The 114036-nt window shown below is 58.3% G+C and carries 114 protein-coding genes (2 of these 114 cut by a window edge); 69 read left to right on the top strand and 45 right to left on the bottom strand.

Annotated elements, in window-relative coordinates; all coding sequences use genetic code 11:
• From Q0792_RS12570 to Q0792_RS12540, 7 genes are all read right to left on the bottom strand, one after another.
• Positions 1–693, bottom strand: the 5' portion of a protein-coding gene (locus tag Q0792_RS12570; protein ID WP_298840943.1) for a bifunctional salicylyl-CoA 5-hydroxylase/oxidoreductase. Its footprint begins 1608 nt before the window's first position; 693 of the gene's 2301 nt are visible here — the first part of the coding sequence; it begins with the start codon at positions 691–693; the stop codon falls past the left edge of the window.
• Positions 694–771: 78 nt separating this feature from the next.
• Positions 772–1191, bottom strand: a complete 420-nt coding sequence (locus Q0792_RS12565; protein ID WP_298840939.1) for a thioesterase family protein — start codon at positions 1189–1191, stop codon at positions 772–774.
• A gap of 30 nt (positions 1192–1221) precedes the next feature.
• Entirely contained in the window at positions 1222–1617 is a 396-nt protein-coding gene (gene cueR / locus Q0792_RS12560; RefSeq protein WP_298840936.1) for a Cu(I)-responsive transcriptional regulator, read from the bottom strand.
• Complete coding sequence (locus Q0792_RS12555) at positions 1617–3839, bottom strand: heavy metal translocating P-type ATPase (RefSeq protein ID WP_298840933.1); 2223 nt, start codon at positions 3837–3839, stop codon at positions 1617–1619. The genes cueR and Q0792_RS12555 overlap by 1 nt, the downstream gene beginning before the upstream one ends.
• Positions 3840–3916: 77 nt before the next feature.
• Positions 3917–5410, bottom strand: coding sequence for a heme biosynthesis HemY N-terminal domain-containing protein (locus tag Q0792_RS12550; protein ID WP_298840931.1), 1494 nt, complete (start codon positions 5408–5410; stop codon positions 3917–3919).
• An 11-nt stretch (positions 5411–5421) separates the two neighbouring features.
• Positions 5422–6813, bottom strand: coding sequence for a hypothetical protein (locus Q0792_RS12545; protein ID WP_298840929.1), 1392 nt, complete (start codon positions 6811–6813; stop codon positions 5422–5424).
• Positions 6814–6885: 72 nt separating this feature from the next.
• On the bottom strand, positions 6886–7596 hold the full coding sequence (locus Q0792_RS12540; protein WP_298840926.1) for a uroporphyrinogen-III synthase: 711 nt from the start codon (positions 7594–7596) through the stop codon (positions 6886–6888).
• A 72-nt stretch (positions 7597–7668) separates the two neighbouring features.
• Between Q0792_RS12540 and tsaD the strand changes: the two genes are divergently transcribed.
• The 5 genes from tsaD to Q0792_RS12515 are packed head-to-tail and all read left to right on the top strand — an operon-like array spanning position 7669 to position 10869.
• Positions 7669–8766 (top strand): tRNA (adenosine(37)-N6)-threonylcarbamoyltransferase complex transferase subunit TsaD, encoded by a 1098-nt coding sequence (gene tsaD, locus Q0792_RS12535; protein ID WP_298840923.1) that lies wholly within the window; start codon positions 7669–7671, stop codon positions 8764–8766.
• Positions 8763–9731 carry an NAD(P)H-dependent glycerol-3-phosphate dehydrogenase gene (locus Q0792_RS12530; protein ID WP_298840920.1) on the top strand — a complete coding sequence of 323 codons (969 nt, stop codon included), beginning with the start codon at positions 8763–8765 and terminating at the stop codon, positions 9729–9731. The genes tsaD and Q0792_RS12530 overlap by 4 nt, the downstream gene beginning before the upstream one ends.
• Positions 9725–9997 (top strand): YciI family protein, encoded by a 273-nt coding sequence (locus Q0792_RS12525; protein WP_298840917.1) that lies wholly within the window; start codon positions 9725–9727, stop codon positions 9995–9997. Before Q0792_RS12530 ends, Q0792_RS12525 begins: the two co-directional genes overlap by 7 nt.
• Positions 9997–10416, top strand: a complete 420-nt coding sequence (locus Q0792_RS12520) for an EVE domain-containing protein (RefSeq protein WP_298840914.1) — start codon at positions 9997–9999, stop codon at positions 10414–10416. Before Q0792_RS12525 ends, Q0792_RS12520 begins: the two co-directional genes overlap by 1 nt.
• Before the next feature lie 57 nt (positions 10417–10473).
• Positions 10474–10869, top strand: coding sequence for a DUF1761 domain-containing protein (locus Q0792_RS12515; RefSeq protein ID WP_298840911.1), 396 nt, complete (start codon positions 10474–10476; stop codon positions 10867–10869).
• Between the two features lie 218 nt (positions 10870–11087).
• Here Q0792_RS12515 and Q0792_RS12510 read toward each other — a convergent pair whose 3' ends face one another.
• From Q0792_RS12510 to ahcY, 3 genes are all read right to left on the bottom strand, one after another.
• Complete coding sequence (locus tag Q0792_RS12510) at positions 11088–11429, bottom strand: DUF2853 family protein (protein ID WP_298840909.1); 342 nt, start codon at positions 11427–11429, stop codon at positions 11088–11090.
• Positions 11430–11623: 194 nt separating this feature from the next.
• A complete protein-coding gene (locus tag Q0792_RS12505; RefSeq protein ID WP_298840906.1) occupies positions 11624–12070 on the bottom strand; it encodes a hypothetical protein in 447 nt (148 codons plus the stop codon).
• 2 nt (positions 12071–12072) lie between these two features.
• Positions 12073–13461, bottom strand: coding sequence for an adenosylhomocysteinase (gene ahcY / locus Q0792_RS12500; RefSeq protein ID WP_298840903.1), 1389 nt, complete (start codon positions 13459–13461; stop codon positions 12073–12075).
• A gap of 213 nt (positions 13462–13674) precedes the next feature.
• On the opposite strand from ahcY, the gene Q0792_RS12495 reads away from it, so the two are divergent.
• Positions 13675–14271 carry an HD family hydrolase gene (locus tag Q0792_RS12495; protein WP_298840901.1) on the top strand — a complete coding sequence of 199 codons (597 nt, stop codon included), beginning with the start codon at positions 13675–13677 and terminating at the stop codon, positions 14269–14271.
• Entirely contained in the window at positions 14268–14753 is a 486-nt protein-coding gene (locus Q0792_RS12490) for a GNAT family N-acetyltransferase (protein WP_298840899.1), read from the top strand. The genes Q0792_RS12495 and Q0792_RS12490 overlap by 4 nt, the downstream gene beginning before the upstream one ends.
• Before the next feature lie 83 nt (positions 14754–14836).
• Here the strand turns inward: Q0792_RS12490 and Q0792_RS12485 are convergent, their stop codons facing one another.
• Positions 14837–15391 carry an ActR/PrrA/RegA family redox response regulator transcription factor gene (locus Q0792_RS12485; protein WP_298840897.1) on the bottom strand — a complete coding sequence of 185 codons (555 nt, stop codon included), beginning with the start codon at positions 15389–15391 and terminating at the stop codon, positions 14837–14839.
• A 93-nt stretch (positions 15392–15484) separates the two neighbouring features.
• The gene (locus tag Q0792_RS12480; protein WP_298840895.1) at positions 15485–16108 is read right to left on the bottom strand and encodes an SCO family protein; all 624 of its coding nucleotides are present in this window, start codon (positions 16106–16108) and stop codon (positions 15485–15487) included.
• A gap of 93 nt (positions 16109–16201) precedes the next feature.
• Here Q0792_RS12480 and regB point away from each other — a divergent pair, with 93 nt between their 5' ends.
• The 10 genes from regB (at position 16202) to Q0792_RS12430 (ending at position 29905) form a co-directional block, all read left to right on the top strand.
• Complete coding sequence (gene regB, locus Q0792_RS12475) at positions 16202–17590, top strand: sensor histidine kinase RegB (RefSeq protein ID WP_298840892.1); 1389 nt, start codon at positions 16202–16204, stop codon at positions 17588–17590.
• A 101-nt stretch (positions 17591–17691) separates the two neighbouring features.
• Positions 17692–19233: a PAS-domain containing protein gene (locus Q0792_RS12470; RefSeq protein WP_298840889.1), complete on the top strand. Its 1542-nt coding sequence runs from the start codon at positions 17692–17694 to the stop codon at positions 19231–19233.
• Positions 19234–19290: 57 nt separating this feature from the next.
• A complete protein-coding gene (tsaE, locus tag Q0792_RS12465) occupies positions 19291–19764 on the top strand; it encodes a tRNA (adenosine(37)-N6)-threonylcarbamoyltransferase complex ATPase subunit type 1 TsaE (protein WP_298840886.1) in 474 nt (157 codons plus the stop codon).
• Positions 19752–20774, top strand: coding sequence for a phosphotransferase (locus Q0792_RS12460; RefSeq protein WP_298840883.1), 1023 nt, complete (start codon positions 19752–19754; stop codon positions 20772–20774). The genes tsaE and Q0792_RS12460 overlap by 13 nt, the downstream gene beginning before the upstream one ends.
• The gene (locus Q0792_RS12455; RefSeq protein WP_298840881.1) at positions 20771–21454 is read left to right on the top strand and encodes a nucleotidyltransferase family protein; all 684 of its coding nucleotides are present in this window, start codon (positions 20771–20773) and stop codon (positions 21452–21454) included. Before Q0792_RS12460 ends, Q0792_RS12455 begins: the two co-directional genes overlap by 4 nt.
• Positions 21447–24407 carry a double-strand break repair protein AddB gene (addB, locus tag Q0792_RS12450; RefSeq protein WP_298840878.1) on the top strand — a complete coding sequence of 987 codons (2961 nt, stop codon included), beginning with the start codon at positions 21447–21449 and terminating at the stop codon, positions 24405–24407. The genes Q0792_RS12455 and addB overlap by 8 nt, the downstream gene beginning before the upstream one ends.
• A complete protein-coding gene (addA, locus tag Q0792_RS12445; RefSeq protein ID WP_298840875.1) occupies positions 24404–27802 on the top strand; it encodes a double-strand break repair helicase AddA in 3399 nt (1132 codons plus the stop codon). Before addB ends, addA begins: the two co-directional genes overlap by 4 nt.
• A gap of 37 nt (positions 27803–27839) precedes the next feature.
• Positions 27840–28160, top strand: a complete 321-nt coding sequence (gene trxA / locus Q0792_RS12440) for a thioredoxin (protein WP_298840873.1) — start codon at positions 27840–27842, stop codon at positions 28158–28160.
• Between the two features lie 129 nt (positions 28161–28289).
• The gene (gene hslV / locus Q0792_RS12435) at positions 28290–28847 is read left to right on the top strand and encodes an ATP-dependent protease subunit HslV (RefSeq protein WP_298840870.1); all 558 of its coding nucleotides are present in this window, start codon (positions 28290–28292) and stop codon (positions 28845–28847) included.
• The gene (locus tag Q0792_RS12430; RefSeq protein ID WP_298840867.1) at positions 28844–29905 is read left to right on the top strand and encodes a hypothetical protein; all 1062 of its coding nucleotides are present in this window, start codon (positions 28844–28846) and stop codon (positions 29903–29905) included. The genes hslV and Q0792_RS12430 overlap by 4 nt, the downstream gene beginning before the upstream one ends.
• 31 nt (positions 29906–29936) lie before the next feature.
• Here Q0792_RS12430 and Q0792_RS12425 read toward each other — a convergent pair whose 3' ends face one another.
• Positions 29937–30320 (bottom strand): DM13 domain-containing protein, encoded by a 384-nt coding sequence (locus tag Q0792_RS12425; protein ID WP_298840862.1) that lies wholly within the window; start codon positions 30318–30320, stop codon positions 29937–29939.
• A 167-nt stretch (positions 30321–30487) separates the two neighbouring features.
• Here Q0792_RS12425 and hslU point away from each other — a divergent pair, with 167 nt between their 5' ends.
• Positions 30488–31798: an ATP-dependent protease ATPase subunit HslU gene (hslU, locus tag Q0792_RS12420; RefSeq protein ID WP_298840859.1), complete on the top strand. Its 1311-nt coding sequence runs from the start codon at positions 30488–30490 to the stop codon at positions 31796–31798.
• A gap of 37 nt (positions 31799–31835) precedes the next feature.
• A complete protein-coding gene (locus Q0792_RS12415; protein WP_298840856.1) occupies positions 31836–33065 on the top strand; it encodes an MFS transporter in 1230 nt (409 codons plus the stop codon).
• On the opposite strand, the gene Q0792_RS12410 is transcribed toward Q0792_RS12415, so the two are convergent.
• Genes Q0792_RS12410 through Q0792_RS12400 form a run of 3 tightly spaced genes read right to left on the bottom strand, consistent with a single transcriptional unit; the run spans position 33049 to position 35332 of the window.
• Entirely contained in the window at positions 33049–33642 is a 594-nt protein-coding gene (locus tag Q0792_RS12410) for a Smr/MutS family protein (protein WP_298840853.1), read from the bottom strand. The genes Q0792_RS12415 and Q0792_RS12410 overlap by 17 nt on opposite strands.
• Positions 33639–34646 (bottom strand): MltA domain-containing protein, encoded by a 1008-nt coding sequence (locus tag Q0792_RS12405; protein WP_298841878.1) that lies wholly within the window; start codon positions 34644–34646, stop codon positions 33639–33641. The genes Q0792_RS12410 and Q0792_RS12405 overlap by 4 nt, the downstream gene beginning before the upstream one ends.
• Before the next feature lie 23 nt (positions 34647–34669).
• Positions 34670–35332, bottom strand: a complete 663-nt coding sequence (locus Q0792_RS12400; RefSeq protein WP_298840850.1) for a Tim44/TimA family putative adaptor protein — start codon at positions 35330–35332, stop codon at positions 34670–34672.
• Positions 35333–35436: 104 nt separating this feature from the next.
• Here Q0792_RS12400 and Q0792_RS12395 point away from each other — a divergent pair, with 104 nt between their 5' ends.
• Together Q0792_RS12395 and secB are read left to right on the top strand one after the other, a co-directional pair.
• Entirely contained in the window at positions 35437–35943 is a 507-nt protein-coding gene (locus tag Q0792_RS12395) for an FxsA family protein (protein WP_298840847.1), read from the top strand.
• A 58-nt stretch (positions 35944–36001) separates the two neighbouring features.
• Positions 36002–36508: a protein-export chaperone SecB gene (secB, locus tag Q0792_RS12390; RefSeq protein ID WP_298840844.1), complete on the top strand. Its 507-nt coding sequence runs from the start codon at positions 36002–36004 to the stop codon at positions 36506–36508.
• Position 36509: 1 nt separating this feature from the next.
• Here the strand turns inward: secB and dnaQ are convergent, their stop codons facing one another.
• The 4 genes from dnaQ to Q0792_RS12370 are packed head-to-tail and all read right to left on the bottom strand — an operon-like array spanning position 36510 to position 39208.
• Positions 36510–37196, bottom strand: a complete 687-nt coding sequence (gene dnaQ, locus Q0792_RS12385) for a DNA polymerase III subunit epsilon (protein ID WP_298840842.1) — start codon at positions 37194–37196, stop codon at positions 36510–36512.
• Positions 37189–37782, bottom strand: a complete 594-nt coding sequence (coaE, locus tag Q0792_RS12380; protein ID WP_298840839.1) for a dephospho-CoA kinase — start codon at positions 37780–37782, stop codon at positions 37189–37191. The genes dnaQ and coaE overlap by 8 nt, the downstream gene beginning before the upstream one ends.
• Positions 37779–38612 carry a shikimate dehydrogenase gene (locus Q0792_RS12375; protein WP_298840837.1) on the bottom strand — a complete coding sequence of 278 codons (834 nt, stop codon included), beginning with the start codon at positions 38610–38612 and terminating at the stop codon, positions 37779–37781. Before Q0792_RS12375 ends, coaE begins: the two co-directional genes overlap by 4 nt.
• Entirely contained in the window at positions 38609–39208 is a 600-nt protein-coding gene (locus tag Q0792_RS12370) for a nucleoside triphosphate pyrophosphatase (RefSeq protein WP_298840835.1), read from the bottom strand. The genes Q0792_RS12375 and Q0792_RS12370 overlap by 4 nt, the downstream gene beginning before the upstream one ends.
• Positions 39209–39608: 400 nt before the next feature.
• Here Q0792_RS12370 and hemJ point away from each other — a divergent pair, with 400 nt between their 5' ends.
• From hemJ to Q0792_RS12335, 7 genes are all read left to right on the top strand, one after another.
• On the top strand, positions 39609–40058 hold the full coding sequence (hemJ, locus tag Q0792_RS12365; protein ID WP_298840833.1) for a protoporphyrinogen oxidase HemJ: 450 nt from the start codon (positions 39609–39611) through the stop codon (positions 40056–40058).
• A 125-nt stretch (positions 40059–40183) separates the two neighbouring features.
• Positions 40184–41491 carry a transcription termination factor Rho gene (rho, locus tag Q0792_RS12360; protein ID WP_298840830.1) on the top strand — a complete coding sequence of 436 codons (1308 nt, stop codon included), beginning with the start codon at positions 40184–40186 and terminating at the stop codon, positions 41489–41491.
• A gap of 30 nt (positions 41492–41521) precedes the next feature.
• Entirely contained in the window at positions 41522–42808 is a 1287-nt protein-coding gene (mnmE, locus tag Q0792_RS12355; protein ID WP_298840828.1) for a tRNA uridine-5-carboxymethylaminomethyl(34) synthesis GTPase MnmE, read from the top strand.
• A gap of 4 nt (positions 42809–42812) precedes the next feature.
• On the top strand, positions 42813–44684 hold the full coding sequence (gene mnmG / locus Q0792_RS12350) for a tRNA uridine-5-carboxymethylaminomethyl(34) synthesis enzyme MnmG (RefSeq protein WP_298840825.1): 1872 nt from the start codon (positions 42813–42815) through the stop codon (positions 44682–44684).
• A 2-nt stretch (positions 44685–44686) separates the two neighbouring features.
• Positions 44687–45295, top strand: coding sequence for a 16S rRNA (guanine(527)-N(7))-methyltransferase RsmG (gene rsmG / locus Q0792_RS12345; protein WP_298841877.1), 609 nt, complete (start codon positions 44687–44689; stop codon positions 45293–45295).
• Entirely contained in the window at positions 45288–46097 is an 810-nt protein-coding gene (locus tag Q0792_RS12340) for a ParA family protein (RefSeq protein ID WP_298840822.1), read from the top strand. Before rsmG ends, Q0792_RS12340 begins: the two co-directional genes overlap by 8 nt.
• Positions 46098–46109: 12 nt before the next feature.
• A complete protein-coding gene (locus tag Q0792_RS12335) occupies positions 46110–47003 on the top strand; it encodes a ParB/RepB/Spo0J family partition protein (RefSeq protein ID WP_298840820.1) in 894 nt (297 codons plus the stop codon).
• On the opposite strand, the gene hemW is transcribed toward Q0792_RS12335, so the two are convergent.
• Genes hemW through rph form a run of 3 tightly spaced genes read right to left on the bottom strand, consistent with a single transcriptional unit; the run spans position 47000 to position 49471 of the window.
• A complete protein-coding gene (hemW, locus tag Q0792_RS12330; RefSeq protein ID WP_298840817.1) occupies positions 47000–48157 on the bottom strand; it encodes a radical SAM family heme chaperone HemW in 1158 nt (385 codons plus the stop codon). The two genes, Q0792_RS12335 and hemW, sit on opposite strands and share 4 nt — an antisense overlap.
• Positions 48150–48761 (bottom strand): RdgB/HAM1 family non-canonical purine NTP pyrophosphatase, encoded by a 612-nt coding sequence (rdgB, locus tag Q0792_RS12325; protein WP_298840814.1) that lies wholly within the window; start codon positions 48759–48761, stop codon positions 48150–48152. The genes hemW and rdgB overlap by 8 nt, the downstream gene beginning before the upstream one ends.
• The gene (gene rph, locus Q0792_RS12320; protein WP_298840811.1) at positions 48758–49471 is read right to left on the bottom strand and encodes a ribonuclease PH; all 714 of its coding nucleotides are present in this window, start codon (positions 49469–49471) and stop codon (positions 48758–48760) included. Before rph ends, rdgB begins: the two co-directional genes overlap by 4 nt.
• Positions 49472–49584: 113 nt before the next feature.
• On the opposite strand from rph, the gene hrcA reads away from it, so the two are divergent.
• Together hrcA and Q0792_RS12310 are read left to right on the top strand one after the other, a co-directional pair.
• Positions 49585–50649, top strand: a complete 1065-nt coding sequence (hrcA, locus tag Q0792_RS12315; protein ID WP_298840808.1) for a heat-inducible transcriptional repressor HrcA — start codon at positions 49585–49587, stop codon at positions 50647–50649.
• A 10-nt stretch (positions 50650–50659) separates the two neighbouring features.
• Positions 50660–51223 carry a nucleotide exchange factor GrpE gene (locus Q0792_RS12310; protein ID WP_298840806.1) on the top strand — a complete coding sequence of 188 codons (564 nt, stop codon included), beginning with the start codon at positions 50660–50662 and terminating at the stop codon, positions 51221–51223.
• Between the two features lie 77 nt (positions 51224–51300).
• Here the strand turns inward: Q0792_RS12310 and mutS are convergent, their stop codons facing one another.
• On the bottom strand, positions 51301–53940 hold the full coding sequence (gene mutS / locus Q0792_RS12305; protein ID WP_298840803.1) for a DNA mismatch repair protein MutS: 2640 nt from the start codon (positions 53938–53940) through the stop codon (positions 51301–51303).
• A gap of 135 nt (positions 53941–54075) precedes the next feature.
• Between mutS and Q0792_RS12300 the strand changes: the two genes are divergently transcribed.
• Together Q0792_RS12300 and Q0792_RS12295 are read left to right on the top strand one after the other, a co-directional pair.
• On the top strand, positions 54076–56331 hold the full coding sequence (locus tag Q0792_RS12300; protein ID WP_298840800.1) for an NADP-dependent malic enzyme: 2256 nt from the start codon (positions 54076–54078) through the stop codon (positions 56329–56331).
• Entirely contained in the window at positions 56331–57203 is an 873-nt protein-coding gene (locus Q0792_RS12295) for a ribokinase (RefSeq protein WP_298840797.1), read from the top strand. Before Q0792_RS12300 ends, Q0792_RS12295 begins: the two co-directional genes overlap by 1 nt.
• Here the strand turns inward: Q0792_RS12295 and msrA are convergent, their stop codons facing one another.
• Positions 57204–57866 carry a peptide-methionine (S)-S-oxide reductase MsrA gene (msrA, locus tag Q0792_RS12290; protein ID WP_298840795.1) on the bottom strand — a complete coding sequence of 221 codons (663 nt, stop codon included), beginning with the start codon at positions 57864–57866 and terminating at the stop codon, positions 57204–57206.
• A 192-nt stretch (positions 57867–58058) separates the two neighbouring features.
• Here msrA and Q0792_RS12285 point away from each other — a divergent pair, with 192 nt between their 5' ends.
• The gene (locus Q0792_RS12285) at positions 58059–58754 is read left to right on the top strand and encodes an HAD family hydrolase (RefSeq protein WP_298840792.1); all 696 of its coding nucleotides are present in this window, start codon (positions 58059–58061) and stop codon (positions 58752–58754) included.
• Between the two features lie 2 nt (positions 58755–58756).
• Here Q0792_RS12285 and Q0792_RS12280 read toward each other — a convergent pair whose 3' ends face one another.
• Entirely contained in the window at positions 58757–59974 is a 1218-nt protein-coding gene (locus Q0792_RS12280) for an argininosuccinate synthase (protein ID WP_298840789.1), read from the bottom strand.
• 128 nt (positions 59975–60102) lie between these two features.
• Here Q0792_RS12280 and ilvA point away from each other — a divergent pair, with 128 nt between their 5' ends.
• Together ilvA and Q0792_RS12270 are read left to right on the top strand one after the other, a co-directional pair.
• Positions 60103–61335, top strand: coding sequence for a threonine ammonia-lyase IlvA (gene ilvA, locus Q0792_RS12275; RefSeq protein ID WP_298840787.1), 1233 nt, complete (start codon positions 60103–60105; stop codon positions 61333–61335).
• A 30-nt stretch (positions 61336–61365) separates the two neighbouring features.
• The gene (locus Q0792_RS12270; RefSeq protein ID WP_298840784.1) at positions 61366–62154 is read left to right on the top strand and encodes an SDR family oxidoreductase; all 789 of its coding nucleotides are present in this window, start codon (positions 61366–61368) and stop codon (positions 62152–62154) included.
• On the opposite strand, the gene Q0792_RS12265 is transcribed toward Q0792_RS12270, so the two are convergent.
• Complete coding sequence (locus tag Q0792_RS12265; protein ID WP_298840781.1) at positions 62139–62477, bottom strand: Hpt domain-containing protein; 339 nt, start codon at positions 62475–62477, stop codon at positions 62139–62141. The two genes, Q0792_RS12270 and Q0792_RS12265, sit on opposite strands and share 16 nt — an antisense overlap.
• A 151-nt stretch (positions 62478–62628) precedes the next feature.
• Here Q0792_RS12265 and Q0792_RS12260 point away from each other — a divergent pair, with 151 nt between their 5' ends.
• Positions 62629–63912, top strand: a complete 1284-nt coding sequence (locus Q0792_RS12260; protein ID WP_298840778.1) for a PP2C family protein-serine/threonine phosphatase — start codon at positions 62629–62631, stop codon at positions 63910–63912.
• Here the strand turns inward: Q0792_RS12260 and Q0792_RS12255 are convergent.
• Positions 63894–64337, bottom strand: coding sequence for an NUDIX hydrolase (locus Q0792_RS12255; protein ID WP_298840775.1), 444 nt, complete (start codon positions 64335–64337; stop codon positions 63894–63896). The genes Q0792_RS12260 and Q0792_RS12255 overlap by 19 nt on opposite strands.
• 82 nt (positions 64338–64419) lie before the next feature.
• Here Q0792_RS12255 and Q0792_RS12250 point away from each other — a divergent pair, with 82 nt between their 5' ends.
• From Q0792_RS12250 to Q0792_RS12215, 8 genes are all read left to right on the top strand, one after another.
• On the top strand, positions 64420–65409 hold the full coding sequence (locus tag Q0792_RS12250) for an Hsp33 family molecular chaperone HslO (protein WP_298840771.1): 990 nt from the start codon (positions 64420–64422) through the stop codon (positions 65407–65409).
• Complete coding sequence (locus Q0792_RS12245; protein WP_298840768.1) at positions 65399–65995, top strand: CoA pyrophosphatase; 597 nt, start codon at positions 65399–65401, stop codon at positions 65993–65995. The genes Q0792_RS12250 and Q0792_RS12245 overlap by 11 nt, the downstream gene beginning before the upstream one ends.
• Positions 65971–67149 (top strand): CCA tRNA nucleotidyltransferase, encoded by a 1179-nt coding sequence (locus Q0792_RS12240; RefSeq protein ID WP_298840764.1) that lies wholly within the window; start codon positions 65971–65973, stop codon positions 67147–67149. Before Q0792_RS12245 ends, Q0792_RS12240 begins: the two co-directional genes overlap by 25 nt.
• Positions 67150–67316: 167 nt before the next feature.
• Positions 67317–69155 carry an ABC transporter ATP-binding protein gene (locus Q0792_RS12235; protein WP_298840761.1) on the top strand — a complete coding sequence of 613 codons (1839 nt, stop codon included), beginning with the start codon at positions 67317–67319 and terminating at the stop codon, positions 69153–69155.
• On the top strand, positions 69152–70984 hold the full coding sequence (locus Q0792_RS12230) for an ABC transporter ATP-binding protein (RefSeq protein WP_298840759.1): 1833 nt from the start codon (positions 69152–69154) through the stop codon (positions 70982–70984). The genes Q0792_RS12235 and Q0792_RS12230 overlap by 4 nt, the downstream gene beginning before the upstream one ends.
• 23 nt (positions 70985–71007) lie before the next feature.
• Positions 71008–72237, top strand: coding sequence for a class I SAM-dependent RNA methyltransferase (locus Q0792_RS12225; RefSeq protein ID WP_298840756.1), 1230 nt, complete (start codon positions 71008–71010; stop codon positions 72235–72237).
• 16 nt (positions 72238–72253) lie between these two features.
• Complete coding sequence (locus Q0792_RS12220) at positions 72254–73033, top strand: ion transporter (protein WP_298840753.1); 780 nt, start codon at positions 72254–72256, stop codon at positions 73031–73033.
• Between the two features lie 92 nt (positions 73034–73125).
• The gene (locus Q0792_RS12215; protein ID WP_298840750.1) at positions 73126–73626 is read left to right on the top strand and encodes a L,D-transpeptidase family protein; all 501 of its coding nucleotides are present in this window, start codon (positions 73126–73128) and stop codon (positions 73624–73626) included.
• Positions 73627–73629: 3 nt separating this feature from the next.
• Here Q0792_RS12215 and Q0792_RS12210 read toward each other — a convergent pair whose 3' ends face one another.
• Positions 73630–74181: a CAP domain-containing protein gene (locus tag Q0792_RS12210; protein WP_298840747.1), complete on the bottom strand. Its 552-nt coding sequence runs from the start codon at positions 74179–74181 to the stop codon at positions 73630–73632.
• Between the two features lie 158 nt (positions 74182–74339).
• Here Q0792_RS12210 and Q0792_RS12205 point away from each other — a divergent pair, with 158 nt between their 5' ends.
• The gene (locus Q0792_RS12205; RefSeq protein WP_298840744.1) at positions 74340–74951 is read left to right on the top strand and encodes a L,D-transpeptidase; all 612 of its coding nucleotides are present in this window, start codon (positions 74340–74342) and stop codon (positions 74949–74951) included.
• Positions 74952–75089: 138 nt separating this feature from the next.
• Positions 75090–75266 (top strand): hypothetical protein, encoded by a 177-nt coding sequence (locus Q0792_RS12200; protein ID WP_298840741.1) that lies wholly within the window; start codon positions 75090–75092, stop codon positions 75264–75266.
• Positions 75267–75340: 74 nt separating this feature from the next.
• Here the strand turns inward: Q0792_RS12200 and hemH are convergent, their stop codons facing one another.
• Together hemH and Q0792_RS12190 are read right to left on the bottom strand one after the other, a co-directional pair.
• Positions 75341–76381 carry a ferrochelatase gene (hemH, locus tag Q0792_RS12195; RefSeq protein ID WP_298841875.1) on the bottom strand — a complete coding sequence of 347 codons (1041 nt, stop codon included), beginning with the start codon at positions 76379–76381 and terminating at the stop codon, positions 75341–75343.
• 86 nt (positions 76382–76467) lie between these two features.
• Entirely contained in the window at positions 76468–77286 is an 819-nt protein-coding gene (locus Q0792_RS12190) for a methyltransferase domain-containing protein (RefSeq protein WP_298840739.1), read from the bottom strand.
• Between the two features lie 15 nt (positions 77287–77301).
• Here Q0792_RS12190 and Q0792_RS12185 point away from each other — a divergent pair, with 15 nt between their 5' ends.
• From Q0792_RS12185 to Q0792_RS12170, 4 genes are read left to right on the top strand one after another with little or no spacing between them, the layout of a single operon-like run.
• Positions 77302–78033 carry a ComF family protein gene (locus tag Q0792_RS12185; protein WP_298840736.1) on the top strand — a complete coding sequence of 244 codons (732 nt, stop codon included), beginning with the start codon at positions 77302–77304 and terminating at the stop codon, positions 78031–78033.
• Between the two features lie 36 nt (positions 78034–78069).
• Positions 78070–78327 (top strand): glutaredoxin 3, encoded by a 258-nt coding sequence (gene grxC, locus Q0792_RS12180; protein WP_298840731.1) that lies wholly within the window; start codon positions 78070–78072, stop codon positions 78325–78327.
• Entirely contained in the window at positions 78327–79157 is an 831-nt protein-coding gene (locus Q0792_RS12175; RefSeq protein ID WP_298840729.1) for a carbon-nitrogen hydrolase family protein, read from the top strand. Before grxC ends, Q0792_RS12175 begins: the two co-directional genes overlap by 1 nt.
• Positions 79157–79600: a MarR family winged helix-turn-helix transcriptional regulator gene (locus tag Q0792_RS12170; protein ID WP_298840726.1), complete on the top strand. Its 444-nt coding sequence runs from the start codon at positions 79157–79159 to the stop codon at positions 79598–79600. The genes Q0792_RS12175 and Q0792_RS12170 overlap by 1 nt, the downstream gene beginning before the upstream one ends.
• Here Q0792_RS12170 and ubiG read toward each other — a convergent pair.
• The gene (gene ubiG / locus Q0792_RS12165; protein WP_298840723.1) at positions 79597–80343 is read right to left on the bottom strand and encodes a bifunctional 2-polyprenyl-6-hydroxyphenol methylase/3-demethylubiquinol 3-O-methyltransferase UbiG; all 747 of its coding nucleotides are present in this window, start codon (positions 80341–80343) and stop codon (positions 79597–79599) included. The genes Q0792_RS12170 and ubiG overlap by 4 nt on opposite strands.
• 48 nt (positions 80344–80391) lie before the next feature.
• On the opposite strand from ubiG, the gene pip reads away from it, so the two are divergent.
• The 6 genes from pip to infB all read left to right on the top strand — a co-directional run bounded on the left by pip (position 80392) and on the right by infB (position 87719).
• Positions 80392–81363, top strand: coding sequence for a prolyl aminopeptidase (gene pip, locus Q0792_RS12160; protein ID WP_298840720.1), 972 nt, complete (start codon positions 80392–80394; stop codon positions 81361–81363).
• Positions 81360–82250 (top strand): ABC transporter substrate-binding protein, encoded by an 891-nt coding sequence (locus Q0792_RS12155; protein WP_298840717.1) that lies wholly within the window; start codon positions 81360–81362, stop codon positions 82248–82250. Before pip ends, Q0792_RS12155 begins: the two co-directional genes overlap by 4 nt.
• Positions 82251–82382: 132 nt before the next feature.
• Positions 82383–82961: a ribosome maturation factor RimP gene (gene rimP / locus Q0792_RS12150; RefSeq protein WP_298840714.1), complete on the top strand. Its 579-nt coding sequence runs from the start codon at positions 82383–82385 to the stop codon at positions 82959–82961.
• A 14-nt stretch (positions 82962–82975) separates the two neighbouring features.
• Positions 82976–84595 carry a transcription termination factor NusA gene (gene nusA, locus Q0792_RS12145; protein WP_298840711.1) on the top strand — a complete coding sequence of 540 codons (1620 nt, stop codon included), beginning with the start codon at positions 82976–82978 and terminating at the stop codon, positions 84593–84595.
• A 22-nt stretch (positions 84596–84617) separates the two neighbouring features.
• On the top strand, positions 84618–85238 hold the full coding sequence (locus tag Q0792_RS12140; RefSeq protein ID WP_298840708.1) for an RNA-binding protein: 621 nt from the start codon (positions 84618–84620) through the stop codon (positions 85236–85238).
• 9 nt (positions 85239–85247) lie between these two features.
• Complete coding sequence (infB, locus tag Q0792_RS12135; RefSeq protein ID WP_298840705.1) at positions 85248–87719, top strand: translation initiation factor IF-2; 2472 nt, start codon at positions 85248–85250, stop codon at positions 87717–87719.
• 70 nt (positions 87720–87789) lie between these two features.
• On the opposite strand, the gene Q0792_RS12130 is transcribed toward infB, so the two are convergent.
• From Q0792_RS12130 to Q0792_RS12115, 4 genes are all read right to left on the bottom strand, one after another.
• The gene (locus Q0792_RS12130) at positions 87790–87936 is read right to left on the bottom strand and encodes a hypothetical protein (protein WP_298840702.1); all 147 of its coding nucleotides are present in this window, start codon (positions 87934–87936) and stop codon (positions 87790–87792) included.
• A gap of 111 nt (positions 87937–88047) precedes the next feature.
• Positions 88048–88446 (bottom strand): (deoxy)nucleoside triphosphate pyrophosphohydrolase, encoded by a 399-nt coding sequence (locus Q0792_RS12125; protein WP_298840699.1) that lies wholly within the window; start codon positions 88444–88446, stop codon positions 88048–88050.
• A 21-nt stretch (positions 88447–88467) separates the two neighbouring features.
• Positions 88468–89694 (bottom strand): bifunctional glutamate N-acetyltransferase/amino-acid acetyltransferase ArgJ, encoded by a 1227-nt coding sequence (gene argJ / locus Q0792_RS12120; RefSeq protein ID WP_298840697.1) that lies wholly within the window; start codon positions 89692–89694, stop codon positions 88468–88470.
• Between the two features lie 5 nt (positions 89695–89699).
• Entirely contained in the window at positions 89700–90575 is an 876-nt protein-coding gene (locus tag Q0792_RS12115) for a peptidylprolyl isomerase (protein WP_298840694.1), read from the bottom strand.
• A 174-nt stretch (positions 90576–90749) separates the two neighbouring features.
• Between Q0792_RS12115 and secA the strand changes: the two genes are divergently transcribed.
• The 3 genes from secA to Q0792_RS12100 all read left to right on the top strand — a co-directional run bounded on the left by secA (position 90750) and on the right by Q0792_RS12100 (position 96187).
• Positions 90750–93488: a preprotein translocase subunit SecA gene (gene secA / locus Q0792_RS12110; RefSeq protein ID WP_298840690.1), complete on the top strand. Its 2739-nt coding sequence runs from the start codon at positions 90750–90752 to the stop codon at positions 93486–93488.
• 103 nt (positions 93489–93591) lie between these two features.
• Positions 93592–94608 (top strand): hypothetical protein, encoded by a 1017-nt coding sequence (locus Q0792_RS12105; protein ID WP_298840688.1) that lies wholly within the window; start codon positions 93592–93594, stop codon positions 94606–94608.
• 19 nt (positions 94609–94627) lie between these two features.
• On the top strand, positions 94628–96187 hold the full coding sequence (locus Q0792_RS12100) for a phosphate ABC transporter substrate-binding/OmpA family protein (protein WP_298840685.1): 1560 nt from the start codon (positions 94628–94630) through the stop codon (positions 96185–96187).
• Between the two features lie 67 nt (positions 96188–96254).
• On the opposite strand, the gene dnaJ is transcribed toward Q0792_RS12100, so the two are convergent.
• Both dnaJ and dnaK read right to left on the bottom strand, forming a co-directional pair.
• On the bottom strand, positions 96255–97415 hold the full coding sequence (dnaJ, locus tag Q0792_RS12095; protein WP_298840682.1) for a molecular chaperone DnaJ: 1161 nt from the start codon (positions 97413–97415) through the stop codon (positions 96255–96257).
• A gap of 77 nt (positions 97416–97492) precedes the next feature.
• Positions 97493–99403: a molecular chaperone DnaK gene (dnaK, locus tag Q0792_RS12090; RefSeq protein ID WP_298840679.1), complete on the bottom strand. Its 1911-nt coding sequence runs from the start codon at positions 99401–99403 to the stop codon at positions 97493–97495.
• 217 nt (positions 99404–99620) lie between these two features.
• Between dnaK and Q0792_RS12085 the strand changes: the two genes are divergently transcribed.
• Positions 99621–100214: an alpha-ketoglutarate-dependent dioxygenase AlkB gene (locus Q0792_RS12085; protein WP_367276773.1), complete on the top strand. Its 594-nt coding sequence runs from the start codon at positions 99621–99623 to the stop codon at positions 100212–100214.
• A gap of 7 nt (positions 100215–100221) precedes the next feature.
• Here Q0792_RS12085 and Q0792_RS12080 read toward each other — a convergent pair whose 3' ends face one another.
• Complete coding sequence (locus Q0792_RS12080) at positions 100222–100665, bottom strand: helix-turn-helix domain-containing protein (RefSeq protein WP_298840677.1); 444 nt, start codon at positions 100663–100665, stop codon at positions 100222–100224.
• 135 nt (positions 100666–100800) lie between these two features.
• On the opposite strand from Q0792_RS12080, the gene Q0792_RS12075 reads away from it, so the two are divergent.
• Positions 100801–101178, top strand: a complete 378-nt coding sequence (locus tag Q0792_RS12075) for a VOC family protein (RefSeq protein WP_298840674.1) — start codon at positions 100801–100803, stop codon at positions 101176–101178.
• Between the two features lie 13 nt (positions 101179–101191).
• Here the strand turns inward: Q0792_RS12075 and Q0792_RS12070 are convergent, their stop codons facing one another.
• On the bottom strand, positions 101192–102016 hold the full coding sequence (locus Q0792_RS12070; protein WP_298840671.1) for an ABC transporter permease: 825 nt from the start codon (positions 102014–102016) through the stop codon (positions 101192–101194).
• A 119-nt stretch (positions 102017–102135) separates the two neighbouring features.
• Between Q0792_RS12070 and cysQ the strand changes: the two genes are divergently transcribed.
• The 8 genes from cysQ to Q0792_RS12030 all read left to right on the top strand — a co-directional run bounded on the left by cysQ (position 102136) and on the right by Q0792_RS12030 (position 111259).
• Positions 102136–102933, top strand: a complete 798-nt coding sequence (gene cysQ / locus Q0792_RS12065) for a 3'(2'),5'-bisphosphate nucleotidase CysQ (protein WP_298840666.1) — start codon at positions 102136–102138, stop codon at positions 102931–102933.
• Positions 102933–103736: a 3-deoxy-manno-octulosonate cytidylyltransferase gene (locus Q0792_RS12060; RefSeq protein WP_298840663.1), complete on the top strand. Its 804-nt coding sequence runs from the start codon at positions 102933–102935 to the stop codon at positions 103734–103736. Before cysQ ends, Q0792_RS12060 begins: the two co-directional genes overlap by 1 nt.
• 213 nt (positions 103737–103949) lie before the next feature.
• The gene (galU, locus tag Q0792_RS12055; protein ID WP_298840659.1) at positions 103950–104843 is read left to right on the top strand and encodes a UTP--glucose-1-phosphate uridylyltransferase GalU; all 894 of its coding nucleotides are present in this window, start codon (positions 103950–103952) and stop codon (positions 104841–104843) included.
• Between the two features lie 11 nt (positions 104844–104854).
• Entirely contained in the window at positions 104855–105838 is a 984-nt protein-coding gene (gene galE, locus Q0792_RS12050) for a UDP-glucose 4-epimerase GalE (protein ID WP_298840656.1), read from the top strand.
• Positions 105839–105880: 42 nt separating this feature from the next.
• Entirely contained in the window at positions 105881–106897 is a 1017-nt protein-coding gene (locus Q0792_RS12045) for a glycosyltransferase family 2 protein (RefSeq protein ID WP_298840653.1), read from the top strand.
• A 211-nt stretch (positions 106898–107108) separates the two neighbouring features.
• Entirely contained in the window at positions 107109–108095 is a 987-nt protein-coding gene (locus Q0792_RS12040) for a glycosyltransferase family 2 protein (RefSeq protein ID WP_298841870.1), read from the top strand.
• Positions 108092–109795, top strand: a complete 1704-nt coding sequence (locus Q0792_RS12035; protein ID WP_298840650.1) for a beta-1,6-N-acetylglucosaminyltransferase — start codon at positions 108092–108094, stop codon at positions 109793–109795. The genes Q0792_RS12040 and Q0792_RS12035 overlap by 4 nt, the downstream gene beginning before the upstream one ends.
• Before the next feature lie 3 nt (positions 109796–109798).
• Positions 109799–111259 carry a nodulation protein NodH gene (locus Q0792_RS12030; protein ID WP_298840647.1) on the top strand — a complete coding sequence of 487 codons (1461 nt, stop codon included), beginning with the start codon at positions 109799–109801 and terminating at the stop codon, positions 111257–111259.
• On the opposite strand, the gene Q0792_RS12025 is transcribed toward Q0792_RS12030, so the two are convergent.
• From Q0792_RS12025 to Q0792_RS12005, 5 genes are all read right to left on the bottom strand, one after another.
• Positions 111217–111681, bottom strand: coding sequence for a PTS sugar transporter subunit IIA (locus tag Q0792_RS12025; protein ID WP_298840644.1), 465 nt, complete (start codon positions 111679–111681; stop codon positions 111217–111219). The genes Q0792_RS12030 and Q0792_RS12025 overlap by 43 nt on opposite strands.
• Before the next feature lie 41 nt (positions 111682–111722).
• Positions 111723–112289, bottom strand: coding sequence for a ribosome-associated translation inhibitor RaiA (gene raiA, locus Q0792_RS12020; protein WP_298840641.1), 567 nt, complete (start codon positions 112287–112289; stop codon positions 111723–111725).
• Between the two features lie 246 nt (positions 112290–112535).
• Positions 112536–113294 carry an LPS export ABC transporter ATP-binding protein gene (lptB, locus tag Q0792_RS12015; RefSeq protein WP_298840639.1) on the bottom strand — a complete coding sequence of 253 codons (759 nt, stop codon included), beginning with the start codon at positions 113292–113294 and terminating at the stop codon, positions 112536–112538.
• Complete coding sequence (locus Q0792_RS12010; RefSeq protein ID WP_298840637.1) at positions 113294–113785, bottom strand: LptA/OstA family protein; 492 nt, start codon at positions 113783–113785, stop codon at positions 113294–113296. Before Q0792_RS12010 ends, lptB begins: the two co-directional genes overlap by 1 nt.
• A 4-nt stretch (positions 113786–113789) precedes the next feature.
• A protein-coding gene (locus Q0792_RS12005) for a hypothetical protein (protein WP_298840635.1) crosses the window boundary here: on the bottom strand, positions 113790–114036 show its 3' portion. The gene runs 362 nt beyond the window's last position; only the last 247 of its 609 coding nucleotides appear in the window; the start codon falls outside the window, past its right edge; its stop codon occupies positions 113790–113792.

Genomic DNA, 114036 nt, shown 5'->3' with positions numbered 1-114036 from the left:
GAAAATCTTCTCGCAGGTGGCGATGCTCTCTTCTTTGCTCATGGCGCCGAAACCCCAGGCGTCCCAGGTCTTCTGGCTGCATTCAACGATGAAAGTCGCTGTATCAGGGTCGAACTTATAGGCATGTGCCCAGACCCAGCCGTGTTCGGTTTCCTCGAAGATAAAGGTAAATGCGTCGTCAAACTTCTGCCTGGTGCCCAGCCAGGTAAACTGGCATTTGCGCACGTCCGTCTGCGGACCGAAGGCAGAGGCGAATTCCGCGCGGGTGCGGGAATTCAGGCCATCGGTGGCGACGACAAGGTCGTATTCCTGCGCGAGAGACCCGGCGCTTTCCACATCTGTCTCGAACTGCAGATCAACGCCCAGCGCCCGGGCGCGGTCCTGCAGCAAAAGCAGCAGCTTCTTCCGCCCGATCCCGCAGAAGCCGTGCCCGGAGGATACCGTTCGCGTACCCCGCAGAACGACGGCGATGTCGTCCCACCAGGCAAAATGTTCACGGATCAGCGCCGCGCTGTCCGGGTCATTCCGGGCCAGGTTCCCAAGCGTCTCGTCAGACAGGACGACGCCCCATCCAAAGGTGTCATCGGGCCGGTTGCGTTCAAAAACGGTTATCTCGTGACCTGGATTCCGCAACTTCATGGAGATGGCAAAATAGAGACCGGCGGGACCGCCTCCGAGGCAGGCAATTCTCATGGGACACCCGTGATTGTTTCCCTGTGAAGCCTACTCAGGACTCAGATTGTTTCAAGTATAAAATTTTTATACCTAAAGCTATTTGGCCCTCAGAAAGTGCTCCATCCGGAACCGCATCCCGTCTGGCCAGGGGACGGGCCTGCCCGTACTCATATCAACCGAGACCAGCACAGGCGTTGCCGTCATGCGGCGTTCCTCGCCACAATGTGCCTCGACAAAAAGATGCGCCGAGGTCCGGCCCATTTTCGTCATCCACAGCCGCCAGGTCAGCACGTCGCCCATGCGGCTGGGCGCAGAGAATTCCGCACCAATAGAGACAGTTGGCACCCCGTGACCCCGCTCCAGGTGCATATCGGCAAAGGAATGCCCCAGGCCCACTTCATGCCATTCTTCGACCGTCTGGTTCACCATTTCAAAATAGCGGGGATAGAAAACGATTCCCGCAGGGTCGCAGTGCTGAAACAGAACTTTGATATCGTGCTGAAAAATATTGGTCATTGGTAAGATGTGATGCCGGTTCAGCGGGTTTCAAGACTGCCTGTCCGCGGCAAGGTCAGCCAGGATCGGGCAATCCGGCCGGTCGTTACCGGCACAGGCGTCGATCAGATGCGCAAGGGTGTCGCGCATCTGTGTCAGTTCATCCCGCTTGCGCTCGATCTCCTGCAGGTGCGTCAGCGCCAGTTGCCTGACATCTGAACTGGCACGGTCAGTGTCGTTGTAAAGACGCAGCAGGCTCCGGCAGTCATCAATGGAAAAGCCAAGTGACCGGGCACGTCCCAGAAAGGCCAGTTTGTGCCGGTCCGACTCGCTGAAGTGGCGATACCCGTTGTCACTGCGACCGGGCGTGATCAGATCGATCTCTTCATAATAGCGGATCGTTTTGACCGGCAGGCCGGTTGCGGCTGATACGTCGCTGATGTTCATCAGAGCTCTCCTGTCATCCGGCGCAGACGCAGCGCATTGGACACAACGAATACGCTCGACAGTGCCATCGCCCCCGCCGCCAGCATCGGTGACAGCATCCAGCCGGTTACGCTGAAAAATACACCCGCCGCCACTGGGATCAGTGCCACATTGTATCCGAAGGCCCAGAAGAGGTTCTGGCGGATATTGCGCATAGCACTGTCAGAGACGGCAATAGCCCGTGCGACCCCGGCGGGATTACCGGACATGAGCACCACATCTGCCGCTTCGATCGCGACATCTGTGCCGGTACCGATGGCGATGCCTACATCCGACGCCGCAAGTGCCGGTGCGTCGTTGATGCCGTCTCCGACAAAAGCGAGTGTGCCCCCCTCTGCCCGCATCCGTTCGACGGCCTGAGATTTCTCTGCAGGCAGGACGCGTGCGACAACCTCTATGATACCGATCTCATCGGCAATCACGCGCGCTGCTGCTTCTGTGTCGCCGGTGATCATCACCATCCGGACACCCCGCCGCTGCAGATCAGCGGTCAGGTCAGCAGCAGAGGGTCTGATGCGGTCAGCCACCGCCAGCATCGCAAGAGGTGTGTTGTCTGCTGCTGCAAAGAAAACCGTCTGGCCCTGTGCCTCGCAGGCGGTGCGTGCTGTGTCAAACTGGCTGATGTCAATGCCTGCACTCTTCATCATCCGGTCCGAGCCGATCCGCAGGTGACGGCCCGCGACCACTCCTGAGATTCCCATACCATCGTCTGCCGAAACCTCCGTTGCATCCGGCCAGACCACACCGGCATCCCGGGCTGCCTCCAGTACGGCGCGGGCCAGAGGATGTTCGGATCGCGCCTCCATCGCTGCGATCAGGCGCAGGGCGTCTTCTTTTGTACACCCTGCGGCCGGTGCGATGGACTTCATTTCCGGCCGGCCCTCGGTCAGCGTACCGGTTTTGTCAAAAACAACCGTATCAACAGCCGCCAGACGCTGAAGCGCGTCGCCCTTGCGAAACAGTACGCCCAGTTCAGCCGCCCGCCCGACAGCCACCATAATGGAGGTGGGCGTGGCAAGCCCCATGGCGCAGGGGCACGCGATGATGAGCACAGACACCCCGGCCACCAGCGCATAGGAAACCACAGGCGCCGGCCCCAGCAGAACCCAGGCAAATACGGTAACAACCGCAACGGCCAGAACCGCCGGAACAAACCACAGAGTGATGCGGTCAACCAGAGCCTGTACGGGCAGTTTTGCGCCCTGAGCTGCCTGAACCATACGGATGATCCCGGCAAGTACCGTGTCCTCTCCAACACCTGTGGTCTCCAGAACAACACTGCCGGAGCCATTGACGGTGCCCGCTGTCATTGTGTCGCCGGTAGCTTTGTCAGCGGGCAGCGGCTCTCCTGTGATCATTGATTCATCCGCGAAGGTACTGCCTTCAACGATCACACCATCAACCGGCACTTTTTCACCCGGGCGAAGGATAATCCGGTCACCCGGCACAATCTCTTCCAGCGCGATGTCACGGCGAACGCCGTTCCGTTCAACCTGTGCAGATGTCGGGCGCAGACCGGCAAGTGCCCGGATCGCGGCACCGGTCCTGCCACGCGCCCGCGCTTCCAGCCAGCGACCCGTGAGGATCAGCGTCACGATGACCGCTGCTGCCTCGAAATATACTCCATGCGCGCCCGGCGGGAAAAGCCCCGGGGCAATCATCAGCAGTGACGAATATGCCCATGCGGCCAGTGTGCCGATTGCCACCAGACTGTTCATATCAGGCGCGCGTTTCCAGAGAGCCGACAGTCCGTCCGTGTAAAAATGGCGCCCCGGACCTGCCAGCACCAGAGTTGTCAGCACAGCCTGAACAAAATGATTTACGTCCTGCCCGATCATGCGCCCAAGACCCGGGAATACATGGCTGCCCATTGCCAGAAGAAATACCGGTGCGGTCAGCAGGGCAGCCAGCAGCGTCCGGCGCTGCAGGCTCTGCGTTTCGGCATCACGTTTTGCGTCCTGCTCCGACGTGTCCGGACCTGCCTGCTTTGCCGGATAGCCCGCATCATCTGCTGCACGGATCAGCGCGCCGGCCGTCATGTCTCCGATCACTGTTGCAGTGTCCGTGGCGAGATTGACGGACACATCGCGTACCCCGCTTACCGCCGACAACGCCCGGTCCACGCGCCCCACACAGGAGGCGCAGTTCATTTTCTCGATTGAAAGCGTAACTGTCCGGGACATGGAATGACCTTGCAGGAGCTGATGTATCCTACATAAGGGTTCCAGTCACTGGAGGGTCAAGAGCCCGATAGTAACTTTCAGACTTTCGCGTTTTCGTCCGGTGCGTTTTCGGGCGGGTCCGTCACCAGTTCAACATCCTCGACGTCTGTCTCTCCGGTGGCTTCGTCACCTTTGTCCGCGGCAGAATTATCTTCCAGCGCGCCAACGATCAGAGGCAGCATCTGCACACCGCCGGGCATGGCCATCTCTGCCTCGGGCGGGCGCTTCCACTCCAGTGTGTCGAAGCTCTCGCAGTTTTCGCATATGGGCGCCCATTCGGCATGGATATGCTGGCAGTTGTCGCAGATCCACTGCGGCCCCCGCGATACGGTCACGGCACGGGCAAGCCAGCCGCGCACCACAGAATCGTCCGCCCCCTCGCCCCGCTCAATCGCCGCCATCAGCGTCACAGACCGTGCGGTCGGGTCGCTTGTCGCCAGATCGCCCAGCGCACGGCGCGCCTCGGGAAAATCCTCGTTGGCGATATGCAGTTCGGCCATCAGCATCTTTGTCTCGGCGTGATTCAGTGTGGACCGGGTCAGCAACGTAAAACGTTTGATGCGCTGTTGCGGCGTCTCATCGGGTTCAATCTCTGCATAGGCTGCGGCAAGATCCGGGTGCGGTTGCGCCTCCCAGGCCTTTTTCAGCAGACGCGTCGCCAGTTTCGGCTTGCCATGCGCGATATAACTGCGTCCGGCCATGACAGCCGCCGGTACCAGATCCGGCGAAAGCTTGTTGGCTTCAATCGCCTTTTCGCGCATCTCAATCGGGCTTTCGTCAGACAGGATCGACTTTGCCTCGGACAGGGCCAGAACTGCATCACGACGACGATGCACGTCCCGCGGCAGACTGCCGTGCTTCAGTTTGGCGCTCAGTGTCTGACGGGCACCCGCCCAGTCTTCTTTCTGAGCCTGGAGCTTCAGCAGGACGTCCTGGACTTCCTCATGTTTTGGTTTGATCGCAAATGCTTTTTCAGCAAGAGCCAGAGCAGTGTCGGTATCTCCGTCTTCCAGCCTCTGGCGCATGATCCCGCGCACACCCACAAAACGTGTGGCGCTGTTTGCGACGAGCTTTTTGTAGGTCTCTTCCGCCTTGCGCCGGTCGCCCGCCATCTCGGCCGCCTGCGCAGTCAGCAGATTGGTCAGCTCCGGTTTATTGAGGTATCGGTCAGCCTTTGCCGCTTTGGACATCGCAACCCGGCCTTCGCCACTGGCCAGCGCCATCAGACCTTCGGACAAAGCCTCAAAGCCCTTGCGCTCCCGGTTACGGTCAAAATAACGCGACAGAGCCGTCTCGTCGCCGTTCAGGAACCGCCATGTCGCCATCAGCAACGACAGGAGTTTGAGCAGAATCCAGACCGCAACGACAAAGGCCAGAACAGCAATCACAGATTGCAGCGGGCCAAACGTGTACTCACTGCCCATGACCGTGACCTGCACGCCACCCTCGCTTTCGAGCAGGTAACCAGCGCCCAGCGCAAGAGCAGCGACCGCGGCGACGAACAGAATTATCTTAATCAGAGACCACAACATATTCGTCTTCCTCAGTTACTTTGCAGGCTGTCAGACAGCGTGTTTGCGGCATCCTGCGCCGCACGCCGTGCCTCGGCCGAACTCAGCCACCCCTGCATCGCAGCACGCGCCGGTTCGGGCAAAGCTTCCATTTCAGACAGAGCTGTTGCCAGATCACCCTGTCTTATCGCTGCCTCAGCGCGGGACAGGATCGCATCCGGATCTGATCCCTCGCGGGGCGTGACCGATCTGGCACTCAGCTGCCGGCGCAGGAATGCGCCAATACCCTGAACTTCGCTTTCGGGTACGTCAGACCGTGCCGCGGCCAGAGCGTCGCGCGCGGCATCGGGAAATGTCTCGCGGAGTGTTGCCATGGTTGGCACGCCTTCTGCCGCCGCGGTTCTGAGCGCATCCGGCACATCAACGGGCGCAACCTCTTCCAGATCATCTATGGCGGGCTCGAAAGTCTCACCGCTGTCGACGGCCGTGACAACACGCGTGAGTGCGGCACGTGCCAGAATGCGGGCCGCCTCACTGCGGGCGGCGGCTTCTGCTTCTTCTGCAATCGTACTGAGCGCTTCTATTTCTGCTTTCTGAGCATCAAGCGCCTGCTGAAGAGCAGCAACGTCAGCAGCACTTGCGCCCTCCGGTGCCGTCTCGACCGGTCGCGCCTCGAGAGCATCAAGCCGCTCTGCCAGCGCCTGAAGCTCTGCAGAAACAACCGCCACAGTTTCGGTCAGACCTTCTGTGGCAGCAGCAAGCTCCTCTGGCACTTCCAAAACCGGTGCCGGCTGCGATTCCAGCGCAGCCAGCCGGTCGGACTGCGCCTGCGTAACTTCCACCAGTCCAGCGGCCTGGGTTTCCAGCGTTTCGAGGATACTCAGATCCACGGATCCGCGCTGCATCGATGCCGGCAGCCACTGATCAATCTGGTCTCCTCTTCCGGCGATAAACCCGAGCATTGCCGCGATGACACCGCCAAAAACAGCCGGCCACATATTACCGCGCACAACAACTTCTTCGGCAGGGGTCTCAGCAGGTACAGGCTCTTCGCGGGGAGTCTCTTCGACCTCGTCAACTGTCTCAGCAGTCCCGTCAATGACGTTACTGTCGTCCTGATCAGTGTCTGATTCCACTGTTTCAGTCTCTGAATCCTGTTGCTGGTCAGTATCTGCAGCTTCTTCGGCCTTTACGATGTCGCCGGTCTCTTCAGTCCGCTCAACTTCCTGATCGGGTATATCGTCAGATACCGTGTGTTCGGGGGTTTCCGGCGCATCCTTGTCTGTCGTTTCAGGGTCCGGAAACACATCCTGTTCCGGGATAACTTTGTCAGCCACCTGCTCTTCGATGGCCTTGTCAGAAGCTGTGCCGGCGGGTTCCTTGTTCTGTCCGGTTCTGGCGCCCGATTTGCGTGATTTTGCCAAAGTCTCCACCCCTAATTCGATTCTCCGCTGGCAGGCGGTGTCAGGAAAGCATACTCCGCAGCCACTTCACCCTCAACCCGGACGGGCGTTGACTGTCAGGTTTTCTATACAGGTGACCACAGACTGCGCATCGGGCCACGCGGATATAACCTGTTGCGCAAAAGGGGCTTGTCCAGTGGCGCGCGCAACAGCCGCACTCAGAAAGACGGCGATGACATTCTGCGGTGCTGGGCACTCTTTGGTGAACCACGCAGCCGTACGGGGGGAAAACAGCGGCACAATGACCTGTCTTTCACCGCTGACCGCAGCACGCGCCGCCTGGGTCAGCGGCAAAAGCGGCTGGTCATATACAGCAATCCGCTCAATCGTGAAGCCGGCGTCAGAGAGCCTGTCGGCCACCCTGCCGCGGGTGTGCACACCGCTGAAATGCGCAAGCCTGAGGGCTGGCCGCAGTGATATCAGTGTTTCTGTCAAAGCCGCGGAATCAGCGCCTGCCTCAACTGCGTCCCATCCCGCCTGCCTCGCGGTCTCTGTGGTTGCGCCACCAACACACCAGGCCTTTCGCCCGCGCGCGTCCGGTGCATAGCGTACACCATTTGACGAGGTAAAAACCGCCCCCTCGCATCTGTCGGACCCTGCCCCGGGCGTTACCGGGACGATGGAAAGAAGCGGACTTTCAATGATTTCCAGCTTTTGCCTCAGCGGCTCAGGAAGACGCCGGACGAAGGCCTCTCCAGCTGCGGCGGGCCGCGTCACGATCATTGGTATCAGGGGTTGCTGCATATTCCCCACCATTGTTTAACCCTTCTGCCGGTGTTACCTGCAGCCCATTGATCATGCAACGGGACACCCGCTTTGACCACCGCCTGCACTGTTCTTGCCATCGAAAGCAGCTGCGATGATACCGCCGCCGCAATCCTGCGCCGGGGTGCTGATGGCAGAACCAGCATTCTGGCTTCTGTTGTACGCGGGCAGACCGATCTGCACGCGGCCTATGGCGGTGTCGTGCCCGAAATTGCGGCACGCGCGCACGCCGAAGCGCTCGATCTCTGTGCCGAAGAAGCGATGGATACGGCGGGCATGACCATCAGCGAAATCGACGCTTTTGCCGTGACCGCTGGTCCGGGTCTGATTGGTGGCGTCGTGTCTGGGGTGATGTGTGCCAAGGGCCTTGCCATGGCGACAGGCAAACCACTGTACGGCGTTAATCATCTGGCCGGCCATGCTCTGACACCGCGCCTGACAGACGCAACCGCCTATCCTTACCTGATGCTTCTTGTCTCTGGCGGGCATTGTCAGTTTCTGCTGGTGCGCGGTCCGGACCAGTTTGAACGCCTGGGCGGCACCATAGATGACGCGCCGGGTGAGGCATTTGACAAGATCGCCAGGCTTCTGGGACTTGAACAACCCGGCGGCCCGGCAGTGGAACGCAGCGCGCAGAGCGGTGCCTCTGACCGGTTCCGCCTGCCCCGCCCGCTGCTCGACCGTGACGGATGCGATCTCTCCTTCTCCGGTCTCAAAACCGCAGTCCTGCGCGCCCGGGACGCCGTAGTCGCAGAAAAGGGCGGTCTGACGCAGGTTGATGTCGCTGATCTCTGCGCCGGGTTTCAGGCATCGGTCACGGACGTGCTGGCCGTAAAAACCAGACGGGCGATGCAGATGTGTATTCAACAGGACGCTGTGCCGACAGCCCTCTGTGTCGCCGGGGGCGTTGCGGCAAATCAGGCCATTCGCACCGTATTAGAGACTGTTGCAAGCGGGTTCAAAACAGACTTCGTTGCTCCGCCTCTGGCATTATGCACCGACAATGCCGCAATGATCGGCTATGCGGCACTGGAACAGATGGACATTTCAGCACCCGCCGGCATGACTCTCGCCGCCCGGCCCCGCTGGCCCCTGGATCAGTCCCGGCCGGCCATGCTCGGCAGTGGGAAGAAAGGCGCTAAGGCGTGACCGTATCGGTGCTTGGATCAGGGGCCTTTGGCACGGCACTGGCACTTTCACTCGCAACAAAAACACATGTCACGCTCTGGGCCAGAGACGCCCGGCACGCCACACAGATGCGCGATGACAGATGTAACCGACGCCGGCTTGGTGATTTTCCGTTCCCGCAGACTCTGACCGTTACGCAATCCCTCGATCAGGCGGCGCTGCCCGGGACACTGTTGCTCGCCGTTCCGCTGCAACAGCTGCGCGGGTTTCTGACGTCCTGCGAGGGTCGACTGCGGGGCAAGACACTGGTCGCATGCTGTAAGGGTATCGAACGGGGCACCGGACTCAGTCCGCATGAAATCATTGGTGCACTGGTACCTGACGCAACTGCTGCCGTTCTGACCGGTCCCGGGTTTGCGCGGGATATTGCAGCGGGCCTGCCCACCGCGATGACGCTCGCCTGTGGCGATTCAGAGACTGCAGAGTCGCTGCAATCGGATCTTTCCACGGCAACGCTGAGGCTCTACCGGTCGTCTGATGTGACTGGTGCCGCGCTGGGTGGGGCGCTCAAGAACGTGGTGGCAATTGCCTGCGGCGCAGCGATGGGCGCCGGACTGGGGGAAAGCGCCCGGGCTGCTCTGATGACCCGCGGGAACGCGGAGATGGCAAGGCTCGCCGCTTTGCGGGGCGCTGACCCTGCGACACTCAGCGGGCTGTCCGGTTTCGGAGATCTGGTTCTGACCTGTACGTCGGAGCAATCACGAAACTACCGGTTTGGGCTGTCGCTCGGACAAAACGCGGAATTTGATCCGGAAACCACCGTCGAAGGTGCCGCAACCGCGCTTGCGATGCAGGCCACTGCAGAAGCCCAGGGTCTGGATATGCCGATCACATCTGCGGTGGCGGGCCTTGTGGAAAAACGGCTTGATGTGGCACAAGCGATGTCCGGCCTTTTGTCACGCAGCCTGAAGGAAGAGATATGCTGATTGCCCTGATTGCCCGCGATAAACCCGGCGCCCTGCCCGTTCGGCAGGAAAACCGGCCACTGCACGTCGAATACCTGAAATCCGGGACCGCCGTGCAACAGGCTGGGCCTCTTCTGGATGACGCGGGCCAGATGTGCGGTTCGCTGATTGTACTGGAGGTTGCTGATATGGCCGAAGCACAGGCCTGGGCCGCAAACGATCCCTACGCCCGCGCGGGCCTTTTCGAGAAGGTGGAACTCATCCCATGGAACCGGGTGATCGGCTGATGGCGTACTGGCTTTTCAAGTCCGAACCCTCGACCTGGAGCTGGGACGATCAGGTTGCAAAAGGCGATACCGGCGAAGAATGGGATGGCGTGCGGAATTATCAGGCCCGCAATTTTATGCGCGAAATGAAAATCGGCGATCGGGGTCTCTTCTATCACTCACAGAAAGAAAAAGCCGTGGTCGGTATTGTCGAGGTTATCGCCGAGGCACATCCCGACAGTACAACGGACGATGATCGCTGGGAATGCGTTGATATCAAAGCCATTCGCGCGGTCGAAACACCTGTGACGCTGGAGCGTATCAAACAGGAGCCATCCCTGGCAGATATGGTGCTGGTACGAAACTCGCGCCTGTCAGTTCAGCCGGTGACAGCTGACGAATGGCAGGTGATCTGTGGTCTTGCGGGCATTTCAGACTAGGCCAGCGTCGCGTTTCAAGGCACCATACGGGCATTGCAGACTACAGGGAGTAAACCCATGGGGTTTCTGAGTGTTCTCGCAGCCGGTGTTGCCGGCTTTGCTTTTGGTGCCGTCTGGTACACCGTGCTCGCCAGTAAATGGATGGCTGCGTCGGGCGTGCCGCTGGATGAAAACGGTGCGCCGGCCAACCGGTCCGATCCGATCCCCTATATCACCAGCCTGCTGGGTGCCATTCTGGTCGCCGGTATGATGCGGCACGTTTTCCAGCTGAGCGCGATTGATACGGCGGGCAAGGGGCTGCTGTCCGGGCTGGGAATCGGTCTGTTTCTGGTAAGTCCCTGGATTGCGACATTCTACAGTTTTGGCGCGCGGCCAAAATCTCTCATACTGATTGACGGGGGATATGCCACGTTCGGCTGTGCCGTGATCGGGCTGGTTCTGACGCTGCTGTAACGGAAAAAGGGGCCTGACACGATTTGCCAGAACCCCTCTTCACCCCACGCGATCCCATACCCACGCGTGTATCTGAAACTGGTTCTGGCCATACTGGCCGGACAAGAGTGTTCTACCGAAAACCGCGAAAATCGTCAAACATTCAATAGATTAAATACGATACAAATAGAAAACGCCCCACATGATGCAGGGCGTTTCAGACGGAAAATCCGCTTTGATCAGCTGTATACGGACTCTTTGCCGAAATGCTTGGTCAGCATGTAATATACGACGGCGCGGTATTTGTTGCGCTCAGATTTGCCATAGGTCTCGATAACGCTGTTGATCGCAGCCATCAGTTCCGGACCATCTGCCAGGCCCAGTTTCTTGATCAGAAAATTGTTTTTGACTGTTTCAAGCTCAGAAGCCTGACTGCCGGCAACAGTGGATGCGTCAGCGTCATAGATCGCCGGACCGCAGCCAATAGTTACCTTTGTCAGCAGATCCATGTCTGCTTCCATGCCGCATTTGTTTTTCAGATCGTCCGCATACTGCGCGATAAGATCGTCGCGTTTGCCCATAATAGGTCTCCCACCTTAAATTAATGACCGCTCCCCCGCGGCCTCCTGAAAGACTAGAGGTATATTCTGTTTCAAAAAAGGGGGTTTTTGCGACAGATATTCCCCTGTGCGGGGAACCGCTCGCATGAATATTCCGGCCGCTTGCGGGCAAGGCGGGAAAAGCGGTCTGAAACGGGGCGCTGTGCAGGGTCTTTTCACCCGCCCGGCGGTGCTGTCAGCAGCCACAGCCAGACGCCGACCAGCGCCAGAGGTACGCCCATGCCACCAATGAGACCCATGCGTGGGATCATCGGGCTGTGCGGCAGGACAATATCAAAGGCGTCGCGATTGTCGCGCCCGGCATAGGCCCCCTGCTCGCCCTTGGCCCGCCACTGGCGGCTGCGCCAGACCGCAGCGACCACCGAGACCAGCACCAGCGCGCAGATAATCACGCCAAGCACGGGAATGACCGGATAATAGACGGAGGCACCGATGCCACCCTGCCGGGCGCCAAGGGTCAGAGGCACAAAGAGAAAGGCCTGGCTGGTCACCAGCCAGTTGACACGCGCATTGATCAGCGACAGTTCGAACTGAATCTCACTGCGGATATAGCGGTAGACCGCATCGTTCTCGGCCGAGCGTTCAATGCGCGCGTCAGCCATTATCAGTACCGGTAATGTTCCGGCTTGAACGGACCTTCGGGTTTCACACCGATATAGGCCGCCTGGTCCTTGTCCAGCTCGGTCAGTTTCACACCGATCCGGGCCAGGTGCAGACGAGCGACCTTTTCATCCAGATGCTTGGGCAGGATGTAGACGTCGTTTTTGTACTCATCCCCTTTGGTCCACAGCTCGATCTGAGCCAGAACCTGGTTGGTAAAGGACGCGGACATCACGAAAGACGGGTGGCCCGTTGCATTGCCGAGGTTCAGCAGACGGCCCTCGGACAGCAGGATCAGACGGTTGCCGTTCGGCATCTCGATCATATCCACCTGCTCTTTGATGCTGGTCCACTTGTGGTTCTTCAGCGCGGCAACCTGGATTTCATTGTCAAAGTGGCCGATGTTGCCGACGATCGCCATGTCCTTCATCTCGCGCATGTGCTCAATGCGGATCACGTCCTTGTTGCCGGTGGTGGTGATGAAGATATCCGCGGAACCAACCACATCTTCGAGCAGCACGACCTCAAAACCGTCCATCGCTGCCTGCAGCGCACAGATCGGGTCCACTTCAGTGACCTTCACGCGGGCACCGGCACCGCGCAGTGAAGCCGCAGACCCTTTGCCAACATCACCGTAACCCATCACAACGGCAACCTTGCCGGCCATCATGGTGTCGGTGGCGCGGCGGATACCGTCGACCAGCGATTCCTTACAGCCGTATTTATTGTCAAACTTCGACTTGGTCACAGAATCGTTCACGTTGATCGCCGGGAAGGGCAGCTGGCCTTCACGCACCAGTTCATAAAGACGGTGTACGCCGGTTGTTGTTTCCTCAGAGACACCAACGATCTGGTCACGCATTTTGGTGAACCAGCCGGGGCTTGCTTCCATGCGTTTCTTGATCTGCGCCTTGATCGCAACTTCTTCCTCGGATCCCGGAACGGGGATGATTTCTTCGCCGGCCTCAGCGCGCGCGCCCAGCAGGATATAAAGCGTGGCGTCACCACCATCGTCCAGGATCAGGTTCGGGCCTTCCTCAAACAGGAAGGATTTGTCGAGGTAATCCCAGTGCTCTTCCAGGCTCTGACCTTTGATCGCGAAGACCGGCGTGCCACCTGCGGCAATCGCGGCCGCCGCGTGGTCCTGCGTGGAAAAGATGTTGCACGAGGCCCAGCGCACATCAGCGCCAAGCGCCACCAGCGTCTCGATCAGAACAGCGGTCTGGATCGTCATATGCAGCGAGCCCACGATACGCGCGCCCTTCAGCGGCTTGCTCTCGCCGTATTCCTCGCGGAGCGCCATCAGACCCGGCATTTCCGTCTCGGCAATGTCGAGTTCCTTGCGGCCGTATTCCGCCAGCGCGATGTCTTTTACAATGTAATCATTGGCCATGTTTGTACGATCCTGTGACTCTCTGGTTTTGCGGCGCAGATAACACCGCAGCGTGTACAACACAATGCGGGTGCGGTGACGCAGGTGAACACTGTGTTACCGGGTTTCCGGGTCCTGCGAGGGAACAGTGTCATTTACTGATCCTTTTCCGGCGACAGCCGGTTTGATTTTCCCTCGGTGACGGGTACAACCGCCGTCTGAAAGGTGGGATCAATGGCGACAAAAACACGGGCATGGCAGCGGATGCTGTCGGGGCGCAGACTGGATCTGCTGGACCCGACGCCGGTCGATATCGAAATCGAGGACATCGCCCATGGCCTCGCTTTTGTTGCGCGCTGGAATGGTCAGACACACGGTGATTATGCCTATTCAGTTGCCGAGCATTCCCTTTTAACAGAGACGATTTTTGGCCGTATCGCATCAAAAGCACCGGCGAAATGGCGGCTGGCGGCCCTGCTGCATGACGCACCGGAATATGTGATCGGGGACATGATCTCGCCGGTCAAATCTGCGGTGGGTCCGGGCTATGGCGCACTTGATGACCGGCTGATGGCCGCCGTGCATCTGAGGTTTGGTCTGCCAGCCAGCCTGCCGGGAACGGTCAAAAAACAGATCAAGAAAGCGGATAAGATCAGCGCCTGGATGGAAGCCACACAAATCGCCGGATTTTCGGCGACCGAAGCGACGAAATTCTTTGGCCAGCCGGACGCGGCACTGATGCAGGGTCTTTCGATTGTGCTGCGCCCACCGGTAGAAACCCGCGCGGCCTTTACCGCACGACATGCAGAACTTCTGGAGGAAATGGGATGATCACTGTCCGCCGTGCCGGCGATATGGATGCCCGCGACATGGCTGATCTGCTGAATGCGATCATCCGCAAAGGCGGGACAACCGCATTCACTAACGAGGTGACCGCGGATACACTCAGGGGTTGGTTCCGGCAGGCGCCCGACCGGTCAGCGTGGCACCTGGCCGAGGATCAGGACGGCGGGGTTCTGGGGTTTCAGTCGATTGAGCCCCACCGCGACCTGCCCCCGGAAGCCTGCGATATCGCCACTTTTGTCAAAGTAGGCCAGACCGGCCTTGGCATCGGATCCCGGCTGTTCGAGGCGAGCCGTTCTGCTGCCAGAGATTTCGGATATTCATGGATCAATGCCACAATCCGCGCGGATAATGCGGGCGGCCTGGCCTATTATCAGAGCCGTGGGTTTGAAACCTACGCCCAGCACAAAGACCAGGCGCTGGCAAACGGCATGGTCGTGGACAAGGTCAGCAAACGCTACGATTTCTGAAACCGGCCGGGGACGCCGAACAGGGCACGGTTCAACCCGGCACTGCGAACCGGGGTTTGACCAACTCGAAGCAGACGGCGGCTTTACCGTGGTGAGCGTTTCGCCAGAATACGCTGCAGTGTCCGCCGATGCATGTTCAGACGGCGCGCAGTTTCGCTCACATTCCGGTCACAGAGTTCAAACACACGCTGAATGTGTTCCCACCGCACGCGGTCTGCACTCATCGGGTTTTCGGGCGGCGGGGGCAGATCGTCGCCGCGGGCCAGCAGGGCGTTCACGATGTCTGCGGCATCCGCAGGTTTTGAGAGATAGTCCACCGCTCCGATCTTGACCGCTGCAACTGCTGTCGCAATCGCACCGTATCCGGTCAGGACCACAACGCGCGCATCGGGACGTTTTTCCTGAAGCACCTCAACCACATCAAGCCCGTTGCCGTCCTCCAGCCGCAGATCAACAACTGCAAAGGCAGGGGGACGCGCGGTTGCGATCGCTTTACCGGCGGCGACAGACCCCGCAGTCTCAACTTCAAAACCACGCTTTTCCATCGCCTTGGCCAGGCGTCGCAGAAACGGCTCATCATCGTCGAGCAGCAGAATACTCCGGTCGGCCCCGGGTTCGAGATCAATCATATCTGGCATTGGCGCACGCGGTTCCCTGAGTTTTTTATTTCGCAATTATATGAGGCGCGAAGGGTCTCAGGTCAAACGGGACATCTCAGTTATTCAAAAAAATCAGGCGCTTTCGACAAAGCAGGCCACCGTGTCTGCCATCTGTTCAGGTGTCGCTTCACGCCGGAAGAACTCAACAAAACCCTGCTCAGGGAGTACCAGGTAGCTGAATGTCGAGTGATCAACGAGATAAAACTCATCATCGCCCTCGTGGGCCTTGTAGTATGTACGGTACGCTTCACTGGCCGCTTTGATCTGCGCATCCGATCCGGTCAGACCAATCATCCGCTCGTGAAGATTATAGGCAAAATCGCCCACCACTTCCGGCGTGTCCCGCGCAGGATCGACAGTGATAAAGACGGGGGTTGCCGTGATCCCGCGCTCGGCCAGGATGTCCACCGCCTCTGCGTTGCGCGCCGTATCGAGCGGGCAGACGTCCGGGCAGAAGGTATAGCCGAAATAGAGGATCGAAGGCTCTGTAATCACGTCTTTGTCTGTGACGGTTTCACCGGAGGCGTTCACAAGTTCAAAGGGCCCGCCGATCGATCCCGCGCCACCCGCAATCTGACTTGCCCGGCACTGCGCAAACTGGTCTGCGTTGGGATCAGGTTGTGAAACAAACCAGAAGACACCGACAAAGACGGCAATTCCCAGGACGGCAAGCGGGGCAATAAGACGCGCGTTCATTACAGACTCCAACGAAAGCTGACGGGTTGATCCTAGCAGGGCGCAGTCCTAACGTCCTGCGACACATGTGCAACTCAAGAAGAGGTGATTTTGATGCCCGGCTCTGACGTCAGACCTCTGAGCGGACAGTTTCGCGCGAACTGGATACGTCTGCGCACGATGATTCTGCTGCGCTGGTTTGCGGTTGCCGGACAGCTGACCGCGATAACGGTGGCGCAGAATTTTTACGGCCTGCAGCTGAACCTCGGCCTTTGCTATCTGGTGATCGGCACTTCGGTGATCGCCAATCTGGTTTCCATGTTCGTCTTTCCGGAAAACAAACGCCTGACGGAAACAGAGAACATGCTGATGGTCCTGTTTGACCTGCTGCAGCTGAGCATTCTGCTGTTTCTGACAGGCGGGCTGCACAATCCGTTTGCGCTGCTGGTGCTTGGGCCGGTCACTGTCTCGGCGGCGGTTCTGAGTTTCCGCTCAACGGTTTTTCTGGGCGCGACTGCTATTTTCGCTGTCTCACTGCTCTCGGTTTTCCATTTTCCTCTGCGGACCCACCAGGGGTTCATCCTCGAAATTCCGGACGTCTTTGTCTTTGGCAACTGGACGGCTCTGATCATCGCAATTGTCTTTATCAGTGCCTATTCCATGCGTGTGACATCAGAGATTCACTCTATGTCCGATGCTCTTTCAGCGACCCAGATGGCACTGTCCCGTGAACAGAAACTGACGGATCTGGGGGGTGTTGTTGCCGCCGCCGCGCACGAACTCGGCACACCGCTCGCAACCATTAAACTGGCAAGTGGTGAGCTGCTGGAGGAACTGTCTGACCGGCCCGACCTGCAGGAGGACGCAGCCCTTATCCGCGAACAGGCCGACCGCTGCCGTGATATTCTGCGCGACATGGGGCGTGCGGGCAAAGACGATCTGCACCTGCGACAGGCCCCTCTGATGGCCGTACTGGAAGAAGCGGGAGAGCCGCACACCGATCGCGGTAAGCAGGTGCATTTTGAGGCATCCGGCGATGCGATGGAGCAACCGTCCATCCTGAGAAAGCCAGAGATCATTCACGGTGTGCGCAATCTTATCCAGAACGCAGTCGACTTTGCTCATTCCGAAGTCTGGGTAGAGGCCCGCTGGTCTGATGAACAGATTGCCTTGCGTATCATCGACAATGGCCCGGGTTTTCCCTCTCAGCTGATCGGGCGGATTGGCGATCCGTTTATGCGCCAGCGTCGCAGCGGATCCGAGCGTCGGGCACGGCCCGAGTACGAGGGTATGGGCCTCGGTCTGTTCATTGCGAAAACGCTCCTTGAACGATCAGGCGCCGAGCTCAGCTTTGCAAACGGGCGGGATCCGTCTTCGGCTGCGCCACGATCACCCGACAGCATCGGCGCCGTGGTCGAAGTCACCTGGGCCCGCAGGCTGATCGACGCGCGGACAGGGGACACGCCCGCTCCAACCGGCCTCAACACCAGGATATCCGTTTAGAATTCTTTAAAACCTGAGCCGTGCGACGGTATTGTTAACGACGCGTTAACCACAATCCACGATCCTGAAGCAGCATTATTGCTACGACAGGGTACGAAAAAATGACGCTCTGGGAAATCACGGTTATCGTGAGCGCCGCTGCCGTGAGCGCGCTCGCTGGCCTCGCGTGGATCATTTCGCCGCGCGGGCAGTCAGTTGTGAGCCGTCGGAATATGACCCAGAAGCTGTCAGAAGGTGTCTCGTTTCTGTTTGAGAACGAGCGCTTACATCATGCGTCAGAGGCCGCTCTCGAAGTGTATCATCCGCTGCCGGGCCATGACGACTGGACAACCTGGCGCGAACGCATGCTCGGCCGGTTTCCGGGCCTGCCGTCATCTCTTTCCGATACTCAGGGTTCAAACCTGACCGTTCAGGCCCGCAACGCCGATGACAAAGCCACCTTATGTGTCTCACGCAAAGGCCGCTTTACCCAGGTCCAGATGATCGAGAACGGGATGGCCGGTGCCGCGCAGTCCCAGCAGCTGCGGGCCCTCAATCTGGAACTTGAACACCTCCGCCGCGCGAGTGACACCACCCCCCACGCCGTCTGGCAGATTGACCAGGATGGCTATGTCACGTGGTTCAATGCCGCGTATGAGCAGCTTTACAGCAGGCTCTATAACCGCAAGCCAAGTGCAGGTACGCCGGTGCTTGCTGTAAATGAGATCGGTCCGACAACAGACGGTCCCCGGCGCATGTCGGCAGAAACGGCCGACGGCGGAATGACAGACTGGTATGACGTTACAACCGCCCAGGTGGGTGACACGCGTATCTACCACGCGGTCAACATCAATGCCGTCGTCCGGTCCGAAGCCGCCCAGCGCAACTTTGTTCAGACACTGGCCAAAACCTTTGCGCAGCTGTCCATCGGTCTGGCCATTTTTGACCGCAACGGGCAACTGGCGCTGTTTAATCCTGCGCTGATTGATCTGACGGGTCTGCCCGCGGATTTCCTCAGCGGGCGCCCGACCCTGTTGTCGTTTTTCGACCGGATGCGCGAGAACCGCCGTATGCCGGAACCCAAGGACTATGGCACCTGGAGACAGCAGATCGCCGAGGTGATCGCCGCAGCGACCGATGGCCGCTATCAGGAAACATGGACGCTTGAAACAGGTCAGACTTACCGTGTGCGCGGACGCCCGCATCCGGACGGGGCGATCGCATTTCTGATCGAGGACATCAGTGCCGAGATATCCCTGACCCGGAACTTCCGGGCCGAGCTCGAGCTGGGGCAATCACTGCTGGATACTTTCGATGAGGGACTCGTTGTTTTCTCCTCCACCGGCGTGCTCACTTTCTGCAATACCGCGTATCGCGATATGTGGGGTCTGGACCCGGACAGCTCCTTTGCCGACGTGACAATTGCCGATTCCGTTCGCGAATGGAAAAACCTCACAGAACCCGGTGCACGGTGGGCAGCGCTGACGGATTTCGTACTCGAATTCGGAGACCGGGAATCCTGGCAGATGCCGGTAACGCTCAAGAATGGCAACAGACTGACCTGCACGGTGTCCAGAATCGCCTCGGGCGCAACGGTCATCCGGTTTATTTCCACAGGTGCCAAAAAGGCACGGCGCCGTGTGTCGGCCATCGGCGAAAACTGATCTGAAACGGGTCAAAATCGGCTTGCGGCTTCTGCCCCTGCCCGTCACCATACGTCCATGGTTTCGCAATCCCTGTCAGCAGTACTGAGTTCTCCGGAGGAAACCGGCACCCTGGCCGGACGCCTGGCACAGCAGCTGAACCCGGGCGATGTTCTGCACCTGATCGGAGAGGTCGGCGCAGGTAAAACCCATTTTGCCCGCCATCTTATTCAGTCTGTGCTCGAGGTTCACGAAGATGTCCCGTCGCCGACGTTTACACTTGTACAGGAATATGAAACTGTCCGCGGCCCGCTGTGGCACAGCGACCTCTATCGCGTGACCTCGACCGGTGAAATCGAAGAGCTCGGTCTGACAGAGGCCTTTGACACTGCGATCTGTCTGATCGAATGGCCGGACAGGCTTGGAGACCTCGCAGCCGCCAAAGCGCTTGAAGTCAGACTTGATCCTGCGCCAGAAGAGATGGCACGGCGGATGACAGTTTCATGGTCAGACAATCGCTGGACAGACAGGGTAACTGCATGGCTGAGCTGAACACGCGCGCTGCGCTCAAGACAGATTTTCTGAAGCGCACCGGCTGGTCAGACGCAGACATCCGGCCCCTCGCCGGGGATGCATCGAACCGCACCTATGAACGGTTGCGCCATACCGGAGGCCAGCCTGCTGTTCTCATGGATGCGCCGCCGGACAAAGGCGAGGATGTTGGTGCTTTCGTCGGGATTGCGCGATACCTGACCGGAACAGGCCTCAGTGCGCCGGAGATTCTGGAAATCGATGAGCAGAACGGGTTTCTGCTGATCGAGGACCTCGGCGATGATCTTTACGCCAGATGCCTTGCGCAGAATTCGTCTCTGAACGGGCCGCTGTATGACGCAGCGGTAGACGTGCTGACACATCTGCACCGTCATGATCCCCCGGCTGGTCTGTCGCGCTATGACGCAGACAGAACAGTGCCGTTGGCCTGCCTGGCTTATGACTGGTATGTTCCGGGCGTTATCGGATCGTCGGATCCGGAAGGCAGGGAAGCTTTTGCCCGGATGGCCGATGCTCTGCTCCGGCCATTTGACACGGATTGTCAGGTTCTGATCCAGCGCGACTATCATGCCGAGAATCTGCTCTGGCTGCCAGAGAGACAGGGTGTCGCGCGAGTGGGTCTTCTCGACTTCCAGAATGCTGAACTCGGGCATCCCGTCTATGATCTCGTTTCTGTCCTGCAGGACGCCCGGAGAGACGTGGGGCGTCAGACCGAACAGGCTATGAAAGAGCGGTTTTTGGCATATAACGCCTTTGACAGAGACGAATTTGAACGCGCCTATGCTGTTTTTGGCTTGCAGCGGAATCTGCGGATTCTCGGTGTTTTCGCAAGACTTTGTCTGCGCGATGGCAAGGCCCACTATGTCGATCTGATCCCGCGCGTCTGGGGGCATATCCAGACCTGTCTGCGGCATCCTGATCTGCATGACATCGCAAACCTTCTTTCTGAGAACCTGCCCGCCCCTGACAGAGCCCTCCTGGCCACACTGAAGTCGCAGGTCGCTGCATGAGCATGCCGGTAATGATGTTTGCCGCGGGCTTCGGAACGCGGATGAAACCGCTGACCGACACGCTCCCGAAACCAATGATCCCCGTTTCTGGCCGACCTCTTGCAGATTACGCACTGGACATGGCGCGCGCTGCAGAGCCACCTGTGATTGTGGCAAATCTTCACTATCTTCCGGACCTTCTGAGGGAACACCTGAATGCGCGGGGCGTAAAGACCATCACCGAAGCGCCGGAGATACTGGATACCGGGGGTGGCTTGCGCAACGCGTTGCCCCTTCTGGGCAGTGATCCGGTCATTACGCTGAACTCAGACGCCATCTGGTCTGGCCCCAACCCGCTCAAAGAACTGTTGCAGGCGTGGGATGGCGCGCGGATGGATGGGCTGCTGATGTGTGTTCCCCGGCACAATGCCCTCGGATCCGGATCCCGTGGTGATTTTGTTGCAGACGAAACAGGACGGCTGAGCCGGGGACCGGGTGACATATACACCGGCGCACAGATCATCAGAACAGATCTGCTGGAAACGATCCCCGAGACCTGCTTTTCACTTAACCGGGTCTGGGATCTGATGATGGCACGTAAAAGGCTGTTCGGTCTTCAGTATCAGGGACAGTGGTGTGACGTCGGTCATCCTGACGGTATTCTCATCGCCGAGGATTTGCTGGAACGCAGCGGTGTTTGAAGCGTCGGACACACCACGGGTCTTTGGCCTCGCACCTGGCGCAGATTTTCCGGCCGGTCTGGTTGATGGTCTGTGCGCACGCCTCACAGGTCGCCCGCCCGAAGAAATGGCCCGGGTCACAGTGATCGTGAATACGGCCAGGATGCAGCGGCGTATCGTTTCACTGTTTCACCGGAAACAGGCACTGTTGCTGCCCAGAATACTGCTTCTGTCAGACCTGAACCGGTTACAGCCCGGCGTTCATCTGCCCCCGGCGACATCCGCCCTGCGGCGGCGTCTTGAACTGATTTCGCTGGTTTCCGGGTTGCTGGACAGACAGCCGGATCTGGCAGCTCGCGCCTCGCTCTATGCGCTGACCGACAGCCTTGCGGCACTTATGGATGAAATGCAGGGCGAAGGTGTTTCCCCGGAAAGCCTTGCGCGACTGGACGTCACGGACCAGTCCGGGCACTGGCAAAGAACGCAGCAGTTCATTTCCATAGCCCAGCGCTATCTTGCTGAAACCGGGTCGGCATCAGACAAAGAGGGCCGCCAGCGAGCGCTGATACAGGCAATTGCCGAACACTGGACTTTGCATCCTCCTGCCGATCCCGTCATCCTTGCAGGCTCAACCGGTTCGCGCGGCACTACGATGTTGCTGATGCGCGCGATTGCTGACCTGCCAAAGGGTGCGATTGTACTGCCCGGCTTCGACTTCGGGATGCCGGCACAGGTCTGGGCCCGCATGGATGATGCGCTGCTGTCCGAAGATCATCCGCAGTACCGGTTTCACCGCCTGATGCAGGATATGTCGATCAGCCGCAGCGATGTCACGCCGTGGTTCAGTGCGGCGCCACCCTCAGAAGCACGCAATGCACTGATTTCTCTGTCCTTGCGCCCTGCCCCGGTCACGCATGCCTGGCTGAGCGAGGGCCCGAAGCTGACGGACATCGCGGGTGCCTGTGAAAACGTAACACTGCTGCGCGCACCGACACCGCGCCTTGAAGCCCTGACCATTGCGATGCGGTTGTGCAAGGCGGCGGAAGACGGCCAGACAGCCGCGCTGATCACTCCGGACCGAATGCTGACACGACAGGTGACCGCTGCTCTGGATCGCTGGGACATTGTGCCGGACGATTCAGCCGGCGCCCCGTTGCATCTGTCTCCTCCGGGCAGATTTCTCCGGCATACGGCCCGTCTGTTTCACCGGCGACTGGACACCGAGGCTCTGATCACGCTGCTGCGGCACCCGCTGACGCATTCCGCGACGGACCGGAACCAGCACATTCTCAACACGCAACGGCTTGAACTGCGGATACGCGACCGTGGCATGGCGTTTCCGGACACCAGCGGTCTGCTGCGGCTCATGCGTCACAGCTTCGAGAACGAAAAGGAACAGCAGGCGCTGGACAACTGGCTGCGCTGGGTCGGGGACACGTTCTGCGGACATCATGAAGACACCTCTGAACTGCCCCTGAAGACGCGCGCGCAGAAGCATTTTGCCTTGTCAGAGACTGTTTCCCGTGGGCCGGCCGGTCAGAATTCCGGTGAACTCTGGCTTAAAAAAGCCGGCCAGCAGGCACTGAAGGTAATGCAGGAACTGCTCGAAAACGCGGGCTATGGCGGCGGGATGACAGCATCCGACTATGCAGATCTGGTCGGCGCGCTCCTGTCCGAGGGAGAGGTGCGGGACCGGGACACACCACATCCGGGCATCATGATCTGGGGTACGCTTGAGGCACGTGTTCACGGGGCCGATCTGGTGATCCTCGCCGGTCTGAATGACGGAACCTGGCCCGAAGCGCCTAAACCCGACCCGTGGCTGAACCGCAAACTGCGCAATGATGCCGGGCTTTTGCTGCCCGAACGGCGTATCGGGTTGTCTGCGCATGACTATCAGCAGGCGATCGGTGCGCCCGAGGTCTGGCTGACCCGGTCTGTCAGGTCGGATGACGCAGAGACCGTTGCATCTCGCTGGCTGAACCGCCTTGGCAACCTGCTGGAAGGTCTCCGAACCAATGGCGGTCCGGAAGCACTGCGCGCAATGACGGGGCGCGGTGATGTCTGGCTGCAATACGCACAGAAGTCTGAAGAGGTTCGACCCGGAACGCCCGCGCCAAGACCGTCGCCGCGACCCCCGGCAAAAGCGCGACCGCGCAAACTTTCCGTGACCGAGATTAAACGTCTGATACGCGACCCATATGCTGTTTACGCCCGGCATGTGCTCCGGTTACGGCCCCTTGGGCCACTTGTGCCTTCACCGGATGCCCTGTTGCGCGGGATTGTTTTACACGATGTGATGGAAAAATTCATCCGGGACTCCCTGACGGATCCATCACTGATATCGCCTGGGCATCTGTCTGCAACCGCGGCACAGGTTCTGCCGGCGAGTGTGCCCTGGCCCGCCGCCCGCAGTCTCTGGCAGGCGCGGATCGACCGTATCTCGGGCAGGTTTGTTTCCGGCGAGATTGCACGTCGCTCCACGGCAACTCCTGTAGCGATGGAAAAGCAGGCACATGCGGTTCTGCGATGGGCTGACATAGATTTCGACCTGATTGCCCGTGCCGACCGGATTGATGAAACCGAAAACGGTGATGTGCTGCTTTATGACTACAAGAGTGGATCGCCACCATCGGCCAAAGAGCAGGCCAAATTTGACAAGCAACTGCTGATCGAGGCTGCGATGATTGAGCAGGGCGCCTTTGACACGCTTGGTCCGCGCGCGGTCAGCAGGGCTGTTTTCCTCGGTTTAGGCTCTGATCTGCGTGAGACAGTGGCGCCTCTGGACAAGGAACCGCCGGTTGTTGTGCTTCAGAACCTGCGAGAGCTCATCACGGCGTATCTTGATCCCTCACAGGGGTTTTCATCGCGACGTATGATGCAGAAAGACGACTTCGCCGGAGACTACGATCTGCTTGCCCGTTTTGGCGAATGGGATGTGACAGACGACGTCGTACCGGAGGATCTGACATGATCCGGCGCGATGATGCTACAGAAGCGCAGGTCCGCGCCGCACGACCCGATGCCTCGACCTGGCTTGCTGCAAATGCCGGTTCAGGAAAAACGCGCGTCCTGACCGATCGTGTTGCCCGGTTGCTGCTGGAAGGCGTCGAGCCACAGCACATTCTGTGCCTGACCTACACAAAAGCCGCAGCGTCCGAGATGCAGAACCGTCTGTTCCGGCGTCTGGGTCAGTGGGCAATGCTTGAAGATGATGCCCTGCGTGCGTCTTTGGTCGAGCTTGGCGCCGAAAACACCGTCGACGCAGCAGGGCTGCGGAATGCAAGAACGCTGTTCGCCCGCGCTATCGAGACACCGGGCGGCCTGAAAATCCAGACGATCCACTCGTTTTGTGCGTCTCTGTTACGGCGGTTTCCCCTCGAAGCAGAGGTCTCACCGCAATTCACCGAGATCGAAGACCGAGCTGCCGACCTGCTGCGTGCGGAGATCGTGGATCAGATGGCCGACAGTCCGCAGGAGACAGCCCTGGTTGTGGGTCTGGCGCAGCACTACACCGGCGAGGACTTTGGCGCCCTGACCCGCGCAGTGGTGCAGCATTCGGAACAACTGCGGCAGCCGCTGTCCCGTGCGGAGATCCTGCGCCTGTTTGGTGCGCCGGACACTCTGACGTCCGGCGATGTGGCACGCATGGTTTTCACCGGCGGTGAACAGAGCCTGATCGACCGGATCATTCCGGTGGGTGCTGCGTCGGGCAAAACAGATCAGACACTCGCGGCAAGACTGGCGGCCATTGCCAGTCTGGACAGCGGCGCGTTACCCGAACTGGAGAGCATCTTTCTGTATGCCTCGGGTGAATACGTGGGTCAGGGCAAGGTCGCCGGCACCTCAAAACCGGCCCTGACCAAGGCGGCACGCAAACTGCTTGGCACGGACGAAGCGGAAGCGGACGCCCTGATGAACCGGCTTGCTGCCGCGCGCCCCTTGCGCCTCGCGCTGGCCGCAGCCGACAAAAGTGAGGCGCTGTTTCGTTTTGCGCAGCGGTTCCTGCAACACTATGCAGCGCAGAAACAACAACGGGGCTGGCTGGACTTCGACGATCTGATCCAACGGGCACGCGACCTGCTGACAAATCCGGATGTCGCTGCCTGGGTGCTGTACCGTATCGACGGCGGTATTGATCATATTCTTGTCGACGAAGCCCAAGATACCAGTCCCGCGCAATGGGACGTGATAAGAAAACTGGCTGCGGAATTCTCCAGTGGTGAAGGCGCACGCCAGGAGAAAAAGCGCACGCTGTTTGTTGTGGGGGATAAAAAGCAGTCGATCTATTCGTTCCAAGGCGCAGACCCGCGTGAATTCGACCGCATGCAGGCGGAGTTCCGGGAGAAACTGGAGGCAGCAGGGCAATTATTCCAGAGCGAGAGCTTGCAATATTCATTCCGGTCATCTGATGCCATCCTGCGGTTGGTGGATCAAACGTTCAACCGACTGGATAACGCGGGCTTTGGCCAGGACGGTCAGCATCTGGCGTTCCATGCCGATCTGCCGGGTCGCGTTGATCTTTGGCCGCTGACTGAACCGCAGGAAGAAGAGGATGAGCGCGCGTGGTACGACCCGCTCGACCGCCGGAGCGCAAGACATCACGACGTGGTGTTGGCAGAGAAAATTGCCGATTGTATCAAGGCGATGATCGACAGTGGCCAGACGATTCCGGCGGAAGATAAAGTCAACGGCAGGGCCGCGCGTCGTCCGGTAACGGCGGGTGATTTTCTGATCCTTGTTCAGCAGCGGCAAAACCTTTTCAGCGAGATTATCAGGGCCTGTAAACGGGCAGGGCTGCCGATTGCCGGCGCGGACAGGCTGAAGATTGGCGCGGAACTGGCAGTGCGGGATCTAGCGGCGCTACTGTCCTTTCTGGCGGTAGCCGAGGATGACCTGTCGCTGGCCTCGGCGCTGAAATCGCCGCTGTTCGGATGGAGCGAGCAGGACCTGTACGGGCTGGCGCACAAGCGGACGGAAAAATACCTTTGGGAAGCTTTGCGGGATCAGGAAGCCGAATACCCCGATACACTGGCAATCCTGCATGACCTGAGAGCGCGGACCGAATTTCTGCGGCCCTATGACCTGATCGAACGGATACTGACGCGACATGGAGGGCGGCGCAGACTGTTGTCACGGCTTGGGGCGGAGGCCGAAGACGGCATCAATGCACTGCTTTCCCAGGCCCTGGCCTATGAACGGACCAGTATCCCGAGCCTGACGGGGTTTCTGGTTTGGATGCAGACCGACGACCTGGAAATCAAGCGTCAGATAGACAACGCCTCTGACCAGATCCGGGTGATGACGGTGCATGGCGCCAAAGGTCTGGAAGCTCCTATTGTGATCCTGCCGGATACGACGAAACGCAACATCACAATTCGAGAAGACCTGCTGAAAATCGGGAACAGCACTGTCTGGAAAACAGCCAGCGACGACATGCCCACAGCAATGGCCGACCGTGTGGCAGAGATGAAGGAAGCAGAACGCGAAGAACGCCTTCGGCTGCTTTATGTGGCTCTGACACGGGCGGAAAAGTGGCTTATCGTTGCGGGCGCGGGGGAGCTTTCCAAAGAAAACGACAGCTGGTACCAGCTGGTCAGCGCCGCGATGGACCACGCGCATGCGGGCAAAACGGTGTTTCAGGGGGAAACGATCCGCCGTCTTGAACATGGCGACTGGGACAGCCTGCCGGTCATGGAATCAAAGTCTGACCCCGTGGCAGATGTCGCTCTGCCAGACTGGTTGTCACGTCCGGCACCCGACCCCGCTCCCGCCCAACGCGTCATCACGCCGTCTGATCTCGGTGGTGCCAAGGCGCTTGCCGGAACCGAGGGCCGCGACGAGGCGGCAGCGAAAAAATGGGGGCGTCTTGTGCACTCTATGCTGGAGCATATGTCGGCCACGCCCCCTTCGGGCTGGCCGGATATCTGCAACAGTCTGAGGGATGCCGATACAACAGCCGCCGATCTTTCGGAGGCGGAAGAGGAGGCCAGCCGGGTTCTGAATAATCCGGAACTGCAGCATCTTTTTTCCCAGGGAACACTTGCCGAGGTCGCGGTTTCCGCACCCGCAGGCCCGGATCGTATCTATGGAATTGTGGACCGTCTGATCGTTACCGACGATCACGTTCTGGCCGTTGATTTCAAAACAAACCGGGCGGTGCCGGAATCACCCGTGCAGTGTCCCGAGGGTATTCTGCGCCAGATGAGCGCCTATGCCAGCGCGCTTGCCTTGGTGTACCCGGGCAAACGGGTTGAAACCGCAATTCTGTGGACCAGAAACGCGACTCTCATGTCCCTGCCGCACGAAATCGTGACGGACCTGTCAGAAAGCGCGCTATATCTTGACGATGCCGGGTCGGATACCTAGGTTTTGCGTCCAAGCACAAGCCGGTCAGGAGATCACCATGGCAACCGTTGCAGTAACAGACGAGACATTCGACGCCGAAGTCAAAAATTCCGATATCCCCGTTGTGGTGGATTTCTGGGCGCCCTGGTGCGGCCCGTGCAAACAGATCGGACCGTCGCTTGAAGAGCTGTCCTCTGAGATGGATGGCAAAGTGAAAATCGTCAAAGTCAACGTCGACGACAACCCCAATGCCCCCGCCCAGATGGGTGTGCGCGGCATCCCGGCGCTGTTCATTTTCAAAGACGGCCAGGTGGTCTCGAACATGGCAGGCGCCAAGCCGAAGGCTGCACTGCAGAGCTGGATCGAAGACGCGATCTGATCCCGGCAGAACGTCAGAATATCGGGCGTCCCGGTCGGGGCGCCCTTTTTCTTTGCGCCGGGGCTGCGCCCTTGTACCGCTGAGACGCCCGCGCCATATAGTCGGGCAGGGCGACAACAGGAGACGATCATGGCGCGCGAAGAATTTCCCGGCTGGCACGGTACGACAATCATCGGCGTCAAAAAGGGCGGCGAGGTTGTGATTGCCGGTGATGGTCAGGTCTCTCTGGGACAGACCGTGATTAAGGGATCCGCGCGCAAAGTGCGCCGTCTCAGCCCCGGGGGCTACGACGTTGTATGCGGATTTGCCGGTTCGACGGCGGATGCTTTTACCCTGCTGGAACGGCTGGAGACCAAGCTGGAGGCGACACCGGGCCAGCTGGCGCGTGCGAGCGTTGAGCTCGCCAAGGACTGGCGCACGGACAAATACCTGCAAAAGCTCGAGGCCATGCTGATTGTGTCGGATGGCACGGATATCTTTGTGATCACCGGCGCCGGCGACGTGCTGGAGCCCGAACACGATGTCACCGCCATCGGGTCCGGCGGCAATTATGCGCTGGCTGCAGCACGCGGCATGATGGACAGCGACAGGGATGCAGAAGCGGTTGCCCGCGATGCTATGGCGATTGCCGCCGATATCTGCGTTTACACCAACGGCAATCTGACGGTTGAAAAGATCACCAAATGATCGACAAGGACGACCTGCGCGCTTCTGTCGGAGCCGGTATTCTGACCGAAGCGCAGGCTGCTTCGCTGAAAGCCCTCGCGGACAGCCGGCGCGGTGCGCGCGAAAACCTCGAACCCGGTGATGAGCCGTTTGAGCTTTTCCGCGGTTTCAATGAGATTTTCATTGTCGTGGGTCTCGCAATCCTGACCAGTGGATGGATTGGCGTCGTGACATTCTCCACCATCGACAGCAGCGACATCCGCAACAGCCTCATTTACTCCGGACTTCTCGGGGCTGTCATCATCTGGCTGTTGTCCGAGTACTTTGTCCGCAGACGCAGAATGGTAGCGCCGGCAATTGCGCTGTCGCTGATGTTCGCTGCAAATGCCGGATACGGTTTCGCCGGCGGTCTGGCTGAAATTTTTATGGTAGCACAGGGGGATAACAGCTCTCTGGCGCTGCCCTTCATTCTCGCGACGGCGGCGATGCTGGCGTACTGGTACCGGTTCCGTGTTCCGTTTGCGCTGGCCATCATTGCGGTGATGGCTTTTGGCGTATCCATTCTGATCGCCGGAAACAGCAATGGCGCCCCATCCACAACCCGCGATCTCTTTCTGCTGTCAGCCGACGGGCCGTTCGCGCTGATTACGCTGGGCATTGGCATAGTCGTTTTTGCCATAGCGATGGCTTTTGACATGTCCGATCCCCACCGGGTGACCAGACGTGCGGCGAATGGCTTCTGGCTTCATGTTGTCGCCGCTCCCGCACTGGTCAACACGCTGGCGCTCAGCCTGCTTGAATCGTCAGGTGCCTGGTCAGACACTGTGCTGATTGCCGTAATGTCGCTCTTTGCGCTGGTCGCCATCATCATCGACAGACGGAGCTTTCTGATCGCTGCGATCAGTTACATCGTTGTGCTTTCGTCGACTGTTTTCGATGGCGAAGGCGCTGTCTTCACTGTGCTCCTGCTGGGAGCATTTCTGGTGTTTCTCGGAGCGCGCTGGGAAAGCATCCGCGCGCATCTGTTGCGCGCGCTGCCGGATTTTATCCCGAAACACCGCCTGCCGCCCAGTGTCTGAGGGCGACAGGGGTCTCTGACAGGTCAGCAGATCAGAAGGATGCGACAGCCAGCGGTACGTTATACTGCTCGCACCAGATCCAGACCTCATTGTAGTCATCCGGATTGATGCCGGCCGGCACTTCGTATGAAGAGGCGCCTTTGTTCGATTTCAGCAGGCCCATGAGCGTGTTTTTGTCATAACCGTTCTTGCCCAGCGCAATCTTGGGATCCGGTGCGCCGTCAAACTCAAAGTCGTCCAGCAGGTTGATGACATAGCCATCACCTTTTTTCGCGATTTCGGCGCGACCGGAAACGGCATAGCTGTTTTTCTTTTTGAATGCGGCAACACGTCCGTGTCCGCCTGCGAGAACAGGTTGAGCGATTGTTGCCGCAACGGCGGCGGCGGTCATATTGAGAAACTGGCGGCGATCCATGACAGGGTCCTTTCAGGTGCGTTTGGTGCATTCAACATACGCGGTCCTGCTTTTCGCAACAGATGCCTCTCTTCGTCGTGAACAACCGGGATCATTTCGTGTTCCTTGTTGCGTTTCCGGCCCTGATCCTTACATCCGTTGTAACAAACAGACCTCAGGACAGCGCTTTGACCGACCTTACCCCCCAGCAGATTGTTTCAGAACTCGACCGGTTTATCATCGGACAGAAAGACGCCAAACGTGCCGTTGCGGTCGCACTGCGGAATCGCTGGCGCCGTAAACAGCTCAGCGATGACCTGCGGGATGAAGTTTATCCCAAGAATATCCTGATGATCGGACCCACCGGGGTCGGCAAGACAGAAATCAGCCGCCGGCTGGCGAAACTGGCCCGCGCGCCTTTTCTCAAAGTTGAGGCCACCAAGTTCACCGAAGTGGGGTATGTCGGTCGTGACGTCGAGCAGATCATCCGTGATCTGGTAGACAGTGCCATCGCCATGGTGCGCGACCACATGCGCGAGGATGTGAAGACCAGTGCCCATGCTGCCGCCGAGGAACGGGTGATTGAAGCCATCGCAGGAACCGATGCCCGCGAAAGCACCCGCGAGATGTTCCGCAAGAAGCTCAAGGCGGGCGAGCTGGACGACACCGAGATCGAGCTGGACCTTGCCGATAATTCCAACCCCTTTGGCGGCATGATGGATATTCCTGGCCAGCCGAATATGGGCGGAGGCATGATGAACATCGGTGATCTTTTCGGCAAAGCGCTGGGCGGGCGCACCACCCGCAAGAAGATGACCGTGGCCCAGAGCTATGACATCCTGATCGGAGAAGAGGCCGACAAGCTTCTGGACGACGAATCCGTGACACGTGCTGCCATCGAGGCGGTTGAGCAGAATGGCATCGTTTTCCTTGATGAGATCGACAAGGTATGTGCCCGGTCTGATGCACGTGGTGGCGATGTCAGCCGCGAGGGCGTCCAGCGCGATCTGCTGCCGCTGATCGAAGGCACCACCGTCAGCACCAAACACGGACCCGTCAAAACGGACCACGTTCTGTTCATCGCCTCGGGCGCTTTCCACATCGCCAAACCCTCTGATCTGCTGCCGGAACTGCAGGGGCGTCTGCCGATCCGCGTCGAGCTGCGCGCGCTGACCGAAGAAGATTTTGTGCGCATTCTGACCGAAACTGATAACGCGCTGACCCTTCAGTACACAGCCCTGATGGGCACCGAAGCTGTGACCGTTTCCTTCGAGGAGGACGGCATCGCAGCACTGGCAAAAATCGCAGCAGATGTGAACCAGTCGGTCGAGAATATCGGTGCGCGGCGTCTTTACACCGTTATGGAACGCGTGTTCGAAGAGTTGTCCTTTTCCGCACCCGATCGCGGCGGCGAAGAAATCGTTGTGAACGCTGCCTTTGTCGAGAAGAACCTTGGTGAGCTGACCAGGTCCACTGACATCAGCCGCTACGTTCTTTAGGCTTCCAATCATCGTGGATGCCTGCGACAGGTGATCCATGGGATACCTGCGCTTTCTGATCGATAACCGGCTGTTTCTGCTGGCAGGGTTCCTGCTGTGCTTTACCTCGTCGTTTGGTCAGACGTATTTCATTTCGCTTTTCGCAGGCCAGATCAAAGAGGCCTTTGTTCTGACGGACGGACAATGGGGCGGGATCTATACGATCGGCACAACTCTGTCTGCGGTCACGATGATCTGGGCCGGTGCACTGACCGACCGGTTCAGGGTGCGGGGGCTGTCGCTGTGGGTCATGGTTCTGCTGGCACTGGCCTGTGTCGCGATGGCGACGGTGCAGTCTGCGGTTTTGCTGGTCTTTGTTGTCTATGCCCTGCGTCTGATGGGTCAGGGGATGATGTCGCAACTGGGTGCAGTGGCGATGTCGCGCTGGTTTACGGCTACGCGCGGCAGGGCAATTTCGCTTGCGTCGATGGGGTTTGCTGCCGGGCAGGCAGTGTTGCCCATCATCTTTGTCGGACTGATGCTCACACTGGACTGGCGGTGGCTGTGGATTGTTGCCGCCCTCTGCGTTGTGGCGGCCATCCCGCTGATGCAGGGGTTGCTGCGTCAGGAACGAACGCCGCAATCAATGTCTGACGACATGCAAAGCGTCGGGATGGGCGGGCGACACTGGACGCGGTCTGATCTGCTGAGGCACCCGCTGTTTTACTTTCTGGTCCCTCTCGTGCTCGGACCGTCTGCCTGGGGTACCGCACTCTTTTTCCAGCAGGTTCACCTGACCGAGGTCAAGGGCTGGAGCCTCGCGTCTTATGTGGCACTCATGCCCGTCTACACGCTCGCATCCATCGCATTTACCTTTATCACAGGATGGGCCGTCGACAGATTTGGCGTCAAATGGATTGTTCCCTTTCAGATGCTGCCCTTTGGCGTCTCTTTCCTGATCCTGTCGGTTGCTGATACGATTTTCATGGCCGGTATCGGTCTCGTAATTTTCGGGATCGGGCAGGGCATGCAGGGTACGGCGACAACCGCCTTCTGGGCTGTTTTCTACGGCACCCGTCACCTGGGTGCGATCAAGGCCGCCGCCGCCGCGCTGATGGTTTTCGGTTCAGCCATCGGTCCTGGCATAACGGGTGTGCTCATCGACTGGGGGATCAGCTTTCCTGACCAGATGGTTCCGATCTCGTTTTTCTATTTCGGCGGTGCGGCGCTGGCGGGGTTGGGAATCTACCGGTACCAGCGCGATCTGCCGGTCAGCGCATCCGTCTGAGATAGACATAATAGGCGCCACCGCCACCATGGCTGATATGCGCCTCGGACACCTGCAGAACCATGGACGACATCGGGGGGGATGCCAGCCATTGCGGCACCTGATGACGCAGAACCCCAAAACGTACCGGAATGGGGCCACCGTCATCGCGGTGTTTTCCCTTGCCCGTGATGACAAGAACGAGGCGCTTGCCGGATCCGTGCGATGACATGATGAACCGGTTAAGCGCGGTATGCGCGCGGTCCAGCGTCATACCATGCAGGTCGATCCGGCCTTCTGGTTTAAGTTTGCCGCGGGTCATTCTGGAAAAGGTTTTCTGGTCCATCTGAACCGGCGATCTTGCAATACTCTCAGGCAGTGAGGGTGCAAGATCATAACTGACCCGTCGGGCCGGGGGTTTCGGCAGCTGGTTTCGTTGTGCGGTCGGACTGGTTTTCAGGGCGGGCACAGGCTGCGGCCTGGGTGGCGGTGCAAATGCCTCGGGGTCAAAGGTCTCGGGTTTGCCCAGTGGCTCAGTTCTTTCAGTGACTTTCTTCCAGAGCGCGATTTCGTCAGGGCCGAGCTTGCGGCGGCTCACAACCCGCTCTCCGGCGCCATGGCCCATGCGCGCTGAATGGGCAACAGCACGAGCATGCGGCCCGGGTCTTTGAGCTGCCCCGCCGCGCGACCGGCTGCATCCCCTGTGCCAAAGAAAACATCGGCACGCTGTGCGCCCTTGATCGCGGACCCTGTATCCTGAGCAATCATCAGCCGTCGCATCGGACCAGCCCCGTCTTTTTCGATCCAGACCGGTGCACCCAGGGGCACAAATGCCGGATCGACCGCTATCGACCGCATCGGCGTCACCGACCGGTTCATTGCTCCAAGCGGACCCTTGTTTGCGGGCACGCGGCTGACTTCGCGGAAAAACACATAAGATGGATTGTGAAACAGCAGCTCCTGGCCCGCCACCGGGTTTTTGCGCACCCAGTTGCGGATAACCGTAGCGCTGACCTGATGGGCCTGAAAGACACCACGGCGAACCAGTTCTGCGCCGATAGACTTATAGGGATGACCATTGGCGCCGCTGTATCCGACCCGTACTTTGCCCCCGTCCGGCAGAGTAATCCGGCCTGAACCCTGGATCTGCAGAAAGAACAGCTCAACGGGGTCATCGACCCAGGCGATCTCCAGACCACGGCCCGCCAGCTTGTCTGTTTCGAGAAGCTCGCGACGGGAATACCACTGATCCACCTCGCGCGCCTCGGGCGGCATGGCATAAACCGGGTAACGGTATTTGCCTGACCTGCGAAGCGAGCCATTGAGTTCAGGTTCAAAATATCCGGTGAAAAGCCCGTCGTCGCCATCTGTGATCAGAACAGGCCGGAACAACAGTTCAAAGAAACGACGCGGATCGGGGTTGCTGGTGGCAAAGGCGCAGACGGCCTGCCAGTCCGGGTCAGTCATGTCTGCGCAGGTTGACCTGAACACCTCGAATGCCGATGCATGATCATCATCCGCCCAGCCATCAAGATCGTCGAAAGAAAGAACTTCGGCATGCACTTCTGGCGATGTCGGTTCAGCCAAAGCAGCCGCCCCGATCCAGAGTGCCGCCGCCGCCGACGTCAGGCGTCTGTGGATACGAGCTGCCAATTCGGATCATCCGAGCCCATCGTTCTGGCAAAAGACCAGGTATCTTTCTGCCGCTTCATTTCGGTGGTGCTGCCTTCAACGATTTCGCCTTCGCTGTTGCGTACGGCCGATGTCAGCTCACCGATGAAGCGGATGGTCAGCTCGGCCTCGTTGGTAACCGGGTCGAGGGTTGCATCCACCAGTTTCAGCTCGCGGACACCAATAAAATTCGCCTCAATGGTCAGTCCCTGGTCTTCGCGTGCTGCGACACCTTCGACAAATGAATCATAGATGTCTTCGGCGATGAATGGCTGAATGTCGTCAAGATCGCCGTTCTCATAACCCATGACGATCATTTCATACGCACCGCGCGCGCCGCCCAGGAATTCGGTCACGTTAAAAGACGGCTCGAGACGCTTCATCTCGGCCAGCGCTGTGGCCGCCGGGCTGTCCTCATCCACGTGATCTGTGATATCAAGATCAGGACCACCTTCGATTACTTCGAAATCATGTGTCCGTTCACTACGGCCGGTGACCTGCGCCTGAGACGGGGGTTTCTCAAAACCCTCACGTGTTCCCAGCACACTTTTCAGTCGCAAAATCAGAAAAACAGCGATGCCGGCAAGAACCAGAAGCTGTATCAGGGGCGAATTCATATAAACCTCATGCGGGGAACGTGTGGAAACGGGTATACAGAGAACTTATGTAGGTGCGGTGCACGCTCAAGTCCACCGTCGTGCCGACGAAAGGAAGGATCAAAATGTGGTTGTTTATCGCCTTTCTGGCTGTACCGCTGATTGAGATCACACTTTTTGTGCAGATCGGTGGCGCGATTGGTCTTGGCTGGACGCTCGTAACTGTCGTGCTGACAGCCATTCTCGGCACTTTTCTGGTGCGCAACCAGGGTGCTCTGGCGATGTCACAGTTGCGCGCGTCATTTTCGGAGCTTCAGGATCCGACCGAACCGCTGGTGCATGGTGCGATGATCCTTTTCTCCGGCGCCTTGCTGCTGACGCCCGGGTTTTTCACAGACGCGGTGGGTTTTCTGCTGCTGGTGCCGGCGTTTCGCACGTCGGTCTTTCATGCTGTCCGCAAACGGGTCAATGTCCAGACATTCAGCACTGGTCCGCACCCGGGTGCCGGGCGTCCCGGTACCGGTCCGCGCCGTGGAAACGGTGGCAATGGTGACATCATCGACGGCGAGTATTCCGAAGTACCCACTGACGCCGACAGGATCCGTAAACCCTCCGGCTGGACGGACCATTGAGATCATAAACCCAAGCTGTTAAGCGTGCGCTGATTTTTTATTCGCTCAGGAGCTCGCAATGGCAGACGAAGAAGCACAGGCACAACCGAACGGTCAACAGCCCCAGGTCCAGGCACCGCAGATGCGCGTGCTCGGTCAGTACATCCGGGACATGTCGTTTGAAAACATCATGGCGCAGAAAGGTGCTCCTGCTGACACTACGCCGGATGTGCAGGTGCAGGTTAATCTTGATGGCAAGAAGCGCGGTGCCGAAAACCAGTATGAATCTGTCATCAGGCTGAACATCACGTCGAAAGCCAAAGAGGGCGACACGACGCTTTTCGTGCTGGAAATCGAATATGCCGGCATTTTCCATATCGAAAATGTTCCCGAAGACCAGCTGCATCCTTTCCTGCTGATCGAATGCCCGCGGATGATCTTTCCGTTCCTGCGCCGCGTTGTCAGTGACATCACACGCGACGGGGGCTTCCCGCCGCTGAACCTGGAAAACATCGATTTCCTGTCACTATACCGCAATGAGCTTGCGCGCCGTCAGGCTGCCGAGACCGGAAAAGCAGACGCCTGAGTCAGGCTTTGGACCACAACGCGTCGTCGCCCAGCTTTGCCACAAATTCGGCATGGGCGGCGGCTTCTGCATCCGTAAGACGGGATGCAAGCGGTATGGGCCGTGGTCGCGGTGACCATTCAGGCACCGCATCTCCGCCAGAAGACTGAGACGAAGTCGACAGACCGAAGTCCGGCTGGCGCCCGCCGATCAGCTCCAGATACACCTCTGCCAGGATTTCGCTGTCCAGAAGCGCGCCGTGCAGCGTCCGCGAAGAATTGTCGATCCCGAACCGGCGGCACAGCGCATCCAGCGAAGCGGGTGATCCAGGGAACCGTTTGCGGGCAATCGCAAGCGTATCAATCGCCTGCTCCCACGGTATCTGGGGGAGGTTCATCCATTTCAGCTCGGCATTCAGGAATTTGATATCAAAGGCTGCGTTGTGAATGACCAGCTTTGCGTCACCAATAAAATCAAGAAAGGCCTGCCCGATTTCGGCAAACTTTGGTTTGTCCTTCAGAAAGTCGTCCCCGAGTCCATGAACCTGAAAGGCTTCTTCGGGCATGGCACGTTCCGGATTGATGTACTGATGATAGGTCCGGCCCGTCGCCATATGACCCATCAGCTCTACCGCTCCGATCTCCACGATCCGGTCGCCGGTTTCCGGGTCAAAACCTGTGGTTTCTGTATCGAGGACAACCTCACGCATCTGCTGATGCCTCTCTGATCTGCCTGACGATATTCTGCACCTGCTGGCGGGCATGTTCAATCGTATCTGTCGTCACGACAAAGTCTGATCTCGCGCATTTCTCTGCCGCTGGCATCTGTTTTTCCCGAATGGCCAGAAACTGTTCACGGGTCATTTTACCCCGCGCCAGAACACGTTTTTCCTGTTCTTCGTCTGACACGAAAACACAGACCACCGTATCGGCAATGCCTTCTCCGCCGGTTTCAAACAACAACGGAATATCCAGAACCGCTATGTCGGTTGCTGTGGCTTTCAGAAAAGCAACCCGATCCGCGGCAACAAGCGGATGCACAATGTCTTCGATTTTTTTCAGCGCGTCCGGATCTGCTGATATGATTTTCCGCAGCCGGTCCCGTGAAACAGCGTCGGAAATAATTGCCTCGGGAAAGAGCCTTGATACAGGTGCAACAGCCGCCCCGCCCGGTTCATACAGACGGTGCACGGCAGCATCGGCGTCCCACACCGCACATCCCTCGTCGGCGAACATCTGAGCGGTGGTCGATTTCCCCATACCGATCGATCCTGTGAGGGCGATCACGTGGGTCATCCCAGCACAGCACGCCGCAGTTCGTCATCGACCACCGGTTCGGTGCCAAACCAGCGGGTAAATCCCGGCGCACCCTGATGCAGCAGCATCCCGAGCCCGTCCACAGCAGTGCACCCGACAGCGGCTGCCTGCCTGAGCAATTCTGTCTGCAGCGGTGTGTAAACGAGATCGGTGACAACGGTTTGTCTGCTCAGAGTCTGCAAACTGAGCTCCAGAGGTGGTTTGCCGACCATACCCAGAGATGTCGTGTTCACAAGCAAACCTGCGTCCGGGAAGCTCTGGGATATGTTTTCCCAGGGGTGAACGACCACCTTCTCTCCAAAATCTCTCCGCAGTTGTTCTGCACGTGCGATGGTCCGGTTGCTCAGACGTATTTCCGGCACACCTGCATCGAGAAGGGCCACGATCACCGCCCGCGCCGCGCCCCCCGCGCCAAGAACGACCGCAGGCCCCGAAGTGGGCTCCCATGCAGGAGCGCCAGCCTGAAGATTGTTCAGAAACCCGTACCCGTCCGTATTGTCCGCCTCGATTTTTCCATCCGGCAAAAACGTCAGCGTATTTGCGGCACCGATCCGCCGCGCGCGATCGGTTGCGACATCAGCCAGTTCCAGGACCTGCTCTTTGTGTGGGATCGTAACATTGACACCGACAAAGCCGGCACGGGGCAGGGATCGCAACACGCTTTCCAGATCTTCCGGCGAGACATCCATCGGAATGTAGAAACCAGGCAGATTGTTTGTTGTCAGCCAGTGACCGTGCAGTTGTGGTGACCGGGAATGCGCAATCGGTGATCCGATGACACCGGCCAATGGGATTTTGTGTCCGCTCATTTTTCCAGATCTCCCCGCAACGTCAGCCAGGACAGCAGTTCAAGCAGCGGCAGCCCCAGGACGTTAAAATAGTCACCTTCGATCCGGGTGAACAGACGAACACCTTCTTCTTCGAGCTTATAGGCCCCGACAGCGTGTCGGATACTGTCCCAGTTCCGGTCAACATAGCCACGGATGTATGCGTCAGAAGCGTCACGCATATGCAGTCTGACCTGACCGATGTGCCGCCACAACGGTTTTCCGTCCTCGCACACAACCGCCGCAGAGAGCAGCATATGCCGACCTGACCGCATAGACCGGAGCTGGGTCACTGCGTCATCCGGCGTCCGGGGTTTTGACAGAATTTCCCCATCATGGTCCAGCACCTGGTCACACCCCAGCACGAGTGCACCCGGGTTTTTCTCACTGATTTTGCGTGCTTTCAGCTCTGCAAGGGTATCGGCGACATCGCGTGGCCGTGCCTGTTCTGCCAGAAGGGAATCGCGTACCATATCCTCGTCGATACGGGCTGGTTCCACGCGATGGGGGACACCTGCCTGTGTCAGCAGCGCTGACCGTATCGCAGACCCTGATGCCAGGACGATTGTGTGTGACATGTGGAAAAGCCTGTGTGCAGCGTTAAGGATATTTTAAGAGTTATGAATGTGGTCAGAGCGTTTCGCCATGGTCCGTCTATAAATCATCTTTCGCCAGGGTTTTACCAGGGATTTGATACAGCTCTGATAAGGATAAAACAGAAGGTGTGCATAAACCGGCTTCCACGAGGATATCCACAGGTTTATTTCGTCAAATCACTCTTAAGACAGATCTAACCTATTGTTAAATATAATATAAATTTTCCTGCTGGTTTCTCCCCGTGTTCGGGGACAATTTTCTCCACCTGTTCAGAACAGATGGGATGACACGTTAATCCCCAGAAACCGCCGCCCCTACAAAATCATCATCCTTTTCTCTTTCTTTATTAATTATTAAGAGAAGTTCAGATTGGAGTTTCCGGTGTCAGACTTTCTTGCTCAGAGCTATCCATGGATCAAGGCATTCCATATTATGTCGGTGATTGCCTGGATGGCCGGTCTCTTTTATCTGCCCAGACTGTTTGTCTATCACACTGAACAGGTCGGCCAAAGTGGTGAAACTCACGAGATGTTTCAGACCATGGAACGTCGCCTTCTCAAAGCAATAATGAATCCGGCGATGATAGCGACATGGGTTTTTGGTCTGTGTCTGGTGTTCACGCCCGGGATTGTCAGCTGGGATGAGATATGGCCATGGACCAAAGCCGGTGGCGTACTTGGGATGACGTGGTTTCATCACTGGCTGGGATTGCGCCGTAAAGAGTTTATGCGGGCAGAGAATGCCCTGACAGGCCGGCAGTACCGGATGATGAACGAAGTCCCGACCGTACTGATGGTCGTCATCGTGCTCTCGGTGGTCGTACGCTTCTGATCCGATTGACTCGTGGACTGGCTGTCACTATGTCTTTCTCACCACCCCGTCCGGGGATGGCGCAGACCTTACATTCAGAATGACAGACCACACGGGAGGTTCCGCGTGTGGCTATGGATAGTTTCATGACATCAGAAAACAACGACACCCCGGTCCAGGATGGCCCCCTCGAGACGCTTAACCTGGCGGATCTGAAGCGGAAGAGCCCCAAGGATCTGCTGGCGATGGCAGAGGATCTGGAGATCGAAAACGCCTCGACCATGCGTAAGGGCGAGATGATGTTCCAGATCCTTCGTGAACGCGCGGACGAGGGCTGGGAAATCTCCGGTGATGGCGTGCTGGAAGTTCTGCAGGACGGGTTTGGGTTCCTGCGGTCGCCAGAGGCAAACTATCTGCCCGGTCCTGATGATATTTATGTGTCTCCGGAGATGATCCGCAAATACTCGCTGCGGACGGGTGACACGATCGAAGGTGTGATCAAGGCACCGGATGATAATGAACGTTACTTCGGCCTGATCGATGTCACGCGGATCAACTTTGAAGATCCGGAGAAGGCCCGCCACAAGGTTGCCTTTGAAAACCTGACGCCGCTTTATCCGGACGAGCGCCTGACCATGGAAACTGAGGATCCGACGGTCAAGGACCGTTCTTCGCGGATCATCGATCTTGTCGCACCTATCGGCAAAGGTCAGCGGTCGCTTATCGTTGCGCCGCCGCGGACCGGTAAAACCGTGCTGTTGCAGAACATCGCGAACTCGATCGAACGCAATCACCCGGAATGCTATCTCATCGTGCTGCTGATTGACGAACGGCCCGAAGAGGTCACCGACATGCAGCGCTCGGTTAAGGGAGAGGTTGTCTCCTCGACCTTTGACGAGCCGGCAACGCGTCACGTGGCCGTCTCCGACATGGTGATCGAAAAGGCGAAACGGCTCGTTGAACACAAGCGGGATGTTGTCATCCTGCTCGATTCCATCACCCGACTGGGCCGGGCCTTTAATACGGTCGTTCCGTCCTCTGGTAAAGTTCTGACCGGTGGTGTGGATGCGAATGCTCTGCAACGCCCCAAGCGTTTCTTTGGTGCCGCCCGGAATATCGAAGAGGGTGGTTCACTGACCATCATCGCCACGGCCCTGATCGATACAGGCAGCCGCATGGACGAGGTGATCTTTGAAGAATTCAAGGGCACCGGTAACTCGGAGATTGTTCTGGACCGGAAGGTCGCTGACAAACGCGTCTTCCCGGCGATGGATATTCTGAAATCCGGCACCCGGAAAGAAGACCTGCTTGTCGACAAAATCGATCTGCAGAAAACCTTTGTTCTGCGCCGTATTCTGAACCCGATGGGTACGACAGATGCGATTGAATTCCTGTTGTCCAAGCTGAAACAAACTAAGAGCAACTCGGAGTTCTTCGATTCTATGAATACGTAACTTATTGTTTTAAAACAGTGGGTTAATAAGATGGATACGATTTTTGCCCAGGCAACTGCTCAGGGCCGGGCCGGTGTTTCTGTCATCAGGATTTCGGGACCGCGTGCGTGGCAGGCGGGCGCTGCTATGGCGGGCTCATTGCCATCAGTGCGTCATAGCGGGTTGCGTCAACTGAAGGATGCTCATGACGTCCTTCTGGACGAAGCTCTTGTTCTGACGTTCCGGGCGCCTGAGAGCTTCACAGGCGAAGACGTTGTCGAGCTCCATACGCATGGCAGTACGGCAGTGGTGCAGGCTGTTTTGCACCAGCTGTCCGGCACAGAAGGTCTGCGACTTGCAGAGTCCGGGGAATTCACCCGTCGTGCGATGGAGAACGGCCGCCTTGATCTCGCCCAGGTGGAAGGTCTGGCGGATCTGATCGATGCAGAAACCGAGGCACAGAGGCGCCAGGCCCTGAGGGTTTTCAGCGGCGCACTGGGAGATAAGGTCGAAGGTTGGCGTTCTGATCTCATCCGGTCGGCCTCGCTGCTTGAGGCTACAATTGATTTCGCTGACGAAGATGTGCCGGTTGATGTAACGCCTGAGGTCACAATCCTGCTTGATAGGGTTCAGCAGGAACTGCGGTCAGAAATCGCGGGCTCTTTTGTGGCTGAACGCATCCGGACGGGTTTTGAAGTTGCAATTGTCGGGCCACCGAACGCAGGAAAATCGACGCTGCTGAACCGACTGGCAGGACGTGATGCGGCCATCACGTCAGAGATTGCCGGAACCACGAGAGACGTTATCGAAGTTCGGATGGATCTGAAGGGACTGCCCGTTACTTTTCTTGATACCGCGGGGCTTCGCGAAAGTGAGGATGTCGTTGAAACAATCGGCATAGAGCGGGCGGTTCAGCGAGCGGAAGCTGCAGACCTGAGGGTTATTCTGTCTGAGGCTAACGAGCAGCTGTTGATTGTACCAAAGCCCCAGGATGTTGTGGTTTCCCCTAAATCTGACCTGACGGGTGATACAATCAATGGGGTTTCCGGTGTTACAGGAGAAGGTGTGTCGGCGCTTATCGAGCGGATTCGCACGGTACTTCAGGACAGAACTTCAGTTGCTGGTCTGGCGACGCATGAGAGGCACCGTTCGGCCATGCAACAGTCGCAGGGATATCTTGACGCTGTCAGGGACATCCTTTCGCAGGGTCCGGAGAGTTATGATATAGCAGCAGAGGAACTCCGATCAGCGATTCGAGCATTGGAAGCCCTTATCGGGCGCATCGACGTGGAAAATCTGCTGGACGAGATTTTTTCAAGCTTTTGCCTTGGCAAGTGATGGAGTGTTTCACGTGAAACAATTCGACGTTCTGGTTATTGGTGGCGGACACGCTGGCGCGGAGGCGGCACATGCGGCTGCGCGGATGGGTGCCCGTACGGCCCTTGTAACCATGTCGGAAGCCGGGATCGGTGTAATGTCCTGCAATCCGGCGATTGGTGGGTTGGGCAAGGGGCATCTGGTGCGTGAAATTGATGCGCTTGACGGCGTAATGGGTCGGGTTGCGGACAAGGCCGGTATTCAGTTCCGCTTGCTTAACAGACGCAAAGGGCCCGCAGTACAGGGACCCAGAGCGCAATCTGATCGACAAATCTATCAGTCAGAGATGCTCAGGGAAACGAGGGCTCGCGAAAACCTGGATATTGTTATTGGCGAGGTGACTGACTTTTTGATGTCAGGGAGCCGTGTTTGCGGAGTTATCCTGCACGATGGATCAGAAATTCCCGCGGCTTCAGTTGTTCTGACAACCGGAACTTTTCTGCGAGGTGTTATCCATATTGGCGATATTTCCAGACCTGGTGGGCGTATGGGCGACAAGGCCTCTGTCAAACTTGCTGAAAGAATTGATTCCTTTGATCTACCGCTTGGAAGGCTGAAAACTGGCACACCGCCACGTCTGGACAGCAGTACGATCCGCTGGGATGCGCTGGAGGATCAGCCGGGCGATGAGGATCCGACACTCTTTTCTTTTCTTTCCACAGGCGTATCCGCCCGTCAGGTGTCCTGTGGCATCACGCACACGAATGAAAAAACGCACAATATTATTCGCGAAAATCTTGATCGGTCTGCCATGTATGGCGGCCATATCGATGGCATTGGGCCACGATACTGCCCGTCGATTGAAGATAAAATCGTAAGATTTGCGGATAAAACATCTCATCAGATCTTTCTGGAACCAGAAGGGCTGACAACAAATACCGTTTATCCCAACGGCATTTCGACTTCTTTGCCCGAAGATGTGCAGTCAGAGTATGTGAACTCCATTTTTGGTCTGGAGAATGCAGTGATACTTCAACCCGGTTATGCGATCGAATACGACTACGTCGATCCCCGGGCGCTGGACGGTACGCTGGCGCTCCGAGATATTCAGGGTTTGTACCTTGCCGGCCAGATAAACGGGACAACCGGATATGAGGAGGCCGCCGCACAGGGCCTGGTTGCCGGCTTGAATGCAGCAAGCGCTGCTGCCGGGGGAGATCCGGTGAGTTTCTCAAGGTCAGAGAGTTACATCGGGGTAATGATTGACGATCTGACGACGCGGGGCGTTACAGAGCCGTATCGTATGTTCACATCCCGGGCAGAGTTTCGCCTGTCATTGCGGGCGGACAACGCAGATCAACGCCTGACGCCAAAGGGCATTGACATCGGGTGCGTCAGTGATGAGCGAAAGCAGGTGTTCGGAGAAAAGCTTGGAAAGCTTAATGCTGCGCGCGATATCCTGACGGATCGGGTGTTTACGCCGTCACAGGCGTCTTCTGCGGGGATCAAAGTCAATCAGGATGGATCTCGTCGGACGGCCATGCAGCTGCTGGCTTTCCCAGATGTGGATTTTGATGTGATAACAGGCCTCGACGATCGTTTTGAAGCGTTGGACACAGAAACGAAACGTCAGATGGAGCGTGAAGCACTGTACGCCAATTATATTCAGCGGCAGCAAAGAGATATCGATCTTCTTCGCAAAGATGAAGCACAGAAAATTCCTGCAGATTTTGACTATGCATGTCTGGAAGGTTTATCCCGGGAGTTGCAGATCAAGCTGGCCGCGGCACAACCGGAGACGCTTGCTCAGGCCGGGCGTATTGATGGTATGACACCGGCGGCGCTGACGCTGATACTTGCGAGACTGCGTCAGAACAGAAGACGCCAGACTGCATGAGAATGGATCAAGCCGCGCCCTTTGATGTTTCACGTGAAACAATGGAGCGCCTCGAAGCGCTTCATGACCTTGTCCTGAAATGGACACCCAGAATAAATCTGATATCTAAATCAAGTGTCCAGCACTTGTGGGATCGCCATATATGGGATTCGGCGCAGATTATTCCTCTGGAATTTCCCGGCGATGCATGGGTCGATATTGGCAGTGGTGGGGGGTTTCCTGGCCTGGTGGCTGCTGTATTTGCAAAGGAACGGTTTCCGGCGCGGTATACCCGAATGATAGAAAGTGACCAGCGAAAGGCCGCTTTTCTACGGACAGTCATCCGGGAACTGGATCTGAACGCCAGTGTTCTGGTGGCGCGGATCGAAGAAGCGGTTCCAGAGAATGCTGATGTCCTTTCAGCCCGCGCACTTGCAGACCTGACCAACCTGCTCGGTTTTGCAGAACGTCATCTGAAGCCCGATGGAACTGCGGTTTTTTTCAAGGGAGAATCCTGGCAGAAAGAGGTCAGCGCGGCGCAGGAATCCTGGTCATTTTCGCTGGTATCGCATACAAGTATTTCAAACCCCGCTGCTGCCGTTCTTGAGATAAAGGAAATCAAGCGTGTCTGATCTGTCGCGTCCTCACGGTCCGAAAATAATAGCGATAGCAAACCAGAAGGGCGGCGTTGGAAAGACCACCACTACAATTAATCTGGCAGCGGCACTTGCCGAAGCCGGATCCCGTGTTCTGGTAATTGACCTCGATCCGCAGGGCAACGCATCCACGGGGTTGGGCATCGAAGTGGACGACCGGAAGTACACAACATATGATCTTTTGTTGGATGATATACCACTACATGATGTGGTTCTGCCGACCGTGACACCAAACCTGATGATCGTGCCGGCGACGGTTGATCTCAGCTCGGCGGATATAGAACTGATGTCTAATGAAAAGCGCAGTTTTCTGCTGCACGATGCTCTCCGCCAGACACCGATGGATGAATTCCGGCTGGATTACATCCTGATTGACTGCCCTCCGTCGCTCAACCTGCTGACTGTAAATGCGATGATCGCGGCGCATTCTGTTCTGGTGCCTTTGCAGAGTGAATTCTTTGCGCTCGAGGGTCTGTCACAACTGATGCTGACCATCCGCGAGGTACGCCAGACCGGGAATAAAGATCTGCGCATTGAGGGCATCGTTCTGACGATGTTTGACCAGCGGAACAATCTGTCTGGCGCGGTGGAGCAGGACGCCCGGGAAAACCTCGGGGAACTGGTATTCCGGACGCGGATTCCGCGCAACGTGCGGGTCAGCGAGGCACCGTCTTATGCCATGCCTGTGCTGACCTATGATACGACCTCAAAAGGAGCGCAGGCGTACAGAGCCCTGGCGCGTGAGGTATTGGATAAAAACAGGGTGCATGCAGCCTAGAGGGAGCAGGTTATGGTGGGTGGAACCGAACGGAAGAGGGGTCTTGGTCGCGGATTGTCGGCACTCATGTCCGATGTGGCCGAGACAGAGGAGCGCGCGAGTGCTGGTCCTGCGGCGGCGGACAAGAAGATCCCGATTGAACAGATCACACCGAATCCCGATCAGCCGCGGAAACGTTTTGCCGAGGGTGACCTGGATGATCTAGCAGCGTCGATAAAGGAAAAGGGTGTTATTCAGCCCCTGATCGTCCGCGCCATAGCCGATGGGCGCTATGAGATTGTTGCGGGTGAGCGCCGCTGGCGCGCATCGCAGATGGCGCAGCTGCATGAGCTGCCGGTTATCGTGCGGGATTTCTCGGATGCCGAGGTTCTCGAGGTTGCCATCATCGAGAATATTCAGCGGGCGGATCTGAATGCTATCGAAGAAGCGGCCGGCTATCGCCGCCTGATGGACCAGTTTGGTCATACTCAGGAAAAGATGGCCGAAGCTCTGGGCAAGAGCCGCAGTCATATTGCAAACCTGTTGAGGTTGCTCAACCTGCCGGAACCGCTTTTGGAAATGGTACGCAGCAATGACCTGAGTGCGGGCCATGCGCGTGCTCTCCTCGGTGCCGAAGATCCTGTGGGACTTGCGCGCCGGATCATCCGGGATGGGTTGTCCGTGCGCGCGGCCGAGGCGCTGGTCAAAAAAGAGCAGTCAGGTGATGCGCGCGGTAAACCCGCCGCATCGAAGGCGCCAGCTGAAAAAGATGCAGACACCAAAGCCCTGGAGGGCGATCTTTCTGCGACGCTGGGTATGAAGGTTGTTCTGACGCACAAACCGGGCGGTGAATCAGGCGAGGTCACGCTGCATTACAAGACGCTTGAAGAGCTGGATGAACTGTGCCGGATTCTGAGTGGAACCTAACCTCCGGCGAGGCGTGAGATTATCGCATTCAGAATCATAAAGCCTTGATCTGAAACGATAATTCTGTCTTTTGTCGCTGTTATCATTCCCAGGTCAACCAGATCGGAAATAGCTGCAGGCGAAATCTGATGACCTGACAGTTTTTCATATCGGGCAGGGTCAATTCCTTCCCTGAGGCGCAGTCCCATCAACAGAAATTCATTCGCCTGGTCTTCGCCTGACAGAAACAGCCTCGGTTTTTCAGCGTTCCCGGTTTCGACTGATTTCAGCCAGCGGTCCGGATTGGACCAGCATTCTGTTGCCGCCCTCTGGCCACCGGTGGTCAGCCGCCCGTGCGCGCCAGGCCCGATACCTGCGTAGTCGCCATATCGCCAGTAGATCAGATTGTGTCGTGACTGCGCACCATCCCGGGCATGGTTCGAGACTTCGTAAGCCGGCATGCCGTGTTCTCCGCAAAGATCACGGGTCGCCGCATAAAGATCGGCGCTCAGGTCATCATCGGGCAGGTCGCGCAACTTGCCGGCATTGTATCTGTCGCCAAATGCTGTGCCCTGCTCGATGGTCAGCTGATAGAGCGACAGATGATCCACGGCCATACTCAGCGCCTGCGTCAGTTCAGACCGCCAGTCGGCGAGGGATTGCCCCTGCCGGGCATAGATCAGATCGAAACTGACCCGATCAAAGGTGCTCCGCGCAATCTCAAAGGCGGCCATCGCCTCTGAGGCTGTGTGAATACGGCCCAGTCTGCGCAGATCATCATCGTTCAGCGCCTGTATCCCCATGGAAATGCGGTTCACGCCGCCATCCCGGTACGCCCTGAACCGCCCTGCTTCGACCGAGCCGGGGTTAGCTTCCAGTGAGATCTCCAGATCATTGGCAACAGGCCAGAGCCGGCGAATTTCCGAAATAATGCCGCTGACCGTTTCGGGATCCATCAGGCTGGGCGTCCCACCGCCAAAGAATACTGACCTCAGAACGCGCCCTGGTGTTTCAGCGGCAACCCGGCGCAGTTCCGTCAGATAGGCGGCGCGCCAGGCTGTCTGGTCAATGCTGCGCGAGACGTGGCTGTTAAAGTCGCAGTAGGGGCATTTGGCCTCGCAGAAGGGCCAGTGAATATAAAGGCCAAAGCCACCCTGTTCCCAGTCTTCAGCCAAAGCAACCAGCGATCAGTTTTGCAAAGGCATCTGCGCGGTGGCTCACCCGGTTTTTTTCGTCCGGATCCATTTCTGCAAAGGTGATGTCATAGCCGTCGGGCATAAACATCGGGTCATAACCATGACCGGTTTCACCACGTATCGGCCAGACCAGTGTGCCGTTCACCTTGCCCTCAAAAACTTCTTCGTGGCCATCAGGCCAGGCGAGAACGAGCGTTGCCCTGAAACGTGCGCGACGCGGGTGGGCCGCGCCGGCTTCTTCCAGTTCGGTGTGTGTGCGGGTCATTGCCATCAGAAAATCACGGCCCCGGGGTGTCTCCGCCCAGTCAGCCGTATAGACGCCCGGGCGATTGCCCAGAGCCTCAACCTCAATTCCGGAATCATCGGCCAGCGCCGGTAATCCGGTGGCGCTCACCGCAGCACGCGCTTTTATCCGGGCATTGCCGATAAAGGTGTTTTCGGTTTCCTCGGGCTCGGCGAGGTTCAGTTCGGCGGCACCCACGACCTGCACACCATGGGGCGCAAAGAGCTGTTGCATCTCTTCGAGCTTTCCCGCGTTATGCGTCGCGATCAGAATTCGGGTGCCGTCGAACCTGCGTGTCATGCCGTGGCGGCTTTCTGTGCAGCAACCAGCTCGCCCACGCCTTTTTCAGCCAGGTCTATCAGTGCATTCATCTGGTCGCGCGAGAATACAGAGCCTTCGGCGCTCATCTGGACTTCGATCAGCTGTTTACTGCCTGTCATGATGAAATTGCCGTCTACACCTGCCTCGGAATCCTCCGGATAGTCCAGATCAAGCACAGGCTGCCCGGCGTAGATTCCACAGCTGATCGCGGCAACAGGGTCTGTCAGCGGATCGCTGATGACATCTCCCGCTTTCATCAGCTTTTTTACCGCCAGCTTCAGCGCAACCCAGCCTCCTGTGATCGAGGCACAGCGTGTTCCGCCATCCGCCTGCAGAACGTCACAGTCGATGGTAATCTGGCGCTCACCGAGGGCGACCCGGTCAACGCCGGCCCGCAGAGAACGCCCGATCAACCGTTGAATTTCAACTGTGCGGCCGCCCTGTTTCCCGGCGGCGGACTCGCGCCGCATGCGCGTGTTCGTTGCACGTGGCAACATGCCGTATTCGGCGGTCACCCAGCCGAGGCCCGACCCTTTGATAAACGGTGGCACACGGTCTTCGATTGTTGCGGTACACAGAACATGGGTGTCACCCATCCTGATCAGGGCAGAGCCCTCTGCGTGTTTCGTGAAACCCGTCTCAATGGAAACGGCGCGCATTTCGTTCAGTTCTCGACCAGAGGGACGCATGACATATCCTTTTAATGTGCACTCTCCGATACAGGCCCGCACGGCAGGGATGCAACCCCGATTGAATTTCCGCTGTGTTGTGCTTTTATACCGCTTCAGCCAGGGAACCCGTGATGAATGACACACCAAACATACTCGGAGAGATGAACGACCGCTCGCGCGAGGTCTTTCGCCGGGTGGTGGAAGGCTACCTGGATGACGGGATGCCGGTGGGCTCACGCACGCTGACCCGGGACTTCAGCGAAAAGGTTTCGGCGGCCACGATCCGCAACGTGATGCAGGATCTGGAATACCTCGGGCTTCTGGACAGCCCGCATGTCAGTGCGGGGCGAATTCCCACCCAGATGGGACTGCGCATGTTTGTGGATGGTCTGCTCGAGATCGGCGATCCGGATGCAACCGACCGGGAAAAAATTGATGCCACCGCTGCCTCGAACTCCGAAGACGTCAGCGGGCTGCTCGATCGGGTCGGATCGGCACTTTCAGGCGTGACCCAGGGGGCATCGCTGGTGATGACACCAAAACGCGAAGCGCCCATCAAACATATCGAATTTGTGTCGCTGTCACCCGACCGCGCCCTTGTGGTGCTGGTATTTGCCGATGGCCACGTCGAAAACCGTCTGTTTTCACCACCTCCCGGCCAGACACCAAGCTCAATGCGCGAGGCAGCGAATTTCCTGAACGCGCTGATCGAGGGCAAAACCCTGAGCGAACTGCATGGTGCAATGAAAGCCGAGATCAGCAACCGGCGCCAGGAAATAGATTCGCTTGCGCAGGATCTTGTGCAGTCCGGTCTGGCCGTCTGGGAAGGCGAGGGAGATCAGATTGAACGGCTCATCGTGCGTGGCCGGTCGAATCTGCTGAGTGACGAGGGTGAGGGTGAAGATCTGGAGCGCATCCGCCGGCTTTTTGACGACCTTGAACGCAAGCGGGACATCGCCGAGTTCCTTGAACTTGCCGAAGGTGGCGACGGTGTCCGCATTTTTATTGGTTCTGAGAACAAACTTTTTTCACTTTCGGGTTCCTCTCTGGTCGTTTCCCCATATATGAACGCTGATCGAAAGATCATTGGCGCCGTGGGGGTCATTGGTCCGACACGACTGAATTATGGACGCATTGTGCCGATTGTGAATTACACGGCGCAGCTGGTCGGAAAACTGATCTCCGACCGGAGTTAGAGGTAAGATCATGGCAGAGCCCAAGAACGAAGAATTTCTGGACGATATCGATGACGCCGAGGCGGAAGCATTCGCTGAAGAAATGGCCGAGATTGACGACGAAGCCCTGGAGCTTGAACAGATAAGGGCAGAGCGCGACGAGTATAAAGACCGGTTTATGCGCGCTCTGGCAGATGCGGAAAACGCGCGCAAAAGGTCCGACCGGGATCGCAGAGAGGCCGAGAACTATGGTGGCTCCAAGCTTTCGCGCGATATCCTGCCCGTTTATGACAATATGAAACGCGCCATTGAAACCGTGACGGACGAACAGAAAGAAGCAAATGCTGCCCTGATCGAGGGCATCGAGCTGACCATGCGCGAATTGCTGAGTGTTTTCAAAAAGCACGGTATCGAAGTCATCGCGCCCGAGGTCGGTGACCGTTTTGACCCGAAACTGCATCAGGCGATGTTTGAAGCGCCACTGCCGGACACGCGGGCCGGTGATATCATCCAGGTCGCGGCCGAAGGCTTTATGCTACATGATCGTCTGCTTCGCCCCGCGCAGGTGGGTGTGTCGTCGACACCGGCTGGCTGACCCAAGCACCGTTTGATCTGCCCTGCACAACGGGCAGTGCACGGGGTTCGGATATCAGAAGAAAGAACTAGAGGCCGTCAGGATCTGGCGGCTTCTTTGAGTTTATAAAGCATGTCCAGCGCTTCGCGGGGCGTCAGCTCGTCAGGGTGGATATCTTCGAGAGCGTCCTCAACGGCTGATCGGGTCGGGGCTGATGGTGGAGGGGAAACCGGCGCGGCAGAGAAAAGCGGAAGATCATCGATCAGTGTTTTCTGCGTCGCACCCCCCTCGCGTTCCCCTTTTTCCAAAGCATCAAGGACGACGCGTGCACGGGCAATCACCGGTGCCGGCAGACCGGCAAGCTGCGCAACCTGGACACCATAAGACCGGTCCGCCGCTCCCTTGCGCACTTCGTGCAGGAAAATGACCTCACCTTCCCATTCTCGGACGGCGACGGTTGCATTCTCTACACCATCCAGTTTGCCCGCCAGAGCCGTCATCTCATGATAGTGCGTTGCAAACAAAGCGCGGCTTTTGTTCACGTCGTGCAGATGTTCCAGAGTCGCCCAGGCAATTGACAGCCCGTCATAGGTTGCGGTGCCCCGGCCGATCTCGTCCAGAATTACGAGAGCGCGGTCATCTGCCTGGTTCAGAATAGCTGCTGTTTCAACCATCTCGACCATAAAGGTAGATCTTCCGCGGGCCAGATCGTCTGATGCGCCGACACGACTGAACAACTGGCTGATAACCCCGATATGTGCCGAGGTGGCCGGTACAAAGCTGCCCATCTGTGCCAGAATAGCGATAAGTGCATTCTGACGCAGGAACGTAGATTTACCCGCCATGTTCGGCCCCGTCAGCAGCCAGATATTTGCGGTGTCCTCTCCCGCAGACAGTGCGCAGTCATTGGCAATAAACGGCGCGCCGGATTGCTGTCGCAGCGAGGCCTCGACCACCGGATGGCGACCGCCGCGGATATCAAACTGACGGCTGCCATCAACGTCCGGGCGCACCCAGTTTTCTGCCACGGCAAGATCAGCGAGACCGGATGCAATGTCCGTCTCGGCAACAGCGGTGGCCGTCTGAGAAATCTGCGCGGCCTCGCCAAGAATACGCGCGCGCAATCCCTCAAACAGACGTTTTTCAATCTCCAGAGCGCGGGCACCGGCATTGATGATTTTAGTTTCCATTTCAGACAGTTCGACGGTCGTGAACCGGACCTGATTTGCAGTGGTCTGGCGATGGATAAACGTCTCGGACAGGGGTGCCGACAGCATTTTGTCGGCATGAGTAGAGGGTGTTTCGATAAAGTAACCAAGAACATTGTTGTGCTTGATCTTCAGAGACGAAATGCCTGTATCAGAGACGAATTGTTTTTGCATCGCGGCAATAACACTGCGTCCTTCGTCCCGCAGTTTCCGGGCCTCGTCGAGCGCGTCATCGTATCCCGGGGCAATGAACCCACCATCCCGCGCGAGAAGCGGCGGCTCTGCAACCAGAGTTTCATCAAGATGTTCCGTCAAGGCAGCGTGACCTGTCAGGCCCTGCAGACATCTGTGCAACAAGTCCGGCAGATCCACATTGCTGAGCTCGGAATTCAGCGCATCAGCAGAGATCAACCCGTTCCGGATGGCTGCCAGATCACGCGGGCCGCCGCGATCGAGCGCCAGACGTGAAAGCGCGCGGTCCAGATCCGGAATGCGCCGCAGCAGATCGCGCAGTGACTGGCGAAGGGTGTTGTCCCCGAAAAGGAAGTCGACCGCATCCAGACGCTGTCGGATGGTTTCGCGGTCCCGCGAAGGGCTGGACAGTCTTTGTTCCAGCAGTCGGGCACCACCCGCTGTCAGCGTCCGGTCAATCACCGACAAAAGTGACCCCGCCCGACCGCCCGAGAGCGCATGTGTCAGCTCAAGGTTCCTGCGCGTAGCCGCATCGATCTGAACGGTGCCGGAAACAGCCTCTTTCTGTGGTGGCCGGAGAAGCGGCAGCTGCCCTTTCTGCGTAATGTCCAGGTACTGAATGACCGCGCCCATTGCGGATACCTCGGCGCGGGAGAAAGTCCCGAAACCGTCGAGCGTTTCCACGCCAAAGAGGTCACAAATGGATTTTTCACCACCGGTACTGTCAAACGCCGACCGGGCAAGCCCTGTCAGCGCGATACCAAGATCCTCAACTGTTTCACGCAGGTCTCCTTCGCGGTTCTCGGCTACGATCAGCTCAGAGGGTGCCAGCCGCGCCAGCTCTGGCCCAAGACGCAGCGCGTCAAGTGGCATGACATGAAAGGACCCGGTTGAGATATCCACCCAGGCCAGCGCCTGTGCATCCCGGACTTCTGCAAAGGCTGCCAGATAGTTGTGCCGGCGGGCTTCGAGAAGGCTCTCCTCGGTCAGTGTACCGGGTGTCACAAGCCGCACCACATCGCGCTTTACGACCGATTTAGAGCCTCTTTTTTTGGCTTCCGCCGGGCTTTCCATCTGCTCGCAGACAGCAACGCGAAACCCCTTCCGGATGAGTGTCAGCAGGTAGCCTTCGGCGGAATGCACCGGCACACCGCACATAGGAATATCGGCGTCGTTATGTTTGCCACGTTTGGTCAGCGCGATATCCAGAGCCTGGGCCGCCGCCACGGCGTCGTCAAAGAACATCTCGTAAAAATCGCCCATCCGGTAAAACAGCAGTGCATCCGGATAACCGGATTTGATTTCCAGATACTGCGCCATCATCGGCGTGACGGTCATAAGGCCCCCCGGCGGTTTCGGGTGACCTTACAAATGCTCCGGCCCGGGTAAAAGCTCAAATCGCGCATGCTTGAGGCGGGTGCCCGGCTGAGATATAGCCTGGGGGCTCCGGAACGTCAGAAAAGGCCGAATAACATGTCAAAAACACGCGTCACCGCCGAAGAAGCGCTCGCCTTTCATCTCGAACCGACACCGGGGAAATTCGAAATCACCGCAACCGTCCCGATGACAACCCAGCGGGACCTGAGCCTTGCCTATTCACCCGGCGTTGCCGTTCCCTGCGAAGCCATCGCGGCAAATCCTGAGACGGCCTATGATTACACCAACAAAGGCAACCTTGTTGCTGTGATTTCCAACGGCACGGCGGTGCTGGGCCTTGGAAATCTCGGCGCACTCGGATCCAAGCCCGTGATGGAGGGCAAAGCGGTACTGTTTAAGCGTTTTGCCGACGTGAACAGCATCGATATTGAACTGGACACCGAAGACGTTGATGCCTTTGTCGATGCGGTCCGTCTGATGGGCCCGACATTTGGCGGCATCAACCTTGAAGATATCAAAGCGCCCGAATGCTTTATTATCGAGCAACGTCTCAAAGAAGAGATGGATATTCCGGTTTTTCATGACGACCAGCACGGAACGGCCGTCATCTGTGCGGCGGGACTGCTGAACGCGTTGCAGATCTCGGGAAAGAAGATCGAGGATGTGCGCATTGTCCTGAACGGCGCAGGTGCGGCGGGTATTGCCTGTCTTGAGCTGCTCAAAGCCATGGGCGCGCGTCATCAGAACTGTATCATGTGCGACACAAAAGGCGTGATCTATCAGGGCCGTACCGAGGGTATGAACCAGTGGAAGTCCGGCCACGCTGTTGCTACAGAGCTCCGCACGCTGGAAGAAGCGATGAAGGGTGCAGACGTGTTCCTGGGTGTGTCTGTCAAAGGTGCGGTCACGCAGGAAATGGTTGAAAGCATGGCGGAAAACCCGGTCATCTTCGCCATGGCGAACCCGGACCCGGAGATCACCCCCGAAGAGGCACATGAAGTCCGGCCGGACGCCATCGTCGCAACGGGGCGCAGCGACTATCCCAATCAGGTCAACAATGTGCTTGGCTTTCCCTATCTCTTCCGTGGCGCGCTCGACATCAACGCGCGCGCGATCAATGACGAGATGAAAATTGCCTGCGCCCATGCACTTGCCAATCTGGCGCGAGAGGATGTGCCCGATGAGGTGGCGCTGGCGTATGGCAAAAACCTCTCCTTCGGGCGGGATTATATTATTCCGACACCGTTTGACCCGCGCCTTATTCACCGCATACCCCCGGCAGTTGCCAAAGCCGGCATGGACACCGGAGCCGCGCGGCGTCCGATCATCGATATGGAAGCATATGAGCTTTCGCTGAAAACCCGGATGGACCCAACGGCAAGTATTCTGCGGGGCATCAACGCCCGGGCGCGGGCCAACCAGGCCCGCATGATCTTTGCCGAAGGCGATGATCCAAGGGTGCTGCGCGCCGCGGTCATGTACCAGCGTTCCGGCCTGGGCAAAGCGCTGGTTGTCGGGCGTCTTGATGACGTCAAAGCCAAACTGGACAAGGCCGGTATGGTGGACGCGGTCCGCGAAATCGAAGTGGTGAACGCAGCGAATACCACCCACCTCGATACCTACAAGGATTTTCTCTATAACAGGCTCAAACGCGGGGGTTTTGATGCCCAGGACATCCATCGCCTGGCCGCACGGGACCGCCATGTTTTCTCAGCGCTGATGCTGGCGCACGGCCACGGCGACGGTCTTGTGACCGGTGCGACCCGCAAGTCTGCGCACATTCTGGACCGCATCAATCACGTCTACGACGCATCGAAATATGACGGTGCAGTCGGTATCACTGCGCTGCTGCACAAGGGACGGATTATCTTTATCGCGGATACGCTGGTTCATGAGTGGCCGGACGAGGAAGACCTGGCGACGATTGCAGAGCGTGCCGCCACGGTTGCTCAGAACATGGGGCTGGAGCCCCGTGTGGCTTTTGTGAGTTTCTCGACCTTTGGATATCCGGTTTCCGAGCGGGCAGAGAAAATGGCCCGTGCGCCGGAAGTGCTCGATGCACGCGGTGTCACCTTTGAGTATGAGGGCGAGATGACGGTGGACGTTGCCCTGAATGCCACTGCCCAGTCTGCCTATCCGTTTTCACGCCTGACCGGCCCGGCAAACATCCTTGTGGTACCTGCGCGCCATTCGGCCAGTATTTCTGTGAAGCTGATGCAGGAAATGGCTGGTGCCACCGTGATCGGACCAATCCTGGCGGGCGTGGATGGATCGATCCAGATCTGCTCGACGGTATCCACGGCGAATGACATTCTGAACATGGCCATCCTCGCGGCCTGCAAGGTCGGCTGATGACGATCTATAACCTGGGATCAATCAACGCAGACAACGTGTACCGCGTCAGCCATCAGCCCGCGGGGGGTGAAACTCTGGCGGCACAGAGCCTGACACGCGGGCTTGGCGGCAAGGGTGCCAATATGTCTGTTGCGGCGGCCCGGGCAGCAGCGCGGGTCGTGCATATCGGCGCCGTGGGATCGGACGGGCGCTGGGCGAGCGAGCGGTTGCTCGAATACGGTGTGGATACGCGACACATCGCAGTATCTGACCTGCCAACGGGCCATGCCAACATCTGTGTCGACCCGCAGGGTGAAAACACGATTGTTCTGTTGTCGGGCGCAAATGGCGGCATCACCCGTGAACTGATCGGTGCCGCGCTCAGCAATGCCGGCCCCGGCGATATCTTTGTCACGCAGAACGAAACCAGCGGACAGAAAGAGGCAGTTGATTTGGCCGCCCGGCTGGGCCTGCGGGTGATTTACGCCGCCGCACCTTTTGATGCGGATGCCGTACGCGCTGTGATGGACAAGGTCGATATGCTGGTCCTGAATGCGGTTGAGGCGGCTCAACTGTCGCAGGAAACAGGCTCTGAACCGGGCGATCTGCCGTGTTCCGACGTAGTTGTGACCATGGGGGGTGATGGCTGCGTCTGGCACAGCAAAGGCCAGGCGCCCCAGAGTTTTCCGGCGATTCCCGTGAAACCGGTAGATACGACAGGTGCGGGCGATACGTTCACCGGGTACCTTATTGCCGGTCTGGATCGCGGCATGCCCGTCGCGCAGGCCATTGGACTTGCCACGAAGGCGGGGGCACTGATGGTCACCCGTGAAGGGACGGCAGATGTGATCCCCGATCTGAAAGAAATCGAGGATTTCACCTTTCGCTGATCAGCTGGGCAGGAACGGCGCGTTCTCGCCCCAGAGTTCGCGGACGCGCTGATCCCGGCCACAGGCATCGCGGTAGGCTTTGTACGCTGATGATTTGCGTTTGGGACCAAAACGGGTCAGCACAAGATCATCGGACCTGTAGTAATCCTGGTGATAGTCTTCGGCTTCGTAAAAAGGCGCAGCCGGCAGGATCGGCGTGACAATGGTCTGACCCAGCACTTTTGCCGCCTTTGCTTTTGCTGCCGCGGCGTCTTCCTGCGCCTGAGGTGTGTCCGCAAAAACAGCTGTCCGGTAACTTTCGCCTCTGTCACAGAACTGTCCTCCGGCATCAGTTGGATCAACGGAGCGGAAAAACAGGCTGAGGAGCGTCGTCCGCGAGACAATCGACGGATCGTAGGTGATCTGCACGGCTTCGTAGTGGCCTGTTCCGCCCCGCGTTACCTGCTTGTAGGTCGGGTTTTCGACGGATCCACCGGTATAGCCGGAGACGGCGCCTGTTACGCCTTCAACACGTTCGAAATCAGCTTCAACACACCAGAAGCAGCCTCCGGCGACGGTCAGCGTTTCGAGATCATCCGCAAGAGCGGTCCGTGTCTGTGCCGCAAAGCCGAGGACGATCATGCCGGCCAGAGCAAAGGTCTTGAGCGAGGAAATATTCAGCATTTTCGGTCTCCTTTGCACTCAGACTGCCGCCTCGGGCCCTCACGGGCAATTCATGAAACCGCGATGTCACGCGGTGGTGAGATCAGTTTACAGCTTGGCATCCCCGGCCCGCATTTTTACGGTCGTGATGTAACAACCCGGCGGGTAATTCCGTGCCCGCTGTAATATTCCGGATCGTTCGGGGAGAGATAAATGCGCATTGCAATGTGGTCCGGGCCACGGAATCTGTCGACAGCGATGATGTACAGTTTTCTGGCGCGGGGTGATTTTACTGTTCAGGACGAGCCGTTCTATGCGCCCTATCTGGCGGCATCGGGCAGACGTCACCCTATGGACGACGAAATCATCGCCGCACATGAAACCGATCCCCGGAAGGTCGCCCGCGATTGCCTTGCCCCGGTGCCGACGCCGCATCTCTATATGAAGCACATGCCACATCACATGCTGCCGGGCTTTCCGATGGACTGGGCGCGGGACTGTGTGAATGTACATCTGATCCGGCATCCTGCGCGGGTGATCGCCAGTTATGCCGCGAAACAGGCGGACCTGACCCTGGACGATATCGGGTACGTGCGCCAGGCTGAAGTCTTTGATGCGCTGGGCGGCGTGGTTATTGATGGCACAGACATCCGCGCTGATCCCGAGGGCATGCTGATGAAGCTTTGCGCCGAAATTGGCCTCCCATTCGATCCGATGATGCTCAGATGGGACGCAGGCCCAAGAGCCGAAGACGGCATCTGGGCAAAACACTGGTATGGCGCGGTGCACCGCAGCACCGGTTTTGCTGGGGCAGAGGGTGAAATGCCCCGGTTAGAGCCTGATCTGGCTGAATTATGCGCGGCGGCGCTGCCTTACTATGACAAACTCGCCGCCCTGCGCATCAGATAGCGTTACTTCAGCCGCCGGTCCCGTGCGGCCAGAAGTTTCAGGCGCAGCGCGTTGAGCTGGATAAAGCCCGCGGCGTCTTTCTGGTCGTAGGCGCCGGCGTCATCCTCGAAGGTCACATGTGCTTCCGAGTAGAGAGACCGGTCTGACCAGCGGCCGACGGTCCGCACATGGCCCTTATACAGCTTCAGACGCACAGTGCCCTCGACGTGTTCCTGGCTTGCATCGATCGCGGCCTGCAGCATAGTGCGTTCGGGGCTGAACCAGAAGCCGTTGTAGATCAGTTCGGCGTATTTCGGCATCAGTTCGTCCTTGAGGTGCATGGCCCCCCGGTCGAGCGTAATGGATTCGATGGCGCGGTGTGCTTCGAGCAGCAGCGTGCCGCCGGGTGTTTCATAAATGCCCCGGGATTTCATACCCACGAACCGCCCCTCGACAAGGTCGAGCCGTCCACAGCCGTGTTTGCCGCCCAGCTCGTTCAGTTTCGTCAGGATCGTCGCAGGCGACATCGCTTCGCCATTTATGCTGACAGCGTCGCCCTTTGAAAATCCGATTTCGATGTATTCCGGCGTGTCCGGTGCGTCCTCGGGGTGCACGGTGCGCTGATAGACGTAATCGGGCGCATCGACGGCGGGGTCTTCCAGCACCTTACCTTCGGACGAGGTGTGCAGCAGGTTGGCGTCAACGCTGAACGGCGCTTCGCCGCGCTTGTCTTTAGCAATCGGGATCTGATTTTTCTCGGCGAAGTCGATCAGTTTTGTCCGGCTCGAAAGGTCCCATTCCCGCCAGGGCGCGATCACCTTGATGTCCGGGTTCAGCGCGTAGGCGGCGAGTTCAAACCGCACCTGATCGTTGCCCTTACCGGTCGCACCATGCGCCACGGCATCAGCGCCGGTTTCCGCCGCGATTTCCACCAGGCGTTTGGAGATGAGCGGACGCGCGATGGAGGTGCCAAGGAGGTACAGACCCTCGTAAACCGCATTCGCCCGAAACATCGGAAAAACAAAGTCGCGCACGAATTCCTCGCGCACATCCTCGATGTAAATCTCGGACGCGCCCATCATTTCTGCCTTGGCGCGGGCGGGTTCGAGTTCTTCGCCCTGGCCCAGATCGGCCGTAAAAGTGACGACCTCGCAACCATACTCGGTCTGCAGCCATTTCAGGATGATTGAGGTATCAAGACCGCCGGAATAGGCGAGCACAACTTTTTTGGGCGCGGACATGAAATCTTCCTTTTCGGTTTAAAATGCGCCCTACCGCTTTTTGAAACGCTGGGCAAGATATCAAGCCGCCGTTGACGCCCGCCCGGGCGGCGCTTATCGAAAAGGGACCGTGAAACAGAGGGTCTCCCATGTCTGACACATTCCGTGCATGCGCCATTGCGGCGATGCAGGCCATGCGCGAGGTTTTTCCGGCCACACCGCTGATGCGGAACGATCTTCTGAGCGTGCGGTTTGATGCTGATATCTGGTTGAAGCGCGAAGATCTGAGTCCGGTCCGGTCTTACAAACTGCGTGGCGCCTTTAACGCGATGCGCAAAGTCATTCCGCAGCAGGATATGTTTGTCTGTGCCAGTGCGGGGAACCATGCGCAGGGTGTGGCCTTTATGTGCCGGCATTTTGGGGTGCGCGGCGTGGTTTTCATGCCGGTTACGACCCCCGAACAGAAGGTGATGAAAACCAGGATGTTCGGCGGAGATTTTGTCGAAGTTCGTCTGGTCGGTGACTATTTTGACCAGACCCTCGCGCAGGCGCAGGAATTCTGTGCACAGGCCGGGGCGCATTTCCTGTCGCCTTTCGACGATGAGGATGTGATCGAGGGGCAGGCGTCTGTCGCAGCAGAGATCGAACAACAGCTGGGGCGTATTCCGGACCGCATCGTGCTGCCTGTTGGCGGTGGCGGTCTGTCAGCCGGCGCGCGCAGTTTCTTTGGGCGGCAAACCGATTTCACCTTTGTGGAACCTTCGGGTGCAAAGAGCCTTGCGGCGGCGATTGAAGAAGGTGCGCCCACAGATGTGTCACCGATCAACAGTTTTGTTGACGGTGCTGCTGTTGCGAAACTGGGAGAGCGCACCTTTGCACGGCTGAAGGATGTGGACTTGTCTGAGATCGTGCATCTGTCCGAAGACCGGATCTGCGGCACAATTGTCGATATGCTGAACGTCGAGGGGATTGTTCTGGAACCTGCAGGCGCTCTGGCCGTCGAAGCGCTGAGCGAAATTGCGGCTCTGATAAAAGGAAAAACAGTGGTTTGTGTTGCGTCGGGCGGCAATTTCGATTTTGAGCGTCTGCCCGAAGTCAAAGAGCGCGCGCAGCGTTATGCCGGGCTGAAAAAGTATTTTATTCTGCGTCTGCCGCAGCGCCCCGGCGCACTGAAGGATTTTCTTCAGACCCTTGGTGCCCACGACAATATCACCCGGTTTGAGTACATGAAGAAGTCGGCGCGCAACTTTGGTTCTGTGCTGATCGGTATCGAAACAGATCAGCCTCAGAATTTTGCAGAGATGTTTCAGCGCATTGATGATGCCGGATTTACATATACAGACATCACAAACGACGAAACCCTGGCGCAGTTTGTGATCTGACACGGTATGGCGTTCGCAGGCAGATCTGTAGTGATTACCGGAGGTGCCAGTGGAATTGGTGCCGCCCTGGCGACACGGATGGTCAGTGCCGGTGCATATGTCACAGTTGCCGATCTCGTGGCGGCGGATGTCTATGTCGCTGCGGAACGTATCGGCTGCGATGGACTGGTCTGTGACGTGACGCAGGAATCTGACGTCAGATCATTGTGCGAAACAGTTACCGGCAAGGCCGGTTCTGTTGACATATTTGTCTCTAATGCCGGGTATATGGCTCGACAGCCTGAGCATGCTGCGTCCGCAGACGACGCAGTCTGGCAACGCAGTTTTGCCGTGCACGTCATGGCACAGGTCTATGCCGCGCGGGCACTGTTGCCTCAGATGCTGGCGCGGGAATCGGGGTGTCTGGTGACTGTCGCCTCGGCCGCCGGATTGCTGAATCAGATAGGAGACGCGGCCTATTCAGCAACGAAACAGGCAGCAGTCAGTTTCGCCGAGTCGCTCGCGATCACGCATGCTCATCAGGGGCTGAAAGTCAGCGTGGTTTGCCCGCAATATGTTGCGACCCCGCTGATCGGTCTTTCCGACAGCGACGCAGCGCAGGCGGCAGGTCTTCTCACGGCAGATGAGGTTGCATCTGTTGTTTGCGATGGCATATCTGCCGGTCGTTTTCTGATTTTGCCACACCCTGAGGTCAGGGGGCACGCGATCAGGCGGGCTGAGGATCATGACAGGTGGATCGCCGGTATGCAGAAGCTGCATGCCCGCGCCGGAGAAGTTCTTTCTGCCGAAGGTCCGGGCGGGCTTTACAGGCTGCTTTGATCTGAGACCTGAGTTACGAGGTTTTCCAGGAAATCATCCCGGGATGCCTGATAACAGGAAAGCAGAGCAGGTACGTCAATGGTCCCGGCGCTGCCTGCCGAAAAACCTGTCTCGCCTTCCTGGCAAAGGCTTGAAAACTTCCGAAACCCGAGACTCATGGCGCTGCCTTTCAGAAAGTGCAGTTTTTCGCCCAGATTGGCACAGTTCTGATCAAGAGTTTCGATTTCGGAGTCCACTTCATCAAGGAACAGTTCAACAACTTCCTCGAAATCCTCTGTGCCGACTTCCTCGCGCAGGGCGCGAACGCGATCCCAGTCTATCATAACTTTCTCCACGCAGGGTGCCGCGGACACTGTCAGGAGAGTCCTAACTGCAGGTTATCATGCAGCGTGTTTCGCTTACAATTTTACCCTTCACCGGTCTTTAACGCGCAACCCCTAGAAAATCGCTGAACACATGTGAACAGGGACACGAATGCCGGCCTTTTTGCCCAACGGTCCAGAATTATCGGCTGCAGACGACAAGGCGGAGACCCGCCTCGTCCTCGTTGTCGATGACAGTCGGCTTCAGAGGAAAATCCTGAAGAGTCTTCTGGCCCGCTGGGGTTTTGACGTGATCGAAGCTGCATCGGGAGAAGAGGCGCTGGAGCTGTGCCGCGCGCAACAGCCTGAGATTGTGATCAGCGACTGGGTAATGCCCGGGATGTCAGGTATCGAATTCTGCTGTAAATTCAGAGAGATGACCAATGAGCAGTATGGCTATTTCATTCTGCTGACTTCCAAGAGCGAGAAGAATGAAATCGCAGAGGGTCTGGATTCTGGTGCAGACGATTTCCTTACCAAGCCTGTTGATGGAAACGAACTGCGTGCGCGTATCACCGCCGGTGAACGCATCCTGACCATGCAGCGCGAACTGACGATGAAGAACAGCGTCATCAGTGAAACTCTGGACGAACTGCAGCGGCTCTATGATTCTCTGGATGGCGATCTTCTTGAAGCAAAAAAGCTGCAGCAGTCTCTGATCCGCGAGAAGAGTCGGTCCTTTGACGGGGGCGACCTCTCTCTGTTGCTGCGTTCCAGCGGCCATGTGGGTGGCGATCTGGTGGGCTTTTATCCCGCCGCTCCCGGGCATCTGGGTCTTTTTGCGATTGATGTGTCCGGTCACGGGATCAGCTCTGCGCTGATGACAGCACGCCTTGCCGGCTATCTTTCAGGCAGTGCACCTGACCAGAATATTGCGCTCGAGAAACTGCCTGACGGCACGTACCAGTCGCGCCCGCCGGCAGAAGCGATAGAGACGCTCAACGAACTGGTGCTCGATGAAATGGAAACAGAGCACTATTTTACACTGATCCTTGCCGACATAGATCTTGCCACAGGCCATGTCGTAATGGGCCAGGCCGGGCACCCGCACCCGGTGGTCCTGCGATCGGACGGCTCGATGGAACAGGATGGCACCGGCGGATTCCCGGTCGGGCTGATGTCCGGTGTGACGTTTTCGCAGTTTGAGGTTCAGCTGAACCCGGGCGATCGTCTTGTGATCCTGTCAGACGGAGTTACCGAATGTCCTGCAGGAGATGGTGAAATGCTTGGTGAGGAGGGTCTGGAGGAAATGATTTCCGGGATTACTGATGTCACCGGTACCGCGTTTCTGGAATCACTGGTGTGGAAGCTGTCAGAATTCGCGGGTATCGAGGAATTCCCGGACGACGTGTCCGGTATCCTCTTTGAGTACAGTGGTCAGCCGATTCCGAAATAACGGCGCAGAAACATCCGGTCTCCATCGTTTCCGAGCATATCTGCTGCCTCTGACGGGCTCAGTACGAGGGGTACATGGTCTGGCTCTGTGGGCTCTGCCAGCTGTCGGACCGGGCGCGCCGTGTAGATGTGGCAGACCTTTTCCGCCCAGATGTTATATTCCGGCATAAACACAAACCGCCGGAAGGCGCCGAGCCGGCGTGTGCGCGCGATCCGCCAGCCCGTCTCTTCCATCACCTCCCGGTGCAGTGCCTGCAAAGGGCTTTCACCGGGATCAATTCCGCCACCCGGCAGCTGAATGTCATTGAAATCGGACAGCTGACAGGTCAGCAGCACCCGGTTTCCGAGGGGCAGAATGGCATAGGCTCCGGGCCGCACGACATACCGCTGCCCTGCATCCGGCGCATGGCCGACCCGTCGCATCATTCTGGCTCCCCCTCTTTTCAACAGGCCCCGGACCCATATATGGACGCGGGTATGCCAGGCAAAAGCCGATAAGGAAACCCCAATGACACATGGACAGCAAATCGCGTGGGACGACACAGTCCTGCCCTTCCAACTCGACGCCAGCGATATGCGTGGCCGCGTTGCGCGGCTGGACAGTGCATTGAATGGTATCCTCAGACAGCACGACTATCCGCCTCAGGTCGAAGCCCTGGTGGCCGAAATGGCGTTGCTGACCGCTCTGATCGGACAGACGATCAAACTGCGCTGGAAGCTGCAGTTGCAGGTACAGTCCAAGGGCGCGGTGCGTATGATCGCAACCGACTACTATGGCCCGGAAAAGGAAGGCGATGCCGCCCGCATCCGTGCCTATGCCAGCTACGATGCTGACCGGCTGACAGACGCGGCGCCGTTTGACCAGGTGGGCGAAGGGTATTTTGCCATCATGATCGACCAGGGTGAGGGCATGACCCCTTATCAGGGGATTACGCCGCTCGAAGGCGGGTCGCTGGCATCCTGTGCCGAAGCCTATTTTGCCCAGTCCGAGCAGTTGCCGACGCGCTTCTCTCTCAGCTTTGGGAAATCTACTGAACCCGGTTCAGATGAGCACTGGCGCGCCGGTGGCATCATGTTGCAGCACATGCCCAAAGCCTCCCCCTTTGTGGCGACCGGCGAGGGCACGGGTGCTGTGCTGACGGCCAGCGACCTTGTTCAGGACGACGAGGCCGAGAACTGGACCCGGGTGAATGCGCTTCTGGACACCGTCGAAGAGATGGAACTGATCGGGCCGAACCTGCCGCCAAACGACCTGTTGCTGCGCCTGTTCCACGAAGAAACACCGCGGGTCTTTGACACACAGACCGTGCGGTTCGGGTGTACCTGTTCTGAAGACCGGGTGCGCCAGAGCCTGTCGATCTATTCGGCAAAGGACATTGAAAAGATGACCACCGAAGAAGGCCGTGTCACCGCAGACTGCCAGTTCTGCGGCGCGCACTACGATCTCGATCCGGCAACTGTCGGATTTGAGGCGGAACAGGCAGGCAATGACAGCTGAAACAGACAGGATCCGGGCGGCGCTTGACCGCCCGGGTCCGCCCTCTTCGGATTTTGACCTCAACCCCGAAACGGTTTTGCCCGACGACCGCCGGCTGCGCCCTGCGGGTGTTCTGGCCGCCATCACGCAAACGCAGGACGGCCTGTCGCTGCTTCTGACCAAACGGTCATCCGCGCTCAGGCATCACCCCGGACAGATCGCTTTTCCCGGGGGAAAACAGGATGAGGGCGACGCCGACGTTATCGCGGCCGCGCTCAGAGAAGCCGAAGAAGAGATAGGACTGCCGCGCGATGCCGCCGAAGTTCTCGGCACGCTGCCGCCGCATGAAACGGTCACCGGGTTTCAGGTGACGCCGGTGATTGCGCGCGTGACGCTGGATTTCGATGTGCGGCCGGAACCAGGCGAAGTGGACGAAGTATTTGCTGTACCGCTTTCCCATGTTCTGAACCCCGGCAATTACCGTGTCGAAGGCCGGCGGTGGCGTGGTCAGAAGCGGTTGTACTACACGGTGCCTTACGGACCCTATTACATCTGGGGTGCGACTGCGCGTATGCTCAGGGCATGGACCGAACAGATGAAATACTGATCCCGCGGGAAACACCCTGGTTGCATGACCCGGATGCGCAGCGCGTCTGTGCCGCTGTGACGGCAGAAGGCGGGGCTGTCTATTTCGTCGGCGGCTGCGTGCGGGATGCGCTCCTGAAGATTTCGGGCGGCGATACGGATCTGTCGACCGACGTATTGCCAGAGGATGCGATGCGGCTGGCGCGTGCGGCCGGGCTCAGGGCTGTGCCGACCGGCATTGACCATGGTACGGTGACTGTTGTGTCGGGCGGGCGTGGTTTTGAGGTCACGACGTTCCGACGCGATGTCGAGACAGACGGGCGACGCGCCGTTGTCTCTTTTTCCCGCGAGATATCGCAGGATGCAAAGCGTCGCGATTTCACGATGAACGCACTTTATGCGACGCCCGGGGGCGACCTGGTCGACCCCCTCAATGGTGCTGCGGACTGCCTCGCACGCAGGGTCCGGTTTATCGAAGACCCTGATCGTCGTATTCGTGAGGACTATCTGCGGATCCTGCGGTTTTTCCGGTTTCATGCATGGTACGCCGCAGCCGGCGAAGGCTTTGACGCGGATGCTCTGGATGCTGTCGCGCGGAATGCCGATGGCCTGGAGACGCTTTCTGCCGAGCGTATCGGCCATGAAATGCTGCGGTTGCTTCAGGCCCCCGATCCGGCGCCGGCCGTCGCTGCAATGCGCCAGACCGGTGTTCTCGGGCGCGTGCTGCCTGGCTCGGACGACCGTTTTCTGGCCCCTGCCATTCATCTGGAGGAACAGACCGGACGATCTGCAGACGCGCTGATGCGGCTCGCGGTGCTTGGAGGGAATGACGTGGCAGACCGCCTGCGTCTCAGCCGCAGTGATGCAGGAGCGCTCAGCCGGATGGTCGGGGCGGCGTGGAATGGTCAGCCAGCGGGCGCGCTGGGATGGGAGTATGGGGCAGACATCGCCATCGCGGCGCTGATCCAGCGCAGTGCTGTCGCCGGTCATCCTCTTGATCCGGCCGAAACAGAAAGTGCAGTGCGCGGGGCTGAAGCGGTGTTTCCGGTAAAGGCCGGTGATCTGATGCCCGGGCTTCAGGGAAAGGCGCTGGGCGAGGCACTGAAAGCGCTGGAGGCGCGGTGGGTCGCCTCGGATTTCACCCTCACATATGAAGATCTGATGACACCGGAATGAAAACCTCGACAGGTTGTATATCTGTCTGCTACACACGGCGGACAAGAGCGGAGGAATACGAAATGTATCGCGGGATCTGGGACAGCTGAGGCTGGCATAACCCTTCCCTGTCAGGCCCGGAACCCGGCGCCTGAGCATTTCTGTTATTCACTTCCAGGACTACCCCCATGTTCCGCTTTTTCGAACGACTCGTCGACCCATATGCCAGCTATACCGAAACCGATCACCCGCCGCAGAAGCTTTGGCCGTTCCTCTGGGAATACTCGCAACCCTTTAAACGGGTGTTCTTCTGGGCTGCGGTCATGTCGATCATTGTCGCCGCGATCGAGGTGGGTCTCATCTTCTACATGGGGCGCGTCGTTGACCTTCTCGAAGGTGATCCGTCGCTGGTATGGGAAACCTACGGCACAGAGCTGATCCTCGTCGCGCTGGGCATCATCTTCATCCGGCCGGTGCTTCAGCTTCTGGACATCGGGTTGCTGAACAATGCGATTCTGCCGAACTTCGGGACGCTGATCCGCTGGCGGGCACATCGCCAGGTGCTGCGCCAGTCTGTTGGCTGGTTCGAAAATGACTTTGCCGGTCGTATTGCCAACCGGATCATGCAGACACCTCCCGCCGCCGGTGAGGTTGTGTTTCAGGTATTCGACGCGATCTCCTTTTCGCTGGCCTATCTTCTGGGGGCAGCAATTCTGCTCAGCACATCTGATCCGCGGCTTCTGCTGCCATTGCTGATCTGGTTTGCGCTTTATGGCTGGCTGGTGCACTGGACGGTGAAACGTGTGGGCCCGGCGTCACAGGAAGCATCGAATGCGCGGTCCGAAGTGACCGGTCGCGTGGTGGATGCCTATACCAATATTCACTCGGTCAAGATGTTCGCGCACCACGAACAGGAACTGGAATACGCCCGCGATGCCATCGAGTATTCGCGCGAAACATTCCAGAAAGAGATGCGGATCTTTACAATCATGGACGGCACGCTCGTGATGCTCAACGGGTTGCTGATCGTTGGTGTTGTGGGCTGGGCAATTGCGCTCTGGGTTGCCGGCGAGGCGACCGTTGGTGTCGTTGCGGCGGCAACCGCGCTGACCCTGCGGCTGAACGCGATGACCGGCTGGATCATGTGGGCGCTGACAACGTTTTTCCGCCAGCTTGGCGTTGTGGCCGAAGGGATGGAAACCATCGCCCAGCCGGTCACGCTGGTGGACGACAGGAATGCAAAGCCGTTGCAACTGACGCAGGGCGAGATCGTTCTGGATGATGTGAGACACCATTACGGGCGTGACAGTGGCGGCCTGGACGGGATCAGCCTGACGATCCGCCGCGGTGAAAAGGTCGGTCTTGTTGGCCGGTCAGGTGCGGGAAAATCGACACTGGTAAAGCTTCTTTTGCGGTTTTACGACGCCGAGAGCGGCACAATTACAGTCGATGGCCAGGACATCACCCAGGTGACGCAGGACAGTCTGCGTCTGGCTGTTGGGATGGTGCAGCAGGACAGTTCACTGTTGCACCGGTCGGTGCGTGACAACATCCGTTATGGCCGTCCTGATGCCACCGATGACGAGATCTTTGCCGCCGCCCGGCAGGCCCAGGCGCATGACTTCATTCTTGATTTGCAGGACCCGGAAGGCCGTGGCGGTTATGACGCTCAGGTCGGTGAACGGGGTGTGAAACTGTCCGGTGGACAGCGTCAGCGGGTGACACTTGCGCGCGTGATCCTCAAGAACGCTCCGATCCTGTTGCTGGACGAGGCAACAAGCGCGCTCGACAGCGAGGTGGAGGCCGCCATTCAGGACACGCTTTACGGTATGATGGAGGGCAAAACGGTGATTGCGATTGCCCACCGTTTGTCCACGATTGCTGAAATGGACCGCATCCTCGTGCTCGACCAGGGGCGCATTGTCGAAGATGGTCCGCATGACGCGCTTTTGGCGCAGGGCGGGCTATATGCAGAATTCTGGGCCCGGCAGTCGGGCGGATTTCTGAGTACCGGAGACGATGCGTGAGGATTGAGAACTGGATCGATGCTTTTCGCGCGGCAGAAGGGCCACCGCCTCAGACCCTGGGCGCGTTCATGCGCTGGTGTCTGGGGGGTGCCTGGCCTGCGCTGTGGCTGGCTGCGTTCTTTTCCGCCGCAGCAGGCGCAATGGAAGCGGGCACCGCACTGATCCTTGGCATGGTTATCGACGCGGCGGCCAGTTCCGGACCTGAGGCGTTTTTTGACGGGGGCAACATCGCGCTGATCATCGGGGCGGTTGTCTTCTTTGTTGTCGCACGGCCCATTCTGTTCGGTCTCTCCGCCTCGGCCAACGCCATCATCGTGCAGCCCAATGTGAACCCGCTGGTGCTGTCGCGCCTGCATCGCTGGACGCTCGGACAGACGGTCGGGTTTTTTGACGACGACTTTGCCGGTCGCATTGCACAGAAACAGATGCAGGCCGCGCGGGCTGTCACCGATGTCGTGTCTGAGGCCATCAATGTGGTGGCCTTTGCGCTGGCGTCCCTCGTCGGCTCGGTTCTGCTTCTTTTTGCCATCGACTGGCGCGTGGCGCTTGGGTTTGGTGTCTGGCTGATTTTCTATTTCGCAATGATCAACTGGTATCTGCCGCGTATTCGCAAAAGGTCGGCCGGGCGTGCAGGTGCGCGGGCGATGGTTTCGGGCCAGGTGGTCGATACGATTACCAACATCAAAACGGTCAAGCTGTTCGCCCATGCTGATCACGAGGACCGCGCGGCGCTGGGCGCGATGCAGACCTTTCGGGAGCGTGCGCTTGAATTTGGATATCTGGCTGCTGGTTTCCGGTTTGCGCTGATGACCCTTGCGGGTGTACTTCCGGTGATCCTGCTGGGCGGTACCATCATGCTCTGGCAGGCGGGGCAGGCCAGCCAGGGCGATATCGTCGCCGCCGGCGCGGTCGCGATCCGCATTGCGCAGATGACCGGTTGGGTGAGTTTTACCCTGATGGCGATCTATTCGAACATCGGCGAGATCGAGGACGGCATCCGCACGCTGACACCACGCAACCGGGTCGAAGACGCACCCGGCGCCGGGGACCTTGATGTCAGTGCCGGTGCCATCACGCTGCGCGATCTGGGCTTTGCCTATGGGCGGGACGCGGGAGGCGTGCAGGATATCGGTCTTGAAATCCGCCCTGGCGAGAAACTGGGTATCGTCGGTGCGTCGGGTGCGGGCAAATCCACGCTGGTTGCTCTGCTGCTGCGCCTCTACGACGCCGAAGAAGGATCGATTGAAATCGATGGTCAGGACATCACCGGTGTCACCCAGGAAAGCCTGCGGCGCAATATCGGTATGGTGACCCAGGAAACAGCGATGTTTAACCGCTCGGCGCGCGACAATATTCTCTATGGTCGTCCCGATGCGACGGAAGAAGAAATTATTGCTGCGGCCAGGAAAGCCGAGGCACACGGGTTCATTCTCGAGCTGCAGGACCATGCAGGCCGGACGGGTTACGATGCGCATCTGGGCGAGCGTGGCGTGAAACTGTCGGGTGGGCAGCGTCAGCGGATCGCCCTGGCGCGGGCCATTCTCAAGGATGCGCCGATTCTCGTGCTCGACGAAGCGACGTCGGCGCTCGACAGCGAGGTCGAAGCCTCTATCCAGACCGCGCTGGAGCGGGTGATGGAGGGCAAGACCGTGCTGGCGATTGCGCACCGGTTGTCGACGCTGACGGAAATGGACCGGATCATCGTTATGGAAGACGGTCATATTGCCGAGGATGGGACGCACAGCGATCTGCTGGCGCGTGGAAAACTCTATGCCAGGTACTGGAACCGCCAGTCCGGTGGGTTTATCCGGACCGAAGCAGCAGAATAGGCGCGGTCCGCCGGGGCAGGAACATGACAGAATTTACAGTATCGCGACTTGGGCTGCAGGGAGACGGGATCGCGGAAGGCCCGGTTTATCTGCCGCTGACGCTTCCCGGCGAACGGGTCAGCGCAACGGTCAGAGATGGCCGCGCCGAAGACATCCGGATCGTGCATCCTTCAGAGCGCCGTGTGTCAGCCCCCTGTCGGCATTTCCGGTCCTGCGGCGGGTGCCAGCTGCAACACGCCGATGATGATTTCGTGGCCGCCTGGAAAACAGATCTGGTGCGCAATGCGCTGCATGCCCACGGAATAGAGACTGTTTTCCGACCCATCGAGACATCGCCAGCGGGCTCGCGACGGCGGGCGGGCTTTGCTGCGCGGCGTACGAAAAAGGGCGCGATGGTCGGGTTTCACGGACGTGCCTCCGACACCATCATTGCGATCCCGGACTGTGTACTGCTCGAGGCCGCGGTACTTGAGGGACGACATGTTGCCGAGGCCCTTGCCCTTGTGGGCGCCAGCCGGAAAACTGCGCTTTCGGTGATGATCACACAGATGGAAAATGGTCTGGATGTCTCGGTTTCTGATGGCAAACCGCTTGATGGCCCATTGCGTCAGCAGCTCGCTGCGATCTGCGAAAATCATGCACTGACCCGCCTGACGTGGGGCGACGAGGTGATCGCCATGCGCGCACCGCCCCGTCATATGATCGGGCGGGCTGCTGTGACCCCACCGCCTGGCGCATTTCTTCAGGCGACAGCCCATGGTGAGGCCGCGCTGACGGCAGGTGTTCTTGAGATCACGGCGGGAGCGTCCGCGATTGTCGATCTCTTCGCCGGTTGCGGAACATTTTCGCTGCCACTTGCTGAAACGGCGGCTGTGCATGCGGTAGAAGGTGACGGTGCGATGATGGCGGCGCTGGATGCAGGCTGGCGGCATACTGAAGGTCTGAAGGTTGTAACGACAGAAACGCGTGATCTTTTCCGCCGCCCGCTGTTGCCTGACGAGCTGGCCCGCACGGATGCTGTTGTCCTTGATCCGCCCCGTGCCGGGGCCGAAGCACAGGTCGCTGAACTTGTTAAGACAAAAGTGCCGAAAATTGCCTATGTCTCCTGTAATCCGGTGAGTTTTGCCCGCGATGCGGCGGTGCTGGTCGCAGGGGGTTGGCATCTGGATCATGTGCAGGTTGTGGATCAGTTCCGCTGGTCTGCGCATACAGAGCTTGTCGCCGGGTTCACCGCTGCCCATATGCGGGCGTGAAGATGAGGAGAATCAGATGACCTTTCGGCAGGCCCTGGACAAGTGGCTGGACAAAACATGGGTGACCAATCTGGTCGTTGCGGTCATTCTGCTGAACGCTGTTGTGCTGGGCATGGAGACATCAACCGAGCTGATGTCGGCGGCCGGTCCTCTGATTTTGATGCTGGACAAAGCCTGCCTTGCCTTCTTCATTGTCGAAATTGCCCTGAAACTCGTTGCGCGGGGCGGGCGGTTCTTCAAAAGCGGCTGGAATGTCTTTGACCTGGTGATCGTGGGCGTGGCGCTTTTGCCCGCATCTCAGGGTCTGTCTGTTCTGCGCGCACTGCGCATCCTGAGGGTTTTGCGGGTGATTTCTGTGGCACCCAGCCTGCGGCGCGTGGTCGAGGGATTCATCACGGCGCTGCCGGGTATGGGCAGTGTTTTTCTGTTGATGGCGATCATTTTCTATATCGGTGCCGTGATGGCGACCAAGCTGTTTTCCGGCAGTTTTCCGCAGTGGTTCGGATCATTACCGCAAAGTGGCTATACGCTCTTTCAGATCATGACGCTGGAAAGCTGGTCGATGGGCATCGTGCGGCCCGTAATGGAAGTTTACCCATACGCCTGGGCGTTTTTCGTACCGTTCATCATGGTGACAACATTTGCGGTTGTGAACCTGCTTGTCGGTCTCATCGTGAATTCGATGCAGGATGCGCATCAGGAAGAGGCTGGTGCCGTGACAGACGCCTACAGGGATGAAGTTCTGCAAAGGCTTGCGGCAATCGAGGAAAAACTGGACGGCAAACCGCCATCCTGACGGTTTTGTGAGGTTGATTAACCAGTTTCTCATGGTACCTGTGGGACAAGAGCAGGGCGTCGCAAAGGCGCATTTTACGGGACAGCAGGTTAATGCGCCGAAGAGATTTATTGTTGGGCACCGCGGCGATGGTATCGCTGGGGGCCTGCGCCACAGATCCTAAATTCCGCCGTTATGACGGGCCGGAAGTTACCTTTGTCGTCGTCAACAAGGGCGCTCGCCGGATGCACCTGTTGCACAACGATACGGTCCTGCGCAGTTACAACATCCACCTTGGCTTTGCGCCGGTTGGCCCGAAACAGTTCGAAGGTGATGGCAAGACGCCCGAGGGCCTGTACCGGATCGACCGCCGTAACCCGAACAGCCAGTTCCATCTGTCTCTGGGCATATCCTATCCCAACGTGAATGACGTGGCCGCGGCCAAAGCGGCGGGCAGGTCTGCGGGTGGGGACATCTTTATCCATGGCCAGAAGAATCCGTTCAGGAAAGATGACCCTGACTGGACCTGGGGATGCATCGCCGTCACGAACGACGAGATCGAAGAGATCTATGCGATGGTGGCGGACAACACGCTCGTTACGCTGAACGCCTGAGCTTCAGAACGATGCAGGCTGTGGTGGTGGCGCGGTGCCATCACGCCCCATAACGAGGGTCCACCAGATTTTTCCGTTGGATTCCTGAAACCACGCAAACCCCATGTCTGTGGCGTCCGGTGACAACAGAATACGCTGCGTGTCCGGTTGCTGCATCCACGCACCCAGTGTTTCGAGCTCGGTTTCGTAGGTCTCGGAAATCGTTTCGCCCACCAGAGTACCCTGAAAACCAACCCGCTGGATGCGATCAATCGGCGAGGAGCCGTCAGAGCCGAAATGCCAGGGCCGGTTCTGGATCGACATGTCCCGCGCATGTGTGGCCGCCGCAGCATTCAGCAGCGGGTCCATTTCTACCGGGTTGCGCGCAGAGGCCCCGCGCAGAGCATTTACAGCATCGAGCATCCGGAACTGCAGTTTGGCCGTATCGCGCTCTTTGATTCTGTAAAGAGATGGCAGTGGTTTTCCGTCAGAACCCAGTGTCGGAGCTGTTTGTGTGGGCGCACAGGCTGCCAGCGTGAGCCCAAGGGCGAAAAAAACAGAAATCAGACGGATCATATGGCACTCCACAAGCGTTAGAGTCGCACATAGCGTGCAATGCGTGGTAATTCAAACGCACATAAGCGTCAGAGCGCCAGATGACATCTCTTTGATTTGCGGGTGCGGCATCTGCGCCATAAAGTGCGCGTCAAACAGTTTTGGTTTTGGAGGCAGTCATGTCTGACAATCGTTTCAAGCACCCGGGTCGCCGGTCTTTTCTGGCCGGCTCGGCGGCAATGCTCGCGGCACCTGCGATCGCGCAGGACGCATCTTCGGTAAATTCGACAACAACTACAGTGGGAGAGCGTGATTTGACCGAGACGGTCCGCCGCAACATCTCCAGCTTCCGTACACTCGACTGGCGGCCCTACTTCTCTGACCTGAAAAACGGCGCGGTTCTTGTAGACATTGACAGCCGTGCGCTGCATTTCTGGGGCGAAGGGGGAGATTTCTACAAACTTTACCCCTCAAGCGTCCCGCTGACCGAAGATCTGACACGCCGCGGCCGGACAAAGATCATCCGCAAGGTTGAGGGTCCGGACTGGCGTCCCACGCCCTCGATGCTCAAGCGGAACCCTGACTGGCCGGAGTACATTGGCCCCGGTCCGGATAACCCTATGGGAACACACGCTCTTTACCTGACGTGGACCTATTACCGTATTCACGGGACGCATGATACGCGCAAAATCGGACGTCAGTCTTCGAACGGGTGCATCGGGCTTTATAACGAGCATATTGCTGAACTGTTTGGCCTGACCAAAGTCGGCACGCAGGTGTTGCTAATTTGACGACATTAGGCCGATTTTGGCCACTGTGTTCCAAAACCGGTTTGCAAACAGCGTTCTGTGCTGTTTAGACATAATCACGAGGTAAGTCTTGGGCGTCTGCTTTCCAAAGTGGAGCGCGCCTTTATGGAGGTTATTGATATGAAAAAACTCGTTCTCGCAGCTGCACTGACAGCCGCCGCGTCGACAGCTTATGCAGGTTCGCTTGCAGAGCCGGTCGTAGAAGCACCCGTAGTGGTTGAAGAAGCAGAAAGCTCGTCCTCCGGCGCGCTGCTGCCGATCCTGCTGCTGATCATCGTTGCAGCAGCAATCGCCTGATCGCCTAGCGGTACTATTCAAAAAGGCGGCACGTCAGTGCCGCCTTTTTTTGTTTGCTCATCCGACAGACAGGGTCAGTCGATCCAGCCCCTGAGATTGTCCGTGATGACAGATGACAGTGCGTCAATATGCGAATCATCATCATTAAGGCAGGGGATGTACGTAAAGTGTTCACCGCCGGCCTCCTCAAAGCTTTCCTTGATTTCCTCGTTGATCTCTTCGAGCGTCTCGATGCAATCCGCGGAAAAGGCCGGTGCGCAGACAGCAATGTTCTTTTTGCCGGCTTCTGCCAGACGCGCCACTTCCTCAACCGTGTAGGGCTGGAGCCACTCCTCGGGGCCGAATTTTGACTGGAAGGTCGTTGTGATCTCGGTGTCTTTCCAGCCCAGACGCTCCTTGAGTAACCGGGTCGTTTTCTGACACTGGCAGTGGTAGGGATCGCCTTCCATCAGGTACCGGATCGGCACACCGTGGTAGGAACAGACCAGGATATCCGGCTTTTTGTCGAGTCCGGCATAGGCGCGTTCAATCGACTGCGCCAGCGCATCAATATAGTCGGGCCGGTCAAAGTATGGTTCGACAGTACGTGTAACGGGCTGCCACTTTTCATAAGTCAGGGCGCGAAAGAACGCGTCATTTGCTGTGGCTGAAGTTGCCCCGGCATAATGAGGATAAAGCGGGAAAAACAGTATCTTACGGCAACCGGCCTGTGTCATCTCGGCTACTTTGGACCGTGTGGACGGATTGCCGTAGCGCATGCAGAAATCAACCATCACGTTGTCGCCGTAGCGCGCGTGCATCTGCGTTTTTACCTTTTCGGTCTGCGCCCTGGTGATTGTCATCAGGGGGCTCTCGCCCTCTTCTTCATTCCAGATAGATTTATAGGCCGCGCCGCTGGAGAACGGACGCTTGCTCAGGATGATGAGCTGCAGCAGTGGCTGCCAGATCCACGGGCTGTAGTCGATTACCCTGCGGTCCGACAGGAACTCGTTCAGATACCGGCGCATCGACCAGTAGTCGTAATTGTCAGGTGTGCCGAGGTTGGCAAGCAGGATGCCGACTTTGGGGCGTGCGACCTCCGGGTGATCCGCGCCGGCGTGGGTCGGGCGGGCCATCAGTGGCCTGGCGGAGCTGCTGTCCAGCATGTCGTTGTCCTTGCTCATCTCGTTCCTCCGCTCAGATAGAGGCTTTTGCGACAGCGTCAATCGCTGAGGGGTCTTTCGGGAACAGCCAGCGCATCTGCCAGCCGCTGTTGCGCAGATCCGGGTCTCAGCGGTTTCTGCTGGCTGTCGTCAGGCGCCCAGCCAGTCAGGAATACGATTTCAAAGGTCGTCAGAATACGACCACCGGGGGTAGAAAAACTGTCGCCGTATAGCCTGGCGGCTTCCGCAAAGAGAGCGCGGGGCACCGCTTTGCGCAGGCGCTGCGCCAGCGCATTGGTTTCCCCCATCGCGCGCAGATCATGCATCAGATGGGTCGCGTCGCGGTATTCAGTGTGCAGCGTGAGACTGTCAGCCACGGGCAGGGCGAAGCCCGCCCGCTGGAGTAACGCGCCCAGATCGCGGATTTCTCCCATCGGGGCGATGCGCGGCGACAGACCGCCCGACAGGGTGGCTTCTGCCTGGCCAAGACAGGCGCGCAGTTCCGCGAGGGTCTGACCTCCCAGTGCTGCGCTGATGAACAGACCATCAGGCCGCAGGGCGCGCCGGCATTGAATCAGCTGCCCCACCGGGTCATTGGCCCAGTGCAGACCCAGCGCATGCACGACGAGATCACAGCTGGCCGGTTCGAGATCAAGCGTATCATCGTCCGGAATGATGTGCGCATCCGGCAGTCTGTCTGCCCAGACTTCCGCAAAAGGCGTCACAACTGCGATGTCGGTAAACGTCCTGTTAACCATGCCCAGGCGATCCTGAACTTCGTCCGCTGCCTGGTCCTGCAAAAACAGATCGGCCCGTTTCGCCCGTTGGCGATGAAGGGCCAGTGCCCTGGTGTCAGTCAGTGTGGTCGCTGTGTTCATGGAGGGTTTAATAGGATGGTGCAGTCGGGTTTACAAACGGCGGTTTCGCTCATTTATCCGCCGCGTTGTCTTGGATGCGGCGGAACGGTTGACGATGATTTCGGTCTGTGCGGCCCATGCTGGCGGGACACGCCGTTTATCGGAGGCTCGATCTGTGACACCTGCGGTACGCCACTGCCGGGTGATGATCTGTCCGATACACTGAAATGTGATGAGTGTATGCGGACGCCCCGCCCGTGGAAGCAGGGACGCGCCGCGCTGATCTACCGTGACGGTGCGCGGCGCCTTGTTCTGGCGCTGAAACACGGTGATCGTCAGGAGATTGCGCAGCCGGCCGCGCTCTGGATGTCCCGGGCCATCAAGGATCTGCCACAGGACAACATGATTATTGCGCCGATTCCTCTGCACTGGACCCGTCTGCTCAAGCGCCGGTACAACCAGTCGGGCCTTCTGGCACAGGCTCTGGCGCGCCATACGGGCCTGCCTGTGTGCCAGGATCTGCTTGTGCGGCAAAAGCGGACCCAACCCATGGAAGGGATGACCCGCGAAGTACGTTTCACATCCGTCAAAGGTGTCATCAGTGCCCACCCGAGGCGCAGGCACCGGCTCATCGGGCGCCCGGTTCTGCTGGTCGATGATGTTATGACCTCTGGTGCCACGCTTTCCGCCGCTGCGGATGCCTGTATTGCAGCAGGCTCAGGGCCGGTATACGTGGTGGCACTGGCACGGGTGGCACGGGATACCTAGATATCCGTCTGAACCCAGTCACGGGAAGGACCGGTTATGAAAAACGTTGAAATCTATACATCGCCGCTTTGCGGATTCTGCCACGCGGCAAAACGTCTCCTGAACCAGAAAGGCATCGATTTTGCAGAAGTCGACGTTCTGGCAAACCCCGAGCGCAAGCCCGAAATGATAAAACGCGCAAACGGCGGGCGGACTGTGCCGCAGATTTTTGTCGGCGATATCCATGTCGGCGGGTGCGATGATCTTTATGCGCTGGAGCGCGCAGGCAAGCTCGACGGATTGCTGGCAGCCTGATGCAGACGGCACTGCTGCAGCTGAACGTCACGGATATGCCGGCGGAGAATCTCGTGGAGACCCGCCGGCTGCTGGCGCAGGCGGCGACGGACGGTGCGCAGTTTGTTCTGACCCCCGAGGTCACAAACTGCCTGTCCACCAGCCGTCAGCATCAGCACGGGGTGCTGCAGCACCAGGAAGAGGATATCACACTTGAAGCCCTGCGTGCCGATGCAGCCCGCTTTGGCATCTGGCTGCTGATCGGGTCGCTGGCGCTGAAAACGCATGATGCCGATGGTCGGTTTGCCAACCGCTCCTTTCTGATCAGTCCCACGGGTGAGATCGTGGCCTGGTACGACAAGATCCACATGTTCGATGTTCAGGTCACCCCAGAAGAGACCTGGCGCGAATCAGAAGGATACCGACCCGGAGCGCGCGCTGTAACGGCCCAGACCGCTTTCGGGATGCTGGGGCTGACGATCTGTTACGATCTGCGGTTCCCGGCTCTGCACCGCGCGCTGGCCACTGCTGGTGCGCAGATTCTGACAGTGCCCGCGGCATTCTCTCCGGTGACCGGCGCCGCCCACTGGCACACGCTGTTGCGGGCGCGGGCGATTGAGACCGGGTGCTTTGTTATTGCTCCGGCGCAGACCGGCGAGCATCGGAGTGCTGCGCATAAAACCCGGCGAACCTATGGGCATTCTCTGGTCGTCACCCCCTGGGGAGAGGTCCAAATGGACGCAGGTACGGACCCGGGCGTTTACATGACGGACATCGATATGGGATTAGTGGCACAGGCGCGCGGAAAAGTTCCCAGCCTGGAAAACGCACGACCATTCGATGGACCCTGATGAACGACGACCGGAATTCACTCGCGATATCACTGTTCAGCGAAGTGCTGACCGCAGATCAGATGATACGGGCACGGCTCAGCAAGGTGCTGCCCAAAGGTATGGAAATCTCGCACTTTTCGGTCCTGAACCATCTGGCAGGTAATGTGGGCGAGCGCACCCCGGCGCAGCTGGCCGGTACCTTTCATGTCACCCGCGGGGCGATGACCAATACTTTGTCCAAACTGGAATGGGCAGGCTACATCCATATCCGGCCGGACTGGGACGATGCCCGCCGCAAGATGGTCGCGATCAGCCCTGCCGGCCGCCAGGCGCGTGACCAGGCGGTCGGATCTATCGCACCGGTCATCAACCAGGTTGTCGAAAAACTGGGTGACGAACGGGTGCGGGAGGCGCTCCCTATCCTGCGCGAGATGCGTCGTCAGCTGGGCGAGGGAAGTTAAGCCGGTTTCAGGCTCGCGGTCACGTAGTTCACGCTGAGATCCCGGTCCGACAGCCGCCAGGACCAGGAAATCGGATTGAACACGAACCCTTTGCGGTCGACGGGGTCGAGGCCTGCGTCGCTCAGCAGGGCAAACAGCTCGTCCGGTGTGATGAATTTTGACCATTCATGCGTGCCTTTGGGCAGCCAGCGCATCACATGTTCCGCGCCGATAATCGCCATAACATAGGACTTCGGGTTGCGGTTCAGTGTCGAACAGATGTGCAGCCCGCCTGGTTTCAGCAGCTGCCGGCAGGCTGTGAGATAATCAATCGGCGAGGCCACGTGTTCGACCACTTCCATGTTGAGAACCACGTCAAACTGTTCACCGTCTTCGGCAAGTGCCTCGGCTGTTGTGTGCCGGTAATCGATCGTCAGGCCGGATTGCTCTGCATGGATCTGCGCCACCGGAATGTTGCGCTCTGCGGCGTCCGCGCCGACAACCTCTGCGCCAAGACGCGCCATGGGCTCTGACAGCAGGCCGCCACCACAACCGATATCCAGAATGCGCAGACCTTTGAACGGCAGCGCGCCCTTGAGATCACGGTCAAATTCACCGGCGATCTGGCTGGTGATATAATCCAGCCGGCACGGATTGAGCATGTGCAGCGGCTTGAACTTACCGTTTACATCCCACCATTCGGCAGCCATTGCCTCAAATTTGGCAACTTCGGCGGGGTCGACGGTGGATTGAAGCGCTTGCATTCCTGTCTCCATGTGATCATTTGCGGTTTCGTATTATATAGGCCTGATATGGACAAGTTCCCGGATCAAAAGCGCGCAGTGCAGTATTTGTACCCGCCGATCGACCCTTTCGATCAGCGGATGCTGGACGTTGGTCAGGGACACCGGGTCTATGTCGAGCAATGCGGCAACCCCGACGGTATCCCGGTGGTGGTTCTGCACGGCGGTCCCGGTGGCGGCTGCAGCCCCGCGATGCGGCGCTATTTTGACCCTGAAATCTATAGGGTTGTGCTGTTTGACCAGCGCGGCTGCGGGCGGTCCCGGCCACATGCGAGCGTGACGCACAACACGACGTGGCACCTTGTTGACGATATCGAACTGATCCGGCGCGAGCTGGACATTGACCAGTGGATCGTTTTTGGCGGCAGCTGGGGCGCGACACTGGGTCTCATCTATGCGCAGGCACATCCGGACAGAACCAGCGCGATTGTCCTGCGCGGGGTCTTCCTGATGACGCAGCGCGAACTGGACTGGTTTTATGGTGGTGGCGCGGGTCGTTTCTGGCCAGAAGTCTGGGCGCGGTTTACCTCGCTCATTCCAAAAGACGAGCACGGGGACCTGATCGAGGCATACCGCAAGCGCCTGTTCTCCGGCGATCTGTCGATCGAGACGCGCTATGCCCGCGCCTGGTCGGCCTGGGAAAATGCGCTGGCCTCAATCTATTCGTCGGGCTCAACAGGTGAAAGTCCGGGGGAATATGCCCGTGCTTTCGCGCGTCTGGAAAACCATTATTTCTCGAACGCAGGGTTTCTGGAATTCGACGGTCAGATTCTCGCACATGTCGGACGTATTGCACATATTCCCGGCGTGATCGTGCAGGGTCGATATGACATGATATGCCCGCCAGACAGCGCCTGGGCGCTTGCAGATGCCTGGGAGAACTGCGAGCTCAAAATGGTCCGCAATGCAGGTCATGCTTTGTCTGAACCGGGAATCAGTGCAGAACTGGTGCGCACAATGGACAGGATTGGCGGACGGTGACACGCAGACCCCATATTGACCGACGCGCGCTTTTTGCGTCAGGTGCAGCCGCAGCCCTGCTCGCGGCGACCGGCCTGTCTGCGGGCCCGGCGCCCGCGCGGGGAGGCCGGCTGCGCATGGCGCTCTCGGGTGCGAGCCGGGATGACGTGCTGGGTCAGGTCGGCACGCCGGGTCTCTTTATGCAGGTTGCTACCGCGGGTGTTCTGTTTGACACGCTGACGGAGATTGCCGCTGACGGCACGCTGCACGGCGAACTGGCTGTTGCGTGGCACAGCAACGCTGATGCGACCCGCTGGGAGTTTGATCTGCGCCGGAATGTGGCGTTTCACGACGGCAGGTTTTTCAGTGCTGATGATGTGCAGGCCTCTTTTGCGCCGCTGCAGGACGGGCTGCTGTCAGATGTGGAGTCGGTTGAAGTTGCGGGTTCGCAGCGCATTATCATACATCTCCGCGATGGAGATCCGCAGTTTCCGATGCGGCTGAGCCATCCTCAGACGGTTATTCTGCCAGGTGGTGACGCAGCCAGCGCGGCGGCGGGTGTCGGTACCGGGCTGTACCGGCTGCATGAATTCCGGCCAGGGCGGCATCTTGTGGCGTACCGTGTCGCCGATCACTACAAGGACGGGCGCGCGGGCTGGTTTGACAGTGTTGAGCTTGTCTCACTGCCGGCGGATGAGGTCCGCGCCGAGGCATTGCGCGATCACTTTGTTGATGCCGTCGACCTCGAGCATCCTGCGGACCTGGGGGATCTGGAAAATATCACCCTGCTGCCGCGCGAGGACTTTATGTCGACGGCCGTCGACCAGCGTCTGGCATTGCCCGCGACGGTGGGCAGCCGCTGGCCGATGGACAATCTGCGTGCTGCAGAGCGGTGGTGGATGGCCTGACGCGATCAGGGGTTGCAGACTCAGAGCGCCGGGCGTATATCGTGCTCAACAGCGGCGCTCTCGGGTCCACACCGAAAGCCCACCGGAATTTCGAACGGGCCGCGCGCCCGTTTTTTTGTGCCTGAAAGACAGATGACAAACGATCTGATTGCAAAAGCAGCGATAGACCGCCGCATGGCCGAGATCATCACACCGGTGATCGAGGATATGGGGTTTGAGCTGGTGCGCGTACGTCTGATGTCGGGCAAGAGCACGACGTTGCAGATCATGGCCGACAAGCCGGATGGTGGTATCGAGGTGGACGACTGCGCCGAGATCAGCCAGGCGATTGGCGCTGTCCTTGATGTCGAGGACCCTATTCTCGATGAGTATACGCTCGAAGTCTCCAGCCCCGGTATTGACCGCCCGCTGACCCGTCTCAAGGACTTTGAGATGTTCGAAGGGTATGAGGCCAAAATCGAGACCGGCGAGATGATCGACGGCCGCCGTCGCTTCAAGGGCGAGCTGGCCGGTGTCGAGGGCGACGAAGTGCTGATCAATGTCGCCGAGGGCACCATCGGTCTGAAATTCGACTGGCTGACAGAGGCCAAACTCGTACTGACCGACGACCTGATCAAAGAGATGCTGCGCCAGCGCAAAGCCGCGGGCGAGATAGACGAAACAAAGTTTGACGAGATTTCCGATGAGGTTTCATCGGACGATTCCGCTTAAGGGAGACCTGAGACATGGCCATTACATCTGCCAACCAGCTTGAGCTGCTGCAAACTGCCGAGGCGGTTGCGCGCGAGAAAATGATCGACCCCGGACTGGTGGTCGAGGCGATGGAAGAATCACTCGCCCGCGCGGCCAAGTCCCGTTACGGCGCGGAGATGGACATCCGCGTGTCCATCGACCGCAAGACGGGCAAGGCGACGTTCACGCGCGTGCGCACCGTGGTTGAGGACGAAGAGCTGGAGAACTACCAGGCCGAGTTCACCGTTGAACAGGCAAAACAGTATATGGAAAATCCCGAGGTCGGCCAGCAGCTGATCGAAGAGGTTCCCCCGGTCGAGATGGGCCGGATTGCTGCACAGTCCGCCAAGCAGGTCATTCTGCAAAAGGTGCGTGAGGCCGAGCGTGACCGTCAGTTCGAGGAATTCAAAGACCGTGCGGGCACGATCATCAATGGTCTGGTCAAGCGCGAGGAATACGGCAACGTCATCGTTGATGTAGGTGCCGGCGAGGCGATCCTGCGCCGCAATGAAAAGATCGGCCGCGAAAGCTATCGTCCGAATGACCGGATCCGCGTCTATATCAAGGACGTCCGCCGTGAGCAGCGCGGCCCTCAGATTTTCCTGAGCCGCACGGCGCCGGAATTCATGGCAGAGCTGTTCAAAATGGAAGTGCCGGAAATATATGACGGCATCATCGAGATCAAGGCCGTCGCCCGTGACCCGGGCAGCCGCGCCAAGATTGCTGTGATCTCGTATGACAACTCGATTGACCCTGTGGGTGCCTGTGTCGGTATGCGCGGATCGCGCGTCCAGGCGGTTGTGAACGAACTGCAGGGTGAGAAAATCGACATCATTCCGTGGAATGAAGATCAGCCGACGTTCCTGGTGAACGCGCTGCAGCCAGCAGAAGTGTCCAAGGTGGTTCTGGATGAAGAAGCCGGCAAGATCGAGGTCGTCGTTCCCGAAGAGCAGCTGAGCCTCGCGATTGGACGCCGTGGCCAGAACGTGCGTCTGGCGTCGCAGCTGACCGGTCTTGATATTGACATCATGACCGAAGAGCAGGAAAGCGCGCGCCGTCAGGCCGAGTTCGAGCTGCGTACGAAACTGTTCGTCGACAATCTGGATCTCGACGAGTTCTTTGCGCAACTGCTTGTTTCGGAAGGGTTCTCGAACCTCGAAGAAGTTGCATATGTCGAGCTGGACGAACTGCTGGTGATCGACGGTGTGGACGAAGACACCGCCAACGAACTGCAGGCGCGTGCCCGCGATGTGCTGGAAGCACAGAACAAGGCAGCGCTGGAAAACGCCCGCAGCATGGGTGTCGAGGACAGCCTGGTTGAATTTGAGGGTCTGACACCCCAGATGATTGAAGCGCTGGCCAAAGACGACGTGAAAACGCTTGAGGACTTTGCAACCTGCGCCGACTGGGAGCTGGCCGGCGGCTGGACCACGGTCGACGGGGAACGCGTCAAGGACGATGGCGTGCTGGAGCCCTTTGACGTTTCGCTTGAGGAAGCACAACAGCTGATCATGACGGCCCGTGTCCTGCTGGGCTGGGTGGACCCTGCCGATCTCGAGGCTGACGCTGAAGAAGCTGACGCCGAAGAAGAAGCGGAGGAATCCGAGGTCTGATCTCAGGCCTCGGGGTCACCTGATGGGTCGCGGTGGCGCTCCCAAAGACCGGTCTGACGGTCCTTCGCGCAAGTGCATCGCCACAGGTGAGGTGCAGCCAAAACATGGACTGATCCGTTTTGTGGTCGGGCCGGACAATCAGGTTGTTCCCGATATTCTGGGCAAGCTGCCTGGTCGTGGTATCTGGGTAGCAGCGGATCGTGGGGCTCTTGAGACGGCGGCAAAGAAACGTCTGTTCTCGCGGGGCGCAAAGGCACAGGTCAGCGTGCCGGATACGCTGGTTGAAGAAGTTGAGCGGCAACTGGCGCATCGCGTCGTGGAGCTGATTTCGCTCCAGCGTAAAGCCGGAAAAGCCGTGGCGGGCTATGAGAAAGTGAAAAGCTGGCTGCAGATGGAAGAGGCAGAGGTGCTGATCCAGGCCAGCGACGGATCGGGGCGCGGCAAGTCGAAACTGAGCACGCCGCATTTCGGAACGTATATTGGCTGGCTGACGGCTGACGAATTGGGTTTGGCATTCGGACGCCAAACTGTGATACATGGGGCGCTCGCCTCTGGTGGACTCACGCAACGTGTTGTAGAGGAAGCCCAAAGACTTAAAGGCGTGCGCAAAAACGAGGGTGGTAACGGCCACCCGAAAGGATAGACGAGCTTCATGAGCGATACTGACGGCAAAAAAACATTGGGTCTGCGCGGCGGCGCGCGTCCGGGCAACGTAAAGCAGAGCTTTAGCCACGGACGGACCAAGAACGTCGTGGTTGAGACCAAACGCAAACGCGTTGTGGTGCCCAAAGCGGGTGCCGCGAAATCCGGTGGCAGTGGTTCTGCGGCGACGGGTGATCCGTCTCGGCGCCCCGCTGGTATCAGTGACGCGGAGATGGAGCGTCGGCTGAAGGCCGTTCAGGCTGCGAAGGCGCGTGAGGTTGAGGAATCTGCGGCGCGCGAAGCCGAAGAGAAGGCCCGCGCAGAAGAGCGCGAGCGCCGTCGTGCCGAGCAGGAAGCCAAGGAACGCGAAGAACGCGAGCGCGAGGAAAGCCTCAGGGCCAAGGCCGAGGAAGACAAACGCCGGCAGGAAGAGGCTGAGGCCGCTGCAAAAGCTGCAGCCGCGCCGGCACCTGAACCCGTTGTTCAGCGTCCGACAAGCAACAAAGCGCCCGATCCCGCACCACGCAAGCAGGAACGCGAGCGCGACAACAAACGCGGCGGCAAGGGTGGCGACGACAACCGTCGGTCCGGAAAACTGACGCTGAACCAGGCTCTCGCCGGCGGCGAAGGTGGGCGTCAGCGCTCGATGGCTGCGATGAAACGCAAGCAGGAACGTGCCCGCCAGAAAGCGATGGGCGGTCAGGTCGAGCGTGAGAAGGTCATGCGCGATGTGCAGGTCCCCGAGGCGATTGTCGTCTCCGAGCTTGCAAACCGGATGTCCGAGAAGGTTGGGGCCGTGGTCAAGGCGCTGATGCAGAACGGCATGATGGTGACGCAGAACCAGACCATTGATCAGGACACCGCCGAGCTTATCGTCGAGGAATTCGGCCATAAGGTCGTGCGTGTTTCGGACGCCGATGTTGAGGATGTGATCAAAGAGATCGAGGACGACGCAAAAGATCTGAAATCCCGTCCCCCTGTTATCACCATCATGGGTCACGTTGACCATGGTAAGACATCGCTGCTGGATGCGATCCGGAATGCCAAGGTTGTCGCCGGTGAAGCTGGTGGAATCACCCAGCACATCGGTGCCTATCAGGTGAAAACTGACGGTGGTCAGCTGCTGAGCTTCCTGGATACACCCGGCCACGCCGCGTTTACGTCGATGCGGTCGCGCGGTGCGCAGGTCACGGACATTGTTGTTCTGGTGGTGGCTGCCGATGATGCGGTCATGCCGCAGACGATCGAGGCGATCAACCACGCGAAAGCGGCCGAGGTGCCGATGATCGTGGCGATCAACAAGGTCGACAAGCCCGACGCCAATCCGGACAAGGTCCGGACTGATCTGCTGCAGCACGAAGTGATCGTCGAGAAGATGTCCGGCGAAGTGCAGGACGTGGAGGTTTCAGCGATTTCGGGCCAGGGTCTGGACGAACTGCTTGAGGCAATTGCGCTTCAGGCCGAGATTCTCGAGCTCAAGGCAAACCCGGACCGTGCGGCGCAGGGCGCCGTCATCGAGGCGCAGCTGGATGTGGGGCGTGGGCCCGTTGCCACCGTTCTGGTCCAGAACGGTACGCTGCGACAGGGCGATATCTTTGTTGTCGGCGAACAGTACGGCAAGGTGCGCGCGCTGATCAACGACAAGGGCGACCGTGTCAAAGAAGCTGGTCCGTCGGTTCCGGTAGAGGTGCTTGGTCTGAACGGGACACCCGAAGCAGGCGACGTGCTGAATGTCACCGAAACCGAAGCGCAGGCCCGTGAGATCGCGGAATACCGTGCCAATGCGGCCAAAGACAAACGTGCGGCCGCGGGTGCTGCGACAACGCTCGAACAGCTGATGGCAAATGCCAAGGCGGACGAGAACGTGTCGGAACTGCCCATTCTGGTCAAAGCCGATGTGCAGGGTTCTGCCGAAGCGATCGTCCAGGCGATGGAAAAGATCGGCAACGACGAGGTGCGCGTGCGCGTGCTGCACTCGGGTGTGGGCGCGATCACGGAAACGGACGTCGGTCTTGCCGAAGCGTCCGGCGCACCGATCATGGGCTTTAACGTTCGGGCCAATGCCTCGGCACGGAACACAGCGAACCAGAAAAGTGTAGAGATCCGCTATTATTCGGTGATCTATGATCTGGTGGACGATGTAAAAGCCGCAGCCTCCGGCCTGCTGAGCGCGGAAATCCGCGAGAACTTCATCGGATACGCGACCATCAAGGAAGTCTTTAAAGTCACAGGCGTCGGCAAAGTCGCCGGTTGCCTTGTAACTGAAGGTGTGGCGCGACGCTCTGCGGGCGTACGTCTGCTGCGCGACAACGTTGTAATCCACGAGGGCACGCTGAAAACGCTCAAGCGCTTCAAGGATGAAGTCGCCGAAGTGCAGTCCGGACAGGAGTGCGGTATGGCGTTCGAGAACTACGATGATATCCGTGCGGACGATGTGATCGAGATCTTCGAGCGTGAAGAGATTACCCGTACTCTGACCTGACAGTCAGACGCAGCACAAAAAAACAGGGACGGTGAAATTCACCGTCCCTTTCTTTTTCGCTTAACGATCCTTAATGCAGTTTGTCTGCATTCCGGGCCACAGGCTTGCCAGTGTATGTATCGTCGTCGACTTTGACGACAATACGTCCATCAGGCAGGTCCCTGACAAAGATGCCCTGTACAGAAACCGCACTCCCGATAGTGATGGTGCGAAGCATATTTTTCTCCCCAGAAAAACTTCACCTAAAACTAGAAGAATTTGATTAATAATCCATAAACAAAATTTGAATTATTACGATTTTGTTCATAAATGGGAAAAAATCCGCCGATTAGAGCCAGTCACGCAGTATCGGGATAAGCGGAATGTCCGCTTCGGGCATCGGATAGCTCCTGAGCTCGTTCGGGCGTACCCATTTCAGCGCCTGGTTTTCGCGTGAAACCGGAGTGCCTTCCCACTTTCGACAGGCGAAAAGTGGCATCAGGAGATGAAAGTTTTCATAGCTGTGGCTGGCAAACGTAAGCGGGGCCAGACAGGACTGCCAGGTGTTGATACCCAGCTCTTCTTCCAGTTCGCGGATGAGCGCAGCTTCGGGTGTTTCTCCGGCTTCAACCTTGCCGCCTGGAAATTCCCACAGCCCGGCCATGGATTTGCCTTCGGGTCGTTGCGCCAGCAGCACCCGCCCATCCACGTCGATCAGCGCGACGGCCGATACCAGCACAGTTTTCATTGCCAGTCCCTTGTCAGCAGATCAGGAGCGATAATCCGCATTGATTTCAATGTAGCCATGAGTCAGATCACAGGTCCAGACAGTAGCAGAACCATCACCCAGCCCGATATCAACTGATATCAGAAGGTCCTGCTTTTTCATGTGCGCCGCCGCTTCAGCTTCGTTATAATCCGGGCTGACCCAGCCGTTTTCCGCAACGATGACATTCCCGAACCTGATCGCAAGGCGGTCGCGGTCGGCAGCCGCCCCCGATTTTCCGACGGCCATGACAACGCGCCCCCAGTTCGGATCCTCGCCCGCAATTGCTGTTTTGACCAGCGGGGAGTTCGCAATGGACAGTGCGTGAATGCGCGCATCCCTGTCGTTCAGTGCGCCCGACACCGTTATTTCCACAAATTTGCTGGCGCCTTCGCCATCCCGCACGACCTGATGGGCCAGATCGCGCATAACACCATGCAGCGCCGTGGAAAATGCGTCATTCCCGGACACGTCAGCACCCGACTGACCGGTGGCCGCCACCAGCAGAGTATCCGAGGTCGAGGTATCACTGTCCACGGTGATGCTGTTGAACGTGACTTCGTTATGTGCAGAAACCAATGCCTGCAGCTCGTCCTGGGGTATCCGCGCATCGGTAAAGATATAGACGAGCATCGTGGCCATATCGGGCGCTATCATGCCGGACCCTTTTGCGATCCCTGCTATACGCACCATCTTGCCGTCAATCCTGACCGTTGTTCCCGCGCCTTTGGGAAAGGTGTCGGTGGTCATAATAGCCCTGGCGGCGGCATCAATTCCGTCAGGCGCAAGCGCGCCGGCCAGCTCTTCTATTTTCGAGGTGATCCGGTCGTGTGGCAGCGGCTCGCCGATGACGCCTGTTGACGCAGTAAAGACCCGCTCCTCCGGTACACCACAGACGTGCGCGGTGGTTTCGGTGATCGCACGCACAGACTCTGTGCCGTTGCGGCCGGTAAAGGCGTTTGAATTGCCCGAGTTGACCAGAATCGCTGCTGGTTTGTCAGACGAACCGCCCAGTTTTGCCTGACAGTCGAGCACAGGTGCGGACCGCGTGGCCGACCGGGTGAACACACCGGCGATGACGGTACCCGCATCAAGTGTTGCCAGCATAACATCTGTTCTGCCGGTGTATCTGACCCCCGCAGCCACTGTCGCAAAACGCACGCCATCAACGATGGGCAGCTCCGGGAAACCCGACGGTGCGAGCGGAGAAACGGGCAGTGATCCGGCCATATCAGTTACTCCGACAGCAGGTCCGTGCGACGCAGGAATGCACGGTCCATATCGCTGCCCTCTCCCGAGACGACCTCAGCCTCATTTGTGATTTCTTCCAGAAACTCGGATGCAATCTTCTGGGTCAGGTTCTGTTCCAGATCAGCGCGGACATCCTCAAGCGTCGGGATGTTCTTGGCGCGCACTTCGTTCAGGCGGATGACGTGCCATCCGAACTGTGTCTCGACCGGGCCAGAGACCTCGCCCACGTCCAGCGCGATTGCAGCGGCTTCAAAAGACGGTACCATCATACCGGTGCCGAACCAGCCCAGCGATCCGCCGCCCGGGCCGGAAGGTCCGGTCGAAAATTCGCGCGCGGTTTCGGCGAAATCGCCGCCATTGTTGATCTCTTCGATCACTGCAAGCGCTTCTTCCTCCGTGGCGACCAGAATGTGCGAGGCGTTGTATTCTTCTTCGGGTTCGATGTCGCCGTACTGCTCGTCGTAGAGCGCTGCGATGTCTTCTTCGGTCAGTCGTGCCTCGACCGCATCCTCAACGACCTTACGGGCCACCAGCGCACGTTTTTCGTTTTCCAGCTGAAGCGCCAGCTTCGCAGGAAGTTGTTCGCGGAACGTCTGCGCCAGGGCTTCCTGCTGCACCAGCTGCTGAAGAATACCCTCAAACAGAACGTCGTCTTCCAGTTGCTGGTATTCGGGCGGGAGAAGTGATGTTGCGGCGATCATATGACCCAGAGTGATATCGGTATCGCCAACCGTTGCCACAACGGTTGAGGCATCGGGTTCTGCAGCCGGATCGGTTGCCGCATTGTCCTGCGCGCTGACGGGCAGGGTGAGCAGTGCAACAAGTGCGGCAGATGTGAGGGTTCTGCGATGTTTAAACATGTTTTGGTCCTGGAACAGGGTCACGACGGGGCGCGACATTGACACGGTTTGGCGTGACCCTTACATCGCCCTATGGGCGCCACAAGAGGCTGGCGTTCACATTATTTCTATGGGCTGCGCCGCGGACGAGCAAGCAGATCAGCGCCTGACACAAACACTTCGGCTGGAGAACGCATGCTGGGTATCGGAACAATAGCAAAAAAAGTCTTTGGCACGCCCAATGACCGCAAGATTAAAGCGACCCGGCCCCTGATCGCGCAGATCAACAGTCTTGAGCCTGAGTTCGAGAAACTCTCGGACGAAGAGATCATCGCAAAGACCGAAACCCTGCGCCAGCGTGCCAGAGAGGGTGAGAGCCTCGACGCTCTGCTGCCAGAGGCCTTTGCCAACTGCCGTGAGGCGGCCCGCCGTTCACTGGGCCTGCGGGCCTTTGATACCCAGCTGATGGGCGCGGTGTTTCTGCATCAGGGCAACATTGCCGAACAGAAGACCGGTGAAGGTAAAACACTGACGGCGACATTCGCGGCTTATCTGAACGCGCTCACCGGTGACGGTGTGCACGTGGTGACGGTCAACGAATATCTCGCACGGCGTGATGCTGCATGGATGGGGAATGTGTTCTCTGCTCTCGGCATGACAACCGGCGTTGCCTATTCCAACATGCCCGAGGAAGAAAAACGCGTCGCCTACGAAAGCGATATCACCTACGCCACAAATAATGAGCTTGGGTTTGACTATCTCCGCGACAACATGCGGTCGGAGCTCAGCCAGATTTTCCAGAAGAAACATAACTTTGCCATCGTTGACGAAGTCGACAGTATTCTGATCGACGAGGCCCGGACGCCGCTGATCATTTCGGGGCCGTCGCAGGACCGGTCGGATATGTACCGCACCATCGACAAGGTAATCCCGTCGCTGCAGGACGAGCATTTCGAACTTGATGAGAAAACCCGGAATGTGACGTTCACCGACGAGGGGAACGAGTTCCTCGAAGACCTGTTGCGCAGCAATGAGCTGCTGGAAGAGGGTCAGTCGCTTTACGACCCTGAAAGCACGACCATCGTGCACCACATCAACCAGGGTCTGCGTGCGCACAAACTGTTCATGCGCGACAAGGATTATATCGTCCGTGACGACGAAATTGTTCTGATTGACGAATTCACCGGCCGGATGATGCCGGGCAGGCGCCTGTCGGATGGTCTGCACCAGGCGATTGAGGCAAAAGAGGACGTTTCCATCAAGCCCGAGAACGTCACACTCGCCTCTGTGACGTTCCAGAATTACTTCCGCCTCTACAACAAGCTGGCGGGCATGACCGGTACGGCGCTGACCGAGGCCGAAGAATTCATGGAAATTTATGGCCTGGGTGTGGTCGAGGTTCCGACCAACCGACCCATCGCCCGCGTTGACGAGGACGATCAGGTTTTTCGCACGGCCCGTGAAAAGTATGACGCCATGATCGAACAGATCAAGGAGAGCCATGCAAAAGGCCAGCCGGTTCTTGTCGGCACCACGTCGATCGAAAAGTCTGAGATGCTCAGCAACATGCTGACGGCCGCGGATATTCAGCACAATGTTCTGAACGCACGCCAGCACGAGCAGGAAGCACAGATTGTGGCAGATGCGGGCAAACTGGGTGCCGTAACGATTGCCACAAACATGGCGGGTCGCGGTACTGACATTCAGCTTGGCGGCAACGTTGATCTTCAGGTCATGGATGCTTTGACTGCCGACCCCGAAGCCGACCCCGAAGACCTGCGGACCCGTATCGAGGCCGCGCACGCCGACGAGAAAGAGAAAGTGCTTGCTGCAGGCGGGCTTTATGTTCTGGCGTCCGAACGCCACGAAAGCAGGCGGATCGACAACCAGCTGCGCGGACGTTCCGGTCGTCAGGGTGATCCGGGCCGGTCGTCATTCTATCTCAGCCTCGAAGACGATCTGATGCGTATTTTCGGGTCCGAACGCCTTGAGAAAGTGCTCAAGACCCTTGGTCTCAAGGAAGGCGAGGCCATTGTACACCCGTGGGTCAACAAGTCTCTTGAACGTGCGCAGGCCAAGGTTGAAGGCCGCAACTTTGATATCCGCAAGCAGCTGCTCAAGTTCGACGATGTGATGAACGAACAAAGGAAAGTGGTTTTCGGGCAGCGCCGCGAGATTATGGAAGCAGAAGATCTGTCAGAAATAACGACGGACATGCGCCATCAGGTTATTGATGATCTGATCGACACCTATCTGCCGCCAAACACCTATGCTGACCAGTGGGACGCTGACGGACTGCTTGTGGCAACGCGTGAACAGCTGGGCATTGACGTGCCCGTCACCGACTGGGCCGAGGAAGAAGGCGCCGATGACGAGGTGATCCGCGAGCGTCTGGTCGAGGCGTCTGACGCCTATATGACCGAGAAGGCCGGAAAGTTCGGCCCGGAGAACATGCGCAATATCGAAAAGCAGCTGCTGCTGCAGGCCATTGACGCCAAGTGGCGGGACCATCTGCTGACACTCGAGCATCTGCGTTCGGTTGTCGGTTTCCGTGGCTATGCGCAGCGTGACCCGCTGAATGAATATAAAAACGAGTCGTTCCAGCTTTTCGAAAGCATGCTCGACAGTCTTCGGGAAGATGTCACACAGAAGCTTGCTCAGATTCAGCCGCTGACAGATGAAGAACGCGAGCAGCTCATCGAGCAGATCAGGGCACAGCAGGCTGCGGCTGCAGCCGCAGCGGCCGGTACAGTCGTTTCTGCGTCGGGAACAACTTTGTCAGCTGATCCGGTGGTTTCTGAAGGAGATCCTGAGAATGCGGCAGAGGGTTTTGTCGAAGATGACCCTTCGACGTGGGGGAATCCGGGCAGAAATGAGGCATGCCCATGTGGATCCGGCAAGAAATTCAAGCACTGTCATGGGCGTCTCGTCTGAGCAGTTTGCCTTTTTGTTGCCTGAATGACTCCCAATACCCGTCATAAGTGAGCCCTGTTTACGATCTATTAACCATTCTTAACAGGTGGAAGAGGATCGAAATATGTCTCACAAGACAGAAATCATGACCGCGGCTGGAACACTGGCATGTGCGCTGGGCATTGGTTTCGTTATGCAGAGCGGCGATGCAGCTCAGCAGCGATATGGAGACCATGTACAGGTCGCGCAGAACAGCGTGATCACAGTCGGGCTTTCGTCGGTGGAACGGCTGTCACAAGCTGCCGATCCCGCAGCTGACGGTCCGGTTCTGGACGTTCATGACATTACGCTCACTTCCGCAGAGCTTCCCGAGGCTGTAACCAGAACAGCCACGGCCGAACCCGCCGTTTTCGAGGAACCAGCGCCACTGGCCCCCGGACCTCAGTATACAATCCGCTCTGGCTGCCCTGTTTCTGCCACGGCACAACCCCTTCCGGGGGCAATGGTAAGTGTGGATATCAAGGCCGCGTGTTTTGCCGGACAGATAGTGACAATCACTCACCAGAGCATCGTATTTGACGAGAAACTGTCAGACGATGGTAAACTGAGCGTGGTTATTCCGGCGCTGAAGAGCGATGCAGAGTTCTCCATTTCTTTCGAAAACGGTAAATCAGCTACGGCCAGCACATCTGTGCCGACGATCGCACTTTATGACCGTGTCCTTATTCAGGGCGTGGGCGAAACAGGCATTCAGATCCACGCGCGTGAATTCGGCGCGTCATATGGCGACGACGGACACGTCTGGTCCGGCGCACCGCGTGATGCATCGGCTGTCAACGACGGTGTTGGTGGGTTTATGACGGTGCTTGGTCAGCCAGGTGACAAAGACCACCTGGTCAGCGAGATCTATACGTATCCGGTTGCAGTTTCCCGAGCTGTGGGCGCCGTTGATCTCAGCATCGAAACAGAAGTCACTGCCGCCAACTGCGGTACGACGGTATCCGCAACGGCGGTAAAGGTTTTCCGCGGCGGTCTGCCTGAAGTCAGTGATCTCAGCATCGATGTCCCGTCCTGCGAAGCAGTGGGTGACTTTCTGGTGTTGAAAAACCCGCTCGGAGACCTGAAACTCGCCAGCAACTGATCCGCTGCGAGGCCATTTCATGACACTCCTGCGTGCAGCGTTTTGCGCTGCACTTTTTCTTTTTGCGCTGTGCCGGCCGCTGGGTGCCGAGGATGTGACACTGACGTCCCGCGACGGAGAAGTGGAACTGTCCGGCACGTTGCTGGGCTTTGATGGCGAACTTTATCGCATCGATACGATCTACGGCGAACTGACTGTTGACGGGTCCGGTGTCACCTGTGACGGACCTGCCTGTCCGAGCCTCGAGGACTACGTTGCCGAGATACGTATTTCCGGCGCAGCTTCGATGGGAACGGTCATGGTGCCGGCGCTGATCGAAACCTTTGCGCAGCGAAACGGATACAACGTCACGCGGGAAACGCAGGATGCGTCGCACAGAAGCTACAGTCTGACAGACCCGGATTCGGATCGTGTAATTGCGCGGTTTTTCTTTCGGCTGACCAACACCGATGAAGGATTTGCAGACCTGCTGGCAAATGAAGCGGATATCGTGATGGCGCTTCGCGAAATCCGTGCCGGCGAGCGGGATCGGGCACTTGAGGCCGGAATGGGCGATGTCGCGGATGCACGACGCGCGCGTGTTCTGGCACTGGACGCCGTTGTGCCCGTGGTGGCGCCAGACAACCCGGTGCGATCAGTGTCCCTGACAGAACTTGCACGGATTTATGCAGGTGAAATCCGGAACTGGTCGGCCCTGGGCGGACCGGATTCACCGATAACGCTCTATGCACCGGATGCGGAAACCGGCCTCGCACAGGCCTTTGAGCGGCAGGTGATGGCGCGTTCGTCACTCGAGCAGACCGGTGATATCAGGAGGTTCGCGCTCGGAGAGGACCTGGCGCGCGCTGTGGTCGCAGACCCTTTCGGGCTGGGCATTACCAGTTATGCGGAGACCGGCAGGGCACAGGTTCTGTCACTGCGGGGAGGCTGCGGCCGTAACCTCGTGGCAGGTCGCCAGACCATCAAAACCGAAGACTACCCACTGACCGCACCGATGTTCCTGTACCGTCCTGCCCGGCGTTTGCCGCGCACAGGGCGGGAGTTTCTGGCGTTTGCTACTTCCTCTGCGGCACAGCTGGTGATCCGCCGGTCCGGGTTTGTGGATCAGGCACCCGAGCTTGTGTCCCTGGAACTGCAGGGAAACCGGCTCGCCAATGCGATTGATGCAGCTGGTCCGGAAATCACGCTCGAGGTTTTGAAACGCATGATCTCTGTTCTCAGCCCAAGGAAACGGCTGACAACGTCATTCCGATTTGAAACCGGCTCCGCGCGACTTGATGCACAGTCCCGGTCGAACGTTGTGCGGCTGGCCGAAGCCCTGGAGCGGGGACGTTACGATTCGCGTGAACTTCTTTTTGTCGGGTTCAGCGATGGCGATGGAAGCGCTCTGGCCAACCAGTCAATTGCCCTGCGGCGGGCAGAAACTGTACGCCGCGCTGTCCTGGATGCGGCCGAGACATTTGACAGCGCCCGGGCTGAGCTTCGTGTTGACGCGTTTGGCGAGGCAATGCCGGTTGCCTGTGACACGAGCGAATGGGGTCGGCTGACCAACAGGCGTGTGGAAGTCTGGCTGAGGTAGTGGTCCGCACAGAAAAACCGGCAGGGGTTAGTTCCTGCCGGTTCGGTGTCTGCGACGAACGATGGTGTCAGCCCTTCATGGAATCCCAGAAGCTTTTCACAGAGGAAAAGAAGCTTGAGGATTCCGGGTTGTTGTCCTCGGACAGGTCATCGAATTCCTGAAGGATTTCCTTTTGCCGCGCTGTCAGATTAACGGGCGTTTCCACAGCGAGTTCGATGAACATATCGCCGGTTCCGGCACCGCGCAGGGCCGGCATCCCTTTTGACCTCAGGCGCATCTGACGACCAGACTGGCTGCCTGAGGGAATCTGCACACGTCCCCGGCCGCCATCGATTGTCGGTACCTCGATTGATCCGCCCAGCGCCGCTTTGGCCATGGATACAGGAACGCGGCAGTAGAGGTTCGTGCCTTCGCGCTGAAAAAGCTCGTGATCGGCGACATCGATGAAGATGTAGAGATCACCGGACGGTCCACCGCGCATACCTGCCTCGCCTTCGCCGCCGAGGCGAATACGGGTCCCAGTCTCGACGCCGGCAGGGATATTGACGTTCAGCGCACGCTCTTTCTCGACACGGCCGGCGCCCTGGCAGGATTTACAGGGATTCTTGATGATCTGACCAAGGCCGGAACACGTGGGGCAGGTCCGTTCGACGGTAAAGAAACCCTGCTGGGCACGGACTTTACCCATGCCTGAGCATGTCGGACAGGAAGCCGGCTCGGAGCCACCCTCCGAGCCCGAGCCATTACAGCCCGAACAGCTGACCGATGTCGGAACGTTGATGGTCTTCTGAATGCCCGAGAAGGCTTCTTCAAGTTCGATGCGCATGTTGTAGCGCAGATCGGAGCCGCGTGAGGCGCGTCGTCCACCACCACCGCCACGCTGGCCACCCATGAAATCTCCGAAGAGATCGTCGAACACATCGGAGAACGCAGATGAAAAATCGCCCTGGCCACCGCCGCCGAATCCGCCGCCCGGCCTTCCGCCGCCGCCGCCCATGCCGCCTTCGAATGCGGCATGACCGAACCGGTCATAGGCAGCCTTTTTCTCAGCGTCCTTGAGGACTTCGTAGGCCTCATTTGCTTCTTTGAACTGTGCTTCGGCCTGTGGATTGTCGGCGTTCCTGTCAGGATGCAGCTCTTTGGCTTTTGTACGGTAGCCCTTTTTGATCTCGTCAGCCGAGGCCCCTTTGGCGACGCCAAGCACTTCGTAGTAGTCACGTTTTGCCATGGTAATGTCCCCTCTCCGGAACGTGACAGGCCGACCCGGGGGGTCGGCCTATGCTGGGGTTCCGGACCACGCGTTTCTTATGCGCGCTTGTCGTCGTCAAGATCCTCGAACTCGGCATCAACGATGTCGTCGTCATCTGCACGCGGCTCGTCGGCTGCTTCGGGCGCATCCTCGCCGTCTTCCTGAGCGGCCTTATAAATGGCCTCACCAAGTTTCATTGCGGCTTCTGTTACGTTCTGGATGCCGGACTTGATCTTGTCCACGTTGTCTGTTTCCAGCTCATCCTTGAGCGCCGCAATCGCCAGTTCGATCGCTTCGATCGTTGTCGGATCAACCTTGTCAGCATGCTCTTCCATCGATTTTTCGGTCGAGTGGATCAGGCTCTCAGCCTGGTTTTTCGCTTCGATGAGTTCGCGGCGGGCCTTGTCGGCCTCGGCATTCTCTTCCGCGTCCTTGACCATTTTATCGATATCGTCATCTGACAGGCCACCGGAAGCCTGGATCGTGATCTTCTGCTCTTTGCCGGTGCCCTTGTCCATGGCGCCGACCGACACAATGCCGTTGGCGTCGATGTCAAAGGTTACTTCGATCTGTGGCATACCGCGCGGGGCCGGCGGGATGTTTTCCAGATTAAAGGCACCAAGGATTTTGTTGTCAGACGCCATCTCGCGCTCACCCTGGAAAACCCGGATGGTCACAGCGTTCTGGTTGTCTTCAGCCGTCGAGAAGATCTGAGATTTCTTGGTCGGGATTGTTGTGTTGCGATCGATCAGCCGCGTGAACACACCGCCCAGGGTTTCGATACCCAGCGAGAGTGGTGTGACGTCGAGCAGAACAACATCTTTGACGTCACCCTGCAGAACACCTGCCTGAATGGCCGCGCCCATGGCCACAACCTCGTCGGGGTTCACACCCTTGTGCGGCTCCTTGCCAAAGAATTTGGTCACTTCCTCGACCACTTTGGGCATCCGCGTCATACCACCGACGAGGACAACCTCGTCGATGTCAGACGGGGACAGGCCCGCGTCCTTGAGCGCCGCCTGGCAGGGCTTCATCGAGGATTTGATCAGGTCACCGACCAGGCTTTCCAGTTTGGAGCGGGTCAGCTTCATTACCATGTGCAGCGGCTGGCCATTGGAGCCCATCGAGATAAACGGCTGGTTGATCTCAGTCTGACTTGAGCTGGACAGTTCGATTTTGGCCTTCTCGGCAGCTTCTTTCAGACGCTGCAGGGCCATCTTATCCTGCGTCAGGTCCACCTGATGCTCTTTTTTGAACTCACCGGCGAGATAGTTGACGATGCGCATGTCAAAGTCTTCACCGCCCAGGAAGGTATCACCGTTGGTGGACTTTACCTCAAACAGGCCGTCGTCAATTTCCAGGATGGTGACGTCAAACGTACCGCCGCCAAGGTCATAGACAGCGATTGTCTGTGTGTTCTCTTTGTCGAGGCCATAAGCCAGAGCAGCAGCCGTCGGCTCGTTGATGATCCGCAGCACTTCGAGGCCGGCAATTTTGCCCGCGTCTTTGGTGGCCTGACGCTGTGCGTCGTTAAAATACGCGGGAACGGTGATAACCGCCTGCGTCACTTCTTCACCGAGGTAGCTCTCGGCGGTCTCTTTCATTTTACCGAGGATGAATGCAGAAATCTGCGAGGGCGAGTACTTCTCGCCTCTGGCCTCAACCCATGCATCGCCGTTACCACCGTCGATAACCGCAAAGGGGAGGTTTTTCTTGTCTTTGGCAAGATCTGCGTCGTCGTTGCGACGGCCGATCAGGCGCTTGACGCCGAAGATTGTGTTGTCGGGGTTGGTAACCGCCTGGCGTTTCGCCGGCTGGCCTACCAGTCGCTCCTCATCCGTGAAAGCGACGATCGAAGGTGTCGTCCGTGCACCTTCGGCGTTCTCAATAACACGCGGCTGCGATCCGTCCATGATGGCGATGCAGCTGTTTGTGGTTCCAAGGTCGATACCGATCACTTTGGCCATTTTCTGATCCCTCTTAAAACTAAAGGCGATGACACGGAACGCGGACCCGTTTCGGCGCCCTGATCCCGATCTGTTTACACATGAAGCGGGTCGCCTCATGCGGTTCGCAGGGTATATAAGGAGGGGCCAGCGGCCCTGCAACCTTTGAGAGCGCCGCCCGGAGGGAATCCGGAAGAAATTTCGTCAATGACGGCCATGAGGGGTGGGAATGATGCAAATGAGCATCGCAGGTTTCACAATTTATAAAGGTTTCCTTAACAAAAGCGCCTGCGAAGCCCTTGTCGGAGAGCTGCGGGACGTGGTGCGTGACGCTCCGTTTTTTGCGCCGGTGACACCGCGGGGAAAGCCTATGTCAGTGCGGATGACGGCTGCGGGTGATTTTGGCTGGATCACCGACCGTTCGGGGTACCGCTACAGCAGAACGCATCCGTCCGGTACGGCATGGCCACCTGTTCCGGAAGCGGTTCTGGATATCTGGCGGGATGTGTCCGGATCAGATCGCCTGCCGGAAAGCTGTCTGATCAATTATTACGGCGAAGGTGCACGGATGGGCCTGCATCAGGACAAGGACGAAGCCGGGTTTGTCTGGCCGGTTGTTTCGGTGTCGCTGGGCGATGACGGGTTGTTCCGTATGGGTGGCACGGAACGGGGAGGCAAAACGCAGTCCATCTGGCTGGAGAGCGGAGATGTGGTGGTGATGGGCGGCGCAGCGCGCCTCGCTTATCATGGTGTGGACCGGATCCGCTATGGCTCGTCGTCCCTGCTTGAAAACGGCGGGCGGCTGAACCTGACGCTGCGCGTTGTGACATAGCCCGGCGTCAACGGGTCAGTACCTGCGCAGCCCGTCCGATGGCGACGCCTGCATTTGTAGCCATATATGCCGGTCTCGGCGGGTGAAGTGATGCGTCCGTATTCCGCTGCAGCCAGTTTCTTGCGTGCAGGTTTTTCAGGGTCTGTGACAGCGCACGGTCAGTGACAGGCGCCAGATCAGTTCTGATGTCGCTGAAATATCGCGGCTCCTGACACACGGCCAGCACCGGGATTGTCCACATGCGGCGCAACAGGTCCGGAGCGCCGTCTTCCTGTCCGATTGTCAGGACGTGTGCTGCCATGTCACCAGCCGCCAAACCGTCTCTGGTCAGCCGGAACTCGGGGCGCAGAGGATGGCCATGCCCCGGATTGCGCTCCAGCAGCCCCAGATCAACAAGGTGGGAAATGCTTTGTACAAAGGCCGTGCGCCCTGCACCGGTTGCGGCAATCAAAGGCGCCTGCCGTCCGGGTACACCTGCGTTCAGGCTTGCGAGAATATGCAGGGACCATGATCGCGAGGTAATCTTGACAAGTTGCTTTATGTCCATAAAGTATAGTAACTATATTTTATGTCGAAAGGAAAGCCTGTGCCGGTCGCGAATCTCGAAAGCACCATCACTCTCGCGATGTCAGTAAGAGACCGCCACAGGAGTGCTGACTGGTATCACGAGATGCTGGGTTTTGAGCTTCTTTACCACGCTGACGAAGCGGGCTGGAGCGAGATGGGCACACTGACAGCGGGCGTCACAATCGGATTCGGAGAACAGGCCGAACCTGCGCCGGGCAATACGGTACCGGTATTCGGGGTCGCAGACATTGAAAGTGCGCGGTCAGCGCTAGAGGCGGCAGGAGTGGGTTTTGACGGGCCCACAGAAGTGATCGAGGGCATGGTGAAAACCGCGACGTTCTATGATCCTGACGGCAACGCTCTCATGCTCGCGCAGGACCTCACAGGAACCGCGTGAAGACCGGCAGACATCAGCGCCGTGCGCTCCAGCTGATGGATGCATGACGGCGGGTGTAAAATTCGCCCATCAGACCGATCATCACCAGAATGAGACCAACGATGACCGCGTATTCCCAGTTCGTGTAACGCGGGACGTAATTGATGAATATGTATCCGCGCGCCTGGTCGATGCAGTGAAAAAGCGGATTCCAGTCAAACATGGCCAGCATGTACCCGGGCATGACGTTGGCCACGAACATCTTGCCTGACGCGATCATATTGGCCCGCTGATAGATGGTATTAAAGATCGTCACGAACTGCGGCATCCATGGCTTGAGTGCCAGCAGGACAAGACCGATGGCGACACCGGTAAACCAGGCGAGCATAAACATCGCAAAAGCCGCGAACGGGTCGTCGATACTGATCGGTGTCCACGCCACGTGATAGATAAACAAAATCACCGCCATGGACAGCAGCTGGATATAGAGCGACCCAAGTGCGGCGGACGCGATTGCGACAATCGTGTTCATCGGGGCGTGCTGCATCATCGGGCTTGCCGGACCCTCGGACCCGAACACAGCGCCCATGGCCTTGGTATGCGTCATGAACAGAAAAACGCCGGACATAATGTACAGCAGAAAGTCGCCCCGGACCGCAGCGCCCTTGAGCCCGAGCAGCGCAAACATCGCATAGAATGCCGCAACAAAGATCACTGCCTGCAGCAGGTTGATCCCGATTGCCAGAAAGGCATTCGAATGGGTCTTGCGCACCGAGCGGACCACCGAGTGGTAGATCAGCGCAAGGATCGTGAACGCAGAGGACAGTGCGCCCTGCCGTCTGTGGGATGCCTGAAACATGTCTGCCGAGCCTCGTGTCTAAGGGCAGTCTCGCACGGATTTCTTGCTGTTCCGTTAGGCTGGCAGCATAAGGGGCAATATCGTTTTGATCAACAAAGGCCGGCTCGGGAATAAAATATATGGATTACAGCCTGTTAGTGACTGAGATGCGCAGACTTGCGCTGCTTGGGGGTGCACGTATCATGGAGATTTACGAGGCGGACGACTTTGACGTAAAGGTCAAATCAGATGCCAGTCCGGTCACAGAAGCCGATGAAGCGGCGGATGCGATAATCTCGGCTGGCCTTCGCGCCTCTTTCCCCGATGTTCTGCTCGTGACCGAAGAACAGGCTGCAACCCATGACAAGACCAGTGATACTTTTCTGATCGTGGATCCGCTCGACGGGACCAAGGAATTCATCAACAGACGCGGTGACTTTACCGTCAACATCGCACTGGTTGAGAACGGCGTGCCCACACGCGGCGTGGTCTATGCACCGGCCAAAGGGCGCATGTTTTACACAGACAGTGACGGGCGCGCGGTCGAGGAAACCGGTGATCTGGCGCTTGATGCTGTGGGGGAACTGTCCCCGATAAAGGTCTCTGATCCGGATAATTCGGCTCTGCTGGTCGTTGCCTCAAAGTCTCACCGCGACCAGGCGACAGACGACTACATCAGTAAATACGCCGTCCAGGATATGAAGAGTGCAGGCAGTTCTCTGAAATTCTGTCTGGTGGCAACGGGCGAGGCTGATATCTATCCGCGACTGGGCCGGACAATGGAGTGGGACACAGCAGCCGGAGATGCGGTTCTCCGTGGCGCAGGGGGTGCCGTGGTACGCTTTGATGATCACACAGCGCTGAAATACGGCAAAGAAGGCTACGCCAACCCCTTCTTTATCGCCGCGGCGCCGGGTGTGACACTGAAAGCGGGCTGATGTCTGTTCTGATCGCCATCCCCGCCCGTTATGCCTCGTCGCGCTATCCCGGCAAACCTCTGGCCATGCTGCGCGGCGCTTCGGGGCAGGCGCAGAGCCTGATCGAGCGCAGCTGGCGTGCAGCCATGTCTGTCTCTGGTGTCGACCGGGTCGTGGTGGCGACAGACGACGACCGGATCAAAGAAGCGGCCGCAGCCTTTGGCGCCGAAGTCGTGATGACCTCGCCTGATTGCGCCAATGGCACGGAACGCTGTGCAGAAGCGCATGAACAGCTGGGCGGGAACTATGATATTGTTGTGAACCTGCAGGGTGACGCTCCGCTGACCCCACACTGGTTCATCGAAGATCTCGTGGCGGGACTTCGTGCCGCGCCGGATGCCGAGATTGCCACGCCGGTACTGCGCTGCGACGGCGCAACTCTCAGCGGGTTTCTCGAAGACAGGCAGGCCGGACGGGTGGGTGGAACGACTGCGGTTTTCGGAGATGGCGGCCAGGCGCTCTACTTTTCCAAGGAAGTGATACCCTATACCGGGCGCGCCTGGACGGGTGACGAAACTGAAACGCCCGTTTTTCATCATGTTGGTGTCTACGCCTACCGGCCCGCGGCGCTCGCTGCTTATCCGGGCTGGAAAACAGGCCCGCTGGAACGTCTTGAAGGGCTGGAGCAGCTGCGGTTTCTGGAAAACGGACGGCACGTCCTGTGCGTTGAGGTGTCCGCGCGGGGACGCCAGTTCTGGGAGCTTAACAACCCCGAAGACGTGCCGAGGCTTGAAAAAATGATGCAGGAAATGGGTGTCGACTGATGCGCCGGCCGGGTTTCCCGAAACAATAGCAGCCGATTGCCACAATTATGCCATGGCAGGCGCTATACTGCGCATGAGAAACAAATGTTGCATTTCCCCGGGCGTCCGCCGGAAAGCTGATGTAAAGCTCTGATTGCATGGTCCGGCAGAGCCGTTAGCGCAGGTACGCGATTCTGTGGTACAGTGACGACATGTGTGATGAGGATAAGAGTAATGAAACGCAAGGTAACCAAAGCGATCTTCCCTGTTGCGGGGCTGGGTACACGCTTTTTGCCCGCCACCAAATCTGTTCCCAAGGAGATTATGACGCTGGTCGACCGGCCACTGATCCAGTACGCGATTGACGAGGCCCGCGCCGCCGGGATCAAGGAATTCATTTTTGTGACGTCCCGTGGCAAAGGCGCGCTGGAAGATTATTTCGATCATGCGCCCCAGCTCGAGGAAGAACTGCGTCGCAAGGGCAAGACAAAGCTGCTTGAGACGCTGGAAACCACCAACATGGAAAGTGGCGCAATTGCCTATATCCGTCAGCACCGCGCTCTTGGCCTCGGTCACGCCGTCTGGTGCGCCCGCCGCCTGATCGGTGATGAGCCTTTTGCTGTTATCCTGCCGGATGATGTGATTGCTGCTGACAAGCCGTGCCTGCAACAGATGGCCGAAGCCTATGAGGAAACCGGCGGCAATATGGTGGCGGCGATGGAAGTGCCGGCGGCAAAAACGTCGTCTTACGGCATGCTGGATATTTCCGAAGACATGGGCGCGATGGTGCGGGTCAAAGGCATGGTGGAAAAGCCCCCTGCAGGCGAAGCGCCATCAAACCTTGCCGTTATCGGCCGCTATATTCTGTCGCCATCGGTGCTGCAGAACCTGCACAATATCAAATCAGGCGCGGGTGGTGAGATCCAGCTGACCGACGCGATTGCGCGCGAGATCGACAACGAGAACGGCGTTTACGGGTACCGTTTCGCCGGTCAGCGTTTCGACTGTGGATCCAAATCCGGGTTCCTCCAGGCGACGGTCGCGTTTGGTCTGGCGCGCGACGAACTGCGTGACGACCTGTCCGCATATCTGCATGATATTGTCACGATGGGCAAAGCGGCAGAGTAAGGCGACACTCCATGACCAATATTCTGGTAACCGGTGGTGCGGGCTATATCGGCTCGCACGCATGTAAAGCACTGAAAGCCGCGGGATACACGCCGGTCACCTTCGATAATCTCGTCACCGGATGGCAGGACGCCGTGCGGTTCGGACCGTTCGAACAGGGTGATCTGCTGGATCTGGCACGGCTGGAAGAGGTTTTTGCCAGGTGGCAGCCTGCGGCTGTCATGCACTTTGCTGCACTCAGCCAGGTGGGCGAGAGTATGCAGCAACCAGGCACCTACTGGCGGAATAATGTTCAGGGCTCTCTGAACCTGATCGAGGCTGCGGCGGCATCCGGGTGCCGGCAGTTTGTTTTCTCCTCCACCTGCGCGACCTACGGTGATCAGGACAATGTGGTTCTTGATGAAAACAGCGAACAGCATCCGATCAACGCTTATGGCGCGTCAAAACGCGCTATTGAGGACATCCTTCGCGATTTTGACGCTGCGCATGGGCTCAACCATGTGATTTTCCGCTACTTCAACGTTGCGGGGGCAGACCCCGACGGCGAAGTGGGCGAGTTCCACCGGCCGGAAACGCACCTGGTGCCACTGTTGCTGGACGCCATTGACGGCAAGCGGGATGCGCTTACGATATTCGGCACCGATTACGATACGCCTGACGGGACATGCATCCGGGACTATGTGCATGTCTGCGATCTTGTGGATGCTCATGTGCTCGGGCTGAAATGGCTCGAAAGTGGTAAGGGATCCCGGGTTTTCAATCTGGGCACCGGTACGGGCTTTTCTGTGCGCGAGGTCATGGACCACAGCCGCACGGTAACCAACCGCCCTGTACCCTTCAACGAGGGCGACAGGCGACCCGGTGACTGTACGCGGCTTGTATCCGGCTCGACCCGTGCCGAGGCAGAGCTCGGGTGGAAACCGACGCGCTCGACCATGGAGACAATGATCGCCGACGCCTGGCGCTGGCATCAGAACGGTCATTATGACAAATAAACCCTGAGAAGGCGCTGTGACGCGCTCGTCAGGGGACATCGGATGGCTGGTAAGCGGACAGTCCTGAACCGGTACAGACTGCGTCTGAGACGCAAACGCCTGCTGTGGCGAGCCTTCCGCTCCCGCCGTGATCTGACACCGGTTGCTGACCGGACAGCCAGCGTAACCCAGGAACAGATCCTGCTCTTTTCGACAGTGCGAAACGAGATGATGCGTCTGCCGTGGTTTATGAAACATTACCGCGCGCTGGGCGTCGGGCATTTCATCTTTGTGGACAACGACAGTGATGACGGAACAGCGGAATGGCTGGCCGGACAACCCGACACATCGGTGTGGGCAACTGCATCAGGTTACCGCGCTGCGCGCTTTGGAATGGACTGGCTGACATCGCTGCAACGCCGCTTTGCACCGGGCCACTGGACGCTGACGGTCGATGCAGATGAACTTCTGATCTATCCCGGGCACGATAACTGCCCGCTTCCCGATTTCGTGAAGCGACTGGAGCGTTTCAACCAGAAGGCGATGGGTGCGATCATGCTGGACCTCTACCCGAAGGGCCGGCCAGACGAACACACCTATCTGCCGGAGCAGAATCCGCTGGATGTTCTGCCATGGTTTGATGCCTGGGGGTACCAGGTGCAACGGCAGGCCCGAATGGGTAACCTCTGGCTCCAGGGAGGACCCCGCGCGCGGTGCTTTTTTGCTGATGATCCCGCGCGTGCGCCCACGCTGAACAAGATTCCGCTGGTGCGCTGGGACCGGGCATTTGTCTATGTAAATTCGACACATAACGCTCTCCCGGCCTGGTTGAATGAGACATGGAAGTCACACGGCGGAGTGGCCGCATCCGGCGTTCTGCTGCACACAAAGTTCCTTCCCGGAACAGCAGAACGCGCAGCACAGGAGAAAGCGCGCAGAGAGCACTTTCAACAACCGGAAGCATTTGACGCATATTACGATGCACTGATCCGTGGCACCGACATGTGGGAACCGGGCTCTGCACGTTATACGTGTTGGCGCCAGATGGTCGACCTTGGGCTGATGTCCGAGCTGCGCTGAGCCCCGGGATGCTGACCGGTTTCCGGGCAGCGCAAAATGCGACAAACCGTTGCAAAATGGGACTTTTCGGGCAATAGATTCTTAATAAATCGCGATTTGGAACAAGCGATAAAGATGTGTCCGGCAGGCGACCCTGGTATACAGCGGGGCGGAATGACGGACGACACGGGCAGAAAAGGGCAGGGGCTTGGGCGTTCTTGGGTCTTACCGTATGCGTCTGGCGCGCAAGCGCCTGAGGATCCGTGCGCTCCGTAAAAGTAGCGAGCTACGTCGCGTCCGGGACCGGACCGGTATGATAAGGCCGGATGAAATCCTGCTGTTCTCAACCATGCGGAACGAGAAGATCCGTCTGCCGTATTTCCTGGATTACTACCGGAACATGGGCGTGACCCATTTTCTGATTGTTGACAACGACAGCACAGACGGCAGCACGGAATATCTGGCACAACAGCCGGATGTATCTGTCTGGCAGACCGGCAAAAGCTACCGCAGGTCGCGCTATGGGGTGGACTGGCTGAACTATCTGCAGAGCCGCTATGGGCATGACCACTGGTGCGTCGTTGTCGACCCGGATGAGTTCCTGCTTTACCCGTTCTGCGACACGCGGCCCCTGCGCGCACTGACTGACTGGCTGGACGCCTGCTCGATCCGCGCTTTCAGCGCGATGTTGCTGGACATGTACCCCAAAGGACGGCTCGAGGATCAGCCCTATCTGCCGGGGATGAACCCGCTGGATATCGCCTGCTGGTTTGACAGCGGCAACTATACGATCTCGCGCAATCACCTTTATGGCAACCTTTGGATACAGGGTGGTCCGAGGGCCCGGATGTTCTTTCCCGAAGAACCGTCAAGGGCACCGGCGCTCAACAAGATACCGCTGGTCAGATGGAACCGGCGTTACGCATATGTCCACTCGACGCACATGCTGCTGCCGCGTGGTCTTAATCTCGTGTACGACGAATGGGGGGGCGAGAAAGCATCCGGCGTGCTTCTGCACACGAAATTCATTGATACCTTCGCCGACAAGGCCAAAGAGGAAACCGAGCGACGCCAACACTACGCGGAGTCCTATGAGTACCGCGCCTATGCTCACCATCTGGGGCGGGACACGCAGATCTGGTGCAAGTGGTCTGAAAAATACATCAACTGGCGGCAACTTGAGATTCTGGGGCTGATGTCCAAGGGGAACTGGGCATGAGCCTTGGGGTGGTCATGCTGGTGCACACGGCATTCGACCGGGCAGAAGAAGTTGCCCGGCACTGGCGCGCCAGTGGCTGCCCGGTTGTGATCCACGTGGACAAATCTGTCCCGCGACCGGTTTATGACGCCTTTGTCTCGGCCCTGAGTGATCTGGCGGACGTCAGTTTTTCACGGAGATTCCGGTGCGAGTGGGGCACCTGGGGCATTGTGGCGGCCACCCAGGCGGCTTCAGAGCAGATATTGCAGGCTCATCCCGGTGTTCGCCATGTCTATCTCGCGTCGGGATCGTGCCTGCCGCTGCGCCCGGTGAAGGAACTGATCGACTATCTGGCCGCAAGACCCCGCACCGATTTTATCGAAAGCGCGACCACAGCGGACGTACCATGGACAGTCGGCGGCCTGAACGCCGAGCGTTTCACACTCCGGTTTCCGTTTTCCTGGCGTCGCCAGCGCTGGCTGTTTGACCGGTATGTTTCACTTCAGCGTCGTGTCCGGTTCCGGCGGCGCATCCCTGCCGGACTGGTGCCGCACCTTGGTTCGCAGTGGTGGTGTCTGACCCGCCAGACCCTTACAGCCATTTTACAGGACCCGTCGCGCGCCGACATCGAACGGTATTTTCGCAGGGTCTGGATCCCGGACGAAAGCTATTTCCAGACCATGGCGCGGCAGTATTCCACGCACATTGAAAGCCGGTCCCTGACACTGTCGAAATTCGACTATCAGGGCAAACCGCATATTTTCTATGACGATCACCTGCAGCTGCTGCGGCGGTCCGACTGTTTTGTCGCGCGAAAAATCTGGCCGCATGCGCAGCGTCTTTACGATGCCTTCCTGACTGATGCAGAGAGCGCGATGAGCAAAACGGAGCCCAATCCGGGCAAAATTGATCGCATCTTCGCCAAGGCGGTCGACCGTCGGGTATTCGGGCGCACCGGTCTTTACATGCAAAGCCGGTTTCCCAGAGATGACTGGGACAGTGGTGTTACCGCGTCACCTTATTCTGTCTTTCAGGGGTTCACTGAACTGTTCGAGAATTTCGAGCCCTGGCTTGCCCGTGCGACGGGTGCGCGGGTGCACGGCCACCTGTTCGCACCGGCGGGTGCGGAATTTGCGGACAATCAGACGTCGATCAATGGTGCACTGAGTAACAGCGCTGTTCTGCGTGACTACAATCCCGAGTTCTTTCTGACGAATCTGTTGTGGAACACGCGTGGGGAGCGCCAGTGTTTTCAGTTCGGGCCGGGCGATACACAATCGGTTAACTGGCGTATCGCCAAAGACCCCAACGCACAGATTTCCGTCATCAGCGGCGCCTGGGCCATCCCGCTGTTCCGTTCCAATGCCAGTTTCGCTGACCTGCGGCAGAAGGCTGCGACCCTGCAAAAGACCGAAAGTGAGCACCTGAACGTTCTGCGATCTGCCTGGACCAAAGCGCGTGTGCGTATCTGGACCATGGCAGAATTTATCGAAGCACCGATGGAGCCACTGCAGACTGTCCTTGACGAGATCGGTGCAGGCGAAACGCGTCGCCTGGCCGAGGCGCCGCGCATGGTTGATCTGCGCGGATTTGGTCAGTTCCTGCAGAACCTGAAAAACCAGGGGATGCATCCGCATCTTATGGGTGATTTCCCCGTGGACGATCTTCCGGCGCATCAGCCTCCCGGTCGGGCCGCGCCGCGACCCTATCTGGTGCGTTAATCGATGCCTGCATTCGACAGTTTTGTGGTTTTTGCCGGGATGCGGACCGGCTCCAACATGCTGGAAGCGAGCCTGAACAGCCTGCAGGATGTCAGTTGTTACGGTGAAGCCTTTAATCCGCATTTTGTCGGCTATCCGGACGCCAGCGATATCCTTGGCTTTGATGCAGCTGCCAGGGACCGTGATCCCCTGGCCCTTCTGCAGCGCATCAGGTCTGCGCCCGGGCTGACGGGATTTCGCTATTTTCACGACCACGACCCACGCGTGCTGGATGCAATCGTCAATGATCCAACCTGTGCCAAGATCGTCCTGACCCGCAATCCTGCAGAAAGCTACGTGAGCTGGAAAATTGCGCGCGCTACCGGACAGTGGAAACTTACCGACGTGCGCCGCCGCAAGACAGCCAGTGTTGTTTTTGACGCGGCCGAGTTCGCCGATTTTCAGGATGCGGTGACCGGGTTTCGATCCCGGCTGATGCACCGGCTGCAGAGCATGGGACAGACCGCGTTTCACGTTGACTACAGCGATCTGCGCGACGTTGGTGTGATCAACGGTCTCGCCGTTTTCCTTGGCTCGGATGCGCGGGTGGACAAGCCGGGTGGCACTCTGAAAGTCCAGAACCCGATGTCTCTCTCATCCAAAGTAACCAATTTCGAGGAGATGGAGCGCGCTCTTTCCGGACAGGATGTGTATCAGCTGGCGAGATTGCCGGACTTTGAACCGACGCGGGCGCCGGCCGTCCCGACCTATATCGCGGCACCGGAAACGCCGTTGCTCTTTCTTCCGATAAAGGGCGGACCGACGGATGTGGTCCGCGCCTGGCTGGCCGACCTTGACGGCGCCGGAGACGATGACCTGCAAACGCAGATGTCCCAGAAAACGTTGCGCCAGTGGAAACGAAAATCACCCGGGCACCGCAGCTTTACAGTTCTCCGCCATCCGGTCGCCCGTGCACACCATACGTTTTGCAGTTTTATCCTTGGCACCGGTCCGCAGGTTTATACTGCGATCCGCAGGACACTGATCAACCGTTATGAGCTGCCCCTGCCGGATACCACGCCGGGAAAAGACTACAGTCTTGCGCAGCACCATGCGGCTTTTGCGGCTTTTCTGAAGTTCCTCAGAGCCAATCTGGCCGGGCAAACGGCGATACGAACCGATGCGGCATGGTGCAGCCAGTCACACGTTGTACAGGGATTTGGCGGCCTGGCATTGCCGGATTTCATTTTCCGTGAGGATGAAATTGCTACAGCGCTGCCCGACCTGGCCGGTCGTCTGGGTTGCAAAACAGCGGCCGAAGTACCCCAGGCTAGCGAAGACCAGCCCTGGTCGTTGTCAGCGATTTACGATGACGAGATTGAACAGCTTGCGGCAGAGGCGTATGCGCGCGACTACATGACGTTTGGCTTTTCTGCCTGGCGTCAGGCTGCCTGTTCTGCTTCGCTGGATGTCAGGATCGTATAGAGCGTTGCCGGGTTCGGGTTCGCCCGAAGTTTGGAGCAGACCGCCGCATCGCGCAGGGTACGAGATACAAGTGCCAGAGCTTTGAGATGTTCGACACCTGCGTCCTCAGGCGCAAAGAGCCCGAAGGCGATATCGACCGGCTGCCGGTCAACCGCGTTGAAATCTATCGGCTTGTCGAGCAGCACGAAAACACCCGCAACTGACTCGAGCCGTGTGGTGCGGGCATGCGGCAGCGCCACGCCGTAACCAACACCTGTTGGTCCGAGAGCCTCGCGGGCAAGCAGTGCGTCAAGTATTTCGCCTGATGGCAGGCCATAGGCCTGCTCTGCGAGATCACCCAGATCCTGCATCAGACGCTTTTTACTGGAGGCCGAGGTTATAACCTTTACGGCCTCCGGTTTCAGGAGGGTAGCAAAATCCATAATTTACGCACTTTTTGCCCGGGTTCTCCGCGCAGGTTGTCCTACTGAGGGTCAATCCAGCCAATGTTGCCGTCTTCGCGGCGGTACACGACATTCAGCCCGTTTTTGCTCTCATTCCGGAAGATCAGAACGGGCGCGCCGGCAAGTTCCATCTGCATCACGGCTTCTCCGACTGAGAGAGATGGGATTTTCGTTTCCATCTCGGCCACGATCATGGGTTGCAGCGTGTCCGGCTCATTTTCTTCCGAGTCGGTTTCTGAAGCGAGGATATATGAGGAGCCTCCGTATAATTCAACCGGTTCTGACCGATCTTTGTGATGATCTTTCAACCTGCGCTTGTAGCGACGCAGCTGTTTTTCCATCTTTTCACAGCAGGCATCAAAGGCTGCATAGATTTCGGTCTGATGCGCTTTTGCCTGCGCTGTAAGGCCCGTTGACAGGTGTACTGTCGCTTCACAAACGTATTCATGCGCCGATCTGGAAAACACAACGACAGCTTCGGTAGGGCGCTCGGCGTATTTTTTGACAGATGCACCAAGTTCTTCTTTGACGTGTGTCTGCAGCGCTTCACCAATGTCGATCTGTTTTCCGCTGATCTGATATCGCATAACTTCTCCTTCTCGTGGCGCACTCCGCCTGTTTCCGACGCCTCAACGTGGAAGACAGTTTAGCAGAGTTTCAGAAAATGGCGTGAGTTCAGGCTGTTAGCTTGGGACCCCTGAAAATCAGGGCGAACATCCAAAAGACAGAGCCGGATACTTGCCATACGACCATTGAGCCCGAAAAGGCAGTACTGAGTCAAACAAAAGACCGTTCTGACAGGCGAAAAAATGGTTAACGCGTTACCGGGAGTGTTAAGAAATCCGGAAGTTGTCACCCAGGTATACGCGGCGCACATTCTCGTTCTGTACCACATCCTCGGGTGTTCCGGACATCAGTACGCGGCCCTCATGAAGAATGTACGCACGGTCAACAATTTCCAGCGTTTCGCGCACGTTGTGGTCGGTGATCAGAACACCAATACTGCGTTTTTTAAGGTCTGCGACCAGCTGGCGTATATCTCCGACCGAGATCGGGTCAACGCCCGCAAAGGGCTCATCAAGGAGCAGATAACGGGGATTTGCCGCAAGTGATCGCGCGATTTCGACCCGCCGGCGTTCGCCACCGGACAGCGCGAGGGCCGGAGCGCGGCGGAGGTGTTCGATCGAAAACTCACTGAGCAGCTCTTCGAGCCGTTCGCGCCGTTTGTGGCGGTCACTTTCGGTGATATCGAGAATCGCAGCTATATTGTCCTGCACAGACAACCCGCGAAAAATGCTCATTTCCTGCGGAAGATATCCGATCCCCATCTGCGCGCGCCGGTACATCGGAAAACCGGTCACATCCTGGCCGTCAATGGTTACAGACCCACCTTCAGGTGTTACCAGCCCCGCGATCGCATAGAAGGTGGTTGTTTTGCCCGATCCGTTGGGGCCAAGCAGAGCCGCGACTTCTCCGCGTTCCAGATACATGGAGAAGTCCCGGATGACGGTTTTCTTGCGGTAGGATTTGCGCAGATGCTCTACGCGCAACCCCGCTGAACCTTCTGCAACAGTGAGCTCGGGAGGTGACATCAGTTGTCGCCGGTCTGCAGCACTGTCCGGATGTTCCCGGTCATCTGTGCCGTGCCTTCACGCAACTGAACAGTCATTTTGTCTGCCGAAAGCACAGACGGTCCCTGCACGAGCAGGACATTGCCTGTCATCACGATCGAGCCGTTGTCGATATCATAGTTGGCCGCCTCTGATTCTGCAGCATCTTCGCCGGATACCAGTGTCACGCCGCCGGTCGCTTCGAGACGGGCGATACCTTCGGCTGCGGACTTATAGACCACCAGTACTTTTGCGGCGGACAGCCGCATCTCGCCCTGCGCGATCACGACATTTTCGGTAAAAACCGCGGATCCGGTTTCCTGATCAACCGACAGGTTGTCGGCGGTAACCTCGACGGGCAGGTCGGTGGCCTGTTGCAGTGCGCCAAAAGCGACCTTGGCGCCCTGTGCGGAAACACTGGTCGAAAGAACCAACAAGGACAGAGAAAAAGCAATCAGTCTGAAAACGTTCACGGAGTTAATCTTCCACCTCTTTCGGCTGATATAGCAGTTTAACACCGTTTGTGAAAACCATTTGGGCGTTACCGCCGTCGTCGTTTTCCCGGATGTGCATAGCGCCTGCAACGAGGTCGCCACCGGGCGTCACGGCAGACACCGTTTCGGGCGACCGGACATCAAGTGCGGTGACCCTGGCCGTCAGCAGCTGACTGCGGACCTCGTAGCCCTGCGAGGTGATCAGAATGACATTGCCTGTCAGCTCTGCG

It is taken from the genome of uncultured Roseobacter sp. (assembly GCF_947495025.1).
Lineage (GTDB): Bacteria > Pseudomonadota > Alphaproteobacteria > Rhodobacterales > Rhodobacteraceae > Roseobacter.
Note: the sequence above shows the minus strand (reverse complement) of the source record. Positions and strands in the feature narration are given on the sequence as shown.

Bases quoted from the DNA above. Each gene is read 5' to 3' on its own strand.
- Q0792_RS12565 (WP_298840939.1), bottom strand. From the start codon at position 1,191: ATGACCAATATTTTTCAGCACGATATCAAAGTTCTGTTTCAGCACTGC.
- cueR (WP_298840936.1), bottom strand. From the start codon at position 1,617: ATGAACATCAGCGACGTATCAGCCGCAACCGGCCTGCCGGTCAAAACG.
- Q0792_RS12555 (WP_298840933.1), bottom strand. From the start codon at position 3,839: ATGTCCCGGACAGTTACGCTTTCAATCGAGAAAATGAACTGCGCCTCC.
- Q0792_RS12550 (WP_298840931.1), bottom strand. From the start codon at position 5,410: ATGTTGTGGTCTCTGATTAAGATAATTCTGTTCGTCGCCGCGGTCGCT.
- Q0792_RS12540 (WP_298840926.1), bottom strand. From the start codon at position 7,596: ATGCAGCAACCCCTGATACCAATGATCGTGACGCGGCCCGCCGCAGCT.
- Q0792_RS12525 (WP_298840917.1), top strand. From the start codon at position 9,725: ATGCTGATTGCCCTGATTGCCCGCGATAAACCCGGCGCCCTGCCCGTT.
- Q0792_RS12520 (WP_298840914.1), top strand. From the start codon at position 9,997: ATGGCGTACTGGCTTTTCAAGTCCGAACCCTCGACCTGGAGCTGGGAC.
- Q0792_RS12515 (WP_298840911.1), top strand. From the start codon at position 10,474: ATGGGGTTTCTGAGTGTTCTCGCAGCCGGTGTTGCCGGCTTTGCTTTT.
- Q0792_RS12510 (WP_298840909.1), bottom strand. From the start codon at position 11,429: ATGGGCAAACGCGACGATCTTATCGCGCAGTATGCGGACGATCTGAAA.
- Q0792_RS12505 (WP_298840906.1), bottom strand. From the start codon at position 12,070: ATGGCTGACGCGCGCATTGAACGCTCGGCCGAGAACGATGCGGTCTAC.
- ahcY (WP_298840903.1), bottom strand. From the start codon at position 13,461: ATGGCCAATGATTACATTGTAAAAGACATCGCGCTGGCGGAATACGGC.
- Q0792_RS12495 (WP_298840901.1), top strand. From the start codon at position 13,675: ATGGCGACAAAAACACGGGCATGGCAGCGGATGCTGTCGGGGCGCAGA.
- Q0792_RS12490 (WP_298840899.1), top strand. From the start codon at position 14,268: ATGATCACTGTCCGCCGTGCCGGCGATATGGATGCCCGCGACATGGCT.
- Q0792_RS12485 (WP_298840897.1), bottom strand. From the start codon at position 15,391: ATGCCAGATATGATTGATCTCGAACCCGGGGCCGACCGGAGTATTCTG.
- Q0792_RS12480 (WP_298840895.1), bottom strand. From the start codon at position 16,108: ATGAACGCGCGTCTTATTGCCCCGCTTGCCGTCCTGGGAATTGCCGTC.
- regB (WP_298840892.1), top strand. From the start codon at position 16,202: ATGCCCGGCTCTGACGTCAGACCTCTGAGCGGACAGTTTCGCGCGAAC.
- Q0792_RS12470 (WP_298840889.1), top strand. From the start codon at position 17,692: ATGACGCTCTGGGAAATCACGGTTATCGTGAGCGCCGCTGCCGTGAGC.
- tsaE (WP_298840886.1), top strand. From the start codon at position 19,291: ATGGTTTCGCAATCCCTGTCAGCAGTACTGAGTTCTCCGGAGGAAACC.
- Q0792_RS12460 (WP_298840883.1), top strand. From the start codon at position 19,752: ATGGCTGAGCTGAACACGCGCGCTGCGCTCAAGACAGATTTTCTGAAG.
- Q0792_RS12455 (WP_298840881.1), top strand. From the start codon at position 20,771: ATGAGCATGCCGGTAATGATGTTTGCCGCGGGCTTCGGAACGCGGATG.
- addA (WP_298840875.1), top strand. From the start codon at position 24,404: ATGATCCGGCGCGATGATGCTACAGAAGCGCAGGTCCGCGCCGCACGA.
- trxA (WP_298840873.1), top strand. From the start codon at position 27,840: ATGGCAACCGTTGCAGTAACAGACGAGACATTCGACGCCGAAGTCAAA.
- hslV (WP_298840870.1), top strand. From the start codon at position 28,290: ATGGCGCGCGAAGAATTTCCCGGCTGGCACGGTACGACAATCATCGGC.
- Q0792_RS12430 (WP_298840867.1), top strand. From the start codon at position 28,844: ATGATCGACAAGGACGACCTGCGCGCTTCTGTCGGAGCCGGTATTCTG.
- Q0792_RS12425 (WP_298840862.1), bottom strand. From the start codon at position 30,320: ATGGATCGCCGCCAGTTTCTCAATATGACCGCCGCCGCCGTTGCGGCA.
- Q0792_RS12415 (WP_298840856.1), top strand. From the start codon at position 31,836: ATGGGATACCTGCGCTTTCTGATCGATAACCGGCTGTTTCTGCTGGCA.
- Q0792_RS12400 (WP_298840850.1), bottom strand. From the start codon at position 35,332: ATGAATTCGCCCCTGATACAGCTTCTGGTTCTTGCCGGCATCGCTGTT.
- Q0792_RS12395 (WP_298840847.1), top strand. From the start codon at position 35,437: ATGTGGTTGTTTATCGCCTTTCTGGCTGTACCGCTGATTGAGATCACA.
- secB (WP_298840844.1), top strand. From the start codon at position 36,002: ATGGCAGACGAAGAAGCACAGGCACAACCGAACGGTCAACAGCCCCAG.
- dnaQ (WP_298840842.1), bottom strand. From the start codon at position 37,196: ATGCGTGAGGTTGTCCTCGATACAGAAACCACAGGTTTTGACCCGGAA.
- coaE (WP_298840839.1), bottom strand. From the start codon at position 37,782: ATGACCCACGTGATCGCCCTCACAGGATCGATCGGTATGGGGAAATCG.
- Q0792_RS12375 (WP_298840837.1), bottom strand. From the start codon at position 38,612: ATGAGCGGACACAAAATCCCATTGGCCGGTGTCATCGGATCACCGATT.
- Q0792_RS12370 (WP_298840835.1), bottom strand. From the start codon at position 39,208: ATGTCACACACAATCGTCCTGGCATCAGGGTCTGCGATACGGTCAGCG.
- rho (WP_298840830.1), top strand. From the start codon at position 40,184: ATGACATCAGAAAACAACGACACCCCGGTCCAGGATGGCCCCCTCGAG.
- mnmE (WP_298840828.1), top strand. From the start codon at position 41,522: ATGGATACGATTTTTGCCCAGGCAACTGCTCAGGGCCGGGCCGGTGTT.
- rsmG (WP_298841877.1), top strand. From the start codon at position 44,687: ATGGATCAAGCCGCGCCCTTTGATGTTTCACGTGAAACAATGGAGCGC.
- Q0792_RS12335 (WP_298840820.1), top strand. From the start codon at position 46,110: ATGGTGGGTGGAACCGAACGGAAGAGGGGTCTTGGTCGCGGATTGTCG.
- rdgB (WP_298840814.1), bottom strand. From the start codon at position 48,761: ATGACACGCAGGTTCGACGGCACCCGAATTCTGATCGCGACGCATAAC.
- rph (WP_298840811.1), bottom strand. From the start codon at position 49,471: ATGCGTCCCTCTGGTCGAGAACTGAACGAAATGCGCGCCGTTTCCATT.
- hrcA (WP_298840808.1), top strand. From the start codon at position 49,585: ATGAATGACACACCAAACATACTCGGAGAGATGAACGACCGCTCGCGC.
- Q0792_RS12310 (WP_298840806.1), top strand. From the start codon at position 50,660: ATGGCAGAGCCCAAGAACGAAGAATTTCTGGACGATATCGATGACGCC.
- mutS (WP_298840803.1), bottom strand. From the start codon at position 53,940: ATGACCGTCACGCCGATGATGGCGCAGTATCTGGAAATCAAATCCGGT.
- Q0792_RS12300 (WP_298840800.1), top strand. From the start codon at position 54,076: ATGTCAAAAACACGCGTCACCGCCGAAGAAGCGCTCGCCTTTCATCTC.
- Q0792_RS12295 (WP_298840797.1), top strand. From the start codon at position 56,331: ATGACGATCTATAACCTGGGATCAATCAACGCAGACAACGTGTACCGC.
- msrA (WP_298840795.1), bottom strand. From the start codon at position 57,866: ATGCTGAATATTTCCTCGCTCAAGACCTTTGCTCTGGCCGGCATGATC.
- Q0792_RS12285 (WP_298840792.1), top strand. From the start codon at position 58,059: ATGCGCATTGCAATGTGGTCCGGGCCACGGAATCTGTCGACAGCGATG.
- Q0792_RS12280 (WP_298840789.1), bottom strand. From the start codon at position 59,974: ATGTCCGCGCCCAAAAAAGTTGTGCTCGCCTATTCCGGCGGTCTTGAT.
- ilvA (WP_298840787.1), top strand. From the start codon at position 60,103: ATGTCTGACACATTCCGTGCATGCGCCATTGCGGCGATGCAGGCCATG.
- Q0792_RS12265 (WP_298840781.1), bottom strand. From the start codon at position 62,477: ATGATAGACTGGGATCGCGTTCGCGCCCTGCGCGAGGAAGTCGGCACA.
- Q0792_RS12260 (WP_298840778.1), top strand. From the start codon at position 62,629: ATGCCGGCCTTTTTGCCCAACGGTCCAGAATTATCGGCTGCAGACGAC.
- Q0792_RS12255 (WP_298840775.1), bottom strand. From the start codon at position 64,337: ATGATGCGACGGGTCGGCCATGCGCCGGATGCAGGGCAGCGGTATGTC.
- Q0792_RS12250 (WP_298840771.1), top strand. From the start codon at position 64,420: ATGACACATGGACAGCAAATCGCGTGGGACGACACAGTCCTGCCCTTC.
- Q0792_RS12245 (WP_298840768.1), top strand. From the start codon at position 65,399: ATGACAGCTGAAACAGACAGGATCCGGGCGGCGCTTGACCGCCCGGGT.
- Q0792_RS12240 (WP_298840764.1), top strand. From the start codon at position 65,971: ATGGACCGAACAGATGAAATACTGATCCCGCGGGAAACACCCTGGTTG.
- Q0792_RS12235 (WP_298840761.1), top strand. From the start codon at position 67,317: ATGTTCCGCTTTTTCGAACGACTCGTCGACCCATATGCCAGCTATACC.
- Q0792_RS12225 (WP_298840756.1), top strand. From the start codon at position 71,008: ATGACAGAATTTACAGTATCGCGACTTGGGCTGCAGGGAGACGGGATC.
- Q0792_RS12220 (WP_298840753.1), top strand. From the start codon at position 72,254: ATGACCTTTCGGCAGGCCCTGGACAAGTGGCTGGACAAAACATGGGTG.
- Q0792_RS12215 (WP_298840750.1), top strand. From the start codon at position 73,126: ATGCGCCGAAGAGATTTATTGTTGGGCACCGCGGCGATGGTATCGCTG.
- Q0792_RS12210 (WP_298840747.1), bottom strand. From the start codon at position 74,181: ATGATCCGTCTGATTTCTGTTTTTTTCGCCCTTGGGCTCACGCTGGCA.
- Q0792_RS12205 (WP_298840744.1), top strand. From the start codon at position 74,340: ATGTCTGACAATCGTTTCAAGCACCCGGGTCGCCGGTCTTTTCTGGCC.
- Q0792_RS12200 (WP_298840741.1), top strand. From the start codon at position 75,090: ATGAAAAAACTCGTTCTCGCAGCTGCACTGACAGCCGCCGCGTCGACA.
- hemH (WP_298841875.1), bottom strand. From the start codon at position 76,381: ATGGCCCGCCCGACCCACGCCGGCGCGGATCACCCGGAGGTCGCACGC.
- Q0792_RS12190 (WP_298840739.1), bottom strand. From the start codon at position 77,286: ATGAACACAGCGACCACACTGACTGACACCAGGGCACTGGCCCTTCAT.
- Q0792_RS12185 (WP_298840736.1), top strand. From the start codon at position 77,302: ATGGTGCAGTCGGGTTTACAAACGGCGGTTTCGCTCATTTATCCGCCG.
- grxC (WP_298840731.1), top strand. From the start codon at position 78,070: ATGAAAAACGTTGAAATCTATACATCGCCGCTTTGCGGATTCTGCCAC.
- Q0792_RS12175 (WP_298840729.1), top strand. From the start codon at position 78,327: ATGCAGACGGCACTGCTGCAGCTGAACGTCACGGATATGCCGGCGGAG.
- Q0792_RS12170 (WP_298840726.1), top strand. From the start codon at position 79,157: ATGAACGACGACCGGAATTCACTCGCGATATCACTGTTCAGCGAAGTG.
- ubiG (WP_298840723.1), bottom strand. From the start codon at position 80,343: ATGCAAGCGCTTCAATCCACCGTCGACCCCGCCGAAGTTGCCAAATTT.
- pip (WP_298840720.1), top strand. From the start codon at position 80,392: ATGGACAAGTTCCCGGATCAAAAGCGCGCAGTGCAGTATTTGTACCCG.
- rimP (WP_298840714.1), top strand. From the start codon at position 82,383: ATGACAAACGATCTGATTGCAAAAGCAGCGATAGACCGCCGCATGGCC.
- nusA (WP_298840711.1), top strand. From the start codon at position 82,976: ATGGCCATTACATCTGCCAACCAGCTTGAGCTGCTGCAAACTGCCGAG.
- Q0792_RS12140 (WP_298840708.1), top strand. From the start codon at position 84,618: ATGGGTCGCGGTGGCGCTCCCAAAGACCGGTCTGACGGTCCTTCGCGC.
- infB (WP_298840705.1), top strand. From the start codon at position 85,248: ATGAGCGATACTGACGGCAAAAAAACATTGGGTCTGCGCGGCGGCGCG.
- Q0792_RS12130 (WP_298840702.1), bottom strand. From the start codon at position 87,936: ATGCTTCGCACCATCACTATCGGGAGTGCGGTTTCTGTACAGGGCATC.
- Q0792_RS12125 (WP_298840699.1), bottom strand. From the start codon at position 88,446: ATGAAAACTGTGCTGGTATCGGCCGTCGCGCTGATCGACGTGGATGGG.
- argJ (WP_298840697.1), bottom strand. From the start codon at position 89,694: ATGGCCGGATCACTGCCCGTTTCTCCGCTCGCACCGTCGGGTTTCCCG.
- Q0792_RS12115 (WP_298840694.1), bottom strand. From the start codon at position 90,575: ATGTTTAAACATCGCAGAACCCTCACATCTGCCGCACTTGTTGCACTG.
- secA (WP_298840690.1), top strand. From the start codon at position 90,750: ATGCTGGGTATCGGAACAATAGCAAAAAAAGTCTTTGGCACGCCCAAT.
- Q0792_RS12105 (WP_298840688.1), top strand. From the start codon at position 93,592: ATGTCTCACAAGACAGAAATCATGACCGCGGCTGGAACACTGGCATGT.
- Q0792_RS12100 (WP_298840685.1), top strand. From the start codon at position 94,628: ATGACACTCCTGCGTGCAGCGTTTTGCGCTGCACTTTTTCTTTTTGCG.
- dnaJ (WP_298840682.1), bottom strand. From the start codon at position 97,415: ATGGCAAAACGTGACTACTACGAAGTGCTTGGCGTCGCCAAAGGGGCC.
- dnaK (WP_298840679.1), bottom strand. From the start codon at position 99,403: ATGGCCAAAGTGATCGGTATCGACCTTGGAACCACAAACAGCTGCATC.
- Q0792_RS12085 (WP_367276773.1), top strand. From the start codon at position 99,621: ATGAGCATCGCAGGTTTCACAATTTATAAAGGTTTCCTTAACAAAAGC.
- Q0792_RS12070 (WP_298840671.1), bottom strand. From the start codon at position 102,016: ATGTTTCAGGCATCCCACAGACGGCAGGGCGCACTGTCCTCTGCGTTC.
- cysQ (WP_298840666.1), top strand. From the start codon at position 102,136: ATGGATTACAGCCTGTTAGTGACTGAGATGCGCAGACTTGCGCTGCTT.
- Q0792_RS12060 (WP_298840663.1), top strand. From the start codon at position 102,933: ATGTCTGTTCTGATCGCCATCCCCGCCCGTTATGCCTCGTCGCGCTAT.
- galU (WP_298840659.1), top strand. From the start codon at position 103,950: ATGAAACGCAAGGTAACCAAAGCGATCTTCCCTGTTGCGGGGCTGGGT.
- galE (WP_298840656.1), top strand. From the start codon at position 104,855: ATGACCAATATTCTGGTAACCGGTGGTGCGGGCTATATCGGCTCGCAC.
- Q0792_RS12045 (WP_298840653.1), top strand. From the start codon at position 105,881: ATGGCTGGTAAGCGGACAGTCCTGAACCGGTACAGACTGCGTCTGAGA.
- Q0792_RS12040 (WP_298841870.1), top strand. From the start codon at position 107,109: ATGCGTCTGGCGCGCAAGCGCCTGAGGATCCGTGCGCTCCGTAAAAGT.
- Q0792_RS12035 (WP_298840650.1), top strand. From the start codon at position 108,092: ATGAGCCTTGGGGTGGTCATGCTGGTGCACACGGCATTCGACCGGGCA.
- Q0792_RS12030 (WP_298840647.1), top strand. From the start codon at position 109,799: ATGCCTGCATTCGACAGTTTTGTGGTTTTTGCCGGGATGCGGACCGGC.
- Q0792_RS12025 (WP_298840644.1), bottom strand. From the start codon at position 111,681: ATGGATTTTGCTACCCTCCTGAAACCGGAGGCCGTAAAGGTTATAACC.
- raiA (WP_298840641.1), bottom strand. From the start codon at position 112,289: ATGCGATATCAGATCAGCGGAAAACAGATCGACATTGGTGAAGCGCTG.
- lptB (WP_298840639.1), bottom strand. From the start codon at position 113,294: ATGTCACCTCCCGAGCTCACTGTTGCAGAAGGTTCAGCGGGGTTGCGC.